97 protein-coding genes and 4 tRNA genes (1 of these 101 running past the window's edge) are annotated in these 115343 nt (G+C 66.0%); 31 read left to right on the top strand and 70 right to left on the bottom strand.

The genetic code is table 11. The features are described from left to right. The 16 genes from hslU to JW958_05905 form a co-directional block, all read right to left on the bottom strand. On the bottom strand, positions 1-1086 hold the 5' portion of the coding sequence (hslU, locus tag JW958_05980) for an ATP-dependent protease ATPase subunit HslU (GenBank protein ID MBN1825796.1). The gene continues 303 nt to the left of window position 1, outside the view; 1086 of the gene's 1389 nt are visible here — the first part of the coding sequence; the start codon lies at positions 1084-1086; its stop codon lies off the left edge, out of view. Further along, positions 1083-1610: an ATP-dependent protease subunit HslV gene (hslV, locus tag JW958_05975; GenBank protein MBN1825795.1), complete on the bottom strand. Its 528-nt coding sequence runs from the start codon at positions 1608-1610 to the stop codon at positions 1083-1085. Before hslV ends, hslU begins: the two co-directional genes overlap by 4 nt. Before the next feature lie 6 nt (positions 1611-1616). Further along, on the bottom strand, positions 1617-2516 hold the full coding sequence (locus JW958_05970; protein MBN1825794.1) for a tyrosine recombinase XerC: 900 nt from the start codon (positions 2514-2516) through the stop codon (positions 1617-1619). A gap of 81 nt (positions 2517-2597) precedes the next feature. Beyond that, the gene (locus JW958_05965; protein ID MBN1825793.1) at positions 2598-4484 is read right to left on the bottom strand and encodes a right-handed parallel beta-helix repeat-containing protein; all 1887 of its coding nucleotides are present in this window, start codon (positions 4482-4484) and stop codon (positions 2598-2600) included. Between the two features lie 90 nt (positions 4485-4574). Then, complete coding sequence (gene trmFO, locus JW958_05960) at positions 4575-5933, bottom strand: methylenetetrahydrofolate--tRNA-(uracil(54)-C(5))-methyltransferase (FADH(2)-oxidizing) TrmFO (protein ID MBN1825792.1); 1359 nt, start codon at positions 5931-5933, stop codon at positions 4575-4577. A 108-nt stretch (positions 5934-6041) separates the two neighbouring features. Beyond that, positions 6042-8288 (bottom strand): type I DNA topoisomerase, encoded by a 2247-nt coding sequence (gene topA / locus JW958_05955; protein MBN1825791.1) that lies wholly within the window; start codon positions 8286-8288, stop codon positions 6042-6044. A gap of 268 nt (positions 8289-8556) precedes the next feature. Then, positions 8557-8994 (bottom strand): hypothetical protein, encoded by a 438-nt coding sequence (locus JW958_05950; protein ID MBN1825790.1) that lies wholly within the window; start codon positions 8992-8994, stop codon positions 8557-8559. Positions 8995-9068: 74 nt separating this feature from the next. Beyond that, the gene (secA, locus tag JW958_05945) at positions 9069-12050 is read right to left on the bottom strand and encodes a preprotein translocase subunit SecA (GenBank protein MBN1825789.1); all 2982 of its coding nucleotides are present in this window, start codon (positions 12048-12050) and stop codon (positions 9069-9071) included. 272 nt (positions 12051-12322) lie between these two features. Then, on the bottom strand, positions 12323-14089 hold the full coding sequence (locus JW958_05940) for a PQQ-binding-like beta-propeller repeat protein (GenBank protein MBN1825788.1): 1767 nt from the start codon (positions 14087-14089) through the stop codon (positions 12323-12325). Positions 14090-14135: 46 nt separating this feature from the next. Further along, positions 14136-15467, bottom strand: coding sequence for a hypothetical protein (locus JW958_05935; GenBank protein MBN1825787.1), 1332 nt, complete (start codon positions 15465-15467; stop codon positions 14136-14138). After that, positions 15445-17817: a transglycosylase SLT domain-containing protein gene (locus JW958_05930; GenBank protein ID MBN1825786.1), complete on the bottom strand. Its 2373-nt coding sequence runs from the start codon at positions 17815-17817 to the stop codon at positions 15445-15447. Before JW958_05930 ends, JW958_05935 begins: the two co-directional genes overlap by 23 nt. Positions 17818-17819: 2 nt before the next feature. Then, positions 17820-19367, bottom strand: coding sequence for a glutamine-hydrolyzing GMP synthase (gene guaA / locus JW958_05925; GenBank protein MBN1825785.1), 1548 nt, complete (start codon positions 19365-19367; stop codon positions 17820-17822). A 9-nt stretch (positions 19368-19376) separates the two neighbouring features. Further along, positions 19377-20918: a bifunctional phosphoribosylaminoimidazolecarboxamide formyltransferase/IMP cyclohydrolase gene (gene purH, locus JW958_05920; GenBank protein ID MBN1825784.1), complete on the bottom strand. Its 1542-nt coding sequence runs from the start codon at positions 20916-20918 to the stop codon at positions 19377-19379. Positions 20919-20978: 60 nt separating this feature from the next. Continuing rightward, positions 20979-21782 (bottom strand): phosphoribosylaminoimidazolesuccinocarboxamide synthase, encoded by an 804-nt coding sequence (locus tag JW958_05915; protein MBN1825783.1) that lies wholly within the window; start codon positions 21780-21782, stop codon positions 20979-20981. 89 nt (positions 21783-21871) lie between these two features. Continuing rightward, positions 21872-22504: a phosphoribosylglycinamide formyltransferase gene (locus tag JW958_05910; GenBank protein ID MBN1825782.1), complete on the bottom strand. Its 633-nt coding sequence runs from the start codon at positions 22502-22504 to the stop codon at positions 21872-21874. 56 nt (positions 22505-22560) lie between these two features. Further along, a complete protein-coding gene (locus JW958_05905) occupies positions 22561-23853 on the bottom strand; it encodes a hypothetical protein (protein ID MBN1825781.1) in 1293 nt (430 codons plus the stop codon). A 241-nt stretch (positions 23854-24094) separates the two neighbouring features. Between JW958_05905 and JW958_05900 the strand changes: the two genes are divergently transcribed. Then, complete coding sequence (locus tag JW958_05900) at positions 24095-24358, top strand: 30S ribosomal protein S20 (GenBank protein ID MBN1825780.1); 264 nt, start codon at positions 24095-24097, stop codon at positions 24356-24358. A gap of 72 nt (positions 24359-24430) precedes the next feature. Here JW958_05900 and JW958_05895 read toward each other — a convergent pair whose 3' ends face one another. The 8 genes from JW958_05895 to JW958_05860 all read right to left on the bottom strand — a co-directional run bounded on the left by JW958_05895 (position 24431) and on the right by JW958_05860 (position 31800). Then, positions 24431-25177: a class II aldolase/adducin family protein gene (locus JW958_05895; protein ID MBN1825779.1), complete on the bottom strand. Its 747-nt coding sequence runs from the start codon at positions 25175-25177 to the stop codon at positions 24431-24433. Next, positions 25174-25476: a EutN/CcmL family microcompartment protein gene (locus JW958_05890; GenBank protein ID MBN1825778.1), complete on the bottom strand. Its 303-nt coding sequence runs from the start codon at positions 25474-25476 to the stop codon at positions 25174-25176. Before JW958_05890 ends, JW958_05895 begins: the two co-directional genes overlap by 4 nt. Then, entirely contained in the window at positions 25473-25742 is a 270-nt protein-coding gene (locus tag JW958_05885) for a EutN/CcmL family microcompartment protein (GenBank protein MBN1825777.1), read from the bottom strand. The genes JW958_05890 and JW958_05885 overlap by 4 nt, the downstream gene beginning before the upstream one ends. A 1-nt stretch (position 25743) precedes the next feature. Next, positions 25744-26301: a BMC domain-containing protein gene (locus tag JW958_05880; GenBank protein ID MBN1825776.1), complete on the bottom strand. Its 558-nt coding sequence runs from the start codon at positions 26299-26301 to the stop codon at positions 25744-25746. Between the two features lie 9 nt (positions 26302-26310). After that, a complete protein-coding gene (locus tag JW958_05875) occupies positions 26311-27735 on the bottom strand; it encodes an aldehyde dehydrogenase EutE (GenBank protein ID MBN1825775.1) in 1425 nt (474 codons plus the stop codon). 5 nt (positions 27736-27740) lie between these two features. Further along, positions 27741-28034, bottom strand: a complete 294-nt coding sequence (locus JW958_05870) for a EutN/CcmL family microcompartment protein (GenBank protein ID MBN1825774.1) — start codon at positions 28032-28034, stop codon at positions 27741-27743. A 25-nt stretch (positions 28035-28059) separates the two neighbouring features. After that, positions 28060-28353, bottom strand: coding sequence for an ethanolamine utilization microcompartment protein EutM (gene eutM / locus JW958_05865; GenBank protein ID MBN1825773.1), 294 nt, complete (start codon positions 28351-28353; stop codon positions 28060-28062). A 180-nt stretch (positions 28354-28533) separates the two neighbouring features. Continuing rightward, a complete protein-coding gene (locus tag JW958_05860) occupies positions 28534-31800 on the bottom strand; it encodes a hypothetical protein (protein ID MBN1825772.1) in 3267 nt (1088 codons plus the stop codon). 672 nt (positions 31801-32472) lie between these two features. Here JW958_05860 and JW958_05855 point away from each other — a divergent pair. Further along, positions 32473-33093, top strand: coding sequence for a hypothetical protein (locus tag JW958_05855; GenBank protein ID MBN1825771.1), 621 nt, complete (start codon positions 32473-32475; stop codon positions 33091-33093). A 21-nt stretch (positions 33094-33114) separates the two neighbouring features. Here the strand turns inward: JW958_05855 and JW958_05850 are convergent. Next, positions 33115-33187 (bottom strand) — tRNA-Ala (locus JW958_05850). Positions 33188-33330: 143 nt separating this feature from the next. Between JW958_05850 and JW958_05845 the strand changes: the two genes are divergently transcribed. Further along, a tRNA-Leu gene (locus tag JW958_05845) sits at positions 33331-33415 on the top strand. Between the two features lie 76 nt (positions 33416-33491). Beyond that, a complete protein-coding gene (locus JW958_05840) occupies positions 33492-35243 on the top strand; it encodes a VCBS repeat-containing protein (GenBank protein ID MBN1825770.1) in 1752 nt (583 codons plus the stop codon). Positions 35244-35325: 82 nt separating this feature from the next. Here the strand turns inward: JW958_05840 and JW958_05835 are convergent, their stop codons facing one another. The 10 genes from JW958_05835 to JW958_05790 all read right to left on the bottom strand — a co-directional run bounded on the left by JW958_05835 (position 35326) and on the right by JW958_05790 (position 46757). After that, entirely contained in the window at positions 35326-37674 is a 2349-nt protein-coding gene (locus tag JW958_05835) for a transketolase (GenBank protein ID MBN1825769.1), read from the bottom strand. A gap of 243 nt (positions 37675-37917) precedes the next feature. Continuing rightward, the gene (locus JW958_05830; GenBank protein MBN1825768.1) at positions 37918-38205 is read right to left on the bottom strand and encodes an isoamylase early set domain-containing protein; all 288 of its coding nucleotides are present in this window, start codon (positions 38203-38205) and stop codon (positions 37918-37920) included. Between the two features lie 143 nt (positions 38206-38348). Then, positions 38349-38711 (bottom strand): hypothetical protein, encoded by a 363-nt coding sequence (locus tag JW958_05825; GenBank protein MBN1825767.1) that lies wholly within the window; start codon positions 38709-38711, stop codon positions 38349-38351. Between the two features lie 40 nt (positions 38712-38751). Further along, a complete protein-coding gene (locus JW958_05820; protein ID MBN1825766.1) occupies positions 38752-40167 on the bottom strand; it encodes a 2-oxoacid:acceptor oxidoreductase family protein in 1416 nt (471 codons plus the stop codon). Then, positions 40164-41225: a 3-methyl-2-oxobutanoate dehydrogenase subunit VorB gene (locus JW958_05815; protein ID MBN1825765.1), complete on the bottom strand. Its 1062-nt coding sequence runs from the start codon at positions 41223-41225 to the stop codon at positions 40164-40166. The genes JW958_05820 and JW958_05815 overlap by 4 nt, the downstream gene beginning before the upstream one ends. After that, positions 41225-41485, bottom strand: a complete 261-nt coding sequence (locus JW958_05810; protein ID MBN1825764.1) for a 4Fe-4S ferredoxin — start codon at positions 41483-41485, stop codon at positions 41225-41227. Before JW958_05810 ends, JW958_05815 begins: the two co-directional genes overlap by 1 nt. Positions 41486-41774: 289 nt before the next feature. After that, positions 41775-43160 (bottom strand): sigma-54-dependent Fis family transcriptional regulator, encoded by a 1386-nt coding sequence (locus JW958_05805; GenBank protein MBN1825763.1) that lies wholly within the window; start codon positions 43158-43160, stop codon positions 41775-41777. Between the two features lie 132 nt (positions 43161-43292). Then, positions 43293-44507, bottom strand: coding sequence for a radical SAM protein (locus JW958_05800; protein MBN1825762.1), 1215 nt, complete (start codon positions 44505-44507; stop codon positions 43293-43295). A 3-nt stretch (positions 44508-44510) separates the two neighbouring features. Then, the gene (locus JW958_05795; GenBank protein MBN1825761.1) at positions 44511-46040 is read right to left on the bottom strand and encodes a PAS domain-containing protein; all 1530 of its coding nucleotides are present in this window, start codon (positions 46038-46040) and stop codon (positions 44511-44513) included. A 75-nt stretch (positions 46041-46115) separates the two neighbouring features. Further along, on the bottom strand, positions 46116-46757 hold the full coding sequence (locus tag JW958_05790) for a carboxypeptidase regulatory-like domain-containing protein (protein MBN1825760.1): 642 nt from the start codon (positions 46755-46757) through the stop codon (positions 46116-46118). A 157-nt stretch (positions 46758-46914) separates the two neighbouring features. Here JW958_05790 and cdd point away from each other — a divergent pair, with 157 nt between their 5' ends. After that, positions 46915-47319 (top strand): cytidine deaminase, encoded by a 405-nt coding sequence (gene cdd / locus JW958_05785; GenBank protein ID MBN1825759.1) that lies wholly within the window; start codon positions 46915-46917, stop codon positions 47317-47319. 524 nt (positions 47320-47843) lie between these two features. Here the strand turns inward: cdd and JW958_05780 are convergent. The 7 genes from JW958_05780 to JW958_05750 all read right to left on the bottom strand — a co-directional run bounded on the left by JW958_05780 (position 47844) and on the right by JW958_05750 (position 59641). Next, entirely contained in the window at positions 47844-48800 is a 957-nt protein-coding gene (locus tag JW958_05780) for a T9SS type A sorting domain-containing protein (GenBank protein ID MBN1825758.1), read from the bottom strand. A 296-nt stretch (positions 48801-49096) separates the two neighbouring features. Next, on the bottom strand, positions 49097-51010 hold the full coding sequence (locus JW958_05775; protein MBN1825757.1) for a T9SS type A sorting domain-containing protein: 1914 nt from the start codon (positions 51008-51010) through the stop codon (positions 49097-49099). A 206-nt stretch (positions 51011-51216) separates the two neighbouring features. Continuing rightward, positions 51217-52695 (bottom strand): hypothetical protein, encoded by a 1479-nt coding sequence (locus JW958_05770; protein ID MBN1825756.1) that lies wholly within the window; start codon positions 52693-52695, stop codon positions 51217-51219. Then, positions 52692-54557 carry a hypothetical protein gene (locus tag JW958_05765; GenBank protein ID MBN1825755.1) on the bottom strand — a complete coding sequence of 622 codons (1866 nt, stop codon included), beginning with the start codon at positions 54555-54557 and terminating at the stop codon, positions 52692-52694. The genes JW958_05770 and JW958_05765 overlap by 4 nt, the downstream gene beginning before the upstream one ends. A 17-nt stretch (positions 54558-54574) precedes the next feature. After that, a complete protein-coding gene (locus JW958_05760) occupies positions 54575-55783 on the bottom strand; it encodes a hypothetical protein (GenBank protein MBN1825754.1) in 1209 nt (402 codons plus the stop codon). Further along, positions 55783-56793 (bottom strand): PorV/PorQ family protein, encoded by a 1011-nt coding sequence (locus JW958_05755; GenBank protein ID MBN1825753.1) that lies wholly within the window; start codon positions 56791-56793, stop codon positions 55783-55785. Before JW958_05755 ends, JW958_05760 begins: the two co-directional genes overlap by 1 nt. 1 nt (position 56794) lies before the next feature. After that, complete coding sequence (locus JW958_05750) at positions 56795-59641, bottom strand: TonB-dependent receptor (protein MBN1825752.1); 2847 nt, start codon at positions 59639-59641, stop codon at positions 56795-56797. Positions 59642-59841: 200 nt separating this feature from the next. Between JW958_05750 and JW958_05745 the strand changes: the two genes are divergently transcribed. Next, positions 59842-60675, top strand: coding sequence for a purine-nucleoside phosphorylase (locus tag JW958_05745; GenBank protein ID MBN1825751.1), 834 nt, complete (start codon positions 59842-59844; stop codon positions 60673-60675). Then, on the top strand, positions 60672-62207 hold the full coding sequence (locus tag JW958_05740; protein ID MBN1825750.1) for a 5'-nucleotidase C-terminal domain-containing protein: 1536 nt from the start codon (positions 60672-60674) through the stop codon (positions 62205-62207). The genes JW958_05745 and JW958_05740 overlap by 4 nt, the downstream gene beginning before the upstream one ends. Positions 62208-62228: 21 nt before the next feature. On the opposite strand, the gene JW958_05735 is transcribed toward JW958_05740, so the two are convergent. Genes JW958_05735 through JW958_05720 form a run of 4 tightly spaced genes read right to left on the bottom strand, consistent with a single transcriptional unit; the run spans position 62229 to position 65271 of the window. Continuing rightward, complete coding sequence (locus JW958_05735) at positions 62229-62948, bottom strand: hypothetical protein (protein MBN1825749.1); 720 nt, start codon at positions 62946-62948, stop codon at positions 62229-62231. Between the two features lie 39 nt (positions 62949-62987). Then, positions 62988-64151, bottom strand: coding sequence for an adenosine deaminase (gene add / locus JW958_05730; GenBank protein MBN1825748.1), 1164 nt, complete (start codon positions 64149-64151; stop codon positions 62988-62990). After that, on the bottom strand, positions 64148-64639 hold the full coding sequence (gene rpiB / locus JW958_05725; GenBank protein ID MBN1825747.1) for a ribose 5-phosphate isomerase B: 492 nt from the start codon (positions 64637-64639) through the stop codon (positions 64148-64150). Before rpiB ends, add begins: the two co-directional genes overlap by 4 nt. Before the next feature lie 47 nt (positions 64640-64686). Beyond that, positions 64687-65271 carry a thymidine kinase gene (locus JW958_05720; GenBank protein ID MBN1825746.1) on the bottom strand — a complete coding sequence of 195 codons (585 nt, stop codon included), beginning with the start codon at positions 65269-65271 and terminating at the stop codon, positions 64687-64689. Positions 65272-65492: 221 nt separating this feature from the next. Between JW958_05720 and udk the strand changes: the two genes are divergently transcribed. After that, positions 65493-66137 (top strand): uridine kinase, encoded by a 645-nt coding sequence (gene udk, locus JW958_05715; GenBank protein ID MBN1825745.1) that lies wholly within the window; start codon positions 65493-65495, stop codon positions 66135-66137. On the opposite strand, the gene JW958_05710 is transcribed toward udk, so the two are convergent. The 6 genes from JW958_05710 to JW958_05685 all read right to left on the bottom strand — a co-directional run bounded on the left by JW958_05710 (position 66134) and on the right by JW958_05685 (position 71172). Next, on the bottom strand, positions 66134-66928 hold the full coding sequence (locus JW958_05710; GenBank protein ID MBN1825744.1) for a BtpA/SgcQ family protein: 795 nt from the start codon (positions 66926-66928) through the stop codon (positions 66134-66136). The genes udk and JW958_05710 overlap by 4 nt on opposite strands. Beyond that, on the bottom strand, positions 66925-67995 hold the full coding sequence (locus tag JW958_05705; GenBank protein MBN1825743.1) for a hypothetical protein: 1071 nt from the start codon (positions 67993-67995) through the stop codon (positions 66925-66927). The genes JW958_05710 and JW958_05705 overlap by 4 nt, the downstream gene beginning before the upstream one ends. A gap of 9 nt (positions 67996-68004) precedes the next feature. Beyond that, entirely contained in the window at positions 68005-68421 is a 417-nt protein-coding gene (locus tag JW958_05700; GenBank protein MBN1825742.1) for a hypothetical protein, read from the bottom strand. Further along, entirely contained in the window at positions 68411-69112 is a 702-nt protein-coding gene (deoC, locus tag JW958_05695; protein ID MBN1825741.1) for a deoxyribose-phosphate aldolase, read from the bottom strand. Before deoC ends, JW958_05700 begins: the two co-directional genes overlap by 11 nt. A gap of 167 nt (positions 69113-69279) precedes the next feature. Beyond that, complete coding sequence (hpt, locus tag JW958_05690) at positions 69280-69846, bottom strand: hypoxanthine phosphoribosyltransferase (protein MBN1825740.1); 567 nt, start codon at positions 69844-69846, stop codon at positions 69280-69282. A 6-nt stretch (positions 69847-69852) separates the two neighbouring features. Beyond that, positions 69853-71172, bottom strand: coding sequence for a thymidine phosphorylase (locus JW958_05685; GenBank protein MBN1825739.1), 1320 nt, complete (start codon positions 71170-71172; stop codon positions 69853-69855). 160 nt (positions 71173-71332) lie between these two features. Here JW958_05685 and JW958_05680 point away from each other — a divergent pair, with 160 nt between their 5' ends. Further along, positions 71333-73228: a glycosyltransferase family 39 protein gene (locus tag JW958_05680; GenBank protein MBN1825738.1), complete on the top strand. Its 1896-nt coding sequence runs from the start codon at positions 71333-71335 to the stop codon at positions 73226-73228. A gap of 71 nt (positions 73229-73299) precedes the next feature. On the opposite strand, the gene JW958_05675 is transcribed toward JW958_05680, so the two are convergent. The 6 genes from JW958_05675 to JW958_05650 all read right to left on the bottom strand — a co-directional run bounded on the left by JW958_05675 (position 73300) and on the right by JW958_05650 (position 80223). Further along, on the bottom strand, positions 73300-73983 hold the full coding sequence (locus JW958_05675) for a hypothetical protein (GenBank protein ID MBN1825737.1): 684 nt from the start codon (positions 73981-73983) through the stop codon (positions 73300-73302). Positions 73984-74209: 226 nt separating this feature from the next. Then, positions 74210-74824 carry a hypothetical protein gene (locus JW958_05670; protein ID MBN1825736.1) on the bottom strand — a complete coding sequence of 205 codons (615 nt, stop codon included), beginning with the start codon at positions 74822-74824 and terminating at the stop codon, positions 74210-74212. A 363-nt stretch (positions 74825-75187) separates the two neighbouring features. Further along, entirely contained in the window at positions 75188-76426 is a 1239-nt protein-coding gene (thrC, locus tag JW958_05665; GenBank protein ID MBN1825735.1) for a threonine synthase, read from the bottom strand. A 7-nt stretch (positions 76427-76433) separates the two neighbouring features. Further along, a complete protein-coding gene (locus tag JW958_05660; GenBank protein ID MBN1825734.1) occupies positions 76434-77417 on the bottom strand; it encodes an ornithine carbamoyltransferase in 984 nt (327 codons plus the stop codon). A 74-nt stretch (positions 77418-77491) separates the two neighbouring features. Continuing rightward, positions 77492-78826, bottom strand: coding sequence for an amidohydrolase family protein (locus JW958_05655; protein ID MBN1825733.1), 1335 nt, complete (start codon positions 78824-78826; stop codon positions 77492-77494). 38 nt (positions 78827-78864) lie between these two features. Then, complete coding sequence (locus JW958_05650) at positions 78865-80223, bottom strand: 8-oxoguanine deaminase (protein ID MBN1825732.1); 1359 nt, start codon at positions 80221-80223, stop codon at positions 78865-78867. 204 nt (positions 80224-80427) lie between these two features. Between JW958_05650 and JW958_05645 the strand changes: the two genes are divergently transcribed. The 4 genes from JW958_05645 to JW958_05630 all read left to right on the top strand — a co-directional run bounded on the left by JW958_05645 (position 80428) and on the right by JW958_05630 (position 83995). Next, a complete protein-coding gene (locus tag JW958_05645; GenBank protein MBN1825731.1) occupies positions 80428-81189 on the top strand; it encodes a glycerophosphodiester phosphodiesterase in 762 nt (253 codons plus the stop codon). A gap of 258 nt (positions 81190-81447) precedes the next feature. Next, positions 81448-81990, top strand: a complete 543-nt coding sequence (locus JW958_05640) for an ArsR family transcriptional regulator (protein MBN1825730.1) — start codon at positions 81448-81450, stop codon at positions 81988-81990. Further along, positions 81987-83015 carry a polyprenyl synthetase family protein gene (locus tag JW958_05635; protein MBN1825729.1) on the top strand — a complete coding sequence of 343 codons (1029 nt, stop codon included), beginning with the start codon at positions 81987-81989 and terminating at the stop codon, positions 83013-83015. The genes JW958_05640 and JW958_05635 overlap by 4 nt, the downstream gene beginning before the upstream one ends. A 182-nt stretch (positions 83016-83197) precedes the next feature. Further along, positions 83198-83995, top strand: a complete 798-nt coding sequence (locus JW958_05630; GenBank protein MBN1825728.1) for a hypothetical protein — start codon at positions 83198-83200, stop codon at positions 83993-83995. 82 nt (positions 83996-84077) lie between these two features. Here JW958_05630 and mdh read toward each other — a convergent pair whose 3' ends face one another. Continuing rightward, the gene (gene mdh / locus JW958_05625) at positions 84078-85121 is read right to left on the bottom strand and encodes a malate dehydrogenase (GenBank protein ID MBN1825727.1); all 1044 of its coding nucleotides are present in this window, start codon (positions 85119-85121) and stop codon (positions 84078-84080) included. Between the two features lie 106 nt (positions 85122-85227). On the opposite strand from mdh, the gene JW958_05620 reads away from it, so the two are divergent. The 3 genes from JW958_05620 to JW958_05610 are packed head-to-tail and all read left to right on the top strand — an operon-like array spanning position 85228 to position 87488. Continuing rightward, entirely contained in the window at positions 85228-85854 is a 627-nt protein-coding gene (locus JW958_05620; GenBank protein MBN1825726.1) for a BMC domain-containing protein, read from the top strand. Positions 85855-85856: 2 nt separating this feature from the next. Then, the gene (locus tag JW958_05615; protein MBN1825725.1) at positions 85857-86162 is read left to right on the top strand and encodes an MTH1187 family thiamine-binding protein; all 306 of its coding nucleotides are present in this window, start codon (positions 85857-85859) and stop codon (positions 86160-86162) included. Positions 86163-86204: 42 nt separating this feature from the next. Beyond that, entirely contained in the window at positions 86205-87488 is a 1284-nt protein-coding gene (locus JW958_05610) for a M20/M25/M40 family metallo-hydrolase (GenBank protein ID MBN1825724.1), read from the top strand. Positions 87489-87528: 40 nt separating this feature from the next. On the opposite strand, the gene JW958_05605 is transcribed toward JW958_05610, so the two are convergent. The 6 genes from JW958_05605 to JW958_05580 form a co-directional block, all read right to left on the bottom strand. After that, complete coding sequence (locus tag JW958_05605; GenBank protein ID MBN1825723.1) at positions 87529-88359, bottom strand: DUF116 domain-containing protein; 831 nt, start codon at positions 88357-88359, stop codon at positions 87529-87531. A gap of 28 nt (positions 88360-88387) precedes the next feature. Further along, complete coding sequence (gene folE / locus JW958_05600) at positions 88388-88984, bottom strand: GTP cyclohydrolase I FolE (GenBank protein ID MBN1825722.1); 597 nt, start codon at positions 88982-88984, stop codon at positions 88388-88390. Next, positions 88981-89580: a DJ-1/PfpI family protein gene (locus tag JW958_05595; GenBank protein MBN1825721.1), complete on the bottom strand. Its 600-nt coding sequence runs from the start codon at positions 89578-89580 to the stop codon at positions 88981-88983. The genes folE and JW958_05595 overlap by 4 nt, the downstream gene beginning before the upstream one ends. Beyond that, positions 89540-89905 carry a 6-carboxytetrahydropterin synthase gene (locus JW958_05590; protein ID MBN1825720.1) on the bottom strand — a complete coding sequence of 122 codons (366 nt, stop codon included), beginning with the start codon at positions 89903-89905 and terminating at the stop codon, positions 89540-89542. The genes JW958_05595 and JW958_05590 overlap by 41 nt, the downstream gene beginning before the upstream one ends. 3 nt (positions 89906-89908) lie before the next feature. Continuing rightward, positions 89909-90700 carry an ATP-dependent sacrificial sulfur transferase LarE gene (gene larE, locus JW958_05585; GenBank protein ID MBN1825719.1) on the bottom strand — a complete coding sequence of 264 codons (792 nt, stop codon included), beginning with the start codon at positions 90698-90700 and terminating at the stop codon, positions 89909-89911. A 96-nt stretch (positions 90701-90796) separates the two neighbouring features. Then, positions 90797-92449: a hypothetical protein gene (locus JW958_05580; GenBank protein MBN1825718.1), complete on the bottom strand. Its 1653-nt coding sequence runs from the start codon at positions 92447-92449 to the stop codon at positions 90797-90799. 264 nt (positions 92450-92713) lie between these two features. Between JW958_05580 and JW958_05575 the strand changes: the two genes are divergently transcribed. Together JW958_05575 and JW958_05570 are read left to right on the top strand one after the other, a co-directional pair. Next, on the top strand, positions 92714-93379 hold the full coding sequence (locus JW958_05575; protein ID MBN1825717.1) for a hypothetical protein: 666 nt from the start codon (positions 92714-92716) through the stop codon (positions 93377-93379). A 224-nt stretch (positions 93380-93603) separates the two neighbouring features. Continuing rightward, positions 93604-93975, top strand: coding sequence for a hypothetical protein (locus tag JW958_05570; GenBank protein MBN1825716.1), 372 nt, complete (start codon positions 93604-93606; stop codon positions 93973-93975). Here the strand turns inward: JW958_05570 and JW958_05565 are convergent. The 5 genes from JW958_05565 to JW958_05545 all read right to left on the bottom strand — a co-directional run bounded on the left by JW958_05565 (position 93939) and on the right by JW958_05545 (position 100411). After that, positions 93939-94823 (bottom strand): DUF1848 domain-containing protein, encoded by an 885-nt coding sequence (locus JW958_05565; GenBank protein ID MBN1825715.1) that lies wholly within the window; start codon positions 94821-94823, stop codon positions 93939-93941. The genes JW958_05570 and JW958_05565 overlap by 37 nt on opposite strands. Beyond that, the gene (locus JW958_05560; GenBank protein MBN1825714.1) at positions 94824-96548 is read right to left on the bottom strand and encodes a hypothetical protein; all 1725 of its coding nucleotides are present in this window, start codon (positions 96546-96548) and stop codon (positions 94824-94826) included. Positions 96549-96673: 125 nt separating this feature from the next. After that, entirely contained in the window at positions 96674-97780 is a 1107-nt protein-coding gene (locus JW958_05555) for an ABC transporter permease (GenBank protein ID MBN1825713.1), read from the bottom strand. Continuing rightward, on the bottom strand, positions 97777-98760 hold the full coding sequence (locus tag JW958_05550) for an ABC transporter permease (protein ID MBN1825712.1): 984 nt from the start codon (positions 98758-98760) through the stop codon (positions 97777-97779). Before JW958_05550 ends, JW958_05555 begins: the two co-directional genes overlap by 4 nt. A gap of 31 nt (positions 98761-98791) precedes the next feature. Beyond that, positions 98792-100411, bottom strand: a complete 1620-nt coding sequence (locus JW958_05545; protein MBN1825711.1) for a peptide-binding protein — start codon at positions 100409-100411, stop codon at positions 98792-98794. Positions 100412-100565: 154 nt separating this feature from the next. Between JW958_05545 and JW958_05540 the strand changes: the two genes are divergently transcribed. The 13 genes from JW958_05540 (at position 100566) to JW958_05480 (ending at position 115123) form a co-directional block, all read left to right on the top strand. Continuing rightward, positions 100566-101471, top strand: coding sequence for a DUF3473 domain-containing protein (locus JW958_05540; protein MBN1825710.1), 906 nt, complete (start codon positions 100566-100568; stop codon positions 101469-101471). Between the two features lie 68 nt (positions 101472-101539). After that, positions 101540-102688, top strand: a complete 1149-nt coding sequence (locus tag JW958_05535; GenBank protein ID MBN1825709.1) for a PEGA domain-containing protein — start codon at positions 101540-101542, stop codon at positions 102686-102688. A gap of 24 nt (positions 102689-102712) precedes the next feature. Then, complete coding sequence (locus JW958_05530) at positions 102713-104857, top strand: fibronectin type III domain-containing protein (protein ID MBN1825708.1); 2145 nt, start codon at positions 102713-102715, stop codon at positions 104855-104857. Positions 104858-105137: 280 nt separating this feature from the next. Further along, a complete protein-coding gene (locus JW958_05525; protein MBN1825707.1) occupies positions 105138-105947 on the top strand; it encodes a sugar transferase in 810 nt (269 codons plus the stop codon). 218 nt (positions 105948-106165) lie between these two features. Beyond that, a tRNA-Leu gene (locus tag JW958_05520) sits at positions 106166-106250 on the top strand. A 47-nt stretch (positions 106251-106297) separates the two neighbouring features. Next, complete coding sequence (tig, locus tag JW958_05515; GenBank protein MBN1825706.1) at positions 106298-107608, top strand: trigger factor; 1311 nt, start codon at positions 106298-106300, stop codon at positions 107606-107608. 23 nt (positions 107609-107631) lie between these two features. Beyond that, on the top strand, positions 107632-108210 hold the full coding sequence (gene clpP / locus JW958_05510; GenBank protein ID MBN1825705.1) for an ATP-dependent Clp endopeptidase proteolytic subunit ClpP: 579 nt from the start codon (positions 107632-107634) through the stop codon (positions 108208-108210). A 38-nt stretch (positions 108211-108248) separates the two neighbouring features. Continuing rightward, the gene (clpX, locus tag JW958_05505; GenBank protein ID MBN1825704.1) at positions 108249-109499 is read left to right on the top strand and encodes an ATP-dependent Clp protease ATP-binding subunit ClpX; all 1251 of its coding nucleotides are present in this window, start codon (positions 108249-108251) and stop codon (positions 109497-109499) included. Positions 109500-109526: 27 nt separating this feature from the next. Continuing rightward, positions 109527-111923, top strand: coding sequence for an endopeptidase La (gene lon, locus JW958_05500; GenBank protein MBN1825703.1), 2397 nt, complete (start codon positions 109527-109529; stop codon positions 111921-111923). Positions 111924-112002: 79 nt separating this feature from the next. Next, positions 112003-112584, top strand: coding sequence for a YihA family ribosome biogenesis GTP-binding protein (locus JW958_05495; protein ID MBN1825702.1), 582 nt, complete (start codon positions 112003-112005; stop codon positions 112582-112584). Continuing rightward, the gene (locus JW958_05490; protein ID MBN1825701.1) at positions 112581-113717 is read left to right on the top strand and encodes an alanine--glyoxylate aminotransferase family protein; all 1137 of its coding nucleotides are present in this window, start codon (positions 112581-112583) and stop codon (positions 113715-113717) included. Before JW958_05495 ends, JW958_05490 begins: the two co-directional genes overlap by 4 nt. Further along, entirely contained in the window at positions 113717-114994 is a 1278-nt protein-coding gene (locus tag JW958_05485) for an adenylosuccinate synthase (GenBank protein ID MBN1825700.1), read from the top strand. The genes JW958_05490 and JW958_05485 overlap by 1 nt, the downstream gene beginning before the upstream one ends. Before the next feature lie 56 nt (positions 114995-115050). Next, positions 115051-115123 (top strand) — tRNA-Lys (locus JW958_05480). Positions 115124-115343 lie beyond the last annotated feature (220 nt).

Genomic DNA, 115343 nt, shown 5'->3' with positions numbered 1-115343 from the left:
AATGCGGAAGAAGTCGTCGGCGGTCAGGGAATCCAGCTCCACACGGATCGGAAACCGTCCCTGCAGCTCGGGGATCAGGTCGGAGGGGCGGTTCTGGTGAAAGGCGCCGGCGCCGATGAAGAGGATGTGCTCCGTCGAGACGAGACCGTACTTGGTCGGCACGCGGGACCCCTCCACCACCGGGAGGAGATCCCTCTGCACCCCTTCGCGGGAGACGTCCGGTCCCTGGCCGCCGCCCCCGCCGGCGACCTTGTCGATCTCGTCGAGGAAGACGATTCCCGCCTCTTCGACCCGCCGCCGCCCCTCTTCCACGGCCCTTTCCCGGTCCACCATGGCGTCCAGTTCCTGATCGAGAAGGATCCTCCTCGCCTCGCGAACCGGCACCCGGCTTTTTTTCTTTTTCTTAGGAAGCAAAGAACCGAGGGCGTCCTGCACGTTCCGGTCCACGTGGTCCATGCCGCTCGCGGCGAAGATGTCGAAGAGAGGAATCCCTTTCTCGGGGACCTCCACGTTCACCAACCGGTCGTCCCACTCGCCCGAACGGAGCCGGTCGAGGGGTGTATCCGTCTTCTCGGGGGGAACGCGTTTTTCCGCGACGCCGGCCGCGTCCACGGCGAACACCTCCCCTTCCCCCTTCGGCGCGCCGGCGGGCGTCTCCGGCTCGATCATCCGGAGGAGTCTCTCCTCGGAGCGGCGCAGCGCCTCCGGCTCGGCCGCCTCCCGCATCTCCCGCTCCGCTTCGTTGATTCCCACCTCGACCAGATCGCGGATCATGGACTCCACGTCCCGGCCCACGTATCCGACTTCGGTGAACTTGGACGCCTCCACCTTCAGGAAGGGGGCTCGGGCGACCCGGGCGAGGCGGCGGCTGATCTCGGTTTTTCCGACGCCGGTAGGCCCGATCATCAGGATGTTGTTCGGGAGGATCTCGTCGCGGATCCCCTCGTCCGCCCCGCGGCGGCGCCATCGGTTGCGCAGCGCGATCGCCACCGCTTTCTTCGCGCGTCCCTGCCCGATGATGAAACGGTCCAGCTCGCGCACCACCTCGGGCGCAGTCGGCCGCCCGCTTAGCCCCTCGCCGCTCACGCCAGCTCCTCCACCACGATGTGGTCGTTGGTGTAGATGCAGAGGCCGGCGGCGATGCGGAGCGATTCCTCCACGATCCGCGCCGGGGGGAGGTCGGTGTGGGTGATGAGGCCCCGCGCGGCCGCGATGGCGTACCCGCCTCCGGAACCGATACCGATCAGTCCGTCGTCCGGTTCGATCACCTCGCCGGTGCCGCTGATGAGAAAGGTGTGTTCCCGGTCCATCGCGGCGAGGAGCGCTTCGAGGCGGCGCAGGACCCGATCGGTCCTCCATTCACGGGCGAGTTCCACCGCGGCGCGGTGCAGGTTGCCGTGGTGCGCGTCGAGCCGCGTCTCCAGCCTGTCGAAGAGGGTGAAGGCGTCCGCCACGGCGCCGGCGAAACCGACGAGGATCCGGCCCTGGTAGATGGGACGCACCTTGCGCGCCGTCGCCTTCATGATCTGCTTGTCCAGCGTGACCTGGCCGTCGCCTCCCATGGCGACCTTTTCGCCGCGTCGCACGCCGAGAATGGTGGTGCTGCGCATGGTCCTTTACTCCCCCCGGGGGTGAGCCCGGCGGTAAACCCGGATCAGACGTTCCGGGGTCAGGTGGGTGTACCGCTGGGTGCTCGACAGGTGCCGGTGGCCCAGGAGTTCCTGCACGGCGCGGATGTCCGCCCCTCCGTCCATCAGATGGGTGGCGAAGGAGTGCCGAAGCGAGTGAACCGAGAGGCCGTCGCCGACCCGTCTCAGATAACGGCCGACGCGCCTCTGGATCCCGCGCGTCGAGAGGCGCCCGCCCACCCGGTTCAGAAAGAGCGGGTCCTCCGGCGCCGCGCGCATACGGATCGGATCCTCATGAGCGCGGAGCGTCAGATAGGTCCGGACGGCGGCGGCCGCCTCCCGCCCGAAGGGGACGATTCTCTCCCGGTTCCCCTTGCCCAGAACGTGCGCCTCCCTCTCCTCCAGGTCCAGGTCCCCCACGTCGAGGTGATGCGCCTCGGAGAGACGGATTCCCGCCCCGTAGATCAGTTCGATGAGCGCCAAATCGCGAGCCGCCAGCGCCCCCTCGGGCAGATGAACGAGGCGTTCGATCTCGTCCTTCGAGAGGAACTTGGGCAACCGTTTCTCCGGCTTGGGAAAGGATACGAGGGCGGCCGGATTGGCGTCAATCCGTTCCTCCCTGTGGCAATCCTTGAAGAAGGACTTGATCGCCGCGAGGGCGCGGGCGCGCGTGGACCGCGCCGCCCCGGCGTCGTAGAGATGCGCCAGATAGAGGCGGATGTCCGAGGGGGTGATCGACGACGGATCGGGGGCCGCGTCTTTCTCCCCGCTCCCTTCGACGAGGAATTCGAGGAAACGCTCCAAATCGTCCCGGTAGGCGCGGAGCGTTCGCGGCGAATAGCGCCGGTTCCGCAGGGTTCGTAAAAAGGCGTCGATCGATTCCCGCAAGACCTTTCCCTCCGACACCCCCATGGTAACGGCGGAAGGGCGGTCCGGCAACCGGCACGGCGCGGAGGGCGCGCCCGCGGATCAGGGGGCGGCGACGATCAGTTTGACCATTCGGGAGCGCCCCCCGGCGAGGAGACGGACGAAGTAGACGCCGGAGGGGACCGGCCGGCCGGCGTCGTCGCGGCGATCCCAGGAGAGGTCGTGCGCGCCGGCGGCGAAGGAACCGTCCGCGAGGGTCGTCACCGCGCGGCCTCGCAGATCATAAACGCGGAGGGTCGCCGGGCCCGGCTCGGCGAGAGAAAAGAGGAGGCGTGTTCCCTCCCGAACCGGATTCGGCGCGGCGGTGAGGAGCGCGGAGGCAATGGACGTGGACCGCTCTCCGGCGCCGCCGACGCCTGTCCGAACCGGCGTGAGGACGAACCGTTCCGTCCGGTTTCCTTCCAGGCGGAAGGATCGTTCCTCCGGCGCGTATCCTTCCCGTCGCACGCGGAGGAGGTGATCGTTGTAGTCGACCGTCCCCTCCTTGGTCCGGGCGAAGGCGACCGCCTCGATACGGGGCGCGGCGCCGTCCGCCGCGGAAGCGCCTTGGAAGACCGTATCTCCCCGCGCGTCCCGGAGCGTCACCTCCGCGCCCGGAACCGGATGCCCATCTTGGTCCTCGACGAGAACGTCGAGAAGCCAGCGGATCTCCACACGGCTTTCCCGGCAGGGTCCGTCGAAGAGGATCGCGCCGCCGCCGAACGAGGCGTCGATGAAGTGGGCGAGCATCCGCTCGCCGGCGACGAGGACCGAAGGGCCGCCGGATTCCTCGATACGTTCACGAATGAAACGGTTGGGGAGATCCCGGATCCCCTCGCCGAGCCGGACTCCGGTCGCGCAGCCGCGGACCTCGTTCCCCTCGAAGCGGTTCCCGTGAGCGCGCTCCTCGACGCGGAGCCCTTCGGTGGAGAGGCCGATCCGGTTTCCGGCGACGGTGTTCTCCGTCGAGGCTCGTTCGAGCCCTCCCACGCCGATGCCGGCGTACCGCTCCCGACCGGCGCGGAGGACATCGTTGTTTAGGACGAGGTTTCTCCGGCCGCTCCGCACGAAGATCCCATAACGCTCCGCGCCCTCCACGTCGTTCCCCTCCACACGGTTGCCGTCGCTCTCGCGGATCCAGATCCCGTCCATTCCCGAATCGTGGATCACGTTGCGGAGGACCTGGTTGTCGTCGCTCCCCATGCGGATCCAGATGTTGTCCTCGGCGACCCGTTCGAGACGGTTCCCCTCGATCCGATTCCGGTCGGAGTCGTAGAGGAGAATGCCGCCCACGTGCAATTGACCGTTGCCGCAGTCGAGGGCGGTGTTTCCCTCGACCACACCGCCTCGGCAGCGATCGAGAGTGACGGCGCCGCCGTGTTTGCGGCCCAGCCCCACGACGCCGCATCTCTCGAAGCGATTCGAGCGGAGGGTGGAGCCTTCCCCCCCGCGCATCCAGATTCCGGCGATGCCGTTCTCCTCGAAGACGCAGTTCTCCAAGGTCACGTCCAGGCCGGGAGAGGCGAGCACGCCGACGCGGAAACCGCGGATCACGCAGTTCCGGATCACGATTCCCCGGCGGCCCGGACTCCATACGCCGGTTCCCCAACCGTCTCCTTCGATGCACCGGCCGCCGCAGTCGAGAATCACGTCGTCTGCGTCGATCCGAATCCCGATGCCGGAGCAGGCGGTGAGGTCCGCTCGGAGCAACGTGCTTTCGGTAAGCCGCATGCCGCAACCGCAGGGGACGTCTCCGCCGCAGGGGGGCGACTGGGAAGTGTCGACGGCGTGACCGGCCGGTCCGACGAAGAGAGGGTCGAGAGTCGGTTCGAGAATCGGGAGGGGATCGTCGAGAGGATCGCCGGGGGAAGGCGCGGCCGACGCCCACCCTTGCGGGGCGATGGCGAGGGCAAGGGGGAGCCATGCCGCGCGCAGGATACGTATTCGCAACGATTCGTCCTCGGATAGGGCTTGCAAAGGTATGCGCGGTCCCCGGCGGGCGAGAGCCGCGCAACCGATTATAGCGCGTATTTTATGAAATCACAAGCTGTTGGACGAAGGGGGACTTCCGGACTCTCCTTCTTCGGCGGAGAGAACCCTCTCTAATGCGCGGCGCGCCCGTTCGGTCATCGCCTCGTTCCTCTCCTTTTTCCCCCGTCTACCCCGCGGGGCGGACGCCAGGGGCGGGAAGAGGCCGAAGTGGACATTGGTCGGTTGGAAGCCGCTCCCGTCGGAGACGGATAAATAATGAAGAAGAGAACCGATCGCGGTTTCCCGGGGCCACGTGACGAGCGGCCCGCCGCGCGCTTCCCGTGCCGCGTCCATCCCGGCGGCCAGCCCGGAAGCGATCGACTCCACATATCCCTCCACGCCCGTGATCTGCCCGGCGAGGCGAATCCGCGGTTCGGCGCGGAGGCGGATCCCCCCCTCTAAAATCACGGGGGCGCGCAGGTAGGTGTTCCGGTGGAGAGAGCCGTAACGGAGGAATTCCGCGCGGGCGAGACCGGGGAGGGTTCGGAAAATCCGTCTCTGTTCCCCTTGCTTCATGCGCGTCTGGCAGCCGACCAGGTTCCAGGCGGTCCCCCCCTTGTTCTCCCGGCGGAGTTGGATCGCCGCCCAGGGGCGCCGTCCCGTGGCGGGATCGACCAGCCCGACCGGCTTGAAGGGACCGAAGCGAAGCGCCTCCCGTCCGCGCCGGGCGATCTCCTCGATAGGGAGGCAGGCGTCGAAGAAAGGGTTCTCCTCGCAGGCGTGGAGGGGATGAAGGTCGGCGGCGAGGATCGCGTCGACGAAGCGCTCATACTCCTCCGGATCGAGCGGGATGTTCCAGTAGTCCTCCCCCCCCTTCCCGTACCGCGAGGCGGCGAAGAGACGCTCCCTGTCGAGGGATTCCGCGGAGAGAACCGGGGCGATCGCGTCGTGGAAGAAGAGGCGGTTCTCCCCGACGAGGCGGAGAAGCGCGGCCGCCATCGCTTCGGAGGTGAGCGGCCCCGTCGCCACGATCACCGGGCCCTCTTCGGGGAGGGAGATCGCTTCGGTTCGCTCGATCCGGATGAGCGGCTCTCCGTCGATCCGCCCCGTCACCTCCCGCGCGAAGCGGTCGCGGTCGACGGCGAGGGCGGTGCCGGCGGGGACGCGCGTCCTCTCCGCCGTCTCCAGAAGAAGCGAACCGAGCCTCTTCAACTCTTCCTTCAAGAGGGCGTGCGCCGTGGGAGGCCGGTCCGATTTCAGGGAATTGGAGCAGACGAGCTCGGCGAGCAGGCCGGTGCGGTGCGCCCCCGTGGTTTTCTCCGGGCGCATCTCCACGAGGCGGACCGGTACGCCCCGCTTCGCGAGCTGCCAGGACGCCTCGCAACCCGCGAGCCCTCCCCCGATGACGATGACGCCGTTTTCCCGCATGTCCCGATTCTAACGGAATTCGCCCGGCGCCCCCAACGATCCCTACGGGGGGGATAAAAAAAGGCGCGGATCCGCGTCCGCGCCCCGTCGTTCACTCTTTCGCCGCGGTCAGGCCTTCTCCGGCGCCGCCTCCTTGCGCGCCTTGCACTGCGGGCACTCGAGGAAGTCCCCCTGCGCCTTGGTCCGCTTCTCCAGGAGGAGAGGATGACCGCAGGCGGCGCACTTCTCCGCCACCGGCCGGTTCCAGACGGCGAACTTGCAGTCCGGGTAGCGGGAGCAACCGTAGAAGACGCGGCCGTTCTTCGTCCTTTTCTCGGTCAGCTGCCCGCCGCATCCCTCTTCGGGGCAGGGAACGCCCACCGGGATGGATCGCGTGCTCTTGCACTCCGGATAATTGGAGCAGGCGAGAAAGCGTCCGAAACGGCCGGTCTTGACGATCATCTCTCCGCCGCACTTCTCGCACGTCTCACCTGTCGGCTCAGGCTCCTCGCCGTTGATCGGTTTCGTGTTCCGACACTCCGGATAGCCGCTGCAGGCGAGGAAACGGCCGTTTCGCCCCCAACGTTCGATCATCGGCTTGCCGCACTTCTCGCACTCGATGCCGGTTTCCGACTTCAGTTCCTTCATCACTTCCGCCGACTTGTCCTCCACCGTCTCCAGGTCCTTGCGGAAGCGCTGGTAGAAGGAGTCCACGACGTCCTGCCAGCTGTCCTCCCCCGCCTCGACCCGGTCCAGCTCCGATTCCATCCGGGCCGTAAACTTCACGTTAAAAATGTTTTCGAAGTTGATGAGGAGGAACTTGAGGACGTGCCGCCCCAGATCGGTCGGGTAGAAGCGGCCGCTCTTGCGCTCCATGTATTTCCGGTCGGTCAGGGTGGAGGCGATGTTGGCGTAGGTGCTCGGCCGGCCGATGCCGTTCGCTTCCAACTCCTTCACCAGGCTCGCGTCGGAGTAGCGGGGAGGCGGCTGGGTAAAGTGCTGTTCCGGTTCCACCTCTCCGAGGGCAAGCTTCTCCCCTTCCTCCACACGCGGCAGAAGGCGGTCCTTGCCGTTTCCGTTCCCCTCGCCCTCGCCGTTCCCGCTGCTCTCCTGGAAGACCAGGAGGAAACCCTTCTTGCGGATCACCGAGCCGGTGGCGCGGAAGACGAAGGGGCCGCCGGTCAGGGAGAGGGTGGTCTGGTCATAGACGGCGGGCATCATCTGGCTCGCCGTGAAGCGGCTCCAGATCAGGTCGTAGATCCGGTACTGGTCCCGCGTGAGATGGTCCTTGAGCGATTCCGGCGTGCGGGAGACGGCGGTGGGCCGGATCGCCTCGTGGGCGTCCTGCGCCCCTTTCCCCTTCTTGTACTCGTTCGGCTTGTCCGGCAACTCGCCGGCGCCGTAGGCTTCCCCGATGTGTCGGCGGACGTCGTCGATCGCCTCCTGGGCGACACGGGTCGAGTCGGTTCGCATGTAGGTAATCAAGCCGACCGGACCCTCGCCCGGCATGTCGACCCCTTCGTAGAGGGTCTGGGCGATCTGCATCGTCTTCCGCGCGGAGTAATGGAAACGTTTGGCCGCTTCCTGCTGAAGAGTCGAGGTGATGAAGGGGGGCGCCGGTTTGCGCCGGCGGACCTTCTTCTCCACCTTGGAAGCGACGTATTCCTGCTCCTTCACCGCGGCGACGATCCGCTCGGCTTCCTCCCCCTTCTCGATCTTCGGCTTTTCACCGTCCATCTCCGCCAGGGAGGCGGTGAAGGGTTCACCGGCGTCGCCGGTGAAGGAGGCGTCGATCGTCCAATATTCTTCCTGGACGAAAGCCTCGATCTCCTCCTCCCGCTCCACGATCATGCGGAGCGCCACGGTTTGGACGCGGCCCGCGCTGGTCCCTCGATAAACCGCCTTCCAGAGGAGGGGACTGACCAGGTAACCGACGAGACGATCCAACACCCGCCGCGCCTGCTGGGCGTTCACCTTCTGCAGATCGATCGGCAGAGGGCGGCGGATCGCTTCCTTGATCGCCTTCTCGGTGATCTCGTTGAAGAGAATCCTGTGGATCTCGGTGTCGCCGTTTCCGTTCTTGAGGTACTCGGCGAGGTGCGCGGCGATCGCTTCCCCTTCGCGGTCGAAGTCGGGGGCGAGGAAGATCCGATCGGCGCCGGCGGCGGCCTTCTTGATCTCCTTGAGCACCTTCCCCTTGCCGCGGATCACGATGTAGCGGGGCTCGAAGCTGTTCTCCAAATCCACGCCCAGCTCCCGCTTGGGGAGGTCCTTGACGTGGCCCATGGAAGCCTTGACCGTGAAGGCGCGACCCAGGAACTTGTTGATTGTCCGCGCCTTGGCGGGCGACTCTACGATTACGAGTGATTTGGCCATGCGTACCTTGCCTTCGATGAACTGCCCACTGACCGGTGAAGCGTCTCCCGAGTGTTCGGTCGCGCGCCGACCGGGCTTTAATCGATATTGGATCGTGCGCGAATTTTCTTTTTCGATCGCTCCCGCGGAGCTTCCCCTCACCCGCCGCTCCTCGGGCGGCGACGCGTGACCGCGCCTCCGGGTGCGGCTCACTCGACTCGGTCTCTCGCTTCGTGTCGCGAGTCCTCGCGGGGTACTTTCTGCACGGTCCGGGTGAAAACGTGACTCTTTACTGAACGGTCATGATCTTGCCGAGTTCCCGGAGGGTGAAGCGGCTCGCGCCGGCGCGGTCCAAGGACTCTTCCCGGAGAAGACCGGCGAGCAACTCCACCGTCTCCTCCCGGCCGATCGTTCCGGCGTCCTCGATCTGCAGTCTTTCCAGGAGCCTCTCGCGGAGGTCGGAGGAGAGAACGCCGATCAGCGCCAGCTCGATCAGAAGCCCTTCCGCGCCGGGCCGGAAGGGGAGGCGCTCTTCGGCAAGGAGCGGCCGGATCGCCGCCGGGTGCGGCGGGGCGTTCCCGTCCTCCTCGCGGTCCAGGCGGACCAGCGTTTCATCCGGGTCGCCGCCCGGTCCCAGGCTCCTCTGAAGGGCGTCCAGAAGATCGTCGTCCCCGTCCAACAGGGCGAGCAGATCCCGGATCTCCCTTTCCCCATGGTCCATCGACACCTTCGCTCTCCTTTAAGAAAGGCCCGTCCTCCGGTCCGTTTGGAAGCTAAGACCTCCGCCCGGTCGGGGCAAGCCTATTTTCCACAACACTGCTTGTACTTTTTCCCGCTCCCGCAGGGGCAAGGCTCGTTTCTCCCCACCTTGGGGTCCGTCCGGACGCTGGGCGACGCTTTGCCGGAGGGGCGCATGCCGGGGCGGGGCGCTCCGGAGGGGACCGCCTCCCCGGGGAGCCCGCCGAGGGCGGAGAAGGACTCGTGGGACTCCCGCACCCGCTCCGGTTGGGGCGCCGCCGGCCGCCGAACACGGCCGGCGTCCGCCCGCAGGCGGACCGGGCGGAGCAGAAGGCGGAGCGCTTCCTCGTCGATTCGCTCGGTCAGCGTAACGAAAAGGTGAAACGCCTCGCTCTTGTACTCCAGGAGAGGATCCTTCTGCGCGTAGGCGCGGAGGCCGATTCCTCCCTTCAGGCCGTCCAATTCGTAGAGGTGCTCCCTCCAGAGCTCATCGATGCGGGAGAGGATCGCGTATCGCTCGAACTCGACGAGGAGACCGGGAGGCATCCCCTCCTCCTCCAGGGAATGGAGGCGTTCCTCCTTCCGGGCGCGGAAGTGTTCCTTGGCGCGCTCGATCACCCGGTCCAGGGTTTCCTCTTTGTCCGGTTTGACCTCCTCGAAGATCGGCAGGTCGAAGGGACCGAGGAAAACATCGGTCAGACGCCTCTGCAGCTCCGGCACGTCCCAGTCTTCGGCGTAATCGCCTCCCTGCGCGTGCTCGCCCAGCACGCGGGTGCAGTACTCCTCGATGGTCTCTTCGATCTCGCCGTCGAGGTCCTCCGCCTCCAGGACGTGCAGCCTTCGGTTGTAGATCACCTCGCGCTGCTGGTTCATCACGTCGTCGTATTTCAGAAGGTGTTTCCGGATCTCGAAGTTGTGCCCCTCCACCTTTTTCTGCGCCTTCTCGATCGCCCGCGTGACCATGGAGTGGGTGATCACCTCTCCCTCCTCCAGGCCGAGCCGATCCATGACGCCGGCGATCCGCTCGCTCCCGAAGAGACGCATCAGGTCGTCCTCGAGGGAGAGATAGAAAAGGGTGGATCCGGGGTCTCCCTGGCGGCCCGCCCGTCCGCGCAGCTGGCGGTCGATGCGGCGGCTCTCGTGCCTCTCGGTGCCGACGATCCGGAGGCCGCCCAGATCCGTGACACCGGGGCCGAGCTTGATGTCCGTCCCCCGCCCCGCCATGTTGGTGGCGATGGTGACGGAGCGCACCTCGCCGGCGCGAGAGACGATTTGCGCCTCTCCCTGGTGGTTCTTGGCGTTCAACACCGAGTGGGGGACGCTCATCCTTTTCAGGATCCGGGAGATCGTCTCCGAGGCTTCCACCGACACGGTTCCCACCAGAACGGGCTGCCCCCGCTTATAGCAATCGGCGATGTCGTTGACGATGGCGCTCAGCTTTTCCCGGCGGGTCCGGAAGATCTGATCCTGTCCGTCATCGCGGATCACGGGGACGTTGGTCGGAATCACCACCACGTCCAGTTTATAGATCTCGAAGAACTCGCCCGCCTCCGTCTCGGCGGTGCCGGTCATGCCGGCCAGCTTTTCGTAGAGACGGAAAAAGTTTTGGAGCGTGATCGTGGCGAGGGTCTGGGTCTCCCGCTCGATGGCGACCCCTTCCTTCGCTTCCAGCGCCTGGTGGAGCCCTTCGGAGAACCGCCGTCCCGGCATCAGGCGGCCGGTGAACTCGTCGACGATCACCACTTTCCCCTCCTGAACCACGTACTCCACGTCCTTCTCGAAGAGGGAGTGCGCCTTCAGGAGCGCCCGGATATTGCTGATTTTTTCGTTCCGCTCGAGGAAAACCTTCTGCGCCTGATCCTTCGCCGCCGTTTTCTCCGACGGGGACATCCCCTCGTTCAGGTCGATTTCCGTAATCAGAGTCGGCAGGTCCGGGATCAGAAAGAGATCCGGGTCGTCCGGCGAGAGCTGCTGCCGCCCCTTCTCGGTTAGATCGATGTTGTGGTTCTTCTCGTCGATGGCGAAGAAGAGGTCCTCGTCCACTTCGCTCAGCTTCTTGTCCCGCATGAAGTCGGTCTCGACGCGCCGGATCAGCTTCTGCACCCCCTGCTCTTGAAGCAGCTTCAACAGTTTCTTGTTCTTGGGCGCGCCGCGCTGCGCTTGGAGGAGACGGATTCCGCCGCGGTAACGTTCTTCCTCGTCCTCGGAGGCGATCGCCTTCTCCCCTTCCCGGACCATGTCGTTCACCAGCTCGACCTGGTGGCGGACGAGGCGGGCCACCAGTTGCTTCACCTCGTCGAACTTGTGCGTCGAGTGCGGGACGGGACCGCTGATGATGAGCGGCGTCCGCGCCTCGTCGATCAGCACGGAGTCGACCTCGTCCACGATGGCGTAGTGGAAGCCGCGCTGCACGCGGTGCTCTTTGTGGGTCGACATGTTGTCGCGCAGATAGTCGAAGCCGAACTCGTTGTTCGTGCCGTAGGTGATATCGCGGTTGTACTGTTCCTTGCGCGCCTCCGGGTCCATGTCGTGCTGAATGCAACCGACGGTGAGCCCGAGGAAGGAAAAGATGCGGCCCATCCACTCGCTGTCGCGGAGGGCGAGGTAGTCGTTGACGGTGATCAGGTGGGCGCCCTTCCCGGCGAGGGCGTTCAGGTAGAGGGGCAAGGTCGCGACGAGGGTCTTCCCCTCGCCGGTCGCCATCTCGGCGATCTTCCCCTCGTGGAGCACGACGGCGCCCATCAGCTGGACGTCGTAGGGGATCATGTTCCATTCGGTGCGGACGCCGGCCACGTCCCAGGCGGTGCCCGCCAGCCGGCGGCAGGTCTCCTTGACGACGGCGAAGGCTTCGGGGAGAAGATCGTCCACCGTCTCCCCCTCCGCCAGCCGGCGGCGGAACTCCTCCGTCTTGCCTCGCAATTCGTCGTCGGAGAGCGCGGCGTAGCCGGCGAAGTGTTCGTTGATGCGCTCCACCATCGGGCGGAGGCGCCGCACGTCCCGCTCCGTTTTCGTTCCGAAAATCTTGGCGATCAGGTCGAAAAACATCTCGAGGCCGCTCTCCGTGAATCGGCGAGGCTTCGCGCCGGCGCTTCCGAACAAACAGGAACCCCGAAGGTCGTCCTCGGGGTTCGCCTGGTCACGCGATAGGGAACGATGCGAGCCCTTTCCGCGGTGGTTCCCCCATTACGATCCGCGCCGATCGGCCGGTCGCGTCCCGCACGGATAAACCCTTCGCATCCCGCCCCGGGGGCCGGGAGAACGCGGACGCCCCCAAACTACAACCGGTTCGCCGGGTTGTCAAGGGGCCCCCCTCGAGCTCAGTGGCCGATGGCCACCGCCGCCACGCGACCTCCGATGGTGCCCAGGACGATCGCATCGTCGTCCACGGCGGGGCTGGAGTAGATCGCCGCCCCCAGATCGACGCGCCAGATCGGATGCCCCAGTTCCAGGTCGAGGGCGTACAGAAAACGATCATAGGAACCGACGTAAACGACCCCTTCTCGGATCGCCGGCGTGGACGGAACACGTTCGCCGGCGGGAAAGGTCCAGAGCGTCTCGCCGGTTTCGCGGTAAAGTGCGTGGATCGTCCCGTCCTCGCCGCCGAAGACGACCCGGTCCTCGGCGACCGCGGCTCCCGACTGGACCGGGCTGCCGGTGTCCACCGTCCAGACCGGCGATCCGGTCGACGCCAGCAGGCAGTGGAAGCGCCCGTCCTGCGCGCCGAAGTGGACGCGCCCGCCGTCGATCGCCGGCGCGGCGTACACGCGGGCGCCGGCGTCGTAGCGCCAGATCTCGGTCCCGTCGGAGGCGTCGACGGCGTATAGGATCCCGTCCAACGAGCCGAAAAAGACCCGCCCCTCGGAGACGCGCGGCGAGGACCAAATCGCGCCCCCGGTCGGGAACTTCCAGAGCGTTTCGCCGGTCGCCGCGTCCACCGTCCAGAGGTTCCTATCGAAGCTTCCCACGTAGACGCGGCCGGCGTCGACGACGGGGGACGAGACGACCTTGGCCCCCGTCGGCCTTCGCCAGACCTCGGCGCCCGTTTCGGCGGAGACGGCGACGAGGCAGCCCCCGTATTCACCGAAGAAGACCTTCCCGTCGGCGACGGCCGGCGAAGATCCGACGCCCCCCGGCCCTTTCGCCGACCAAACACGCCTCCCGTCGGCGCGGCTGAGCGCGTAGAGATTGCCGTCCCGGCTTCCGACGAAGACCATCCCCCCTTCCAGATAGGGGGACGACGTGACCGCCGCGCCCGCGGTAAACTGCCAGATCAGCGTTCCCGCAGGAGAGGGGCCGAGGACCAGCTCCTCCTCCGACGGCACGACGCCGCGGGCGGGCGGGCTCTCTCCGGCGCGCCGGTTCCAGAATACGGCGACGAGGAAAATGAGAAGCACCAGGGCGAGGGGAAGAAGGGAGAGGCCCGTTCTCCGCCGTCCGCGGACGCCCGCCGGTTCCGACTTCCCGGCTGCGCTTTCCACCGGTCCGGGCCGCTCGGGCTCCGGCGCCGGCGCGCGGCGCCGGACATGTTCTCCTCCGCCGAGAGAGACCCAAATGCCGGCCGTTTTCCCTTCATGGATCAATCGTTCGCAATCCTCCCCCCCGCCGTCGCCGGGATCGCCGCCGATCTTTCCGGCGATCGCGTCGGCCCCGTCGCCGTCCAGGAGCGCGAAACCGCGCAGATCCTCGGCGGAAAGGCTTTCCCGGCCCTCTCCCTTGACGGGCGATTCGTCCCGGCCGGGCCTGTAGAGACGCATGTCGCCGCTCCGGTAGAGGTGGACCTTTCCCGCCCCGCGGTCCACGATCGCCGCGGCGAGGCGGATCCTCTCCAGGTGTTCTCCGCATCCGGCGTGCGCCGCTTCCTCTCGGGCGTAGCGGATCGTGTCGGTGAGCTTCTCCTCGGGCGTCAGGAAGGGCGGTCCGGAGTAGAAGCGGGAGATCAGGTCCTGGAAGAGGCGCTGCGCCGTGTCCGGAACGGGGCCCTCGCGGTCGAGGGGTTTCAAGAAGACGTGAAGCGTCGGAACGGCGCGTCCGGGGGCGCTGCCGTCGTAGGTGAGCGTGTCCCATCGTGCGCAGGGTGCGGACATGGCGAACCTCGCTTCGGAGGATGTGCTTCCGGTGACGGCTCGGAGGCTATCCGACGTCGAACGGGATTGCAACTTTCTTTTGAAAGTGCTTGGACGAGGAGTAGGTCGCCCGTATCTCGAAGCGGGCCCGGTAGGCGCCCGGCGGGGCCGGTTCGCCGGAGTCGTTCAGGCCGTCCCAGATGAGGCGGCGCTCTCCGGGCGGGAAAAGCCTCTCCTCGGCGAGGACGCGCACCGACCTTCCCCGGCGGTCTTCGATCGTGACGGTGAGCCGCGCGCGCTCGGTGAGACGGAAGAAAAAGCGCGCGCCCGGGGAGTCGGCCCCCTTCTCCACCCGCGGATCGAGAAGGTCCGCGCCGATCCAGTAGTACTGCGCGCCGCTCCTCTCGGAAACGAAGACCTGCCCGTACCGCCGCCAGATGGTGATGCCGAAGGGGGAACGGAACTCGCCGTCCCCGCCCCCTTCGCGGCCGAAAAAGGCGAGGAAGCGGAGAGACCGGTCCAGCTTGACGAGACGGTGGTTCGCCTCGTCGGTGAGCCAAACCTGATGGTAATGGTCGACGGCGACGCCGCGGAAGAGGGATGTGGGCGATCCGAGGGTCTCCGCGTCGGTTTCGGCGAGGATCGTCCCGTCCGGCGAGAGCTTGCGGATCCGCTTGCCGTTCCGGTCCACCACGATCAGGAAGTCCTCCTTGCGCCAGGTCCAGGGGTCGCCGGAGTCGACCACCGCGATCGCCTCGGGGTGCGAGAAGATCTCCGCGCCGCCGAGAACGCGCAGAAGCCGACCGGTGCGGTCGATCGCCAGCACGCGTTGGTTTCCGGTGTCGCACAGGTAAATCGTTCCGTCGGTGGCGAGGGCCACGCCGCGGGGGGAGCGGAAACGCGCGGTGTCCCCCTTCGCCTCCTCGAAGGAGCGCAGGAAGAAGAGGTCCCCGCCCCGGTAGCGTAGATGGACGATCCGGTCGTTTCCGGTATCCGCGACATAGACATCGCCGGAGGGGGACGCGGCGATCGCCCAGGGGAAGAGAAACTCCCCCTCGCCGCTCCCCTTGCCGCCGTACACGCGGATCGAGGTCTGGGAATCGTTGTAGATGAGTTGGTGGGCCGCCGAGTTGAGGCCGAAAACGGTCAGCTCGTCGTCGTCGCCGGTCTTGTCCGGCCGGTCCCTCTCGATCAGCTTCACCGCCGCGATCCCCTTCGGAGCGAGAAAGCGGTCCCGGTTTCCCGTGTAGAGGCGAAGGTGAAAGTCGCTCACGTGGTGGAGGCCGAAGTCGTGACGGAAGGGGGGATAGACCAGGGTGGACTCGTCCGGCCCTCCCGCGGCGGCGGCGCCCGCGAGAAGCAGAACGATTCCGATCTTATTGATACAGTTCCGAAGCAATGTTTTGGTACAGATAGCGGTAGATCCAGTAACCGGCCAGGGCGCGCTTCACGTAGTCCCGGGTCTCCGAAAAATGAAGCCTCTCGATGTAGCCCCCCGGTTCGCCCGGCGTGAGCCCCGCCCGCCAAAGGTCCGCCATCCCCTCCCCCGCGTTGTAGGCGCTCGCCACGACGGCGAGGTCGCCGTCGTAACGGTCGATCAGGCTCTGAAGATACCACAGCCCGTAGCGGATGTTCCGGTCCGCCCGGAAGAGTTCCTCCGACGGGAAGTCGTCCGGCTCGCCTAGGGCGCGCGCGATCCGCCGCCCCGTGGAGGGGAGGACCTGCAGTAGACCGCGCGCGTCCGCCGGGGAGTGCGCCTCTTCGTGAAACCAGCTCTCCTGACGCATCAGCGCGAGGACGAGGAAGGGACCGAAGACGCGGTAGGGACGGATCGCCTCCTCCACGCGGTCCAGGTAACCGAGGGGATAGATCAAGGCGAGGAGCTCCGGAACGAGGGCGTTTTCTCCCTTCTTTTCCGCGAGGGCTTGGATTCGGCGCGCGCAGGGGATGGCGCGGTCGAAGAGTCCCAGGCGACGGCATTCCCGCGCGATGCCGAGGAGCGCCTCCGGATCGTTCTCGTGTCGTTTCCGCAGCCGGTTCGCCTCGCGCCGCGCCTCGTCGTTCTCTCCCAGGTCCCGGTAAAGGATGAGGAGATTCGTGTCCGGTTCCGTCCCTTTCGCGCCGCCGTGCCAGGAGCGGATCCAACGGAGAAGGGGATCGTCGCCGCCCCTCCCCACCGGCGGCGGGAGCACGGTGCGGAGCCCGATCCGGCTCGCCGCGCGGATCCCGTAGTAGGTCTCGGCGTATTCTTCCGCCACCTCCCTGTAGACCTCCTCGGCGCCCTCCTTCTCTCCTCGATCCGCGAGGGCTTCCGCCCTCCAGAAAAGGGCGTCCTCACGGTCCTTTCCGCCCCCTCCGCCGCCGGTCATCTTTTCCAGGGCTTGGAACGCCTCCCCGGCGCGCCCGGTCGCCGCCAGGCAGAAGGACCGGTAAAGCGGGGCCCGGACCGCGTAGTCGCTCCGCGGGAAGAGGCGCTCCAGATCGGCGAATGCGTCCGCCGCCTCGGCGTTCTCGCCCGCGAGGCGGAGCCGCCAGGCGATCTCCCACCCCGCCTCCGGCGCGATGGAACTCGACGGATAGCGCCGCGTGTACTCCCTGTACGACTCGATCGACTCCCGCCACTCCCCCGACTTTTTACGGCAGCGGGCGACGTAGAGGAGCGCTTCCCGCGCGCTCGCCCCCTCCCCCGCCGAGAGGGGAAGCACGCGGCGGAGCGCTTCGCGAAAACGGCCCGCCTCGTACAGCGCGCGGCCCGCTTCCAGGGCGGCCTCGCCGGCGAGAGGATCCGATTCCGGGAGGGCGAGCAGAGGGGCGAGGATGCGGAGCGCCTCGTCCGTTCTCCCGCTCCGGGCGGAGGCGCGGGCGCCAAGCAGGGGGAGGCGCTCGTTCCTTTCCGTTTTCCCCTCCTCTTGCATCGCGAGGAGGACCCGGTACGCCTCCCGGGCGCGCCGGTCCCCGGGCCACGTTTCGAGCAGACGGGACCAGAGGGCCGCCGCGTTCGCGTTTCGCCCGCGGCCCCGCTCGTAGCGGGCCGCTCGCGACAGAAGGTCCCGGTCCGTCAGATCGGCGAGGGACGCGCCGTATCCCTCGCGGAGGAGATCGAGGGCGTCCCCGGCGTCGCCGCTGTCGAAGAGGAGCCTCGCCGCTTCCCGCCGGGAGGAAGAGCGGAAGCGGCTCTCCCGGTCGGCGGCGAGGGAACGGTAGAGCGCGATGGAGCGGTCGGTCTCTCCGCTCATCCCGAGCGCTCCGGCGAGCCGGTAACGGAGGAGGTCCGCCGCGGGCGCGTCGAAACCGCCCTCCTCGAGGACCCGCTCGAGCCGCGCCGCGCCCGCCTCGGTCCGGCCGAGACGGAGCTCGGCGAGTGCGGCCGCCGCGGAGAAGAAGGGCTCCTCCGCGCCGATTCTTTCGATCCAAAGAACCGCTTCCCCGTCTCTTCCGGCGCGGACCGCCAGACGGGCGATTCGGCTCCTCTCCCTGGCCCGTAGCCGCGGGTCGGTTACGCGGGGTCTCTCCTGGAGGGCGGCGCGGAGGCGGTACTCCCGCTCCGCCCACCCCATCTCGGCGCAGATGCGGAGAATCCCCTCTCGAGCGGGAGCGGGTTGGGCGAGGATCGAGTCGTCCGGGAGGGCGAGCCAGCCGATGGGCCGGTCTGGAAGGTCGAGGGGTGAAATATCCGCCGGCGCCGCGGGGACGGTGAGGACGGAGACGGCGAGAAGCGCCGCGGCGGCTGGGCGGAGAGCGCGGTTCACGTTCACTCCCATTCGATCGTCGCGGGGGGCTTGGAGCTGACATCATAAACGACCCGGTTCACGCCGGGCACGCCGTTCAGGATCCGTGTCGAAACCCGTGAGAGAAAATCGTGGGGAAGGCGGGCCCAGTCGGCGGTCATGCCGTCCACGCTGGTCACCGCCCGAAGGGCCACCACCCGCTCGTAGGTGCGGCCGTCCCCCATCACCCCCACCGTCTCGACGGGGAGAAGCACGGCGAGCGCCTGCCAGACCCGGTCGTACTCGCCGGATTCCCGGAGGGCGCGGATGAAGATGTCGTCGCAGCGCCGGAGAAGTTCCAGATCGCGGGGAGTCACCGCCCCGAGGATGCGGACCGCCAGGCCCGGCCCGGGGAAGGGGTGACGGGCGACCATCTCCTCCGGAACGCCGATGGCGCGGCCGATGGCGCGCACTTCATCCTTGAACAGTTCACGGAAGGGCTCGATCAGCTCGAGGTGGAGCGTCTCCGGCAGCCCCCCCACGTTGTGGTGCGTCTTGATGGTCGCCGACGGCCCGGCGGTGCTGGTCGATTCGATCACGTCCGGGTAGAGCGTGCCCTGGGCGAGGAAGCGGACTCCCTTCCATCGCTCCGCCCATTCCTGGAAAAGGTCGATGAAGGTGCGGCCGATGATCCGCCGCTTTTCCTCGGGGTCGGCGACACCCTCGAGCCGGCGGAGGAAAAGACTCGCTCCATCGATCAGGTCCACGTCGATCCGGAGCAATTCCCGGAAGTTCCGGAGAACCTCCTCCCTTTCGCCGAGGCGGAGGAGGCCGTTGTCCACGAAGACCGCGTGGAGCCTCTCGCCGATGGCGCGGTGCAGGAGGCGGGCCATCACGGTGGAGTCCACGCCGCCGCTCACCGCGCAGAGCACCTCGCCTTCCGGTCCGATCCGCTCCCGGGCGCGCTCGATCTCCCGCTCCGCCACGCGGTCCGGCGTCCGGTCGCCGCGGCAGTCGCAGACCCGTAAGAGGAAGTTACGGATCATCGCCGGCCCTTCCGGGGTGTGGACCACCTCGGGGTGGAACTGCAAGGCGTAGCGCCCGCGTCCGGGATCGGCGAGAGCGGCGCAGCGGACGTCGGCGGTGCGGGCGGCGATTCGGTACCCGGCGGGGGGCCGGACCACCCGATCGCCGTGGCTCATCCAAACGTCGGTGGAGGCGCTCACGCCGTCGAAGAGGGGCGAGACTTCGTCGACCTCCAGGCGCGCCGGCCCATACTCCCGCGCGTCCCCCCCCTCCACCTCTCCTCCCTCGGCGCGGGCGAGAAGATGCATGCCGTAACAGATGCCGAGCACGGGCCCCCGCCACCGCGGGAACCAGTCCGGAAGGGACGGCGCCCCCACGGCGAAAACCGAAGCGGGTCCGCCGCTCAGCACGATTCCTTTGAGGGAAGAATCGTCCAGGACGGAATCGTTCACGCGGTCCGGCGCATGGATTCGTGAGAGAACGCCCGCTTCGCGGATCCGCCGAGCGATCAGCTGGGTGTATTGGGACCCGAAATCGAGTATGAGGATCCACTCCTGACGTTCCATCGAGCCCTCCTAGTGGCGGAAGTGGCGCACGCCGGTGAGAACCATCGCGAGGCCCCGGCGGTCCGCCTCGGCGATCACCTCCGCGTCCCGTATCGAGCCGCCGGGCTGGATCAACGCGACGATCCCCGCTTCGGCGGCCCGCTCCACGCCGTCGGGGAAGGGGAAGAAACCGTCCGAGGCGAGCACCGCCCCCGCCGTTTCGTGCCCCGCCCCCCGCGCCTTCGTCACGGCCAGTTCCGCCGCGTCGACGCGGCTCATCTGTCCCGCGCCCACGCCCAGGGTCCTGCCTTTCCGGGCGAGAAGGATCGCGTTGGAGCGGACATGCTTCACGACCTTCCAGGCGAAGCGGAGGTCCAGCGCCTCCGCCTCCGTCGGCGCCCGTTCGGTCGCCACGCGCCATCTCTCGCCGGACGGTCCGATCGGGTCCGGATCCATCGTCAGAAAACCGTCCGCCAGGACGCGGATCTCCGGCGGCCGCGCGCCGGCGCCCGCACCCTCGACGAGGAGGAGCCGCAGGTTTTTCTTTTTTCCTAAAAGATCGAGCGCCTCGTCGTCGAAACCGGGGGCGGCGATCACTTCGAGAAAGTGGGGTTTCATCTCCGACGCGAGGAGGCCGTCCACCGGGCGGTTCAGCGCCACGATCCCGCCGAAGGCGGATTGCGGGTCGCCGGCGTAGGCGGCGAGGAACGCCTCGCGGGGGTCCGCAAGGGCCGCGGCGCCGCAGGGGTTTCCATGCTTGACCACCACCGCGGCGGGACCGTCGAACTCACGCACCAAGCGGAGGGCGGCGTCCGCGTCGAGCAGGTTGTTGTAGGAGAGCTCCTTCCCCTGGAGCACGCGAAAGCGGTCCGTCGAGCCGGACCGATCGTACCAAGCCGCACTCTGATGCGGGTTCTCTCCGTAGCGGAGCGCCCGGCGCAGCGTCCCTTCCAGGCGAAAACGCCGGGGGTGCTCCTCCCCTTCCCCCCCCTCGTCGAACCAGTCGCGGATCGCCGCGTCGTACTCCTCCACGTGCCGGAAGGCGGCGGCGGCCAGCTCCCGTCGATACGCGAGGTCCGCCCCCTCCGGAGAGGCGAGCCGTTCCAGGAAGGGAACGTACTGGTCCGGCCGGTGCAGCACGGCCACGTCCTCGAAGGATTTCGCCGCCGCCCGGAGGAGAGAGGGACCGCCGATGTCGATCGACTCGACGATCTCCTCCTCCGTCGCGCCCGGCGTGGCCGCCGTTTCCCGGAAGGGATAGAAATTCACCACCACCAGGTCGATCGGTTCGATGCCGTGTTTCTCCATCTCGCGGCGGTCCCCCTCCCGGGAGCGCCGTCCGAGGATGCCGCCGAAGATGATGGGGTGCAGCGTGCGCACGCGCCCTCCGAGCATCTCCGGAAAGCCGGTCGCCTCTCCCACTTCGCGGACCGGCACCCCCTCTTCGCGGAGGCGGCGGGCGGTGCCGCCGGTCGAGAGGATCGTCGTACCGCCGGCGGCGAGGGCGCGGCCCAGTTCGACGATCCCCTCCTTGTCCGAAACCGACAGGATCGCCCGGGCAATCCGCTTCATCGTGTTCCTCCGGTTCTTCTCTTCCCTTCGGGTGAGCGGTCGATTTCCGGCGGCCGGCTCTCAGGCGGCGGCGGCCGGACCGGTCAGGATGGCGAAAATCTCTTCATAGCGCGCCAGGGTGGAGCGGATCACCTCCGGCGGCAGGCCGGGCGCGGGCGCCTCTCCGCGCCAGCCGATCCCGAGAAGGTACTCCCGAACGTGCTGTTTGTCGTAGCCTTCCTGCGGTTCGCCGGCGCGATAACGCTCCGCCTTCCAGAAGCGGGAAGAGTCGGGGGAGAGCGCTTCGTCGACCAGCAGAATCCGGTCGTCCCGCCCGAGTCCGAACTCGAACTTGGTGTCCGCGAGGAGAATTCCCCGCGCCTCGGCGTGCGTGGTCGCCTCTCGGAAGAGGGCGAGAGAAAGGTCCCGGAGGCGCCTCGCCGTCTCGACTCCGAGTTCCCGCTCCATCCGCTCGAAGGGGACCGGCTCGTCGTGGCCGTTCTCCGCCTTCGTGCTGGGGGTGAAAATCGGTTCGGGGAGGCGCTCCGAAAGACGAAGCCCCGGCGGCAGCGAGACGCCGCTCACTCCCCCCTCTTTCCGGTAGTCCCGCCATCCCGAGCCGGCGAGATAGCCGCGCACCACGCACTCGAACGGAAAGACCCGCGCCTTATGGACCAGCATCGATCTCCCCTCGAGCAGAGTCTCACCGCGGAAGGGCTCGGGGAATTCCGCCGTTTGGATCGTGATCTTGTGGTTCGGCGCGATGGAAGAGAGCCGGTCGAACCAGAAGGCGGAGAGACGGTTCAATACCTTTCCTTTCCCCGAGACCGGGGTGGCGAGGACCCGGTCGAAGGCGCTGATCCGGTCGCTGGTGACGATCAACATTTGTTCGCCCAGGTCGAAGATATCCCTGACCTTGCCGCTCCGGTCCGGGCGCCGTCCCGCGACGGTCGCGATTTCCGAGCCCCGCTCGCTCAAGCTCCCCCCTCCTTTTTCGCGCGAAGGACGCGCCTCCCCTCGACGCGAATCCCCCCTTCCAGCACCATCCGTATCGCCTCGGGGTAGATCCTGTGCTCCTCTTCCAGAATGCGCTCGGCGAGCGTCTCCGGCGTGTCGCGATCCTCCACCGGGACCGCCGCCTGCAGCAGGATCGGTCCGCTGTCGATTCCTTCATCCACGAAATGCACGGTGCAACCCGAGAAACGGACGCCGTGTTCGAGCGCCTTGCGTTGGACGTCCAGACCGGGGAAGGCGGGGAGAAGGGACGGATGGATGTTCAGGACCGCCCGGGGAAAGTAGGCGAGAAAATCGCCGGAGAGGATACGCATGAAACCGGCCAGCGCGACGAGGCGGACGTTCCGGGCCCGCAGCTCCTCCACCATCCGCCTCTCGGCTTCCGGAGAGAGGCGCGCCCCCTTCCGTCCGGGCGGAACATGCACGGCATCGGCGCCGGCGACGCGGGCGTGATCGAGGGCGGGCGCTTCCGCCGCGTCGGAGAGTACCACCGCAACCCGCGCCGGGTACGCGGGCCCGGCGGCGGCTCGGAGAATCGCCTGCAGATTGCTTCCCCTGCCGGAGGCGAGCACGCCGATCGGAACCTTCTCCAAGAACTTCCTCGCGAGTTCCCGCCGGGGCGCGGCCGGCGCCGTCCGTCCCGTCCGGGCTAGTCGTCGTCGGGCTGCTCGGTGACGAAACGGGCCCCCACGGTGACCATGGTGCGGCCGTCCTCGGCGCTAAGCAGGTCGCTGTTCTGAACGCCCAAGTCGATCTGCAGGATCGGCGAGAGCCGGTAGCCGACGCCGGCGGTCAGGAAGTACTCGTCCGCCGGAAAGAGGGTTCCGCTCCACTCGATGTCCCGGAGCTCCTCACGCCACGCCGCGTCCCCCGGGAACTCGTCCGTGCTCGGCAGATCGGTCGGGTCGAAGGAGGTGCGGAAACCGCCTCGAAAAGTGACCCTCTCGTCGAAGTCCCACTCGGCGCCCAGGCCGAACTGGAAGGTGGATTTCAGATACGGGTGCACGTCCTTCCAGTGCTGGTAGGAGACGTCGCCGGCGAAACGGAGTCCCTCGCTCCAGTAGAAGGAGAAGCCCGCCTGCATGTTCCAGGGGGTTTTGTCGAAGACGGTCCGGTTGTCCTTGGCGTAGATCATGGTGGTCCGGGCGTCCACGAGAAGCCCGCTCTGCAGCTCCGAACCGGTGCCGAAGGCGAGGGCGCCGTCGATCCGGTCGGTGAGACGGTAGTAGAGTCCCCCCGTGATCCGCAGGGTGACGTCGTTGGTGTTCCCCTCCCGGTCCACGTAGTCTTTCTCGATCAGGTCGTCCATCTCCTCGCCGCTGGAGACCGGCGAGCTGTAGTAGTCGATCTTCTTGAAAACCTTCTTTCGGTCGATCCAGAAGCCGAGGCCGAAGCTGGCGTTGGGAGTGAACCGATACCCCGTGGTGAAACCGAAGGAACGGATCTGAGCGCGGTCCTGGTAATCGCTGATCAGTTTGTCCGGGTCCTCCTCGGCCTTCTTCGTGTATACCGGCTTGGTCCCCCCCTCCGGGAGGAGTCCGAAGAGATGCCCCCGGATGTCGTGATCGTAACGGGTCACCTCCATGATCGCGAAACTGAAGCCTCCGCGATCCGGAAAGCGTATGCCGATCAGACCGAGCTCGTTCCTCTCCTGGTAGGTGAGCGCGTTGTCCCCCTCCCCGCTGACGTGGTCCGGGCCCCCGGTGAAGACCCCCTCCAAGGTGAACTCCAGGTCCGAGGTCCAGGGGAGGATCGCCGGGTTCGTATAGGCGCAGGCGACGCCGCCCGGAAGGGCGACGTGGGTTCCTCCCATCCCGGCGTACCGGGCTCCGAGAGGGAGAAATTCCGAGTTCAGGAAGCGATTGTTCTCTTTGGCTCGCGCCGCGCCGGTGGGAAACGCGAGGGCGATCCCGATGAGGATCAGGAAGTACCGTTTCGGCATGCCGCCCCTCCGGTTAAGGTTTCGCACGGCGTTGTTTCGCCGGGACGCGTTGAATCACAACGATTTGTGGTCACTATAGGAACACCACGGCTCCCTGTCAAGGCGCGTCCTGCCCGTCGGGCGGCGCGGACCCCTTTTCCGCAGGATCGCCCCCTCCGCTCGAAGATCGATTCTCCTCTTGACCCCCTCGAGGCGGAAATGATAGATTTTAGGATCGTTGTCGACAACGGAGGAGAATTCGATGCCTCATCATGTTTCCGCGAAGAAGCGGTTGCGCACCAACAAGAAGAGTAACATCGCCAACCGCATCAAGCGATCCGTGATCCGAACCCTCACCCGAAAGGTGCGGGAGACGGAAGATCCGGAACAGGCGGCGGCGGCGCTCCGGCAGCTGGTCTCCAGCCTCGACAAGGCGGAGAAGACCAACATCTGCCACAAGAACCAGGTGGCCCGCCGGAAATCCCGCGCCCAGAAACGGATCAACAGCCTCACCGCGTCCTCCTAAGGGACGGCGGAAGAGAAAAGAGAACGGCCGACGCGTCCGGCGCCGGCCGTTTTTCCCGTTTTTCCGGTCTCTTCAATCCCGCCCGCCGAGACGCTCCTCGAGGCGACGGAGCGCCTTCCCGATCAGATCCTCCTCCTCCGGCGTCGGGGGCGGCCCTCCGCCGGGAAAGCCGCAGCCGGGCGGCGTGGGATCGCCGTGGAGACGGATCAGGCGCTCCACCTCGTCCCCGCAGAGCGGCTGAGCGCCGCCGAGGAGGCGCGCGGTGAGCGTGATCCGCGCCAGGCTCTCCACCATCTCCATCCGATGGAACGCCTCCCAGAGATCCTTCCGGCCCAGAGTGACCGCGCCGTGATTCTTTAGGAGAAAAGCGTCGTGGCAACGGGCGACGGGAAGCGCCGCCTCCGCGAGCGATTCCGTGGAGGGTGTGCCGTAAGGGGCGGTCGGAACGGAACCGACGGAGACGACGACCTCGGGAAGGACCGCCCCGTCCAGGGAAACGCCGGCGACGGCGAAACCGGTGGCGGTGGGCGGGTGGGCGTGCGCCACGGCGCGGATCTCCGGCCGGAGGCGGTAGAGGGCGAGGTGAAGGAGGATCTCCGAAGAGGGCCGCCCGCCGCCGGCGATCTTTCGACCTTCGCCGTCGACGGTGACCAGGTCGATCGACCGGAGTCTCCCCTTGCAGACACCGGCGGCGGTGACCAGAAACCGGTTTCTCTCCAGGCGGATCGAGAGGTTTCCCTCGGTACCGATCAATAAACTACGGTCATAAAGAAGACGGCCGACCTCGATGATCTGCGAGGTGGGGTCGGACGGATTCACGGCGCATCGCCTTTCCGGTAGGCGACGAGCCCGCCGCTCACCACCTCGTCCACCACCGCCGTGATCACGCTGCGGACCGGGATGCCGTCGGCGCCCAAAATCGCTTCGGCGGAGCGTCCCTCGCGGTTGACCAGCACCCGGTCGCCGATCCCGGCGTCCACCGAATCGAGGGCGATCTCCGTCTCCCCCGACGGCTCCCCTTCCGGCGTGACGGGGCGGACCAAGAGGAGACGTCTCCCCGCGAGGGACCCGTGCTTGACGGTGGAAGTTACCGTGCCGATGACGTCGCCGAGAATCATGGCTCGAGGTCGATCCGATCGACGATTCCCAGGATGGTCACGTCGCTCGGCAGTTGAGGTCCGAAGAACGCCTTGGCCGCCTCTCGCTTCTCCACGAAGTAAACCCTCTGGCCGGGGGCGGCGCTCACCGTGTCGATCGCCACGAGGGGCGCCTCGGTCGGGCGGCCCCGCTCGTCCAACGGTTGCACCAGAAGAAGGCGCCTGCCGACGAGGCTCTCCGCTTTCTGCGTCGCCGTCACCGTGCCGATCACGTCGCCGATCCGCATGCTAGAGCCACTCCGCGGTGAGCCGTTCGAAGATCTCCTCGGTCGGCGCGGGGATCACCACCTCCGCCACCAGCCGTTCCCGCTCCCGGGCCCGCGCCGCTCCCGCGGCGACCGCCGCCTCCACGTCCGCCTGGCCGCCGGTGAGGAGCAGATATCCCTTGCCGCCGATCCTTCGGGCGAGATGCACCCGGAGAAGCGCGACTTCCGCCGCTTTCGCCGCCGCGTCCGCCGCGCACACCGCGGAGGCGGCGGAGCCGGTCTCGATCACGCCGAGCGCCTCGATGGACGCCGCCGGCCGTTTCCCCTCGAGCAGCGGGAAAAGGGACGGGTGGGCGGCGGGCAGGTAGACCTCGTCCACCAAATCCTCGCCGGCGGTCTCCCGGCCGCGCCGATAGGCGGCGTCCACCTCCCCCACCGGGCCGCGAAAGAGAATCAGGAACTTGCCCGGGTCCAGGGGGCGCATCTCCAGGAGCCGCACCCGCGCGGCTTTCATCAACGCGTCGGCGGCGCGGTATCCCCCGGCGATGGAGTCCAGTTCGAGCAGGGCGAGCGCTTCCATGGTTTCCGCCTAAACGATTCGGAACCGGTCGACGAGCACGCAACGGCGCGGCCGGGTGAAGGTGCGGGCGTCGGTCAGCCCCTCGCCGGTGGGGCTGGCGATGGTGAAGCTGGTGTGCCCCTCGCCGCCGAAACCGAGTCCGGAGTAGTTGGGGCCGTTCTTCACGAAAATGGATGTATTCACCGCTCGGGCCATCCGGCTGAGGGCGTCCAGGTTCCGGGAGTGCATGCTGGCGGTGTGACCGAAGCCCTGCTCCACCCGGACCGCCAGGTCGATCGCCGCGTCCACGTCCGGCACGCGGCAGAGAGGGATGACCGGCATGAGAAGCTCGGTCCAGACGAACGGGTGATCCGGCTCCGTCTCGACCAGAACGATTCGGGGATCCCCCGCGGCGGGGACGCCGAGGGCGTCGAGAATGCGGCTCGCGTCCCGTCCGACCCATTCCTTGCGCGGGGCGCCGTGTCGTCCCGGGCCGGCGTTCTCCGCGAGGACCAGCTTTTCCAGCGCCTCCAGGCGGTTCGGTTCCAGAAGGTGCGCGCCGGCGCGGACCATCGCGTCGCGAAGGCGATCCGCGACGGCGGCGACGCAGATCACCTCTTTCTCGTCGACGCAGATGATGTTGTTGTCCAACGAGGAACCGAGGACCAGATCCTTCCCCGCCCTCTCCACGTCGGCGGTTTCGTCCACCACGGCGGGCGGATTTCCCGGCCCGGCCGCCACCACCCTCTTCCCGCTCCGCATCGCCGCCGCCACCACTCCCGGCCCGCCGGTCACCACCAGAAGGCGGATCCCCGGGTGCGTCATCAGCGCCTGCGCGGTTTCGATGGTCGGCTCCCGCACGGCGGTGAAGAGGAAGGGAGGCCCGCCCGCGTCGTGGATGGCGCGGTTCAGGAGGACGATGGTCCGCGCGGTGGTCTCCTTGGCGCCCGGGTGTCCGTTGAAGACGACGGCGTTCCCGCCGGCCATCATGGAGATGCCGTTGTGGATGATCGTTTCGCTCGGGTTGGTGGAGGGGGTGATCGATCCGATCACGCCGTAGGGGGCGCGGTCGGTCAGCGTGAGCCCGTGGTCGCCGGTCACCGCGTCGGGATCGAGGATCTCCGGTCCGGGCGTTTTCTCGGCGGCGAGGACGTTCTTGCGGACCTTGTCCTCCACACGCCCCATGCCGGTCTCCGCCACGGCGAGGCGGGAGAGTTCGTCCGCCCCCTCCACCGCCGCGCGGCGGACGGCGGCGACCGTCCTGCGGCGCGCCTCCAGCGGGAGCGCGGAGAATGCGCGAAACGCCTCCGCCGCGGCGCGCGCCGCTTCGTCCAGGGTGTCGAAGAGGCCGTCCCCCGCCGTGGACGGGGCCGGGCGCGTCCCGGACGCCCCCGCGGTCAGCCTCTCCAGCACGCGGTCGACGATCGCGTCGATGTAGGAATCGCCCTTCTCCACCGGTCCTACGCGTCCTTCCGGTAGGTGACCCGCCCCTCCGCCTCGACCAGATCGACGATGGCGAGGATCACCGCGTCGACCGGCCGGTTTTCCGTGGCGGGGGTGAGGCGGGAGGAACTTCCTTGGGCGCAGAGAACCACCTCGCCGACGCCGGCGCCCACGGAATCGACGGCGACGAAGGCGCCGCCGGACGGATTACCCTGATGATCGACCACGCGGACCAGGAGGAGCTTGAGGCCCTCCAGCTTGGCGTCTTTCCGCGTGGCGACCACCGTGCCGTCCACCCTGCCCAGTACCATCTACGCTCCCTCCCCGGAACCTCGTTCAGTCGTTGTCGCCGGAGCGCTTCCCGATGGGGAGCACCTCTTCCAGGTTCGAATGGGGGCGGGGAATGACATGCACCGAGACCAGTTCGCCCACCTTGCTCGCCGCGGCGGAACCCGCTTCGGTCGCGGCGCGCACGGCGGCCACGTCTCCGCGGATGATCGCCGTGGCGTAACCGCCGCCGATCCGTTCGTAGTGCACCAGGGTGACCTTGGCCGCCTTCACCATCGCGTCCGCGGCTTCCACCACGCCGATGAACCCGCGACACTCGATCATGCCCAACGCTTCGCCCATGCTCTCCTCCTTGCGACGATCCGGCCGACGGGCGGCTCGGATCGGGGTGTGTTTCCTCGAGAATCTCGTGGAACGTAGCAGAGGGGGCCGTGCGCTGTCAACGGAAACGCGCTGATCTCATGCGGTTCCGGCGCGGAATGGAGGGGAGAATCGAAGAGGGGCGCGTCCCCGCGCGTCTCTTTAACGGATGAGGACGATCTTGCGGGTTTGGTTCCAGCCGTTCCCCCGGAGCACGGAGAAGTAGACGCCGCTCGGCGCTTCCTTCCCGCCGCCGTCCAAGCCGTTCCAGGCGATTTCGTGCCAGCCCGGCGGGCGGGCGTCGTCCATCAGCACGCGGACCAGCCGTCCCCGCACGTCGAAGAGTGCGAGGCTGACGCGCTCGGCGCGGGTGAGTGCGAAGGAGAGGGTGGTCGTCGGGTTGAACGGATTGGGCGCGTTCGGAAGAAGTTCGTTTCGGGACGGGAGGAGCCCGTCTCCCGCCGCGGGAAGCCCGGTCACGCTGTGCACGAGGAAGGTGAAGGGCGCGCCCGCGGCGCTCGCCTCGACGGAGGCGGTCCGGCTCGTGTCGTTGGTCCCGTAGAGGAAGGTGGTGTCCCAAAGCGACGGGTCACCCCAGACCCGCAGGTAGTACTCCACCACGTCGTCGACGTCGAAGGTGGAATCGACGAGAACGGTGAGGTAATCGACGCCGCCGATCAGCGTGTCCGAAAGGACCGGGAAGAGAGAGTAGTTCGGATCGCCGGCGACACGGAGAACGGCCGCGCCGCCGGTGACGTTCCCGGAAGGCTCGGCGCGGATCGTCAGAGTGATCGACGGATCCGCGTCGCTCGGGATGAAGGGATACCGCATCGGCACATAGGGGTCCGTCTGCTCCGGCACGTGGAGCGCGGCGAGCTTGCTCCTCCCCGCCGTGAAGGCGTAGTCGTCCCCGGCGTTCTTGTCCCGCAGACCCGCTTGGTAGGGGGCTCCGGCGGAGACGTAAAAGGAGACCGTGTCCCCGCGGTGGAAGGCGGTTCCATAGGGGATCTCGCCCCGCCAGTAGCCGTATCCCCCCTCGTTCCTGTCCAGGGCGAGGGGCGCGGAGTCGGTCGTGGTTCCCTCCCAGCGGACCCAGCCGGCGAAGCCGCCGATGTCGAGAGTGTCCGCCGGTTCGATACGGACCTCGACGCGCGCGTCCTCGTTGGGGAGAAGCGAATCGCCGTCGGCGAAGTTGGTGTAGCCGGAGAGCGTGGAGTCGAGGAAGGCGATCCCCGCGAGGGGGAGCCGGGTGGCGAATCGCGATCCCACGCCCCAAAGGCCCCATGTGCCGGAGAGGACGTCCAGGCCGCGCGCGCGCCACCAGAGGATGGTCCCCTCGGGGAGGCCGGCGCAGGTCCAGAAGGTGTCCGCAGGCGATCCGGCGGTCGCTTCGCTGTCCACCAGCACGTCGGTGAACAGGCTGTCCCGGGCGATCTGCACGGCGTAGGCGATCAATGTGTCGAGCGGATCATCGAGGGGGATCGCGCTCCAGAGAAAGTCCGTTTCGATTTCGACATAAAGCGATCCGGCCGGGGGCGCGAGGAGGGCCGCCGGCGGGAGCGGGTAGAGAGGCGTGGCGGTGGCCTCCGCGCGCGCCGAGGGGTTGGACGCCTCGTCGAGAGAGAAGAAGGCGTAATAGTAGGTGGTGTCCGGGAAGAGGCCGGCGTGGATCGTCGTGTCCGGTTCGCCGGGGGCGCCGGCGCGCCGTTCCAGGAGGAAACCGTCGAGCGTGTCCGCCGGGTAGGCGGCGGTGCCGAAGCGGATCATCACCGCTTCGTAGTCGCCGTCCTCGGGCGCGACCCAGGCCAGCGTGACCGATGAGTCGAGGGCCGCGGCGACGGGCGATGCCACCGGTGACGGCGGCGTGCCGTCGTAGACGAGGAGCGTCTCCGCGGCGAAGACCGTGTCCGCGTTCCCCTCGGAGTTGATCGCCCGGGCCTCGAAGACGTGGGCGGTCTCGGTCACCGCCGGAGCGGTGAAGGTGAAGGCTTCCCAGGTGGAATCGAATACGCCGTCCGCCGGCTGCGCGACGAGCCATTCCCCCCCGTCTATGCGGACCTGCACGGCGGAAATCGTGTTCAGCGTGATGTCGTTCCCTTCGCCGAGCGCGTTCCGGTTGGTGCGGGGATTCACCTCGGCGGCGCCGCCGACGGTCGGAGTCACATCGTCGGTCGAGTCGGGGAAGGCGTCGAAGAGGGTGCTCGGATGGGTGTCCAGAATATCGGCGATCCCGTCTTCGTCGTCGTCGGCCATCCCGACCTGCGCGAGGGTGTAGACGCAGGCGGCGCTCGAGTCGTAGGCCGCCTGCAGGTCGTCCCGCATGATGCACGATTCGTCGAGAATGCAGGAACCGTATTCGCTGTTCTGGTTCTCCGCGTAAAGGTATCCCGCCTTCAGGGCGCACCCCTTGTGGGCCGAGTAGTATTCGTCGAGGGCGTAGAAATTGTGCGCCAGCTCGTGCGCCTCGACGGCGCGCATCCCCCCGATCCCGTAGGAACCGCAGTCGTAGGTCATGCAGTGGTAGGGCCCGCCGTAGTAGGAGAACCCGATCAGGCTGTTGGCGAACCTCCCGTCCGGATCGTTCTCGGAGTCGGCGACGAAAACCGCCACCGCCCAGTCGGCGCCGTGGGTGTCCCGCACGTCGTTCAGGTAGGAACGGCCGCGAAACCATGTGTCGCCGGAGGCGTAGCCCAGGGAATCGAAAACGGTGCGGACCCAGAGGGTCTCCTGTTTCGCCACGAACGCGTTGCGTGAGATCGGCTCATAGGGACAGGGGATCGGATCGGGGATTTCATACACGAAGGAAAGCCGCCCGCCCGGCGCCTTCCCGATCCACCAGGCCGCTCCCTCCTGCACCTCGGCGATCACGGAGTCGATCCGCGCGGCGGACCAGTTTTCGGTGGAGGGATCGATCGAACCGTCGCTCTCCGGAAGGAGGATGGCGATCGCGACCGTGCCGAGGAAGAACTCGCTCGTGTCGAAGAAATTGCCGCCCGGAGGCGCCTTCATCATGCCCCCGTCGCCGGCGGGGGCCGGACCGGCGCGGCTCTCTCCCGGCTCTCCGGCGCGATGCGCCCCCCGCGCCGGCGGCGAGAGCCTCCTGTTCCAAGCATGCGCCGCGAAACGCGCGGTCCGCTCGAACCCGGCCGACTCCGACTCGGGGATCGCGTCGAAACGGACGGTCCAATCGTCGCGTAGCCCGGCGATCCTCTCCCAGAAGGAATCCGGTCCCTCAATCACCGCACCCCCCGGTGGGAAGGCGAAGAGGAGACGGCCGCCCGCTCCCTCGATGGCGTCCCGCGAATCGGTCCAGCCCGCCCCGCCCGGCGCGATCAGAAGGAGCCCTTCGACCGCCGCCGCGGGGAGGGCCGCGCAGAGAAGCGCGCCGGCCAGGATCGAAAGCGCCGGAATAGTTCGAAGGAAGCGCATCGTCAACCCTCCGCCGCGGCAAAGGGGATCGCCGAGGGCGGCGCGGGCGCCGAAAGGAAATGGGGGATGCGGAAAGAAGGGGGTTCCCCGCCCCTACCGTGTGCACAGGTAACCGTGAAACTCGAATCCAAGTCGAATGAGATCAGCCCACGACCCGGCAAACCACGGGTAGCGCAGGGAACGAATCCCCATCTACCGCTTCGTATTTGCCGGTGAGAAATTGCAAGGGGGGTGCCAGGGATAGGGGGTGTGCAAAGAAAGCACAGAGGGACCTCGGGTGATTTCTGAGGTCCGCGGTACAAACCGTTTGCTAGAATGAAATCACGGTTCATGGGCAACACCCGCTCCTCGCCCTCTCTCCCTTTCAGGAAGAAGAACCCTCTCACGGTCGATCGAGCGATGTAAGGCGTTTTGCCTCACACCTCTCCGGGAGTGCGGGGGGGATGTCCCGGTACTCGGTTGCGGCACAATCGATTCCGGCTCGAGGGTCTTTTCCCGCATGATGGGGAAAAGGCGCGCACCAACCTTAAGCCGTTGTCGATATTTATTTTAATGCAATAGAGGCGTTGTGTCAAGAAGGGCGGAATCCAGAATGCGAGGGGGCGATGCGGATTGCGTCGATCTTGACTCACATCGGCGCCGTTGGTACGGTGTTGCCCGGAGGGATTCGTGATGCATAAGAGAAAAGTCACCTGCCTCGCCCTCGCCCCGATCGCCTTCGCGCTTTTCCTCCCGCTCCTCTCATGCTCCCCCCCCGCCTTCTTTATGGAACCCGTCCACCCTACCGTGGACGAACAGATTCACATGAGTTATCGGAACCTCTCCCTCGAGGAACTGGAGGCGTATTTCGTCCGTCCCTACACGGGACGAACGCTGATGGAGACCTCCGGAACCACGTCCGTTCTTCTCTATGATTACGCGTACCTGGTCAAGCGGGTCGGCGACAAGTCGGGCGCCGATCAGGCCCTCCGGTCGATGCGGGAACGGTTCATCGACCGGGGGATCAGCTTCCGCGTCGTCATCTGGGGGGATCGTGCCGACATGGTCGATTTGGAACGGTGGAATTTCCGCCTCCGCGGCGGGGACGAAGGGGTTTTCGATCCGGCCGCCATCGAGGAGGTGCGGGGCGCCGAGCTGCAGGAAGCGTCGATTCGCGGCACTTCGATCTGGGGGAGCATAGCGGACGTTACTTTCCCGTTCCGGCTCGATCGATCCATCTCCTCGGTCGTATTCGAAGCGTATCACGATGGCGAAATGGTGCAGCACCACACATGGAAGTTCGACTGGGAATAGAGCGGTCGGGGAAAAGAAAAATGGAGCTGACGGGGCTCGAACCCGTGGCCTCTTGACTGCCAGTCAAGTGCTCTCCCAGCTGAGCTACAGCCCCCATTCCTCTTCGCAATAGGCGCCGATCAGAGTGAGAAGATACCCTTTCGGCTCGTTTCCGTCAACACGAAAAGGCGTTCTCCCTCCTCTCGGGAAGCCGTTGACGGCGCGCGAAACGACCTGTAGAATTATAAGGTAGATCGCGCCGGAGTGGTGAAATTGGTAGACGCAGGGGACTCAAAATCCCCCGAGGCTTAGCCTCGTGTCGGTTCGATTCCGACCTCCGGCATCTGAACGCCGAGCGTTCCCCTCCCACCACGCTCCCCGGAACGCCGAAGCCGAACACACGCAAGCGAGGTGCGATCATGTCCGGTGCCGGGATCCGAACCCTATCCCTTCCCGCTTTTTTCCGAACGCTCCTTCTCCTTCTTCCCCTGCCGCTCCTTCTCGCGGCACCCCTCCCGGCGCGTGGGGTGGTGCCCCTGATCAAACCGCCGGACTGGCGGTCCATCGACGGGGACTACAGCACCGGCGGGGCTCTCGCCGATGTGGATGGCGACGGCTATCTCGATCTGGTGACCGGAAACGGCAATGACATGGCTCGGAATCCGAACCGCGTGTACTACAACCTGGGCGGCATGCTCGAGAGAACCGCCTCTTGGAGCAGCGCCGACGTGGGCTACCACTGTCACATCGATTTGGGCGACATGGACGGCGACGGCGACCTGGATCTCGCCGTCGCGCTGCTCGGCGATCCGGGGACGCCCCAGTACGACAAGGTGTACGAGAACCAGGGGGGAACCTTCTCCTCGCTGCCGGTTTGGACTTCCGGCGACCTGGACAACAGCTTCGATCTCGCGTGGGGGGACGCGGACGGCGACGGCGACCTCGACCTGGCGGTCGCCTGCGGCGAGACTTACACGTCGGTGCCGCAGAAGAGCAAGCTGTACAGGAACGACGGCGGCGTGCTGACGACCGGCGCGGTTTGGACCACCGGTCCGGTGGACTACTCCCTCGACGTGGCGTGGGGGGACCTGGACGGCGACGGCGACCTCGACTTGGCGGTGGCGAACGAGTTCGGCCCCAACCGGGTGTACCGGAACAACGGCGCGGGGCTCGATTCGGTTCCCTTCTGGGAGTCGGCGGACACGGAGAACACCCTCCAGCTCGATTGGGGGGACGTGAACGGCGACGGTCTGCTCGACCTGGCGGTGGCGAACAACGGCCAGCTCGGCGGCGCGTCGGACGTGCGCGTTTACTTCAACACCGGCGGCACGCTGGAGGCGAACGCCTCCTGGATCTGTTCGGACCCGAAGCAGTACTACTCCGCCGTCTCCCTCGCCGACGCGGACGGCGACGGCGACCTCGACCTCGCCTCGGGAGGCTGGTGGGAGCATGCGGTCGTGTACGAGAACCTCGGCGGCGCCCTGGAGCCGACCGCCTCCTTCTCCTACATCTTCCCCAACCCGGCCAAAGGACTCGTGGTGGAGAGCTGCGTCTGGGGGGACCTGGACAACTTCGGTTCCGTCGCCGTGACCGGTGAGTCGAAGAGCGGCGACGGTGCGGCGAAGGTGTTTTATACGGAAAACTTCCCCCTCCGCCGTATCGACGCGATCCGGGTGAACGGGAACCCCGTCCCCTACGGCGCCTACGCCTACGACCTGGACAAGGGATGGATCTCGCTCGCCTCCGCCCCGCCCGCCGGTTCGGGGAACGTGGAGATCGACTACGTCTATTCCGAGAACCTCGACCTGGTGGTCACCAACTGGGATCCGGACGACCCGAACATCGCCTTCCTCCACGAGACGGCGACGGCGATCGCCGCCGGCGCGCCGCCCGCCGCCTTCGTTCTCCTTCCCAACCGGCCGAACCCCTTCAACCCGGCCACCGTTCTTCCCTTCCGCGTGGAGAATCCCTCCCGCGTGGCGTTGACGGTCCTCGACCCCTCCGGACGGATCGTCCGAACCCTCTTCCGGGGCGAGGTCGGCGCGGGGGATCACGAGAAGGTCTGGGACGGCACGACGGACGCCGGCCGCTCCGTCGCTTCCGGCGTCTATCTCTACCGGCTCGATGCGAACGGAGAGAGCGTGGTCCGCAAAATGACGCTGATCCGCTGATCCGCGAAATCGAGGGGCAAGCAAAGAGGGGAGGCCCCGCCGGGACCTCCCCTCTTCCGTTCACGCCTTCCCTCCGGCCGGCTCACTCTTTTCGCGCCCTCGCCAGCGCGCCGGCGATCCGGCCGAGACGCTTTTCCCGGTCCCGGACGAAACGCTCGATCCCGCGTAGGATCCACTCCGGCGAGATGCGCGCCTCCTCGCACACCTCCTCCAACGTGCCTCCGGTCCGCCAACGGTCGTCCCAGTCCGAGGATATGGCGTAAGCCTCCGCGTCCCGGTGCGCCAACCAGGGTCCGGCGAGGAGGCGGGAGCGGTTGGTGATCACCGTCGAGTCGATCCAGTCCGCGTCGGAAACGAGGCCGTTTCTGTAAGGCTCCGGCTGCCGGTCGAACAGCTCCCGGGAGATCGCCGCCACGATCTTTACATTCAAACCTTCTCGGTCCAGCTCCGGCAACACGCGAATCAGATTGGCCGTGGTGGACGTCCCCTGCACGAAAAGAACGCCGCCCCGGGGCTTGTCCTCCCGGTAGGGCCGGATCAGGTAGGCGCCGCGGGCCGCCTCGAAGTGATGCGCCATCCCGAGCGCCTCCCGGTCCGGGATTTCCACGGGCGGGCGGGTGAGATGAAGGACCACGATCGGCCAGTCGCCGCGAAAGGCCTCGGCGAGCACCACTGGCACCTCGTTGTACTCCCAGGGATGGAGGTTCACCACCCGGCCCCGCGGAAAGAGATCGGTTACGCCGGGGGCGAAGATGCCGAAATGGGTGCGCGAATCGTCCGCCGTTTCCGGGCCGGAGTGGCCCGCCACCCAGAGGACGCGGCCGACCCGCAGGTCGCAGTCCTGCGCGAGCTGGCTGAAGAGACGCATCGGCCCATACTTGAGGTACGAAAAGGAACCGTAGGTGGAGCAGGCCCCCCAGAACCCGTTGAACCGCTTCTCCGGCTCCCGGGAGAAGTTCACCGACGCCAGTCCCGCCATGATCCCCGCGTTGGTGAACTCGGTGATCTCCTGCGGGAGGAGGGCTCCCTCCGGGTTCGTCTCCCGTTCGTACCAGCCCCATCCCTCCGACCCTTCCCACCCGTTTCCGAAGCCGGAGATGTTGGTCGAATCGGCCAGGTCGGCGCTGCAGGCGATGAAGAGGGGCCTCCCGTATCGTTCCCGGCTCGCCGAGTTGATCCAGGCGCCCCACGAGGCGAGGGCGGCCCGGTTCGGTTTCTTCTCGCCCGGCTTCGCCCAGATCGTTTCCGGGTAGGCGCGGCAATCGAAGAATGTTTCGTCCTCGGCCGGGTTCCGTTCCTCCGGGATGCGGAAGCCTTCGAGCCGGTCCGGCACCGACTCGCCGATCTCCACGAGGCGGTCGGTCAGGTAGTGGAGAAGATCCCGGTCCTTCCGGATGACGTCGAGCACGATTTGGTAGTTGGCCGCCGCCTGTTCCCGCACCGCCTCCGGATCCGACGGGAGGGGCCGGCCGAAACCCTCGAAGCGAACGCCGTACTTCTCGGCGAATTCCCGCTTCGTCTCCCAGAAGAGTTCCGAGTTCGCCGCGTGCGGCGAGCCGTGGGATTTGTTGTCGTATTTCAGGTAGCCGCGTCCCTTTCGGGTGCGGATCCAAACGGCGCCGGGCCGCCCTCCCGGATCCGGATCGTGGACGATCTCGAGAAGGGCCCGCGTGACGGGACCCCAGGCGCTTCCTTCCTCCGCCCCGCGCACCCTCCACCCGTAGGCGCCGAACCAATCCTCCGGTCCGCCGGCGATCACCGAGGAGACCCGGTGGTCGTCGATCCCGAAGTCGTTCCAGTCGAGCACGTAGATCAGATTGTCCAGGCCGAGCCCCCAGGCGGAGTTCTTGGTTTCGTGGATCGCACCGGCGGAGTGCCCCCCTTCCCCCTCGAAGGCGAAGACGCGAACGCCCGCCGCCCCGGCGCGCCTCAGCGCCAGCGCCTCGCCCGCCGCCGCCGGCGAGCCGTGGCCGGATGGGCCGGTGTTGAACTTGAGGAAGAGGGTCCGCCCTTCCATCTCGGCGTGTCCCGATAGGCCTCCGTTCCGGCGGAAGCCGAGCAGGTGCTCCGCGTAGAGGGCGCGTTCCTCTTCCTTGCGGATGAGGAAGCGGGGGTCGCCGGTTTCGCGGTGCCGGGCGCGCAGCGACTCGTTCAGCACCGCCAGGGTGGCGTAGACCAGGGGAACGGTGTGTCCGGCCACCAGAACGAAGCGATCGCCGAAGGGGGCGTCGGGGCGGCGGATGTCCCAGCGCATCACACCGCCGAGCAGTGTCGCCACAAGGGCGTGCGTTTTGGAACGCGAGCCCCCCGGGTGGCCGCTCTGGCGATAATTGAGCATCAAATCAATGAACTGATCGACGCAATCCTTGATCGTTTCCCATCGGGGAAAATGCGGTTCCGACTCCTCGTACAAGCGGTCGATTCGGCTCATGTTCCGCTCCCTCTTTCGCCCACCCGCGGCGTCCGCCCGGGCTCAGTTGCTCTCGGGATTCGAGGGAATGCTACCGGAGGATCGGTTCGGGGACAAGAAGCGAGGCGGGAAGTCTGAAAAACCGGTGTCGGCGGCGCGGGCGGGCAATCGTCCCGCGGGTCCTCGAAAGGACGGACCGCGGCGCTCCCCCTCACCCGCGCGCGGAAAGGAACGGCCGCCCTTTCCCGGAAGAAAACGGTAGGGTCAACGCGAACGGGGGATGCTGATCAGGGAGTCGACGCTCCCCCAGGCGTTCTCGCGGTAGGCGTCCGCCTGCGGGTCGTTGTACCAGTCTCCCCGGCAGAGGTACTTGAAGGCGTAGCGTCCGGGCGGAAGCGGTATGCGGATTCGCCAGTGGCCGTCCGGGGTACGCTCCATCGGGTGTCTTCTCTCGCTCCACCCGTTGAAGTCCCCCACCAGGAAAACCGGTCCCTGCCTTTCCGGACAGGAGAAGCGAAAGAGGATTCTCCCGTCCTCTTCTGGACGGACCATCGATCTTCCTCCTCGTCTGTTTTCGATCGGTCTTCTTTACTCAGTATAGTGAGGGTTCTGCGGGTCGCCACTGGTAAAAATTCGGCCGTCGCCGCGTTCCCGGCGCCGAGAGATTTCCGGGCTTTCCGGAGGAAACGCCGCCCTCATTCGAGCATGCGTGCGACCTGATCGAGCAGCCTGCCGCGGTGGAGGATATTGTCGGTCACGGAGAGATCCTCCTCACGCTCCTCTTCCCCGCCGCCGCCGCCGCGAGGATCGGAAAGGCGAAGGAGCATGCCGCGTCGGCCCGTCCGGTCGAGAAGGCGGAGGAGGGCCCTTCCCTCCGGCGGCCCGTCCCAGAGATCCGCGACGATCAAGTCCACGTCCAGCCCCTTCCGGAGGAGACGGAGCCCTTCCGGAGAGGAGACGCCGAGAGGGTCGTAACGGGCGCGACGAAAAAGGGCGCAGAGCGACGCCCTGAGCCCTAGATCGTCCTCGATCACGAGGATTCGCGCTTTCCGAGCCATACGCGGACCTCCCTCGCCGGGGCGGGTCCGCCGGGGTTTTCTACAGGAGCGCCTTGGCCGCCTGAATGCCGGCGTCGAGCGCCTTCAGGTTCAGGGGAATGAGCTTCTCCTTCTTGATGTGCAGACGGAGAGCCTTCTCGGCCTGCTCCCTCGAGAAGAGATCGGTGACCCCCAGGTAGGCGCCCATCGCGACCACGTTCGCCACACGGGTGTTCCCCAGATCATCGGCGATCTTGGTGGCCGGCACGCCGTATCCCTTGATCCCCTCCGGGACGGTCACGTTCTCGATCAACGAGGAGTCGTAGATCACCGTTCCCCCGGGCTGAAGGTCGGGAGTGAATCGCTCGAAGGAAGGCCGGTTCATGGCGATCAGCACGGTCGGCCGCGAGACCAGGGGCGCGCCGATCCGCTCTTCGCTGACGACGACCTGGCAGTTCGCCGTTCCCCCCCGCATCTCCGGTCCATAGGAAGGGAGCCAGGTGACGTGATAGCCGGCGTGCATACCCGCGTCCGCGAGCACTTCGCCGAGGAAGAGGATTCCCTGGCCGCCGAAACCGGCGACCTTCATCCGGATCTCCCGGTCCAGTTTTTGCCGGGGCGCTTTATCGCCGCCGTCGTCGCCGCCGATGCCGAGCACCCTCTCCACCGGTTCCGGATCAAGCTCGTCGAATGAGCCGGGTTCGTCGCCGGTCTTGTCCCGGTAGACGCCCAGCGGGAAGATGGGAAGCATCGTCTCTTCGATCCATTTGCGCGACTGCACCGGCGTGATCTTCCAACCCGTCGGGCAGGGGGAGAGAATCTCCACGAGCGAGAAACCTTTCCCTTCGACCTGAGTCTGGATCGCCTTCTTGATCGCCTTGCGCGCCTTGGCGACGTGCTTGGGATCGATGAGGGCGACCCTCTCGAGGTAGGCCGGCGCCTCGAGCGAGGAGAGAAGCTCGCACACGCGGATCGGGTAGCCCTCGTTCCGGATCGTGCGCCCCCGGGGGGTGGTGGAGGTGCTCTGTCCGACGAGGGTGGTGGGGGCCATCTGGCCTCCGGTCATCCCGTAGATCGCGTTGTTCACGAAAAAGACGGTGATGTTCTCGCCGCGGTTGGCCGCCTGCAGGATGTTGTTCCCGCCGATGGCCGCCAGGTCGCCGTCCCCCTGGTAGGAGATGACGATCGAGTCCGGACGGCTTCGTTTGGCGCCCGTCGCCGCCGCCGGCGCCCGGCCGTGGGGGACCTGGATGTTGCCGAAGTTGAAGTAGTAGTAGGCGAAAACGCTGCACCCGACCGGGCTGATCAGGATGGTGCGGTCCGCCACGTCCAGCTCGTCCACGGCCATGCCGATCAGCTTGTGGATGTTGCCGTGGCCGCAGCCGGGGCAGTAGTGGGTCGAAGTCTTGTCCGCCCCCGGTTTGTATTTGTATTCGTCCAGAATGCTTCGCGGTTTCTCGATGATCTTTTCCGTCACTTCGCCACCCCCTTCGGCGCCATGAGGGCTTCCAGAACCTCGGCCTCGTCGGGCACCATGCCGCCGACGCGGTGGAACTGGCGGACCGGCTTCCGGCCCTCCACGGCGAGGCGGACGTCCTCCACCATCTGTCCCATCGCCAGCTCGCCCACGAAGAACTCCTTCACCCGGTCCGAGTCGGCGTACTTCCGGATGATCTCCGTCGGGAAGGGCCAAAGGGAGATGGGACGGATCATGCCCGCCTTGATCCCCCGGCGGCGCGCCTCGTCCACCACGGACGTGAGGATGCGGGACATCACGCCGTATCCGACGGTGATGATCTCCGCGTCTTCGGTGAGGTATTCCTCGAAGCGGATCTCCGCCGCCTCGACCTTTGCATACTTCTCGTACAAATGGTACACGTGCTGTTCCAGCTCCTCCGGGGCGAGCTGAATGGAGCAAACCAGATTCCCCTGCGTGGCGCTCGTTCCGTCCACGGACCACTCTTTCTTCGGCGCCGTGACCGGGTCGTATTCCAGTTCCACCGGCTCCATCATCTGCCCGATGAAACCGTCCGTGAGAATCACCACCGGGTTGCGGTACTTATCGGCCAGGTCGAAGGCGAGCTTGGTGAAGTCGCACATCTCCTGGGCGCAGTTGGGGGCGAGGACGATGTTCCTGTAGTTGCCGTGGCCGCCCCCTTTGACCATCTGGAAGTAGTCCGCCTGTTCCGGCGCGATGTTGCCCAAGCCCGGGCCGCCGCGCACCACGTCGACGATCACGCACGGCAGTTCCGAGCCGGCGCAGTAAGAGATTCCTTCCTGCTTCAGGCTGATCCCCGGCGAAGAGGAGGCGGTCATGGTGCGGGTTCCCGTCGACGCGGCGCCGTAGACCATGTTGATCGCGGCCACTTCGCTCTCCGCCTGCAGGAAGACGCGGCCGAGGCGGGGGAACAGGTCCGCCGCCGTCTCGGTGATCTCGCTCGCCGGCGTGATCGGGTATCCGAAGAAGGCGCGGCAGTCCGCGAGGATCGCCCCCATGACCACCGCTACGTTCCCCTTCATCAGTTTCCGGGCCATCAGCGATCCCCTCCTTTTTTCTCCGGGACCGTTTTGTGCACCCGGATCGCCCGCGGTTCGGGACACGCCATGAAGCAGATCCCGCAGCCGACGCATCGGAGCCCGATCGGTTTGGCCGGGTGAAATCCTTTGGTGTTCAGGTGATCGGCGATCTCGATGTCTTTCTGGGGACAGTCCTCCACGCAGAGGTAGCAGCCCTTGCAGTACTCCTCGAAGATCTCGATCCACCCCTTGGTGCTCTTGGTTTTCTGTTCCGCCATTCGGGAATCCCTTCCTCCGCGTGCCGCGGACTGGGGGTTAATAACGGGCTTTCGCCTTACCGTGAATAAAAAGTCCGTATCCGTGCATCGCAAGGCTCATGCCACCAACCGGAAGGAAAGAAAGAATGCAACCGGTTGATTTGTATTGCTTTAAGGGCAGCCCTCCCTTCGGGGCTTCCGGGGGGACTGACAAGATGAACCCGCCGCGAAACCTCGGACGGGACATTTTGACAAGACGAAAGGAGCGTAACAGACCGGTCCGATTCGCGCAATCCCCGGAGGGGGATCATCATTCCGCCTGAAACGGGGGCGGGGGGTTCTCCAATTTTCGATAGATGGTTCGTGCGGCGATGCCGAGGAGGCGGGCCGCCATCTCCTTGTTTCCGCGGGTGCGGCGAAGGGTCTCGGTGATGATCCGGTGCTCCGCCTGCGCCATGGTCATGCCGAAGGGGACGCGGACGGCGCTCTCCACCCCTTCCCGGCGATGGAGCGACGGGGGAAGATCCTCGGGCTCGACGAACCTCCCTTTTCCGAGGACGACCGCCCTCTCGATCACGTTCTCCAGCTCACGTACGTTGCCGGGCCAGCCGTACTGGAGAAAGCGATCGATCACCTCCGGCGAGAGCCCCTCGATCGCCTTGTTGTTCCTCTCGTTGAAGGCGCGCATGAAGCGCTCCGCCAAAAGGGGGATGTCCTCCGGCCGTTCCCGGAGGGGAGGGATGTGGATGGTGACCACGTTCAGACGGTAGTAGAGATCCTCGCGGAAGCGCCTCGACCGGATCGCTTCCTCCAGGTCGGCGTTGGTGGCGGCCAGAATCCGCACGTCCACGCGTAGAGTCTCCGCCCCCCCCACCCTCTCGAACTCACCCTCCTGGAGCACGCGGAGCAGCTTCACCTGCGTCGCTTGCGACATCTCGCCGATTTCGTCGAGGAAGAGGGTGCCCCCGTCGGCCAGTTCGAAGCGCCCGATTCGCCGTGAGACCGCGCCCGTAAAGGAGCCCTTTTCATGGCCGAAGAGTTCCGCCTCCAGGAGCGTCTCCGGGATGGCGGCGCAGTTCACCTTGATGAAGGGGGCGTCCTTGCGGAGGCTCGCGGCGTGGATGATGTCGGCGATCACCTCCTTGCCGGTCCCGCTCTCCCCCTGGATCAGCACCGACGCGGCGCTCGGCGCCACCTGCTCCGCCATCTCGATGACCTTCTGCATCGACGGGGATGCGCTGACCGGGCTGGTCGTTCTCTCCATGGAACGAATCCGGGCGCGCAGCTCCCGGTTCTCGGAGGCGAGCGCTCTTCTCTCCAGCGCTTTCTCCACCGACTTCAGGATCAGATGGCGCTTGACCGGCTTCTGGATGAAGTCGTAGGCGCCGTCCTTCATCGCCCGGACCGCGTCGTCCACGGTGCCGTACCCGGTGATCATCACCACTTCCGTCTCGGGAGAAGCGATCTTGAGCATCTTCAGGAGGTCGAGGCCGTCCACGTCGGGTAGGCGGAGGTCGGAGAGGGCGACGGGGAAACGGTGGGTCCGGACGAGGCTCATCGCCTCCTTGCCGTCGGCGGCGGCGTGGACTTCGTACCCTTCCCTGGTGAGCAGTTTCTGGAGGGACTGGCGGATCTCCGCTTCGTCGTCGATGACGAGAACCGCCGCCTTCCGCCTAGTCTCTTTCTCCGCCAACATCCTCTCCTTCCGGGGCGATTTCCCGGCCGGGGGGAGCCCACGCGAGGGAGTGTATCAAGGGGGAAGTCCCTTGTCCACCGGGGTTTGGAAGCGGCCTTTCGAGCGATTTCCCGCGCCCGGTTCCCCCCTGTTTCAATACACGAAGGAGCGGAGGGGGTAGAACGCCACCTTCGCCCGGCCCGATCGGGCGCGAATCCCCTCCATCAGCGTCCTCGCCTCCTTCTCCATTTCATCTTCGCCGAGAGGCTCGATCCCCTCTTCCTCCATCCATATCCTGTAGCCGGAACCGGGCGTCTCGACGATCGGGGAGAGATAGACCAGATCTCCTTCTCGCGGCTCCACTCGTTCTAAAAGCCGAATGGTTCCGGCGCGGTGGCTTGCGCGGAAACGCCTCCCTCCCACCCCGGCGAGAAAGATCAGGCCCACACGCATTCCCGCCTCGTGTACGGCGCGGACCGCGCGGGGGAGTTCGCCCGAGTCGCCCGGTTTGCGCAGGATCGCGTAGAGTTCCGGGTCGCCCGTCTCGACGCCGATGTAGAGCCGCCGGAAGCCGCGGCGGCCGTAGGCGGCGAGCGAGGCGGCGTCGCGCCCGGCGAGCGTGGAGAGGCGGGCGAAGGCGTACAGGTCGCGGGTGAGGGGGACCGGATCGCCCCTCCGCGCGGCGGCGTCCATCTCGGCGAGAAGGCGGTCCACCAAGGGGAGGAGCAGGCGGTCCGGAGCGGCGAATGGATCGCCGTCGCCGAAAAAGAGCGCGTTCCGGGTGAGCGCGGAGCGGCCGAGGAAGGAGAGGGCGTCCCGAATGTGACGGGCGAACTCCTCTTCCCCTTTCACCCGGAAACTCCCATCCGGATAGAGGCCGCAGAAGAGGCAGCGCCCCCAGGAACACCCCTCCGTCCCCTGCGCCACGAGGGCGAGGCCGCGATCCGGGGGGAGGATGGGAATCGGTTTCCAGATGCGGTTGAAACGACGCGCGTCTTCGGCGTAGCGCGCCGCGTCCCGGGAGAGGATCCTCGCGAGGCGTTCGACGAGTTCTCTCCTCTCCTCCGGCCCCGCGTCACTCCCCTCCAGGCGATCCGCCGCGTCGCGGGCGATCCGGAGGGTCCTCTCGATCACCTCTCCTTCTTCTCCCGCATCGAGAGGCCGCCCGCCCGCCCCGGCGCGTTCCCGGAGTAGGAAACGGCCGGAGAGCCCTCGCCTGAGGACGCACCGGCCGACCTGGTCGGTGAGGAGGCGCCCCTCGGCGTCCCACGCGACCGCCTCGGCGCCGTTCGTCCTCTCGATCACCGTACGGTCGGCGCGGAGGTGAGCCGCGAGGCCGCCGCCCGCGAGTGCGATCGGACGGCCCAAGGATCAGGCCTCGTCGGCGGGGAAATAGAGACCGAATACGGTCCCCTTCCCCTCGCGGCTCCGGCAGACCACCCGGCCGCCGTGTTCGCGCATCACCTGCTGCACGAAGGCGAGGCCGAGGCCGGTCCCGAAGTCCTTGGTCGTGTAGAAGGGGTCGAAGATCTTGGAGAGATTTTCCCGGGGGATGCCGGCGCCGGTGTCACGGACCTCGACGAGCACATTCCCCTCCCGCGGGCCCGCGGTCACCTGGATCTCGCCGCCGGCGTTCATCGCCTCCTGGGCGTTCCGGAAGAGGTTGAGGAGGCACTGCCTCGCCTGGCTCGTGTCGGCCAGGAGACGCGGCGTACCGGGGAGCACGTCGATCGTGAGGCCGATCCCGTGGCTTCTGAGGTCCGGCCGGACGAAGTCCGAGACGGAGCGCAGGAAATCCCGGACGCGCACCGGCTCCAGAGAGGGGCTGGGGAGCCGGCCGAAACTGAGGTACTCCTCGATCACATTGGTCAGGCGATCGATTTCGGAGAGGATCGAGTTGACCAGTTGCCCCGCCTCGGCGCGGTCCTCGTCGGGGAGGCCGCCCAGCTGATCCATGAGAAGCTCCACGTTGAGCGAGATCGACGAGAGAGGGTTGCGGATCTCGTGGGCGACCTTGGCGGCCATGCTCCCCACGGCGACCAGACGCTCCCAGCGGAGCTTCTCCTCCTCCAGTCGTTTCTGATGGGTCAGGTCGCGGAGAAAGATGCGCGTTCCCTGCAGGCGCCCCCCGTCGTCGTAGATGGCGCTGCTGATCATCTCCACGTGGGTCGCCTGCCCCTCCCGGTCGATGATGTGCGCCGCCACGTGGTCGTGGCCGCTCCGGGCGACCCTCTCCAGGTGCATCCGCACCCGCGCGTGCTGCTCTTCGGGGAGCACGTTCCGTATGGTGAGGCGGCGAATCTCGTCCCGGCGGAAGCCGAGCGCGTCGAGGGCGGTCTGGTTGGCGTCCGCGAAACGCCCGTCCCGGAAGAGGACCAGGACCATCGCCGGATCGGTCCCCTCTTCCAGTTCCCCCTCCGCGGGGAGGCTGAAGCCGGGGCCGATCGTCTTCAGGATCTCGCCCGGACCCGGTCCTTCAGGAGTGAAGGGTGCGCGGGCCGCCTCCCTGTCGAGCAGGGCGGCCCTCCCGATCGCCGCGACGGCGCGGGCGAGCCGAACCGGATCGCCGCCGAACCGCTCCTCCGCCAGACGGATCAGCCCCGCCGCCCAGACCGCGGCCCCCCGGCCGTCGTTCCCTCCCGCCGCGAGGACCCTCTCTCGGATCTTCTTCCGGCGCTCCGGGTAGTCCCCATCGCGTGGCCCCTCGAAAAAGAGGGCGCGGTAGAGGGCGCGTTCCTCGTCGGGCCAATCGGGAAGCCATGCCTCGATGTGGAGATCGACCGCCGGAGCGAACTCCGCCGCCACCTCCCGCAGGGCTTCCTCCTCCGCGCCGTCGAAACGGACCGCCTTGCGGATCGCCTCGAAGGGGGCGTCGTTCGTCTCTTCGAAACGCTGTTTCATGGGCCGTCCGTTTCGCGGGGTCCGCCCGCGCGGGCGCGGGAGATCGAGACCCTTCCTCGGTGCGCGGACCGGGAATCAGGGGCGCATACGAATCGTCACGGGTCCCTCGGGAAGGGATGGCGGGACCCACTCTTTCGCCGGGGCGAAACCGGCGGCGGTCACCTCCAGGCGGAGCGCCTCGCCGGAGCGCAGGCGGGAAATTTCAGCGCGGAACCGTCCCTCCCCGTCCGTGAGCAGGTCGCGCGCGACCGCGCGCTCGCGACCGGTGCGCCCCCCCGCTCTCCGGAAGAGGGAGATCCGCGCGCCGCGAATCGGGCCGCCGTCCTCCTCGTTCAAAACCAGGCCTTCGAAATGGAATTTCTCTCGCGCCCCTTCCTCGATCGCGTCCAAGGCAGCGTGGAGGGAATCGCGTTCCCCCTCGGCGCGGGCGAGGCGAAGGGACCATTCCTGATTCGCCCGTTGGAGCGCTTCCTCGGCGCCGTCGCTACGTCGTTCCCTTTCGGCGAGCGCCCGGAAAGCGTTCCGATTGGCGACTTGGGCGCCCGACAGGAGGATCAGGAGGAGAAGGGAGACGAGGATCGAAAAGACCCGGTCTCCGTGGTCCGATCCGCGCCCCTCGGTGGTCCGGCCCCCGGACCGTCCGAGAAGAACGCCCAGGTGCAGAAGGACTAAGAGCAGGCCGATCAGGGACGGCCAGTACACGCGAAGGAAGTCCATGCTTTTCTCTCCTCTTTGGCGCGGCGAAAGCGTTTCCACGACAGGATAACGCCGCTGGCGAAGAGGTCAAGGGAAAGAGGGGATTCAAGGCGTTCCTTTCGCTTGACGATGCTCCGTATGTCCGGTACAGTGCGGTCCCCCTCACGGGAGGTGTTTCATGAAAGCGGAGGAACTCGCGGGGCGGGCGAAGGAAGCGGCGGAGCGTTCCTATTCCCCTTATTCCAAGGTGCGCGTCGGCTGCGCTTTGGAAACGACGGACGGGCGGGTATTCACCGGCTGTAACATCGAAAACGCCTCGTTCAGCCTCACGCTCTGCGCCGAGAGGGTGGCGCTCTTCAAAGCGATCAGCGAGGGCGCGACCGGTTTCCGGCGCGTCGCCATCTGGAGCGATACCGGCTTCCACCTGGTCCCCTGCGGGGCGTGCCTCGGCGTTCTCGCCGAGTGGGTGGATAAGAGTACCGGCGAAGTGATCCTCGCCGGCGGGGAAGGTTCGATCCGCTCGGTTCCCTTCCGCGAGTTCCTACCGATGGATCTCTCCGACCTGGAAAAGCACCTGCGCTGATTTCGGTGCCGCATCCCTTTTCGCTTCCCGAGATCGTGAAGGGAGAATCCGGGACCGACGGGCGCATCGTTTCGTCACCCCCTCCCTCTCCGGATCATTCCTCGTTCTCCCGGCGCGGTTCCGGAAAGAGAAGGGCGCGCATCGCCGCGGACATCTTCATCTCCAAAAGCATCCGTAAAATTTCCGAACAGGAGGGGATGGCGCCGGAGCCGTGGAGCGGGAGAGGGGGAGATCCCCCTTTGCGCGGAGCCGGGGCGGCGGAAGCGCCGGCGGACGGGGCGAAGGGGAGCGGATGATTGTGCCGTGCGACGGGACGCTTCGCGCCATGCGAGTCCCCGCCGCTTCTTCCCACGGCACCGCGGGAAAGGTCCTCTTCCGGACCCTTTCCGTGGACGGCCGGTAGCGCGTGGGAAGGATCGATGCGCGACATGCCGGACCCTCCTCTAAGATGCCCGGTCCTTACGAACGGGCATCCGGGAAACCCCCGGCCGGACGTTTGTATTTCACGTTCGGCGGCGCGCCGCTCAGCGGACGAGCGACATCTTGATCACCTCGGTGTTCCCCCCGTGAGTGACGCGGCAGAAGTAAACAGCCGAAGAGACTTCGTTCCCCCGGTCGTCCGTGCCGTCCCACCGGATCGTGTGCGATCCGGCGGAAAGGGTGCGGTCCGACAGGACGCGGACCAGGCGGCCGGATAGATCGTAAACGTCCGCCCTCGTCCTCCCTTCCGCGGGGAGATCGAAGGCGATGTGGGTGGATGGATTGAACGGATTCGGTTGGTTGCCGTACAAACGGAAGCGGGCGGGCGCGCCGCCGGCGGCGCCGGTCGCTTCCTCCATCAACACGATATCGTCGTCATTGCGCGGCTCGATCCGATAGGCGCCGTCGACGGTGTGAACCGGGCCCGTGAGGAGGGCGAGGGTGTCCCCCGTTTCGGGGATGGTGTAGGCCATCGTCCCCCCCGCGCGGATCGTGTCTCCCGCCTCGCCTTCGCCGAAGGAGAGCGCGAGCCACTCCCCGCCGCCGACAGGGCCGAGGACGATCAACTCGCCGATGGAGACGAGCACCCCCTCGTAGGGTTCCCCCACATCGCCCGCGGCGATTTTCTCCGCGGCCGGGGCGGATCGCGCGCGGTCGATCCATTCCACAGAGCCCCACAGCGCATCGGTCGCGCTGACCAGGGAGAGACCGCGGATCTCCGCGTAGTAGCCCCGGACGCGCACCCGGTCGCCGACGGAAACCGCGGGGGTCTTCTGCCGGTTGATCCAGATCCCGCTCCACGGGCCTCCCCCCTCCTCCTCCGCGAAGAAACCGTCCGGCGCGACCGCGGTAACGGTGACGCTCTCCACGAGAACCCACGAGTATGGGGGATAGGCTCCCTGCTGTATGTCGCGAATCCCGGCGCGCTCTTCCCCCGCGGCGCGGGAGGCGCCGGAGACGATGAGAAGAGTGGCGATCGCGGCGGCGCATTTTCTAATCATGGTTCCATCCCTTCTGCGTTCACTCTTTCGGCGGACCGGGGATCGGCCCGTGTGGGCCGGACGGTCGGGGAACCGCCCGCGCAATGAAATTGCAAAAAGCCGGCCGAAACGGCACAGGCGGGCTGAAACGCGCAAAAATCGCGCAGAAGCGCGCCGCGCGCGTTACGCGGAGAGGGAAAGAAGCGGAATCCGAAGGTCCGGGCGAAGAGGAGCGGCGTGGAGGCGTGTGCAAAAACCGCACAGAAAAAGGGGGGACCCGACGGTCCCCCCTTCCGCGTTGCGTTTTGGGAAGGCGCTTAGCGGATCAGCACCATCTTGCGCGTGGCGGTGTATTCGCCCGCCTCGAGACGGTAGAAGTAGACGCCGGAGGAGACGTTCTGGCCGGCGTTGTTCTGTCCGTGCCAAACCGCTTCGTACCGGCCCGCCTGGAGGTTCGACTTGGTCAGCGTCCGCACCTCGCGGCCGGAAACGTCGTAGATCCGGAGAGCCACGTCCGTCGGCCTCTGGAGCGAGAACTGGATCGTGGTGACCGGGTTGAACGGGTTCGGCCGGTTCTGATCCAGGGCGTTCATGAACTTCGGCGCGCCGTCGTCCACGTCGGTGACGCCGACGATGTAGATGTCGTCGTAGTCGCGTGGGTTGATCTTCCGGTGGCTGTACTCATACCACATCGGGCCGGCGATGAAGGTGAAGGAGTCGCCGGGCGCGGGCTCGTAGTTGTCGATGCCCGGGCTGAAGATGTTGTCGATGCAGAGAGTGTCGCCCAGCACGTTGTCGACGGACCACTCGCCCCAGCCGATCGAGTCGGTGCGCACGCGCACGTTCTCGACGCGCACCAGCTTCCCCTCGTAAGGATCGGTGCGGGCGGTGGCGACGGAAACCACGACCGGCGCCGGAACGGCGAGGCCCGGGGTGACGATGCCGATGTAATCCACCACGCCCATCTCGATCAGGCCGAAGTAGGGCGAAACCAGGCCGGAGACGAGGACCGAGTCGCCCCTCTCGATGCCGACCTCGTCCACGTCGATGTAGCTTCCGGTGTAAAGGATCAAGCCGTAGCCGAAGGCGGTGTTCCGGTCCTGGATGAACATGTAACGATCCGCGTAGGCCTCGGTCGGCGTAGCGGTGACCACGGCGCCGATGGCGAAGGGACGCCCGGCCACGGTGGCGCTGTCGGTGAGATGCGCGAACTCGCAGTTCTTCACACCGGGGATGAACTCTTCGATGTTGGCCGCCATCGGCACGCCCTGGGCGTTCTTCACGTTCTCCACCACCAGGCTGCGGAAGGCGCTCCCGGTGAAGCCGGACATGTCGCTCGTGGTGAGGATCACCGTGAGGGAGTCGTCCTGCATCTGCGCGGAGGAGATGGTGATGTCGAACTCCGCGATGTAGTAGTTGCTGGCGTTCTCCGCGGAAACCTCGTCCAACTGCTTGTCGAAGGCGACGCCGAGATGGCTGTTGTCGATGGGATAGCAGAAGCGGGTGTTCGGCGCCGGCGGCAGGCCGATGTAAAGGAGGTCGGCGTTGTTCCGCGGGTTCAGCTTGAAGAAGTCGAAGTTGTAGGAGATGCAGCCGATGATGCCTTGGAGATGCGTGCCGCTGTCCGGCACGGCGACCGGCTGAAGCATCTCGTCGTCGCAAATGAGCGTTTCCTGGGCGGCGCAACCGGCGTCGCCGTCGAACTCCACGACCGTCCACTCTCCGTATTGGGAGTAATTATCATTCGTCACGCGGACCGAATCGACCTGCACGAGAACGCTCTCCCACTTCTCCGCCTCCACGTTCACCGAGTCGTTGATGTCGCAGCAGGTGACCATCGCCGGCACGGGCACATCGGCGGTGCCGATGATGAAAACGCACCCGTAGTAATCGCTCGTGACCCGGAGTTCGGTCCATTCGAAGTACTCCTGCAGTGTGCCGATCACGTTCACCAGATCGCCGCGGCTGTAGTCGGTCGGCTCGGCGCCGGTATACACGTAGATGCCGGAGAAAGCGCTTCCCGTGTCTTCCAGCTCCTGGGCGTAGAAGCCGGCCTCGCCGAGACCGGTGACGACGATGCTGTCCACGTAATAAATCTCGTTTACGATCACGCCCATACCCAGCTGGATCTGCTGGACCGTGACCGTATCGACCGGTTCGGGACATTCGGCGTACGCGAAAGTCGCCGTCGCCAGCGCGGCCAGGGCGAGAAACAGGATCGATCGCTTCATGGGACATTCCTCCTTGCGGCCCGGTGGGACTCGCGGATTCGGTTTCCGAAATTCGGCATCAGGAACGTTTTTTCGGCCGCCCTTCCCGCCGGCGCCGCCGGGGGAAAAAAGCGCATCGCCGCTGTATATAGACGGCGAAACAATGTTACCAGAAACGCAACGTCAAGTCAAGATGAAGGTTAAGGATGTCGAGGCACAGCCGGGACTTAGCGGGCCGGCGCTCCCAGCCAGTCGAGGAAAGCCCCGAACACCTCGTCGTTGTTCCCTTCCCCATAATAGAAGGCGAAGGGAATGGTGGAGAGCACCAGGCGTCCCCCCGGAGCGGGTAAATCCCGGCGGAGTACGACGGTGAAGTCGGCGGCCTGCCCCTGCAGATTGCCGTTCGGAATCTTGTAAAGCCTTTCCGCGGCAAAGGTTGCAGTGGTATCGACCGGAGAGTCGAGCCCGTGATAGCGAAGCCCGGTGAAGGCGCGCAGCTGGGGAAGACCGGTCCCCTCGAAAGGCTCCAGGGGGACCTGGTAGGCGTAGATCCCCTCGCGGAACGCGAAGTTGGAGAAGGTCTGGGTGCGCGGCGTGGTGTCGATGAAGACGGTGTCGAAACCGGCGTAGGTCTTATAGAAATTGGGCGTGAACCCGCTGTAGGTGCCGATCGCGTTCAGCGAGGAGAGGAAGAGGCCTCCCCCCCGCTCGAGGAATGTGCCCAGTCCCTTCTCGGCGCGTCCCATCTGGGTGAAACGCTGCTCGTCGCTGAAGACCGATCGCGCGCGGTGGCCGCTGTACCAGATCACGTGGTTGAAGGCGGTCAGGAAGCCGCCGAAACGAACGTCCGTGTTGAAAGGCGTTTTGGCGAGGTCGATCCGGGTGAAGCCGTCTTCCTGTACGCGGCCGATCAGGAAGTCCTTGTACCAAGAGTCGGCGTCCACGAATCCCGCCGAGTTGAGCGAGTAGTCGTCGACCAGGAGGATCTCCCCATGAATCGGATAGAGTTTCACGTCAAAACTGTCCGGATCGCTGGCGGAGTGGGCCTCGTCTACGGTCTGCAGGAACACGGTCACCCAGCCGGAAGTGTCCAATTGCGCCGGCAGAAGGAGAATCGTGTCCAGCTCGGCGTCCACCTCCATCGGCGATTCCTCGCGTCCCCCCACCCAGATCAGATGTTTGGCGATGGTGGAGTCGCCGTCCGGGTCCGCGGAGTCCCAGCCGAAGGTGAGCACCGGCCAGGCGGAATCGGGGAGGAGCGACTTGTACCGGATCGACACCGAAGGACGATTGTTATAGAAAGGATACTCCTGCGTCGCCGGCGTCGGATCCCTCTTCCCCTCGTCGTCCATGGCGCGGACCTCGAAGCGGAAGCGCGCGTTCGCGTCCGGCACGGGAAGGACGAAATTCTTTTTCACGAAGGCGGTATAGGTCCAGGCGGTGTCCAGTTCGTAGGTTTCGGTGAGACCCTGCAGAGGAATCCAACGGTATTCGTAGCCGTGCACCTCGCCGTCCAGATCGCTCCCCCACCACTTCAGATTCACGCGATAGATGGTGGTGGAGAGGGAGTCGCCGGTCAGGGCGAGTCCCGTTTCGGGGGCGCGGTTCTCCTTCGGATCGAAGGCGTTGTCGCCGCAGCCGCCGAAAGAGACGAGAGCGGCGGCCAGGAGCGCCGAGAGAAAGAGGAGAGCGTTCACCGTCCTCATCGGATCACCAAGAACTTTCCGACCTCCACGTCGCCCGTTTCCCGGTCCTCCACGGAGAAGACGTAGAGGCCGGAGGCGATGGACTGGTCCTGACTGGTCAGCAGGTCCCACGCGGCGAGGCCGCCGGACAACACGGGGGGATCGAAATCGGGGTCGTACACCGCCGCCGATTCCAGGGCGTGGTAGGACTCGGCGTCGAAGACGATGGTGTCCACCAGGTCGCCGGCGATGGTGTAGATCCGGATCGTGCAGAGACGCGGCAGGTTGCCGAAATAGATCAGCCGCTCCCGGGGATACTGGCCGTCCCAGAGCGCCTCCCCTCGATAGGGATTCGGGAAGACGAGCACGTCGGGGCGTGCATCGCCGGGTCCCTTGGCGTCCGGGCCGGGGATGATGATGTTTCTGTTCTGGCTGTAACCGCTCTCGAGCGGGGGAACGCCCTGGGCGCGGTCGCCCCGATCGTAGCTGGTCACGCTCACCCAGTATTCGAAGCCGTCCTTCAGATTGGGAATCTCGTAGGCGTAGTTGTAATCCCACTCGTCGATCGTCGTGTCCGAGAGAATCGACGCGAAACCGGTGTTGAATCCGATGGTGTCGACGATGTCGTACTCTCCCACCAGAGTCCAATCCAGGTTGTCCCGGGAGAGGTAGATTCGGTAGCCCTGGAAGTCCATCGAATCGGGGAGCACCGGATCGGGAATCGTCTCGGGCGCGGCGTCCCAGAAGAGACGGACGCGGTTCGGGCCCGGGTCGACGTGGAGCGCCGGCGAGGGGGGCGGCTCCGGGATCTGATAGTTCGACTCGAAGGTCTTCTGCGCCCAGTCGACGCGGAAGAGATAATCGTCCCAGCCCGTCCCGCCGGCGAAAGCGAAGACCACGTTCAGCGTGTCCCCCGGATCGAGGAAGCGATAGGGACCGGCGGAGAGAAGCTCCGTCGGGTCGTCGACCGGAACGAGCGTGTCCCCCGGATCGGCCACGGGGTCGAAGTCGACATCGATGACTCCGCTCGACATGAGCCGGTAGCGATCCGGGTCCGTGGCGGAGCTGGCGGCGCCCGGATCCCAGCGCATCCACTCATAGGTGACGGTCTTGTTCCCGAGCGTGTCGGGGAGCGATCCGAGGAGCGCGTAGCCCGCGTAACCGGGATAGTCGAAGGTGAAGTGCCGGTTCCCGACGGCGCGCCGCTCGGCGTCGTAGAAGACCGCCTTGGTGTCGAAGCACTGGCCCGGGAAGGAGCCTCCCGACGACTTGGAGCAGCTGATCAGCTCGCCGTACATTCCGACATAAAGGTCCTGCAGGCGGTTCTGGCCGATGTTCTCGATGGTGTAGCTCAGAATGACGAACTGGTCCACCGGCTGGAAGCTCCATGCGTATGTCTTGAGCCGCACCTTCAAGTTCAATGGGACGTGGTTGTTCATCAGGGTGGCGTCGGTATCGACGAAGAAACAGTCGTAGTCCTGTTCCGACACCGCGTCGGGATCGTAGTTGGGGTCGTTTTTCAAAGAGCTGCGGACATCCATGAGCGGTCCCGCGCGGAACTCCGATTCGATCGGGTCGGTGTAGTAGGCGTCGATGGCGGCGTGGCTCACGAGCGTGTCGTTGTCCACGTTGATCGCGCCGATCCAGATCCCGCCGCGGATCATCCGTTCCAGGTCGGTTCCGAGGGGATACTCGAAAGAGGGGGGCGAGAGTTCGCTCGGCAGGTTGGTGCCGAGGAAACCGTTGTTGTTGATCATGAGCCCGATCTGGTTCACGGAGGTGAACTTCTGATCCGGGATCGACCGGTATTCATCCTGGGCGGAGAGGGGCGCCGCGGCGAGAAGCGCCGCCACGAGGATCGTGCGGAAGAAAATGGTTTTCATCGTTCCGGTCATCCGTTTCATTCGGGCGGTTTGGGGAGTTCGAAGAGCACCATCTTCCCCCCCGCCTCGTCATAGACGTACACGAGCGAGTCCGTGGCCGCCACCGCGCCCGGCGCGGCGAGGAGGCCGACGGCGTTCCGGTCCACGCGCTCCTTGTACGCGAAGCTCTCGGTGTACTTGAGCACCCGGCCGTTCCCGCCGTCGCTCACGAAGATGTGGCCGAGCGGATCCACGGCGACCCCCGACGGATTCAGCAGGAAGGGGATCGCCTCGCCGGGGTCGTTGATCTCGTCGCCGGTCAGCCAATCCAGCCCCGACGCGGAGAGGTTCGGATCGTTCGCCTTCAGGCGGTTCGTCGCCCGGTCGACGAAGAAGAGCGCCTCCGGCGTCCAGGCGAGCCCCTCGATCTCTTCGCCGTACCCGAGGCCGCTCCCGTTGGAGACGACCTCGATGAGGAAACTCCCCTCGGCGTCGTACTTCCGCACGAACCACTCGGTGGTGGAGTCGACGTAGGTGGACTCGGCGCCCGTCTGCGTCAGAACGGGCGTGGTCCCCACCCAGGTGGTGTCGAACTCGCGCTTCACCTTCAGGAGATAGGAGAAGTTCCTCCCCCCCACGTAGATGTTGTCGTCGTCGTCGGCGGTGAGACAGGTGAGAAGGGTGTTTCCGAAATGGTGATTGATCCGGGCGGAATCGCGCCCGGTGAAGGTGTTCGTGCTGTCCTGCGGGAGCCACTTCCGATCGATCCAGTCGGCGGTGATCGCCTGGCTGTAGAGGTCGTAGAGCCGAACACGGGGGATCGCCACCGTCGTCGGGATCGGCAGGACCGTGCTGGGGGGCGTGTTCGGGAAACGGTCGCTGTAAAAGACGGCGGTGGCCGTGTCGACGTCGAGAACGAAGATGTGATCCTCCGCCCCTTCGCTCAGGCGCACCGGCGCGTGGAAGCCCTCCAACGTGGAGATCACCCGGGCGACGGCGACGCCGTTGTCGTTCCCCCCCTTCCGTTTGAGGCGGGAGACGACTGCGCTGTCCTCGGCGACGTAGATCCACTGGTTCTGGGTGACCAGGATGTCGGTCACGTTGCCCACGTTTTCCCAGACTCCGTAGACGAAGTAGCCGTCGAAGGGGATCTGTCCGCCCGGCGTCTCGGTGGGCAGGTCCATCTTGTTTCCGCAGCCCGCCGCGAGAAGGAGAAGGCCGAGGGCGGTGAGGGTGATCCGGCGCATTAGAACTCCACCCCCCAGGAGATTCTGTCGATCCGCTCCAGGTAATCGGAATAGGTGAAAGCGTAGTCGACCCGGTTGGTCACGCCCGACGTCTCCAACCGGACGCCGAGGCCGCCGCTCCATTTCAGCTCATCCGCGTTCAGGTTGTACCCGGTGCGGAGGGCGAGCATGTCCAGATAGGTCAGCTCCGTGGCGATCCGGAACGACTCCGAGTTGTCCGGCGGGCGGGACATTTCGATCACGCCGATCTGCCGGAAGGTCTCGTTCGCCCAGACTCGGGTCTGGAAACCGGCCTGGAAGCTCGTGGGCGAGCTGTTCTTCTGGAAATCCATCTCCTGACCCGTGTCGTCGCCGCCGTACTCGATGTAGGTGCCGTTCGGTTGCCACTCCGGCCCGAAGTTGCGGAGCGTGACGGCGAAGACCGCGTCCCGGACGCCGAGGAAATAATAGGTGCCGAAATCGATGGTGAAGGTGTTCACCACCGGCCCGTCGATGGCGGCGCCGTAATTCTCGCGGATGTACTTGAGGCCGAAGCCGAGGGAGAGCTTGTCCGTGAAACGCCGCGCCGCGGCGACGCCGATGAAGAGGTCCGAGTAGGTGAACTCCCGTCCCGTGCCGTAGGGCTGGTAGACGGTGGTCTCCATCATGTCGGTTCGGAGGGAACCGATCTGGATTCCGGCGCTCATCCCCCCCAGGTAGGGGAGGCTCTGGGCGTAGGCGAGATACTCATAGTCGATGTCGGCGATCCAGGAGGTATGGGAGAAAAGAGCGTGGCGTCCCTCCAGGTTGGTCAGGCCGGCGGGGTTCCAGAAGACCGTCGTCGCGTCGTCGGCGACGGCGGTGAAGGCCTCGCCCAGGCCGACGGCCTTTGCGCCCACGCCGATCTTGAGGAACGCCCCGGAGGCGGTTCCCACGCGCTCGCTGCCGAGTCCCGATCCCGCGCGCGCCTCGCCGGCCGCCCAAAAGAGAAGGGCCGGGAGGAGGATGCCGATGACCGCCGCGCGTTTCATTCTAGAACTCTCCGCTCACGCCCACCCGCACCGAGCGGGGCGAGCTGAGGAAAGAGGGATCGGAGTATTTCGCCAATTCCCATTCCGTCAGGGAGTGGTCGAGAATCCCCTCGCCGATCACATATCCCTCGCCGGTGACCGGATCGATTCGCTTCGCGTATCGATGATTGAAGAGGTTGCGCACTTCCAGGACGTAGTTCAGTTTGGTCCCCGCGAGACGGAACCCCTTCCGGAACCGAATGTCGATGGTGCTGTTCAGGGGGGCGTTTGCCGAGTAGCGGTCCCCCGTCTCCTCTTCGTTGGCGTTTTGCGGCGTGAAGGCCCGGCCGGACTGCATCCAGAGATAGAGATGAAAATCCCAGTCATGCGGCGTGGTCCAGCCGAAAAACGTCGGGGGTTGCTGCCTCTCGCCGACAGAGAAGGTGAGGTCCAGGGTCAGCTTGTGGGGCCGGTTCCAGTAGAGGTACTCCTCGTCCCGGCCGACCTGTGTGAAGGCGCCCACCTCCTCCTGGAGCAGGTTGGTCTGCGTCGGATCGGAGGCCTTTCCGGTGGCGATCATGTACGAATAGGAAAGGCGTCCCCAGAGGTACTGGCTGCGGCGCTTCCGCAGCTCCACCTCAAAGCCCCGGGAGCGGGCGAAATCCTCGTTGATATAGACGAAGTAGTCCGGCAGACCGGGCCGCTCGAAGCGAAGCGATTTCGGATAATCGTAGATGTCGTTGTAGTAGACCGAGAAATCCACGGCCAGGTCGTCGGTGAATTGGTGCCGCGCCCCCAGCTCGTACTTGACCGTCTTTTTCGGGTTTAGCGTGAGGTTGCCGACGAGAGGAAAGTCCTCGCTCGAGACGCTGCTGATCTTGGAATAAACGTAGTAGTAGTTCGGGCGCTGCGAGAAATGTCCGTAATTAAAGAAGAGGTGGGAGTGGTCCGTGATCGGATGGGATACCTGGAACCGCGGCGCCAATACCGCCTTCACCCGGTTGCCGCCGAGGAAGGAGAAGGAATCGTCCTCGTACTTGTCGAGAAGCGCCTGGTTGAAGCCGTCCCGGGTGGTGTCCCGGAGGGCGTCCTCCGCCGCTTTTCCCGGGAACCAGTAGTCGTAACGGAGGCCCACGTTCCCGATGAACCCCTCGAACTGGAATTTGTCCTGCACGAAGAGCGCGCCCGTGGTCGGATAGACGTGCCACAGGTCGTGGTTCCGGCCGAGGCCGTCCGGGTCCTGCACCCAGGGTTCGCTGATGGTCACGAACTGCAGGTTCTCGTAGCTGGCTTCGAACCCGCCCTTGAAATCGTGATGATCCCCGGGCGAGTAGTTGATGTCGAAATAGCCCGTGTAGGACTCGGTGTAGCGGCTGTGCCAGACGTCGTTGTCGCCCGTGTCGACGAAGAACTCCGTGTCCTGGTCGTTCGGGAGGTCCGTGTCGTCCGACTCCTCGTAGGTGAACCACGGGCGCCCGTGGACGTTCTGGAAGAAGGCGTTGAAGGCGCGGGAGAACCGGAATGTGGTCCGCACCCGGCGGTTCCAGATACGCCGCCAGTCGAGGGTGATCGTGTTGTTGTCGTCGGTGTTCGTGTAATCGTGGTCTTTCCGGCGACTCCACTCCCAATTGTAGGACGAGGTGGCCTCGCCGGGATCGATGGCGCTGATCAGGGGGCTGCGGAAAAACCCGTGGTCGATCTCCAGCTTTTTCTGGAAGGAGAGAAAGACCTTGTTCCGGCCGTTCGGTTGCCAGGCGACCTTGTACATGCCGCTCCAACGGTTCTCGGCGCGGGGGGTCCAGAAGTCGTTGTCGTACCGGATGTCCATGCCCAGGAAGCGGTCCACGTAATCGGAACGGAGGGTGTTGTCGCTTCCGTCGGCGGCTTGGACCGGGAGATAGGTGTTGTCGAAATCTCCCTGAAGGTCGACGAAGAAGGTGAGCTTGCCGGGAATCGCGGCGCCGAGGGGTTTCAGGAGGAAGTGCTGGATCGGTTCCTCCCCCTCGATCTGCACCTCGAGTTTGTCGAAGTCGGTGTTCCGGTAGATGTCTCCGAAACCGGGGAGGTGATCGCTCTGCGCTTCCACGTAGCCGTGCAGCTCCGTGCTCCCCTCCTTGGTCTCGATGTCGATCACGCCGGCGAGGGCCTGGCCGTACTCGGCGTCGAAACCGCCGGTGATGATCTCCACGCTCTTCACGGACCGGGCGCTGATGCTCCCCGCCGAGCTGCGGCCGGTGATCAGATCCCGGATCACCACGCCGTCGACGCGGTAGACCGTGTCCTCGGCTCGCCCGCCGCGGACGTAGAGGTTGTCGTCCTCCTGAACGACGCCGGTCTGCTTGCCGACCACGTCGTCGATCACCGTGACCGCCATCCCCTCGATCTGTTCGGCGGTCACCATGTGGGACGTCTTGGCCACCTCCACGTCGACGAATTCCCGGTCGCCGCCGACGCGGATCGCCTCCACCTCCCTCACCTCGATCGGATCGAGACCGATGGCGAGCTTCTTCACGTAGCCCGCCTCCACCCGGACCTGGTCGACCAGCTCCGTGGCGTACCCCATCCGGTTCACCCGCACCTGGTAAATACCCTCGGGGATCTGGACGAAACGGAAGGAGCCGTCCTGCCCCGAGATGACCCCCTTGCCCGTGCCGACCAGGATCACGTCCGCGAATGAGACCGATTCGCCGGTCTCTTTGTCGTATACGCGTCCTTGGATGGAGCCGATGAGTTCCTCCTGGTCCTCCGCGGGCGCTGCGGCGGCGAGAATCAGAACGAGGAAGAGGGCGAGAAGAAGGCGGTGCGTACCGACGGCGCGCCCGTAAGGGCGCGGGCCTGTCGTTTTCCTTGCGGAGATCGGGAACGGCATCGGGTCCACCCACTCCAGTTGTCGGGGGGGCGACTCCACCACCGGCCGGCGATTCCTCTACCGGGCGATCGTTGACGGCGGCGGCCGCGTCGATTAGAGTTTCGGCAACTATAAGAGAGAGGGCGGCGGCGGACAAGGAAATCTTTTCCAAAAATAGAGGCCGCCGTCCCTGTCGGGCTGACCATCTCCGGGAGGGGATCATGGAACTGGCGAAACAGGTCGAGCAGGCGGTCGGCTTTCTCGATCTCCGACTCCCCGAGAAGCCGGAGATCGCCGTGCTTCTCGGATCCGGCCTCGGGCCGCTCGCCGACTCGGCCGAGCGGGTATTTTCCCTCGATTATTGGCAGATTCCCCATTTCCCCCAGGCCACCGTGGCGGGGCACGCCGGGCACCTGATCGTCGCGCGCGTCGGAGATACGCCCGTGCTCTTTCTCCAGGGGCGCGTACACTACTATGAGGGCGTGCCCCTCACCACCTCCACCCTTCCCCTCCGCGTGATCCGCCGGCTCGGCGTGCGTGATCTGATCATCACCAACGCCAGCGGCGCCATCAATCCGGCATTCGCCCCCGGCGATCTGGTGGCGATTCGGGATCACATCAATCTGATGGGGACGAATCCGCTCATCGGCTATCAGCCGGCGTTGGACGAGGAACGTTTCGTCGATCTCTCCCACGCCTACGGAGAGGAGCTGCGTCGGATCGCACGCGAAGAGGCGGAGGGGATCGGCCTCGTTTTGAAAGAGGGGGTCTACGCCGCCGTCTCCGGGCCGAGCTATGAGACTCCCGCCGAGATCCGGTTGCTCGCCGGCGCGGGCGCGGACCTGGTGGGGATGAGCACGGTCCCGGACGTGATCGTGGCCGCCCAGGCGGGCCTCCGCCTTCTGGTGCTTTCCTGCGTCTCCAACATGGCCGCCGGAATCACCACATCACCGCTCACCCATCAAGAGGTGCTGGACACGACCGCCCGTGTCTCCGGTCCCTTCTCCGAACTGGTCGCCCGTGTGGTCCGGCGGATTCGGCGCGAAACGACGTGAAAAAAAGAACCGTTCTTCCCCTTTTCCTTCTCGCGGCGCTCCTCGCGGCGGCCGGCTGCGGCGACCGCGAACCGGTTCGCCTGGTGCTTCTCTCCACCAACGACATGCACGGGGCCCTGGAGAGCGCCCGCTTCGAGCCGGGTACGGACCGGCCTCTCGGGGGGGCGGCCTCCTTCGCCGCCTATCTCCGGGCGATCCGGGAGGAGGCGCCGGGGACGGTGATCCTGCTCGACGCGGGGGACATCTTCCAGGGGACGGCCCTCTCGGACCACCTCGAAGGCCGGCCGATGACGGCGGTCATGAACGTCCTCGGCTACGACGCCGCCGCCGTGGGGAACCACGAATTCGATCGGGGGGCGGCTGTGTTGGAGGAGAGGGTGCGCGAAGCGGACTTCCCCTTTCTCGCCGCCAACCTGACGGAGAAGTCCACCGGATCGATTCCGTCCTGGCTCCGGCCCTACGTGATCCTCGGGCGCTCGGGGATGCGCGTGGCCGTGATCGGCCTTTCCACGCCGGAGACGCCGCGGACCACCCTCCCCTCGGCGGTGGCCCCTTTCGATTTCCTGGAGCCGGCGGCTTCGGCGCAGGCCTGGATCGACAGGCTCGTCCCCGACTCGGCGGACGCGGCGGTTCTCCTCGTTCACATCGGCGGGAACACGATCGACGAGGGGCGGGTCCGCGGCCCCATCGAACAGTTGACCCGTGAAGTACGCGGCGAGGCGGCCGTTTTCGGCGGACACAGCCACCGGACCTTCGCCGTCGAAGTGGACGGGACCCCGGTGGTCATGGCCGGCTCTTCGCTCCGCGCCTTTTCCCGGATCGATCTTCTCTGGGACCGGAGGGAGAAACGGATCCTCTCCGCCGAGGCGCGCGTCGTGTCGATCCGCGCCGATTCGCTCCCGCCGGACCCGGAGGTGGAGGCGATGGTGCGCGCCTTCGCCGACGAGGCGGGGCCGCTTCTTCGGCGCGTCGTCGGCGTCGCCCCGTCGCCTATCGACCGCGGCGACGGGGAGTCCGCCGTGGCGAACCTCTTCTGCGACGCCGTCCGCAACGGACTCGGCTTGGACGTCTACTTCGAGAACCCCGGCGGGATCCGCGCCTCCCTCCCGGCCGGGGAGATCACCTACGCCGACGCCCACCGCGTCATACCCTTCGACAACACCGTCGTGGTTTTCACCATGACCGCAAGGGGGATCGAGGACGCACTCCGGGAGGCGACGGCTCACACGGGATTCCTGCACGTCTCGGGGATTCGCTACGTCGTGGACCGGCGCGGGCCGGCCGGGCCGGAGATCCGTGACCTGAGGGATGACGCGGGCCGGCTCCTCGAAGCGGGGCGGGTCTATCGGGTCGGCGTGAACAGCTTCGTCGCCGAGGGAGGGGACGGCCTGGGATCTTTCGCCCGGCTCCCCGGCTCACGGGACACGATGATCCTCACACGGGATCTTTTCGTGCGCGAGTTGGAGGAAAGGACCGCGGCGGGGCGGCCGATCGAGGCGCGCGTCGAGGGACGGATCCGCTTCCTCGACTGACCGCCCGCGCCGCTGCACGCTTCAGCCGCCGGAGCGGATCCTCCAGAGCGCACCGAAGGCCTTCTCCAGCGCGGGACCGAGCTTGGCCGGGTCGTCGGTCACCTCCGGCTCGTTGGGGAGAACGACGTAAGGGACGCGGATCCCCTTCGCCTCGAACCATCCCTCCCCGTCCGGCGCCATCTCCCGCCAATCGTTCTCTTTGTAATAGAACTCCATCTTGTCGTCCGGCAGGGAGTGATGGAGGATCGAACCCTCCAGTCCCGGGCGGGCGCGCCGCCGGTTCTTGCGGCAGGACTCCTCGTAGGAGACATCGATGTAGAGCACGGCCATCCGCCGGAGCATGTTCTCGCTCAGATGGGAGAACGCCTCCCGAAACGCGTTCGGGCCGCCGCGGGCGAACTCGACGATGGTGGTGGTGCGGTCCGGCAGCTTCGGATCGGCGGCGAGTTTCTCCTCCCAGATCGCGCTCATCATTTCGATCAGCACGTTCCAGTCGTCCGGATTTCTGAAGTAGTACCGTTCGTCGGTCCAGTTCCGCTCACGGCCCATCCGGGTGAGCACGTCGTCTTCCTGAAACCACCGCCAGATGATCGGAAAATCGTCCAGCTCCTCGAATGAGCCGACGTGGAAGCGCTCGCGGCGCTCGGTTTCGCCGACTTTCTTCAGATAATCGATCACCTCCGACTTGCCGGCCGCCGGGCGGGCGACGAGCGCGACAATCTCGAACGCGTCCTTTCCCATCGTCTCTCCTCGCTGTTTCTTTCACGAATGAATGGCGTGCTAGCGGCGTCGCGCGTGTTGCACGTTTCTCCAATCCTGCAGGACCACCAGGTCGTCCATGGGGAAGCGTTCTCCCAAGATCTGGTCGATCTCCTTGAGCGCCAGACGGATCATGTCCACCTTGACCGGGTAGTGGACGAAGGCGCTTCGGAATCCGTTCAGCAGCACGTGGCGCAGCTCATAGTGGTTCAGATGGAAGGCGCGACAGGCCCGCACCAGCTCCTTGGTCATGCTCGTGTCGCTGACGAGACGGCTGTCCGTGTTCAGAGTGACCCGGAGCCCCTCGTCCAAGTAGGTCCGGAAAGGATGATCTTGGATCCGCTTCACCACGCGTGTCTGCACGTTCGAGCTGAGACAGACCTCCAGGGGGAGCCTGTGGTCGTTCACGTAGTCCATCAGGCTCGGGTCTTCCAGAAGCCGCGTGCCGTGGCCGATCCGATGGGCGCCGCAGTAGTGGATCGCCTGATGGATGCTTCGCACGTCAAAAGCTTCCCCGGCGTGAACCGTCACGTTCAGGTTGGCGTTCAGCACGCGGTAGAAAGCCTCGCGGTGTTTCTTGGCCGGATAGTCCTTTTCCTGGCCGGCGAGGTCGAAGGCGACCACGCCGTCGTCGCGGTACGCCACCGCCGTGTCGGCGAGACGCATGGAGTGGCGGGGCGTCATGGAGCGGATGCCGCAGAGGATCACGCCGGTCCGGATCAGGTAGCGCTGCTCCGCGCTCTTGAGACCCCGGAGGACGGCGTCCACCGACTCCTCCATCCGCATGCCCCGCTCGGTGTGGAGAAGGGGCGAGTAACGCACCTCCAGGTAGCGGACGTTTTCCCGCGCGGCGTCCGCCGCGAGTTCGTAGGCGATCCGGGTGAGCGCTTCCGGTTCCTGCATCACCTTGAGGAGGATCGGGAACGCCTTGAGATAGTCCCCGAGGCTGCGGCAGCGGTCGCCGGCGACCACCTTTTTGCGGAGCGAGGGAACGTCCCGGACGCCGAGACGGATTCCCTGCTCCTTGGCGAGCGTGAGAACCGTGCGCAGGCGTACCGAGCCGTCCAGGTGGCAATGGAGGTCCGTCTTGGGGAGACGGCGGACGAGATCGGTGGTGAACTCGCGCCACTCCTCCCGCTTGCGGTAGCGCCGCGTACCCCCGTCGGTGGTGCTCGGGATCGTCATCGCGATCCTCCTTCCTGGCGGCGCTCCCGGTCGAGAGCGTCGATTTTGTCCACCCGGCGCGCGTGACGTCCGCCGGCGAAGGGCGTTTCCAACCAGATGCGAACGAGCCGTCTCGCTTCGCCGACGCGGATTACGTTCGCGCCGAGACAGAGCACGTTGGCGTTGTTGTGTTCCCGGCTGCTTCGCGCCGTCGCCTCGTCGTGGCAGACCGCCGCGCGGACGCCGGGGATTTTGTTCGCCGCCATGGAGGAGCCTATGCCCGCGCCGTCGATCAGGATTCCGCGCGGGGAGTCGCCGCCGGCGACGCGGCGCGCCACCGTCGCCGCCACGTCCGGGTAGTCCACCGCTTCGGCGGAGAAGGCGCCGCAGTCGGTCACGGTGCGGCCCAGCTCCTCGGCGATGTAAAGGCGGAGCCTCTCTTTGAGCGCGAAGCCGCCGTGATCGGCGCCGATCGCCACGTCCGCCGGCCGCTTCCCTCCCGAATCCATCTCCCGAATCGTCTCCAGGGCGATTCGGCGGATCTCCTCTTCCCGGGTCATTCCGTTTCCTCCGGTCGATCCGGCGAGAAGCAGTGCCGGCACCGCGGCTCGTACACCTTCTCGTCTCCGATCAGCACCCGCTCATCGGAACGAACCAGGCGCTGGGAGCGGGTCGCCGGAGCGCCGCAGACCATGCAGATCGCGTGGACCTTGGTCAGATAGTCGGCGGAGGCCATCAGCTGCGGCATCGGCCCGAAGGGGACGCCCCGGTAGTCCAGGTCGAGGCCGGCGAGGATCACGCGCTTTCCGGCCGCGGCGAGACGGTCCGCCACGCCGATCAGCGTGGAGTCGAAGAACTGCGCCTCGTCGATGCCCACCACGTTCGTATCCTCCTCGACGAGCCTCTCGATCTCCTCCGCGTCGCCGACGGTGATCGATTGGACCGCCCTCGCGTCGTGGGAGCGGATCTCCCCTTCCTCTTTCGAATCCCACCGGGTGTCGATGGCGGGTTTGAAGGCCTGCACTTTGAGACGGGCGATCCGCGCCCGTCGGAGACGCCGGATCAGTTCCTCGCTCTTTCCGCTGAACATGCAACCGACGATGAGCTCGGTCCAGCCGGGCCGGGAAGGTATGAGTTCCATCGGAGGATCTCCTCGCGTCGAGGGGCCCGCCGGCGGGTTCCCCTTCGCAGGGTGCGCGGGGTCGGAAACTTGGGGACGAATATTAGCAGATCCCCCCGCGGCGCGGCAATCGGAAAGCCTTCCCCTTCCCGCTCGACCGCGGGGGGCGCGTTGGGTTAGGATCGCCGGGAGTCGGGAAGAGGAAGTGTCCGGTTTCGGTGGCGCGGGCCCGGGGGGAGAGGATGAAACGACCGCTGCTCGTGGGAATCGCCGGCGGAACGAGCGCCGGGAAAAGCACTTTCGCCGAGCGGATCGCCTTGCGGATCGGCGAGCGCGACGCGGTAGTGATCGCCGAGGCTTCCTATTACCACGACCGCGACCGTTGCCCCACGGGACCGAGCGGCCGCGTCAACTTCGACCATCCCGACTCGATCGACTACGATCTGATGGAGAGACACCTTCTCGACCTGATCGCGGGACGGCCCGTCCCCCGCTTCGTCTACCACCGGGATTCCTGCCGCCGGGAGGTGACGACGGAAAGGATCGAACCGCGCCGCGTGATCCTCGTCGAGGGGATCCTGATCTTCGCCGAGAAGGTGATACGAGAACTTTTTGATGTAAAGATATTTATCGACGCCGACTCGGACCTCCGTTTCATCCGGCGCCTGGAGAGAGATATCGAGGAGAAGGGATCCGACTTCGAAGAGGTGCGGCATCGCTACCTCGAGGAGGTGAAGCCGATGCATCTCCGTTTCATCGAGCCTTCCAAACGCTGGGCGGACATCATCGTCCCCTGGGGAGGGCGCAACGAGGCGGCGGTGCAGATCGTGGTCGGCCGAATTCTCTCCGAACTTCGCGAGGGGGATTCCGAAAACGAAGGAGGCTAGGCGGCGCCGATCGCCTCGGCGAGCGTCCGAACCCGAGAGGCGTCCACTCTCCCATCCCGCTTCACCCAACTCCCGACGAGAAAGCCCCGGACCGAAGAAGCGAAGGAGGCCGCGCTCTCCGGCGTGATCCCGCTCCCGACGAAGAGGGGCGCGCCGCCGAGCGAGGCGATCCGCGCCGCGAAGGCGGGGTCCGCGGGGGCGCCCGTCGCCCTGCCGGTGACGATCACCCCGTCCGCCCCGCCGCGTTCCACCAGGTCACGGTAGGCGTCCTCCGGATCGATCGGGGCGAGGGGGACGGCGTGTTTCACCAGCAGGTCGGCAAGAATCGCCGTCTCCGCCCCGAGGGAGCGGCGCATCCGGAGAAGGCGGTGGGCGATCCCCTCCACCGTCCCCTGGTCGGTCAGGTAGGCGTGCGTGAGCACGTTCACGCGAACGAAGGAGCCTCCCGCCGCGATCGCCGCCGCGAGAGCCGCCTCGCCGTCGTTCCGGAGAACATTCACGCCGAGAGGGAGGCGGGTCGCCTCGCCCACGGCGCGCGCGGCCGCGGTCACGCAGGCGATCGTTTCCGGCGGAACCGGGCCGGGGTGAAAGGGGTCGTCGCCGAAGTTCTCCACCAGCACCGCGTCGGCGCCCCCCTCCCGCCAGGCGTGACCGTCCCGGACGGCGAGGCGGATCGTCTCCTCCAACGGAAGGCGGACGCGGGGCGCTCCGGGGAGCGGCTCCAGGTGGATCACTCCGATGAGGGCGGGCCGGTCCGACGGGAGACGCGCGAGGAAGGGAGAAGGGGTCACGGCCGGGCGCCCTCGCCCGGAGGCGCGCCGTAGCGTTCGCGGAGAAAGCCCTTCATCTCCTCCAGGTCGGAGAAGATGCGGGTGGTCTTGCTCTCCAGGAAGGGAGAGCGGGACTTGCTCGCGTAGTAGACGTACACGTCCTTGTTGTTCGAGAAGCCGTGATAAACCTCGTCGTTCACGCCGGGCGAGTCGAGGCCGAGGGGGTTGTAGACGATCAGGAAGTCGCACTGATTGATAAAAGTGAAGTCCCTCCAGACCGTGACCCGTTTCAAAAGCTCCGCCTCGGGGGTGCCCGCTTTCGCCGGGTCCATGTCCAGATCCTTGATGCTCATCGGATCGAAGACCGTCAGGAACTCCTCGGCGAACGTCTTGAAGGCGCGCACCTCCTCGAAGAAGGTCTCCGGCTCCACGCCGCTCCCCTTCTTGTACAGCGCGCTGATCGGGTACGAGAGGTAGGCCTTCGGCCCGTCGGGACGATCCAGGAGACTCCAGATCGATTCGACGGGCTGCGCCTTCGGCACCATGTAGAAGGGCCGGTTCATGAAGGCGGACATGGTTTGGGTGACGAAGGTCTCCGTGTTTTGCCAATCCACGATTTCCGTGCGGGTAAGCCTCCCCTTCCACTGCACGCTCTCCGCCATCCTCGCCTCGATCTTCTCCAGATCGTCCACCAGGGTGAGGAAGAGATACGGTTTGAGAAGGTGCAGGTAATACGGATCGAAACCGGAGAGGAGCGTGCCGTTCCAGCGAAAGCAGGCGTGCAGGGAGACCAGGCTCAGCCTCTCCTCGCGCCTGTTCTTGAGGATTTCCTCGAACACGGCGGCGCGGAGGGTCTTGAGCGTCACTTCCGGGGCGTCGAGGATCTTCTCGTCCCGGTAGGGGATGCCGAGGATCTCCGCCTTGCGGAGGAGCATGTTCCCCACGTCATGGACTTCCACGGGGGCGCCGCGTCCCCAGCCGTGTTCCGCGAGTTCACGCAGGAAGGGGGCTTTCTCGGTCCGGCTGATGCCGGTGCAGATCACCGTACCGGACGGTCCCTTGCCGGTTCCCGCCGATTCCCGGTTCATCGGGATCTCCTAGAAGCCGGAGGCGTCGCGAACCACCGTCACCGGATAGACGATGGTGGTGTCCGTGCAGATGGTCAAATGCGCGCGAATCACGTTGGGCGTGTCCAGATCCCCCCGGAAGTAGAGGGAATCGGTCCCTCCCAGTTCGGCGCGACGGATCGACCAGGTGACGGTCTCGCCGCTCACCCGTCCCTCGTAGAGCGGGAAGGGACCCTGGGTGCCGGTGAAGGTCTCCAGGTACATGTCCCCGCGGAGATCGGACCCGTCCTGCTCCCATTCGAAGATCAAGGTCTGCGCCGCGAAGGCCTCGATGGACCATAGGCCGGTGAAACTCTCCGGCCGGGGGATCACGTTTTCATCTTGGCAGGCCGCCGCGAAAAGCGCCGCCAGCACGAGCGCCGCCGCCCAGTAATGTTTACGCATCATTCTCCTCGCCTTGAACGATTGCCACCGAGGCGCTCGCCCCGATCCGGGATGCGCCGGCGCGGAGCATCTCCTCCGCGTCGTCGCGGGTGCGGATCCCCCCGGAGGCCTTGACGCCCATGCCGGGGCCGACCGTCTCCCGCATTAACCGCACGTCCTCCGCCGTCGCTCCGGAGGGCCCGAAACCGGTGGAGGTTTTCACGAAGTGGGCCCGGGCGCTCATCGCCGCCCGACAGGCCTGGATCTTCTCTTCCCGGGTGAGGTAGGCGGTCTCCAGAATCACCTTCACCACGACCCGGGGTCCGACCGATTCGACCACGCCGCGGATGTCTTGCTCCACCAGTTTCAGATCCCCCCCTTTTAGGGCGCCGACGTTGAGGACCATGTCCACTTCCTGGGCGCCCTCGTAACAGGCGCGGCGCGCTTCGAATGCTTTCGTCTCCGGCGAGTTCGCCCCGAGGGGGAAGCCGATCACCGTGCAGACCAGCACGTCGGTCCCGCGGAGGGCGTCCCGGCAGACGGGCACCCAGCACGGGTTGACGCAGACCGAGGCGAAACGGTGCGCCTTCGCCTCCGCCAGAAGGGCGTCGATATCCTTCCGGGTGATCGTCGCCTTGAGGACGGTGTGATCGATGGCTCGGGCCAAATCCGCCGGTACGCCGTTCGCGCTTCCCCGGTTGGAGAGACGGTCCACGCCCGCCTGAAACACCGTTCGCGTCGTCTCCGGGCAAACCGACGCGCACTGTCCCGGCGTGGCGCAGGTGACGCAGGAGTTGCCGTCCAGGTTCTTCTCCGACTCCTCCTTGCGGACGAGCCGGGCGAGGACTTCCTCGACGATCCGGTCCACGCGGGGGTCGTCGCTCACTTCAGCACCTCCCCCCCCTGGCGCAGGATCCCCACGTAGGGGAGATTCCGATAGCGCTGGGCGTAATCCAGGCCGTAGCCGATCACGAACTTGTTTTCGATGGTGAAGCCCACGTAATCGAGGGGGATGTCTCGCTCCATCCTTTCCCGTTTGTCCAGCAGCGTGCAGATGCGGATGCTGCGGGGGAATTTGGAGCTGAGGAAGCTGAGCAGGTTGAAGAGGGTATGCCGCGTGTCGGCGATGTCCTCCACGACCAGCACGTCCTTATCCTTGATCGAGAGGTCCAGCTCGCGGGTGATCTTGGCGCGGCCGTCCGATTCGGTGCCGTCGCCGTAGCTGGAGATCTGAACGAAATCGAGCACCAAGGGGAGATCGATGTGGCGGACCAGATCGACGGCGAAAAATATGGCGCCCCGGAGGACGGCGACCACGAAGAGGTCTTTCCCCTGATAATCGCGGGTGATCCTTTCGCCCATCTCGGCGACCCGTTCCCGGATCTTCTCCTCGCCGATATAGACTTCCACATCACCGTCGGCCGGAATGCGCACTCCCTCCCCGATCATCGGCGCTCATCCTCCTCGATCCGAACGGATCCTCTCCAGGATTCGGGGTCTTTCCGCCGGCGGCTCCTCGGCGATCCGGTACGCATCGAGCACCCGGGGGATCACCTCGATGATCCGGTCCTCCCGGTCCGCGTGCAGGCGGGCCAGGGGCTCTCCTTTGGCGACCCGGTCCCCCGGCTTCTTGATGAGTTCGATTCCGGCGCCCGGGCTCACCGGATCCTCCACCGTCTCCCGGCCCGCGCCGAGTCGCATCGCCGCGAGGCCGATCGCCCTCGCGGGGAGCGCCGCCACGAAGCCCGCGGCGGGGGCCGCCACCTCACGGGCGTGGGCCGCCTTCGGGAGCCGGGTTGTGTCGTCCACCACCTTGGCGTCGCCGCCGTGCGCCTCGATCATCCGCTGGAAGACGCGGAGCGCTTCGCCGCTCCGGTGCACCCGGTCGATACGAGCGAGCGCTTCCTCCTCGCCGCCGGCGACGCCGGTCAGGAGAAGCATCTCCGCGGCGAGGGCCCGGCTGATCTCCATCATATCCGGCGCCCCCTCCCCCCGCAAGGACTCGATCGATTCGGCGATCTCCAAGGCGTTCCCGACGGTCCGCCCGAGGGGAACGTCCATCTCGGTGAGGATCGCCGTGGAGGGTTTGCCGAGGCGGGAGGAGACATCCACCAGCAGTTCCGCCAGGCGGCGGGAATCCTCGCGGGTGCGGAGGATCGCTCCGTCTCCGCACTTGACGTCGAAAACGAGCGCGTGAGGTCCTGCGGCGTGCTTCTTGGAGAGGATGCTGGAGACGATGAGGGGGATCGCGTCCACCGTGCCGGTCACGTCGCGGAGCGAGTAGAGCTTGCCGTCCGCGGGCGCGAGGCGCTCGGTCTGCCCGACGATGGAAAGCCCGACGTCCCGCACGATCTCGATGAAACGCTCCGTGGAGAGGCGGGTTTGGTAACCGGGGATGCTCTCCAGCTTGTCCAGCGTGCCGCCGGTATGGCCGAGGGCGCGCCCCGAAAGCATCGGCACCGGCACGCCGGAGGCGGCCGCCAGGGGGCCGATGATGAAGGAGAGCTTGTCCCCCACGCCGCCGGTGGAGTGCTTGTCGGCGGTGACGCCGCGCACCGAGCCGAGGTCGAGCACGTCCCCGGAGTGGATCATCTCTTCGGTGAGGGCGATGGTCTCCTCTCGGTCCAAGCCGCGAAACCAGATCGCCATCAGGAGCGCGGAGCTCTGATAATCCGGTACCGATCCGTCGGTGACGCCGCGGATCCAGGAGTGGATCTCCGCGCGGTCGAGCGCTCCCCCCCGTTTCTTCTTCTCGATGCTTTCCACCATGCCCATCGCCGCTCTCCTATCGGAAAGGAAACAAACAGTATCGGCGATTCGAGGCGCCGGGTCAACGGAAATGCCGATTGGAGCGGGGTGGACGGTTTCAGTGGGGCTCCCGTGATGCTACAATCAACGGAACGGTCCGGCAATATTCGATGGGAGGATTCGGTTCTTGCCGAAGCGGAGCGCGAGATCCCGTAAGTTCCGCCTGGGACGGATATGGTGGTGGATCATCATCGCCGCCGCCCTTCTCTACCGGGGGGCGTATCTGTGGGAGGCGAGCAGCCGGCCCGATTTTCACCTGTTCACGATGGACCAGGAGTATCACCTGGGTTGGGCGGAGGGGATCGCCGAGGGTCGCTGGCCTCCCCCCTTCGACGCGCTGAAGGACGCCCCCTACTTCCGGGCGCCCCTCTATCCCTGGTTCCTAGCCGCACTCTTTTTCCTCTTCGGAAAACAGACGGTGCTCTTCCGGATCGCGCAGATGGTGATCGGCTCTCTCTCGTCGGCGATGGCGGGAGCGCTCGGGGCGCGGTTTTTCGGCAGGAGAACCGGCGTTCTCGCGGGTTCGATCTGCGCTTTCTACTGGGTCTTCGCCTACTTCGACGGGGAACTTCTCCTGCCGGTGCTCCTCGTCTTTTTCGTCCTGCTCGGCTTCCTTCTCCTCCACGAGGCGATCGAGCGCGGGAGCGTCCCCCTCTCGGGCGCGTCCGGGCTCGCCTTCGGCCTCTACGCGATCACCCGGCCCAACATCCTCCTCTTCTTCCCCTTCGCGTTCTTCTGGCTTTTCCGCCACGGCCCGCGCGGGCGTGCGCGGTTCTTTCTGCTCCTCTTCGCCGCCGGATCTCTCCTGCCGGCCGCAGGCGTCACGATCCGGAACCGGGTCGTGGGCGGCGACTGGGTGGGGATCGCCTCCCAGGGGGGCGTGAACTTTTATATCGGAAACAACCCGGAGTCGAACGGCATGGAAGCGGTGGTTCCTGGAACGCGAGCGACCTGGTGGGGCGGTTTCGAGGACACGAAAAGGATCGCCGAGGAAGCGGCGGGGCGGCCCTTACTTCCCTCGGCGGTTTCCGACTACTGGTTCGGCCGCGCCTTCGATTTCATTCGGAACGATCCGGGACGTTGGGCGCGGCTCACTCTGCGGAAAACGATCGCGCTCCTCGGGAACGCGGAACTCCCCAACAACGAGCCCTATGAGGCGCGGCGCTCTCGTTTCCTCGCCTTCCGCGTCGTGCCGCTCGGCTTCGCGCCTCTTCTCGGATTTTTCCTCGCCTCCCTCCCGGCGATGATCGCCGCGGGCCGGCGCTCGGGGCGCCGTCCGGAAGAGAAGAAACGCGGCGCGTTTCTTACACTGATCCTCTGGTTCCTGGCGATCTACGCCGCGACGATCGTCGCCTTCTTCGTCACAGGACGCTATCGGGTTCCTCTCGTTCCTTTCGTCGCTCTGGGCGCTTCATGGACCGTGGTCCGGATCGCGGAACGATTACGCGGGCCCCGTCCGGCGGACGCGCTCCGCCTTCTCCTTCCGGCCGTGTTGATCACCGCGGCGCTCTACGCGGATCCGCTCGGCGTGCGCGAGTCGACCCGCGGATTCGCCGCCCTCTCGGAGGCGCAGGATCTGCTCGACAGCGGAGATCCGGCCGCCGCGGTCCCGATCCTGGAGGGGATCCTCGCGGAGGGATCGATGCGGCAGCCGGAGGTGTACCGGGCGTTGACCCGAGCCTATGCGGGGCGACGCGCACCGGGAGACCGCGAAGCGATCCTGCGAACGGCCCGCGAGGGCCTCCTTCTCGATCCGGACGCGCCGGACCTTCTTTGGTATGCCGCCGTCGGCGAGACGAACGCACGAAACTGGGAGGAGGCGATGGACCTAATCGATCGCTACCTGCGGATCCGTCCGGACGATGTGCGGGGATGCTACTTGGGCTTCACCGCCGCGCTCGCGATGGAGCGAAGGGACGAGGCGGAGCGGTATCTCCGGCTCGCCGAGGCGGCCGATCCGAATCACGAAACGACGGCGCGTATGCGGGAGATCTTAGCGTCCGCGCCTCCCTCCCCACGCTGATTCTTCCGGAAGAATAAAAAAGGCCCGGTCCCGCGCGGGACCGGGCTTCGAAGAGATCTCGTGATCCGGGATTACCGGAAGAGGTTTTTCACGCCTCCCCAGGAGGTGTTGTCCGTCGCGGACGGGCCGAGTGGAAAGTAGACCGTGGCGTGCGCCGGGGCGTCGACGTAGAGATCGTCGATCCAGAAATCGGTCGCGCAGGAATCGCACTCCGTGGGCGTGCTGTAGAGGCGCGCTTCGATCACCAGGCCTTCCCGTTCGCCCTCCCAGGTGTCGATGTTCCAGCTCCCTTCCAGAAGGTCCCATCCGACCGGATCGCTGAACTCCATCGGGCCGAAGGCGTCCCCCATGTAGATGGTGAAATCGGTTCCCGGCGTGTAGTGGGCGTGCAGCCGGAGCGAGGGATAATCCTCCCACTCGTCGTATGCGCGGAAGCCCGCGCGCACCACGTCGTCGTCGCGGATCCCCGTGATCCAGGCGATCCACGCCTGGGGCGTTCCGGAGTGGGGCGCCTCGGTCACGCGGAGGGAGCGCGCGCCGGTGTGGACGAAGGGTCCGTCCACGTTCTGTTCATCGATCAGGTTGCCGGAACAGCCCAGAATCGTGGACGCGCCGTCCTCCCACCCGAAGGTGTCCCCCGCGGCAGGAGCGGCGAGGAACGCCGCCGCGACGCAGAGGAGCATCGTTCTTTTCCGCATCTCCATTTCCTCTTCCTTGCGGGCGCCGGTGAGTCGGCCCGACGCGGTTTCGCCCAATAGATCCTTCTCCCTGCCGAGAGGCGCGGCTTCGATGAGGATGGGGAGGAAACATATCAAATATAAATGATAACGGGATGTCCGTCCAGGGGTCGGGTTCTTCCCCGCGAGAGAATTCTTGCTTGAGGACCTTTTAGGAAAAGCGATCGGGCGCGCGTCATCGACGAAAAAGAAGAGGCCCGGACCGCGATGGTCCGGGCCTCGTCGAAACCTCGTGTTTCCGGAATTACCGGAAGAGGCTCTTCACGCTGCCCCAGGAGGTGTTGTCCACAGCGGACGTTCCGCCCGGGAAGCTGATGATGGCGCCGTCCGGCGCGGTGACGCAAATGTCGTCGCACCAGTACTCGTCGAACTCGGCGACGCTGTAGAGACGGAACTCGATCATCAGACCGTCGCGGGAGCCGCCGTCGCTGTCGAAGGTCCAGCTGTAGGAGAGCAGATCCCAACCGAGGCCGGCGCTGTAGTCGTAAAGACCGTAGGCGCTACCGGCGTAGGAATCCGGATCCATCGGATCGCTGGTGTAGTGGGCCCAGATCCGCGCACTCGGGCTCACGCCCTCGGTGTTGTCGTACGCGTAGAAGCTGACGTCGACGACGTCGCCGTCAGTCAGGCCGTTGATCCAAGCAACGTAGGCTTGCGGGGTGCCGCCGAGAGGCGACTCCTGCATGTAGAGCGAGTGGCTCCCGGTGTGGGCGAAATCGCTCACGTTGGTCGGGTTGTAGAGGTTGCCGTAGAACCCGAAGATGGTGCCGGTGCCGTCTTCCCAGCCGTAGCAGCTGGTGCCGGCCCAAGCGAAACCGGCCAGGGCCAGAACGAGGCTACCAATCAGTAACAAACGCATGCTATGACCTCCCTGAGTTGCGGGGCTATCACCCCAGTGTTCCTGTCCGTCGACTACGGGAAAATCGAATAACCCTCTGCCCTCCAGCGTGTTCCTCCTTCGGCAAATGGATGAACCGCTTGGGGTTATCCTTCAGCGCCCGGCCGAAATACCACGACCGTGCGCGACCATCCCTGAGCCCGATTTCTAGAACTCGGGAATATCGTAACAGAAACGCAAGTCGATATCAATGCAAAAATTGCAGGATATGGCTCCTTTAAGCGAATCAAAACCTCCCGTTAAGACATCGGCAATAATTTTAATGTTCCTTCTACACGGTCAAGCGGTTCTACCGACGAGACGCCCCGGAACGAAAGGGACGACTCAGCCGATCTCCTCCTCCACCGCCTCGAGGGTGGGATCGATCGCGGCGGGGACTTCGATGCCCGAGGAAAGGGTGCGCGGGTCTTTCAGTCCATGGCCGGTGATCACTAAAACCACGTGATCTTGGGGCTTTACACGGTTTTCCTCGACCATCCTCTCCAGTCCGGCGAGCCCCGCCGCCGCCGAGGGCTCCGCGAAGACGCCGGTCTCGCGGGCGAGACGAGCAGCCGCCGCGAGAATCCTGTCGTCCGTCACGGAGACACCGAGGCCGTCCGAGTCGTAGAGCGCGTGGAGAGCGCGGACCGAATCGCGGGGGCGGCCCACCCGGATCGAATCGGCGATCGTGTCGGCCGGCCCCTCTTCCGCCTCCTTCTTCCCTTCTCGGAAGGCCCGGACGATCGCGGACGACCCTTCCGCCTGCACCGCCACCATCCGGGGGAGGCGATCGATCCAATCGAGGGCGCGCATCTCCCGAAAGCCTTTCCCGGTGGCGCCGAGGATGTTGCCGTCCCCCGTGGGGACGAGCACCCAATCCGGCGCGCGTCGTCCCCCGTCGAGGGCGATCTCGAAGGCGGCGGTCTTCTTCCCCTCGGCGGTGAAAGGATTCACGCCGGTGGAGCGGTCGACCCAGCCGAATCGCTCGGCGGCGCGGCCGCACAGGTCGAAGGCGTCGTCGTAGCTCCCGCGCACGCGGACCACGCGCGCGCCGTAGAGGAGCATCTGGACGAGCTTCGGCTCCGGCGCCGACTCGGGGACGAAGAGAACGGCGCGCATGCCGAGGGCGGCGGCGATCCCCGCGGTCGAGGAGGCGGCGTTTCCCGTGGAGGCGACCGCCACCGTGTCCGCTCCTGTTTCGCGGGCGCGGAGAAGCGCCACGACGCTCGCCCTGTCCTTGAAGGAGGCGGTCGGCTCGGCGGTGTCGTCTTTCAGGAAGAGATTCTCCAGCCCGAGGGAGCGGCCGAGACGTTCCGCGCGGAGGAGGGGCGTCCCTCCCACCGGCGTCGTCAGAGGAAGGCTCTCCTCCGCGAGGGGAAGAAGGGGCGCCCACCGCGCGAAGGAGCGGTCCCTCGACGCGGCGATCCTTTCCCTGTCCATGGCGGCGGAGGCGGCGACGTAATCATAAAGGGCGTCCAGGTTGCCCCCGCAGGACGGACAGGTGAAACGGCCCGCGCCGGAAGGCTCTTCCCGCCCGCAGGCGAGGCAGGCGAACCCGGTGACGTTCGGGGGGGGCGCCGGCATCGGTTCTCTACTCCATGGTGAGCGCCATCAGCGCCTTGCAGGTGTGAAGGCGGTTCTCCGCCTCGTCGTACACCACCGAGTGAGGTCCGTCGATGACCGGATCGGTCACCTCGTGCCCCCGATCGGCGGGAAGACAGTGCATGTAGATCGAGTCTTTCTTCGCAAGCCCCATGCGGCGTTCGTCGCAGATCCAATCGGTGTAATTACGCGCCAACTCCAGGGAGCGCTTCGGCTCGCCGAAGAGGGAGGCGCAGCCCCAGCTCTTCGGGTAGACCACGTGGGCGCCCTCGAACGCCTCGTCCATGGTGTCGACGATCCGGAAGGCGCCTCCCGATTCGGCGGCGTTCTTGCGCGCCCGCTCCACGGTATGGGGCATGAGCGTGAACTCCGGCGGATGGGCGAGCGTGACGTCCATGCCGAAGCGGGTCATCAGCATGATCAGCCCCTGGGGAACGGACATCGGCTTGGCGTAGGAGGGGGCGTAGGCCCAGGAGACGGCGATCTTCATCCCCTTCAGGTTCGTTCCGAAGCGTTCCCGTATGGTCATCAGGTCCGCCAGCGTCTGGCAGGGGTGGTCCACGTCGCACTGCATGTTGATCACCGGACGGTCGGCGTGCTTCGCCACCTCCCGCATATAGGCGTTCCCTTCCCCCGGCACCAGATCGTGGCGGATCGCGATGCCGTGCCCGTAGCGGGAGAGGATGATCCCCGTGTCCTTGGCGCTCTCGCCATGGGAGATCTGGCTCGTCTCGGCGTCGATGAAGTGGCCGTGGCCGCCCAGCTGGGTGATCCCCGCCTCGAAGGAATTGCGCGTGCGCGTCGATTTGTCGAAGAAGAAGAGGAAGATGGTTTTGTCCGGCAGAAGGCGATGGGGCACGCCTCCGCGGAATTTCTTCTTCAGGTCCGCCGACAGGTCGAGGGCGGTTTCGATTTCCTTCACCGACCAATCGCTCGTCTCGATGTAGTCGCGCCCCTTCAGGGCCTTCGTGATCTGCTCCGTCATTTTCCTTGATCCTTCTCTCGTTTGTGTATCACGCGGGACAAGACCCGCGGCCGGTTTGTCGTTTAAGCCGTAAATCGTTTCCAGAGCGTTCGCGCGTGGTCGCGCGCCTCCGCGAGAACCGCCGCCTCGTCGACGCGGACCGCCCGGCCCTTTTCGATCACCCTCTCCCCCGCGACGAAGACGGCCTCCACCGGCGCGTGGCAGATTCCGAGGAGCCAGTGCGCCGCGGCGTTCTCCGGGGTGATCGGCGTGGGCGGATCGTAGCGTATCACGACCATGTCGGCCGCCGCGCCCGGTTCGAGCCTCCCCGGCGCGGGGTCGAAGAGGGAGGCGGCGAGGCGGACGTTTCCCTCCCAGGCGAGCCGGTAGGCGAGGTCGAAGGGGATCGAACGGTCCCCCGTCGTCATGCGATGAACGGAGCCGGCGGCGGCCGCCTCTCCGGCGAGGTCGCCGCTCATCCCGTCCGTGCCGAGGCAGACCGTCGCGCCGGCGGCGAGGAGTGCGGGGACGTCGGCGCGTCCCACCGCGTTTCCGCCGTTGGAGAGCGGGTTGTGAACCAGGAAGGCGTTCCGGCGCGCCAGAAGCTCCCGGTCCTCGCCGTCCAGGTGGACGCCGTGGGCGAAGAGGGCGCCGGGACGGACGAGGCCGAAACGATCGAGCCGCGCCAGGGTGCTCCGGTCCCCCGCGGCGCGCGCCGCCTCGCCGTCTTCGGGGCCTTCGTCCAGGTGCATGTGGATCGGGCGACCGCTCCTCTCCGTCGCGTCCCGCAGAAGATCGAGGGTGCGGTCGCCGAGTGTGAAGGATGCGTGGGCGCCGATCATCGCGGCGAGCAAGGGGGAACGCTCCCGGCCGGCGCGCGAGGCGAAGGCGAGGTTCTCGCGGAGGCCGGTGTCCCGCGTTTCCTCTCCGTCCCGGTCGGAAACCTCATAGGCGAGGGCGACACGGGCGCCCACCTCGAGGGCGGCGCCGGCGATGACGTCCAGCGAACCTTCCACGGCGGAAGGGGAGGCGTGATGGTCCACCACGCAGGTGACGCCGTGGTGAAGCGCTTCCAGAAGCCCCGCCCGGGCGGAGGCGGCGATCGAAGGCGCGTCGAGCAGCTTGTCCCATCGCCACCAGACGCGCTCCAGGATCCTCCGGAAGGAGTCGGGCGGCGCGCCGGCGGCCGGCATCCCGCGGGCGAGAACGCTGTACAGATGAGTGTGGGCGATCGTGAGGCCGGGGAGGACGGCGCACCCGGAGGCGTCGATCGTCTCCGCGCCATTCTCCGGCACATCCTCGGGCGGGCCGACTCGGACGATCCTCCCCCCTTCCGCGAGAACCGCGCCGGGGCGAAAAACGCGGGTCTCCCCTCCCGGGGAGATCACCGTGTCTCCGATCAGCCGGATCGCTTTCATTCCCTATCCTCGCGGCGCGGCGCCCGAGCGTCGCCCTTTCAATCGTTTTCCCGAATGCGGCGGGCCGCCTCCCGATGGTCCCGGATGATCGTCCTCTCGTCGCCGGTGAGGAGCCGTCCATCCTCCACCACGATGCGTCCCTCCACGAAGAGCGTGTGCACACGCGACGCCCCGCAGAGAGGGAGCGCGGCGATCGGGTCTCCCGCGCCGCTGAAGGGGAGCGCGTCGAGAGAGAAGAGCGCCAGATCCGCCCGCATGCCCGGAGCGATCCGGCCGATGTCGTCCCTGCCGAGCACGGCCGCGCCCCCACGAGTCGCCCATCGGAGGACCTCGTCGGCGACGAGCCTCGCCGGACCGTAGCGGATCCGTCCGAGAAGGAGCGCCTGCCGGACTTCGCCGATCAGCGACGAGGAATCGTTGCTCGCCGAACCATCCACGCCGATGCCGTAGGGGCACCCGGCGGCGACCAGATCGAGGGTGGGGGCGATGCCGGAACCGAGGCGCATGTTGGAGGAGGGACAGTGAGTGATTCCGCAGCGCGCCTTGCCGAGGCGCGCGATCTCCTCCGTGTTGAAATGGATGCCGTGGACGATCCAGGTCCGGTCGCCGAGCCATTCCAGCTCCTCGAGAAGGTCGAGAGGGCGCATGCCGTGCCGTTCCAGACAGTATCGCTCCTCGTCCTTCGTCTCCGCCAGATGGGTGTGCAGGCGGACGTCCAACGCCTCGGCGAGTCGCGCCGTCTCGATCATCAGCTCTCGGTCGACGGAGAAGGGGGAGCAGGGGGCGAGGGCGATCCGGAGCATCGCGCCCGGTCTGGGGTCGTGATAGCGCTCCACGATCCGGCGACTGTCCTCGAGGATGCGGTCCGCCCGCTGCACCACGCGGTCCGGCGGCAGGCCCCCGTCTTTTTCGGAGAGGCTCATGCTTCCGCGGGTGGCGTGAAAACGGATCCCCAACTCCGCCGCCGCCTCGACTGTGGCGTCGATCGGGTCCGGGCAGGCGGGACCGAAAAGGTAATGGTGGTCCGACGTGGTCGTGCAGCCGGACAAAAGGAGTTCGGCGATCCCACAGCGCGCGGCCGCTTGAATCCCCGTCCGGTCGATTCGCGCCCAGACCGGGTAGAGGGCGCGTAGCCAGTCGAAGAGCTCCACGTCCGTCGCCCCCGGATAGGCGCGGGTGAGAGTCTGATACAGGTGGTGGTGGGTGTTGACCAGCCCGGGGAGGAGCACCATCCCCTCCGCCCGGACGATCCGGTCGATTCCCTCCGAAGGCTCCCGCCCCGGTTCACCGACCGCGACGATGGTTCCGCCGCCGACCAGCACCCACCCGCCGCGGATCTCCCGGCGCTCCGGATCGAGGAGGGCGATCGTCTCCGTGTCTCGAATCAGGGTCAGCATACCTACATTCCTCCCGATCAAAATACCATGAAGGTCCGGCCGGCACAATCGCCGGGGTTGACATCCGTTGCGGGTGCGAATACATTAGCGCCTTGATCCGTAAGCCTCATGGATCCAGAAAGAGACTCCGGAAGCCGATGTTTCGGAAGAAAGGTTTCTCTCGGGGGCGACACGCCGGTCGGGCCGATCGGAAGGAGAAAGGAATTGGTCGAAGGGAACGACATCCTGCGCATCGGGCATCGAGGAGCTCCCTCCCGTTTCCTGGAGAACACGTTGCACTCGATCCAGCACGCCATCGAGCTGGGCGTGGACATGGTAGAGTTCGATATCCGGAAGACTATGGACGACCACTTCGTGCTTCTCCACAACAGCCGACTCGGCCGTTTTCTCTTCTCCTCTTCCATCGCGCGCAAACCGCTGGAAGAACTGCAATCCCTTCGGATGCGCCGGGGCGAGCCGCTCGCGCTCCTTCAGGACGCGATCGACATGGTCAAGAACCGGGCTTTGATGAACATCGACCTGAAGGCGGAGGGGGGCGAGGAGATGCTGGTCGACATGATCGTCCGCAAGGGCGTGGCCGAGCAGGTCCTCGTCAGCAGCAATTTCAAGGAGAGCCTGCGGAAGATCAAGAACATGGAACCGCGAATCCGAACCGGCCTTTCTCTTCCCAAAGATTTCTTCCACGCCTCCAGCTTCGAACATGTGCTCCCCCTCAGGGCGCCCATTATCTGGATCGTGAAAAACACGCTCCGTTTCTGGATTATCCGGCAGGTCGAGAAGGCGGAAGCGGACGCGGTCATGCTCTACTATCGCCTGATCACTCCCAAACTGGTCGAATTCATGCGGCAGCGTGGTTACCCGGTCTTCGCCTACACCGTCGACGACGTGTCGGCGATCCGCCGTCTGACCGATATGGGCGTGAGGGGAATCGCCTCCAACCGTCCCGAGCTGCTCTTCCAAAACTGATTCCTCCCCAAAGGCGGCCCATCCCTCGCGATCCTCACGGGTCACACCTCTCTTTCCACGGCCGCGAGAACGTCGGCCGATTTCTTTTCTCCTTTTCCGTCGCACCCGATCCTTACCCCCTCAGAGGCGACGGGAAGGGATCGCCCCCCACCCGATTCAGCGTCCCTCCCCCTTCCCCGTCTGCTCTTCCCGCATTGACAGAATTCCCCGAACGAATTAAACTTTCAGAAAGTTTTGAAAGTTCTGAAAGGATAGGCCGTGAGCGAGATGGGAAAAGGAGCGGGAAGGATCGAGAAGTCCCGCCTGGAGGTCTGCGACGCCGTGGGGCGTCTCCTCGAACTGTGGGGATTCCGGAGAAATCTGGGGAGGATCTGGGCGCTCCTCTATCTGCGTAGCGAGCCGGTGGGCGCCGCCGAGATCGCTTTGTCTTTGGGAATGAGCCGGGGTTCGACCAGCATGTCGCTGCAGGAACTGCTCCGCTGGGGAGTGATCCGCAAATCCTGGAAGCCGGGAGAACGGAAGGACTTCTTCGAAGCGGAAGAGGACGTCGCCAAGGTGATCGTCCGCGTACTCCGGGAGAGAGAACTCCCCGCGGTGGACGAGGCGATCCGGAGCCTGGAAAACGAGGAGAAGAAACTCGCCTCCTATGGCCCGGAAGGGAAGCGTCTGCGCAAACGGACCGCCGATCTTCTTCGGACCACGCGGCGGGGGCGTTCTCTGATCCGCGCCCTCGCCGACCCGCGCGGCCCGGGCGCCGCGTTCCTGCACGGGTTCACGGCGGTCGGGGAGTACGAGCCATGAGCGGCGCCGCGCCCCGCCCCACACCACGCCCCGCGATCCGCGGCCTGGACGATCTTCTCGAACGTCGCGCCCTGGCTCCCATCGTCGACGACTATCGCCGCGTCGAGGACATGATCGTGGGCAACATCCACTTCGGCCTCGACATCGTTCCCCGCGTGGTCCGCTATCTGCTCGAGGCCGGTGGAAAGAGGATCCGCCCCATCGTCCACTGTCTCGCCGCCCATATGGTCGACTATGCGGGGGAAGATCACCTTCTGGTCGCCTCGGTGGGCGAGATGGTTCACTCCGCCACTCTGTTTCACGACGACGTGATCGACGAGGGAATGACGCGGAGGGGTATTCCCACGGCGAATCGAGTTTGGGGGAACCAGACTCCCGTGCTTGTCGGGGACTTCCTTTTCGCCCGCGCGTTCTCGATCATGATGAACCATCGCCATTACGAGATCGCCCGTCGCCTCGCCCCCACCGTGGAGGATCTGGTCCGGGGAGAGTTGATCCAGCTGGCCCATCGCGGGAAGCCGGTCGTTCCCCTCGAGGCGTACCGCGAGATCATCCGTTGCAAGACCGCCTCCCTCTTTTCCTGGTGCGCCCTCTCCGCCGGGCTGCTGGCCGGACTCCCGGAGGAGCGGGTGGAGGATCTCTCCCGCTTCGGTCACCATTTCGGGCTCGCGTTTCAAATCTCCGACGATGTCCTGGACTACAGCGGCGACGGCGACTCCACGGGCAAGGGGACCTTCAGCGACCTCGCCGAGGGGAAGACGACCCTCCCCCTGATTCTGGCCGTGAGGCGGGATCCCGAAATCGGCCGGGAGCTCAAGGAATGGTTGCGGGGCGATGGAGCGCCTCGACCGGCGCCGGATTTCCTCGCCTCCCGCGTGCTGGAGAGCGGCGCCATCGAGGAATCGATCCAAATCGCCGGCGAGCATGCGGAGAGAGCCGAGGCCGCTCTCCTCCCCTTCCCGGAGGGGCCTTTCCGCGAGGCGCTTTTCGACCTCTGCCGCTTTACGGTGAGCCGAACCCACTGAGTCCGTTCGCCGGTGCCTCCCCGCAGCGACTCCCCTGAATAAAAGGGAGACTCCGACGGTATCGTCTCCGGGAATCGTCGATCGGATTGAACAAAACGGGCGTTTGGTGCGTCTATTCCGATCGGAGGAGAGAGAGAACCGTACGCGGCCCGGTGGGCCGTAAGAGTGTGGAGGAGAAACCGATGAAACGCTTCGCTGCGATCTTGTTGGGGCTGTGCCTGACGCTTTTTGCCGGTTGCGGTGGAGGCGACGACAACCCCGCCGGCTCCGGCGGCAATGTCGAAGAAGACCACATTTCCATCGTCGCCCTATCCCCGGAAGATGAAGCCTGCGGTCTGGGGAATCAGATTCAGATCGAAATCGCCTTCGATCGGCCGGTCGAGGATTTTTACGCGCTCCTGGTCCCCGGCTTCGACATCCTGCAGTCGGGACATTTCGTCCCGAACGCGGACAGGACTTCCTTCCTCAGGGATCACGCGATCCAGGGCGACAAAGTCTACCAGATGCTCATCTTCTCCGCCTTCGACGCGGACACCAGCGTTTTCTTGGGCGAACCGCGCATGATCACCTTCACCGGGCGGGACAGCATGCCGGCCTGCTCCTTGGAGGGGCGGATTCGCACCCCCTCGGCCTACGGGCCCGAGGGAACGGTGCTCCTCTTGATCAACGGAATGTATTGGTCCCCCGAGTTCACGCTCGACGACGACGCCTTCACCAACAGCATGCAGGCGATCGGATTCGTGGACAACGCCCACGGCGATTTTTCCATCGGACACTTACCGCCGGGCTTTTACTATCTCTTCGCCTTCAAGATCACCGAGGGAGAATACGCGGCGGAGGGCGACAACAACCTGTTCGGTTACTACCTGGACGAGGAATCTTCGGGACAGCTCGGCCGCATCATTCTGACCGACGCGATACCGAGCCGGACCGGCGTGGATATTCAACTCCTCAAGGGACACAGTTTCTTCGAAGACTAGCGGAGCGGGAGCGACCCAGGGTAGAAAAGGGCCCGGACGGCGACGTCCGGGCCCGGTCTTTTTCGCGCATCGCGCCGCCGGGTCAGAGGGAGAGTTTGTCCGTCACGGTCCGCACGTGCTCCGCGCTTTGCCGGAGGAGGGCGCTTTCCTCTTCGGTGAGGGGAACCTCGACGATTTTCTCCACTCCCCCCGCGCCGAGAATCACCGGTACGCCCACATAGACGTCCCGGATGCCGTACTCGCCGGTCAACCAAGCGGCGCAGGGGAGAACGCGGCGTTTGTCCCGGACCATCGACTCCACCATCTCCGCGACCGCCGCCGAAGGGGCGTAGAAGGCGGATCCCGTTTTCAGGTGTCCCACGATCTCCGCGCCGCCGTTCCGGGTTCTTTCGATGATCGCGTCGATCCGGTCGGCGGACATCCAATCCGCGAGCGGGACGCCGGCGATGGTGGTGTAGCGGGGGAGCGGAACCATGGAGTCGCCGTGGCCGCCCAACACCATCGCCTGGATGTCCCGGACCGAAACGTGCAATTCCTCGGCGATGAAGGCGCGGTAGCGGGCGGTGTCGAGGATTCCCGCCATCCCGATCACTCGCCGGGATTCGAAACCGCTCGTCTTCAAGGCGACGGCGCACATCACGTCCAGCGGGTTCGAGACCACCACCAGAATCGCGTCGGGGGAGTGCCGGACCGCCGCCTCCGTCACGGAGCGGACGATCTTGGTGTTGGTGGCGAGGAGGTCGTCCCGGCTCATGCCCGGCTTACGGGGTACGCCGGCGGTGATCACCACGATGTCCGATCCGGCCGTTTCCTCGTAGTCGTTTACGCCGACCACGCGCGTGTCGAACCCCTCCACCGGCGCCGATTCCCACTGGTCCAACGCCTTCCCCTGAGGGATCCCCTCCACGATGTCCACGAGGACGACGCGGTTCGAAAGCTCCTTCTCGGCGATTCTCTGCGCCGCGGTAGCCCCCACGTTCCCGGCGCCGACGACGGTGATCTTCACGGCGGTCCCCGCCTTCCGGATGCGCTCAGACACCCCCGCCGCCCCGGCCGGTCCGGGGAGGCCGTCACCGAAGAGGCGTGGCGGGCATCCGGGTTCGCCGCCGCCGCTCCGGTGGATCATCGCGATCCTCACACGCCCCCATTCGGTTGTCAAGAAACCGGGTCCCCTCCCCCCTTGACCGGAGCGCCCCGATCCGCTACAAACAGAGCACCCGAAACGGGAGGGGATCATGATCGACCTCAGAACATACGTCTTTCTCGACAGCCTGCAGCCGCAGCTCGCGGCCTTCACCGGATGCACCGGGCGGGGTTTCCCCCCCGTCCGCGACGACGCCAGCCTCTGGATCGAGGTGGCGCCGGGCATGCCGGTCCACACACTGACCGACGTCTGCCTCAAGGCGACCGGAGTCCAACCCGCCGTTCAGGTGGTGGAGCGAGCCTTCGGGCTTCTGGAGGTCCATCACCGCGACCAGGGGGAGGTGCGGCAGGCGGGACGGGCCGCCCTCGGTTTCCTCGGCGTCGACGAGCAGCAGCGTCTGAAGCCGCGGGTGGTGTCCCACCAGATCATCCGCGCGGTGGAGCCGATGCACGCCCAGTGCGTGAACCGGTCCCGCTACGGTTCGCTTCTCATCCCGGGAGAGTCGCTCTTCATCATGGAGACCGATCCGGCCGGTTACATCGTCCTCGCCGCCAACGAGGCGGAGAAGGCGGCCCGGGTCACGTTGGTGCAGGTGCAGCCCTTCGGCGCCTTCGGGCGCCTGCAGATGAGCGGCGACGAAGCGGACGTGGACGCCGCCGCCGAAGCGGCGATCCGCGCCGTGGAGGGGATCTCCGGACGGGCGAAGGAGAAGTAGCCATGCTCGCCGAGTTCACCGTCTCCCCTCTCGGGAAGCCGGGCTCTCTCGCGGAAGACGTGGCGGCGGTGCTGGACGAAATCGACCGGAGCGGTCTCGACTATCGCCTCACCGCCATGGGGACCATCGTCGAGGGAGAGCCGGAAGAGATCTTCGACCTGATCCGCCGCTGCCACATGATCATGCGGGACCGGACGGATCGGGTCTCCACCCACGTCAAGATCGACGATCGGGTCGGCGTCTCCGGCCGCCTCTCCGGAAAGATCGAATCGGTGGAGAGAAGTCTCGGAAGAAAGCTCAAGAAGTAAAGATATCCGCCCCGCTCCCTCCACCCCTTCGGAGGAAAGACGATGCGCGCCCGCGCCCTTTTCTTGATTCCCTTTCTTCTCGTTCCCGCCCCCGCGGCGGCCGCCGCGACCTCAGTTGATCCGGCGGAGGAGATCTTCGCCCACGTCCGCGCCCTCTCCTCCCCCCTCTTCGAAGGGCGCGAGGCGGGGACCGACGGGGCGTGGCGCTCGGCGGACTACGTCGCTTCCCGTTTCAAGGAGGCGGGATTGGAACCGGCGGGCGAAGGCGGATCGTCGTGGTTCCATCACTTTCGTATCGTGGAGAACGGAGACACCGCGTGGTGCCGGAACGTGGCGGGGGTCGTCGACCCGGAGAAGGACGGTCCCGTTCTCCTCATCGGCGCGCACCACGATCATCTGGGTAGGAAGAACGGCGTCCTCTATCCGGGCGCGGACGACGACGCCTCCGGCGTGGCGGTGCTGATCGAGACGGCGCGCCTCTTTGCGGAGGAGAATCCCTGGAAGGGGCCGGTCCTCTTCGTCGCCTTCTCCGCCGAGGAGAAGGGGGCGCTCGGGTCGAAGGCGTGGATCGGGCGGGATGATCCTCTCGTGAAGAGAACCGCCGGGATGATCAATCTGGACATGGTGGGGAGGCTCGAAGGGAAACCGCTCCTCATCGCCACGGAAGGTTCTCACCGGGATCCGGCGAATCACTTCTATGACGCTTCGGATAATACGATGCCCCTCAAGCGCATGACGACCGGATACGAGGCGGGGGACATGGGGAGCTTCCTCGCCGCCGGGATCCCCTCTCTCTTCCTCTTCACCGGTCCCCACGCCGATTATCACAGGCCGACCGATACGGCGGAAAAGATCGACCGGGAAGGGCTCCTCCGGGTACGCGACTATCTCTACACGGACGCGCCTCTTTGGGGAAAACTCGGTCTATCAAAAAACCCCATGCTCCCGCTTCCCGTTATATCGCCTCAATACACTCCTGTTCCCCCCGATTCGTCCGGCCCCCGAGCCTACATGGGGACCGTTCCGGACTTTACAGCTCCGGAAGGGGAAGGGGTCGTTGTCGGCGACATCGTCCCCGGTTCGCCGGCCGAAAAGGCGGGGATACTCCCCGGCGACCTGATCAGGGCTCTCGGCGGGTGGTCGATCCCCAATCTCCGCACTTACGCCGAGGTGCTCCGCTCCCATCGGCCCGGCCAGGAGGTCATCGTCGAATTGATCCGGGACGGCGAGCCCCTCGCTCTTCCCGTACTTCTCGGCGTAAAGAGCGACGAAGGGGGACATCCGGGAGGACATCCCGGCGGGCATCCGGAAGGAACGGGCCGCTGAGCCGATCACGCCCTCCCCGTTTTGTTCTTACCGGAATGAATCAGACCGGGTTCGCCGTCGCCGGTTCCGCCTCGGCAGGCGCGGTCCCTTCGGTGAAGAAGCGGACCGCCCTCTCGAACTCCTCCGAATCCACGTGTGTGATCCGGCAGGGGCCGTTGTCCCGGATGTTGGGGATGGCGAGCACCGGGATGTTCGTTCCCACGTCCCGGATGCCGGAGATGAGGTCCCTCTCGCAGGCGACGGCGACGATCGCACGGGGCTGCACGCTGCGCACCTTTGCGAGCGCCTCCGATCCGCCGCCGGCGGTGTAGAGAAGGCAGCGGTAACGCTCGGCGATTGCCGTCAGTCTCTTGCGGGCGTCGCCGGCGAGACAGCGCGGCAGGAGAACCAGGATCTTGTCGGTTCGCCTTTCGCCGTCGATGAAACGGACCAGCAGATTGTGGATCTTGAGGAAGGAGTTCCACACGCGGTCCTGGGAGAGGCCGAAACGCCCGGCGATGCGCGCCATCGGCTTGGCCGCCAGGATCAACATGAAGAGGGCGAGGCGGGTGACCAACAGGTTCCGGTTCGTGAGGACGCTCAGGATCACCGAGAGGCTGACGAGCACCACCGTCGCGCCGCCGACCAGAAAGAGAAGACCGGAGAGCAACGGCGCCCGGGGGTGAAAAGACTGTAGGCGTGGAAGGATCAGATACCAGGCGAGCCAAAGAACGCCGACCGCGGCGATCCAGAAGAGGGCGAACAGAAGCAGAAAAGTACCCTTCGGGGTGTCCACCTTCCAGTCGTAGCGCGTGAGATCGCCGTCCCATTCCTCCCAGGCGTTTCCCAGATAGTCGCGGGAGCGTCGTACCTTTTCCCGGATTCCGCCCATCCCGTTCCTTCCCGCCGGCGTCCGGCGCCTATCCCTGGTTTTCGCGGAGAAGAGAGAAGAACTCCGCCCGCGTCTGCGGCTGGTTTCGGAAACCGCCGAGGAGGGCGCTCGTTTTGGTGAAAGCGCTCTGCTTTTCCACGCCGCGCATCGCCATGCAGAGATGGATCGCGTCGATCACCACCGCCACCCCCCGCGGTTTCAGAATCCTCTGCACCGCCTCGGCGATTTGGTTGGTGAGACGCTCCTGGAGCTGCAGGCGCCGCGAATAGACCTCCACGATCCGGGGAATCTTGGAGAGGCCGATCACCCTTCCGTTCGGAATGTAAGCGACGTGGCACTTGCCGTAGAAGGGGAGCAGGTGATGTTCGCAGAGACTGTACATCTCGATCCCGCGGATCATCACCATCTCGTCGACGTCGCTCTCCTCGAAGATCGCTCCGTTGACCACTTCCTCCGCCGTCATGTCGTAGCCGCTGGTGAGAAAACGGAACGCCTCGATCACCCTCCTCGGCGTCCGAACGAGCCCCTCCCTGTCGGGGTTCTCGCCGATGCCGCGGAGAAGGTCGCGGATCTGCTCCTCCGTGGGAACTCCGCGGGCGCCGGGCTCATCCTCGTGATGCATCATCCCTCCTCGCCGGCGGTCCGGATCATCTCCATCAGCTCGTCCGCGAGATCGCTCGCCGACTCCGGATCCCGGCAGGTGAGAAAGGGTCCGTCGCGGACCACCGAGGCGTCCGCCCAGTGCACATTGTGCGCGGCCAGGAACTCTTTGTGATCCGGGGCGCCGGACGCCCGCCGCCCGCCCAGAAAGCCCTCCCGGGCGAGAAGGAGCACGCCCGGGCCGAGACCGGCGATCAGCGTGGAGCGGCCGATGGCCCGCCGGAGGAACCGGCGGAAATGGTCCAGCTCGCTCTCCCCCCCGATCTCGGCGGCGGACACCACCAGAGCCCGGAAAGGAGTCTCGATCCGAATCGGCTCGCCGCCGGAGCGCCATTCCTCCACCGCCGCGCCACCGGATCCGAGGATGTTCCGAAGAGGATTCTCACCGTCATCCGCCGGCGCGTCATGGATGAGCGCCACCCGGGGGAGGGACCGGTTCGGCGGTTCCTTCCCCCAGCGTCGCTGGTAACGGCGCTCATAAGCGCCCATGTGGGTCCGGATCACCTCGTCCCGGAGACGATCATCCGTCCTGTTTCGATCCGCTTCCGTGCGATCCGTCATAGCTCACGACACAATCCGGGGTTTCCCATATTCGGATCTCCGCCAAGGGCAGATGGGAGAGCCGCTCCCAAGCCCAGAGCGCCACCCTCTCCGCGGACGGGACGGGCAGCACGTCATTTAAGTATGTATGGTCGAGGTGCGCGAGAACGTGTTTCCGCACCTCCCGCTCCAGTACGACGAAATCGAAAGCGAGGCCGTCCGGGCCGACCGGAGCTTCCAAGGTCACTTCGATCCGCCAGGTATGCCCGTGGAGGGTTTCGCATTTCCCCTCGTATTCTTCCAGGCGGTGGGCCGCCTCGAAAGGGAAGGATCGGGAAACGCGCATCGCTTACACCCCTCCGTCTTTCTCTCGGTACCCCTCGATGTCGAGCGAGGTTCTCTCGAAACCGATCTCCCGAAAACGCGCGGCGATCCGGAGGCGAAGGTCCGCGTCCGCGAATCGATCGATTTCGACGGCGCCGGTTTCGATTCGGGCGTTCGGCCCGTCGAGCCTGACCCGCACCGTCCCGAAACCCTCGCCGCGCAGAAAGGCCTCCGCCTTCTCCGCACGGGCGATCCGCTCACCCGTGATCGCCGTTCCCGGGGGAATCCTCGTGGCGAGACAAGCGCCCGTGGGCCTGTTCCATGTCGGAAGACCCAGTTCGCGGGAGAGCGACCGGATCTCCCGCTTGTCCATCCCGATCTCCAGGAAGGGGGAACGGACACCCGCTTCCACCGCCGCTCGGAATCCGGGCCGGTGATCGTCGCGGTCTCCGACCTGCGAACCCTCCGCCACGAGGCGGAAACCCCCCTCCCGCGCTTTCTCCGCGCAAAGCCGGAAGAGCTCCCGCTTACAGAGGTAACACCGTTCCCCGTCGTTGGCGAGGAATCGGGGATCCTCCCATTCGCCGGTTTCGACGAACCGATGGCGGATGCCGATCTCGCGCGCGACCTTCTCCGCCCACTCCCGGTCCGCCGCGGAACGGGAGTGGGAAACGCCGGTGACCGCCGCCGCGCGCTCGCCGAGTACATCGTGCGCCACACGGGCGAGAAGCGCGCTGTCCGTCCCCCCCGAGAAGGCGACCAAGACCGACTCCGCTTCGCGAAACCAGCCCTCCAACTCGCGTACCCTCGCGGACATCTCTTCTCCCCGTCGCCGCGGCGAGGCGACTCACCATCTTCTCCCGAACAAACGGGTTAGTCAAGCCGCACAAAGCGTGTCCGGGCGCGGGCCGGCTCAGGGGGAGGGATCGTTGGTGAAGTCGGTGAAGGGAGAGGCGAGAGAAAAGATCTGCCCGAGGCCGACATGGGCGGAAAGGGAACCGTCCTCGAGGTTTTTGGCGACGTCCACTCGGAAGACGTTCGAGTTGCGCGATTTGGTCAATCCCACGCGGAGGCCGGCGCCGAAGGAGGAGCGAATGTCCTCCGCGCGAACCGCATCCCGGCGATCCCAAGTGGCGCCCGCGTCGAAAAAGAAGGCGGCTCCGAAGGCGAGCGTGTAGAAGCGTATGCTCGAGAAGAAACGGTTCTCCACGTTGATCACCAGGCGGCGGACCCCGGCGCCGCTCGCCGATCCGAAGCCGCGGAGACCGTTCAGGTGATCGAGAAGGAATTGCTCGCCCGGATCGGCGCGCCAGAGTTCGTCCCATCGGATCCGGGCGGCGAGGGTGTTCCGGCGGGACCAGCGCTGGTGGGAGAGAATCGAGCCGTAGGCGAGGGTTCTCCCCCAACCGCCGGAGAGACGGTCCGCGCGCGTGCCGGCGATCCATGCGAGGTAGCGCCCGCTACCGGTGGGGTGCGTGTACTGCCCCTGGCCGGCGAAACGCCACTCCCCCTCCCCTTCGACGACGCGTCCGGCCGACAGATAAAGATACCCTCCCAGTTCCACGTCCTCCACGCGGTCGAAATGGTCGATTTGATGCTCCTCGATGAAGTGGAAAGAGCCGTACCCGAGGCCGACGCCGCCGATCCAGCGCCTCTCGTTCTCCGGGGCGGCGACCGTGTCCGAATCCACACCCTCCAGAAGGCGGAGATCCCTGTAGACCTTCTCTTCCCGTGTCCCCTCGAAGCGGAAGAGGAACTTACGTCGCCTGTCCCCCAGCATTCTTCCGACGGCGACGCTCTCCCAGCGGTAGACGCGGAAGAGATCGCCGATCCTGCGGTCCGCCCGGTAAAGATCGCGCACGCTCTCCACGCGGATCGTGCGGGCCACCCCTCCCCATCGGGTGCGAAGCGAGTAGAAGGGTCGCCGGAGGTAGGCGTCGTGGCTCCTGTCGTCGCCCGGTCCCCCCTGCACCTCCACTTTCATGTTCCAACGCGACCCGAAAAGGAGGGGATCCTCGTAGACATAACCGAGCCCCCCACGATTCCCCCGGCGCGTGTAGCGCAGGCCGATCCGCTTGCCGAAACCGAGGATGTTGATCTCGTTCAGGCGAATCTCGAAATCGTCCTTTTCTCCCCCCTCCTCCTCGTCGTCCACCGAAAGCTCCACCTGGGTGGACCAAGTGTCGTGGGTCTCCACCACCACCCTCCGCCGTTTCTCATCCGGGTCGAGCGGCTCCACCGAGGCGTAATTGATGAACATCAGCCCCCGCAGGTTTCTCTCCGTTTCTCGAAGGATCTCTTCGTCGTAGGGATCTCCTTCCCGGAAGAGTAGGGCGTTCCGAATGACGTTCTCACGGGTGACCACGTGAAGGCGGTTCAGCCAGCTGAATGGGAAACGGTCATAACCGGGGACGGAGGGATTGAAGACGGGTTTGCGGAGGATGATGGCTTCGCCGAAAAGGACCTCTCCCTCTCCCTCTTCGCCGGTGGTCGGCGCGGACGACGAAGGGCGCACCGCCGCGACGAGGAAGAAGCAGACCATGAAGAGGATCGAGACCGCGCGCATCCTTCGGAACCTCCGCCTTTCGGCTGAAGAGCTATCACGGCGGGACGGATGGGACAACCCCGTTGCGGTTTCCCGGCGTCCGTCCTATTGTAACCTATTCCGAGACTTCATGATACACGGCTCACCCCACCGAGGCTCCCTCGTTTCGCTCTCCTCGGCGCGCGAGGGAACGGACCGTGGATAAAAAGGTTAAGCAGATCGCGACGGGCCGTCGTCCAATGGGATAGAAAGCCACACGACGAACCCGAGGGAGGAGGTCCGAAGATGCAGAGAGTGTGGAAACTCACGGTGCTGACGTTGCTCGCCATTCCACTGGCCCTTCTGCTCGTCACGGCCGACGCATTCGCCGGCGACATGAAGAAAGACAAGGCCTACAAGCAGATCTCCATCATGGAAAAGATCATAGACGAAGCCATGGTGGAGAGCCGGAACGCCCTGGTTCGATCCTCGCAATGCGTCCGCGGAGTCTACCTGGAAGGATACGGTCCCGTGTTCACCCTCGAGGTGGGACTCGTCGACGAGGGGTTCGGGCTCCAGAAACTCTCCCAATTGATGAAAATGGGGAGCGGCTACACCGTGACCCGGGAAGAGGATGAGGATGAGGGGGAGACGGTCATCACCATCCAGAGGAAGAAAGGCTCCGGCGACTGGGACGAGGATGACGAAGAAATGGCCGTCACCGACGAAGAGCGGTACGGCCTCGTGAAGAAGGAACTGATCGAGGTGATCCGTGATTATGGAGACACCATCGCCCGCGCGAGCAGCGACGATTGGTTCACCCTCTTCGCGGTTCCCCTGCAGACCGCCTGGACGGACAAGGATATCCGGCGCCTCGTGATCAAAGTGCAGATGAAGTACATCAGCGATTTCAACGCCGGTAAATTGGACGCGGCCGGATTCGAGAAACACGTCCAAATCGTCGAGTACTGAGACCGACCACGCCGCAAGGCGGGAGCCGCGCCCCGCTCGGGACCGATGTTCCGGGCGGGGCGTTTCCTTTGAACAGGAGGGGAAAGATGGTGAGAACGCACCGGAGATAATATCCGTTAGGCGTTGTAATAAAGCGTGTTAGAAGTCGTACGTTTCCGTCGGGTCTTTCGCCGGGGGGGCTCTGCCGATAAGAGAAGTAGAGGAGATCGATTGGGAGGCGTACCGTGCGATTCGTGTTCCGATTTTTTCTGCTGGTCGCGGTGATCCATCTGGGAGTCTCGGCGGGCACTCCTTACATCCTTTACCGTTTCCTCGATATGCGGGTCGACGAAATCGTCGCCGCCTCGATGGATCATTCCGAGCACTGGGTGAAGGCTCAGATTCTCGAGTATGCCCGGGAGAAGAAGATCCCCCTCGACCCCGAGAACGTGTTGGTCTGGAGAAACAGGAACGACCTGCGGGTCTGGATCGAATACGACCAAACCGTGAATGTTCCCTTCCATCGCTTCGACACGATCTACCGTGTCACCTATCCGGAAGGAACGGTCCCCCCCCAGCGCTACGCCGGCCGGAGCCGGTCCTCTCCGGGCTCGTGAGCCCTCAGGCTCCTTTCCGCCCTCTCCGGGCTCGACACGGCATAGCAGTAGACGCATCCGAAGGGACAGGTGTCATAGGCACCGATGTCCCGGCTCTCCGCGCAGCCGCACCCCGGCCGTGTGGGGCGGCGGTTGATGCGTAGATCCGGATCACCGGCGAGCCGCCGGATCCGATCCGGATCGACACAGGACGCGGCGGGCGTTTCCTCGGGCTTTCTCTCCTCTTCGCAGCAGGCGGCGAGGGAGATCCCCTTCTCCGCCGCGATCTCCATGAGGTCGAGCATCAAGCGCCTCGCCTCCCCTACGCTCGGTTCCCGGACGTCGAGGCCGGCGGCTCGCAAACGGCGGTCTACTTTTCGATACCTGTCGAGATAGCTGACGATCACGGTATCGACCTTCCCCCGAAGGCGGCCGGCGATCCTCCGGAAACGACGCCTGTGGTCCTCCGGCTCCTCCCCGGGCGCGAGGAGGATCGGATCGTAGCGCCACACCACTCTCTCAGGCCCGATCCGTTCCGCGAGCCGGATCAGTCCCTCCAAACCCCTCTCACCGGGGCCCGACGGTTCCCATGGGGGGCCGTAACCGGTGTGGGTGTACTGGAAGTAGAAGAGGCGCCCCTCCCGCTCGAGGCGGTCCACCGCGGGGAGGAACGGGAGCGCGTTCCGCGTCCAAAAAACGAAGGCGAGAACGTCCTCGGGGAGAAGGGAAACCTCGTGAACCCGTGATGAAAAGGGCGTGCCGTAGCACGCCCTCCCCTCGTTCAGTCTTTCCATGAACCAGCGGCCGTACCAGGCGGGAACGTCGGTCCGGCGGCTTACGGACAGAATTCTCTTCCCCTCTCCCGTAATCTATTTACTCCCGAAGTGGATCGTCGCCCGCGGCAGGCGGTTTCCGTTGGAGGCCATCTGTAGGCTGTTGAATGCGTCAAGGATTCCCTTCGCGGCCGGAAGAGAAGCGGACTTGTTGGTCATGCTCTGCTGGACGCCCGGGTTTTGGGGAGTGACGAGCAGATCCTCGAAAAGGACCAGGAAGGGGGATGCGGGCGTCGAGTCGTTCGCCGGCTCCAGCGAGATCTTCACCGCGTAACTGCTCTGGTTGAAACGGCGATTGGAGCCCACCAGGAAGTCCTGCCCCGGGAAGAGGGGAGCGGCGCCCGCGCCCGCGTAGGCGCCGGCTCCGTCCGAGTCCGCGCCGTTCGGGTCGGCGAAGGTGCCGATGGAGATCAAGGTGTCGCTCGTCGTGCCGGTGCGGAGCCGGACGATCCAGCCCTGGTAAATCCAGCCGGAGGGGGCCGCCGGAAGGTCCAGGGAGGAGACGGTGTCCGTTCCCGTCGTGTCGTAGAACCAGATACCGCGGTAGTAATCCGCGTCGCTCTCCGGAGAGGTCGGCGTGTCGAGGGTGTAGGTGCCGGTTCCGGCGAAAACGTCTCCCAGGGCGAGGGGGTGATCGTAAGACATCTGCAGGGTGTCCCCGTTCGCGGCGGCGCCGAGGAAATAGGAACCGCTCGGCGACGGGTCGCCGTCATTCCGCTCGATCGAGATGAGGAAGTCATCGGCGGAGAGGACGTTGCTCCCCACCGGAAATCCCGTGATTACATCACCGGTGGTCACGTCCCGGATGGCGCTTAGGCTGTAAACGAAGCGGCCGAGGCTGACCGTCGAATCGGGGAAGTCCGCCCAGATCTCGTAGTAGCTTTCCGCCGGCGATCCGATAAAACGTTGCACGGAGAGGACGAGATTGCCGCTCCCGGCGTCTTTTTGGAGAAGGGTGAGGAAGAAGGGTTCATCGGACGGATCCGTGGCCGGCTCCAGCGTGATGGAGACTCCGTAGACGCCTCCGTCCACGTCGAGGACGGGCACGTCGCCGGCCGCGGTTACGAAATCCTGTCCCGGGAAGGGATAGCCGTCACCGCCGCCTCCCGTGGCGCCCGCTCCGTCCGAATCGGCGGCGCCGGGGTTGGTGAAGCGGCCTGTGGTGTATGCCTTGCCGGTCACCCGGTGGGTGACCCACCCTTCGTACACCCAACCGGCGGAGAGAGTCGGGAGCAGCAGCCCCGCCGCTCCCTCGCCGTCGGTCCACCAGACTCCGCGCCCGGCGTCCGCGTCGTCCTCGGTACTCGGCGTGTCGAAAAGGAAAAAGCCGGCCGCGCCGGTGAGATCCGCGCCCACTCCGGCGGCGACGGTCAGTTCCGCCTGCAGATCGCCGGGGGTTCCGGCGAGAAAGGCGGCACCGGCCGGCGTCGTCGCGGCGGTGTCCGTTTCGACGGTGATCAGCAGGCGATCCGCGCCGGCGAGACGATCCTCCTGCTCGAAGGAGGTGAGCGGATCGCCGTCGAGGGTGACCGGCGCGCCATCGAGGACGCCGAAAGAGGCGACCCGCGTCTTCACGCCGTTCTCTTCCGCCCAAAGCGCGAAATGTCCGGGCGAAGGATCGCCGAAGTTTCGGAGGGTGAGGACCACCTGATCCTCGCCGTCGGCGGGACCGCCGATCACGTTTTCATCGTCGCCTCCGCAACCGGCCCCGATGAGGAGCAGTGCGGACAGAAAGATCCAACAGGATCGCGAGAGCTTCATTCCTTTCCCCCGTTCGCTGTTTCCTCTAGCGAATAAGAAACGGCTCCGCCCCCCGCGAGCCACTCGTCGGGGGCGGCGGACGGAACCGCCAACGTCGTGAACCATAACCCGTTCCCCGCCCGTCGTCAATCGGATTGGGTCCCTCTCCTCCGCCGCCATGGGAGCGCGGTACGGGGGTCCAGGGCGTCCCGGAGCCCGTCGCCGACGAGGTTGAAGGCGATGACGGTGCCGACGATCGCCAGCCCCGGAAAGGTGGCGACCCACCAGGCCCCCAGAAGGGCGTCCCGGCCGTCGTTGATCATGCTCCCCCAACTCGCCGCCGGCGGCTGCACGCCCAGACCGAGGAAGGAGAGAGACGCTTCGAGGATGATGGTGTGCCCGATGTTCAGCGTGGCGGCCACCACGATCGGCGCCACCAGGTTCGGCAGTATGTGCCGGACGATCACGCGGGGAGCGCGGTAGCCGAGCGCCCGCGCGGCGAGAACGAATTCCCGTTCGCGGAGGGAGAGCACCTCGCCCCGCACGATCCGCGCCGTCCCCATCCAGCCCGTAGCGCCGAGCACCGCGACCAGAAGAAAGATGGACGGCCGGAAAAGGGCGATCACCGCCAGGAGGAGAACCAGCCGTGGGAAGGCGAGGAGCACGTCGGTCAGCCGCATCAGCACGCCGTCGACCCATCCACGGAAATAGCCGGTGACGGCTCCGACCAGGGTGCCGATGGAGATCGCGATCGCCACCGACACGAAACCGATGGTGAGGGAAACGCGGGAACCATAAAGAATACGGGTCCAAACGTCCCTGCCGAATTTGTCCGTGCCGAGAGGATGGTCCGCCGACGGGGCGAGGTGGCGCCCCGTTTCGATGTTCTGCGCGCTCGGCGAACCCGTCGCCAGGAGCGGCGTGAAGAGCGCACCCGCGTAGAGCACCCCCATCGCGACGAGGCCGGCCAGGGCGAGGCGGTTGTCGCGGAAACGATCCAGGAAGGGGGAGCGCCGGCGCCCCCCTCTCCCCCGCCCGCCGAGCGCCTCCCGCGCCGCGAGACAGAGCACGAGAGCCAGGGCCGCGCCTGCCGACGCCACTCCCGAGGGATCGCCGGAACGGACCAAGGCGAGGGCGCGCTCTCCCCTCGCCGCCAAGAGCGCCGCCGGCGCGGCGAAGAAGAGAAATTCGGCGAGCGCCGTCCCGATCGCCCCCGCGCGGAGAGAGGCCAAACCAGGAAGGGGAATCCTCATCGTTCCTCCCCCCCGTGGCGGATCCGGGGATCCACGAAAGAGTAGGCCAGATCCGCCGCGAGATTGGCGGCGATCACCAGCACCGCCATCAGGAAAGCGTTCGCCATGACCAGCGGGTAATCCCTCTGGAAGATGGCGGTGACGATCACCCGTCCCATGCCGGGCCATCCGAAGATCGTCTCCACGAGCACGGCGCCGCTGAAGAGGAAGGGGAGATAGAGGCCGACCAGGGTCACCACCGGGATCAGGGCGTTCCGGAGGGCGTGACGGAAGATCACTCGGCTCTCCGGCAGTCCCTTCGCGCGGGCGGTTCGAATGTAGTCCATACGGATCACGTCGAGGAGGCTCGCCCGCGTGTAGCGCGCCACGCCGGCGGTCGCGCCCAGCCCCAGCGCCGTCGCCGGGAGGACGATGTGCCGAACACGGTCCGCCATCCTGCCGAGGAAGGGGAGCGCGTCATACTCGAAATCGAGCGCGTGCATCTGATCGGCGGGGAACCACTCCAAACGGTAGTGAAAGACCAGAAGAAGCATCAGCGCGAACCAGAAAGCGGGCATGGAGTAGAAGAAAAAGGAGACGAGTGTGATGGCGTGATCCAAGAGAGATCGCGGCCGGACCGCCGATGCCGTTCCCGCCAGGATCCCGAGGGTGAAGAGGATCACCAGGGAGACGGAGGAGAGGATCAGCGTGTTCGGCAGCGCTTCGGCGAGGACTTCCGAAACGGGGCGGTTCCGGGCGAAGCTGTGGCCGAAGTCTCCGGTGAGAAAGCGGCCGAGCCAGCGGACGTATTGCTCCGGCAAGGGCCGGTCCAAACCGAGGTTGTGCTGCATTTCCCGGATCACCTGCGGGTCCGTGTCCGGGTTCCAATAGATCGCCGTCGGGTCTCCCGGCGCCAGGTGGACCACGAAAAAGACCAGCGTGCATACGCCCCAGACGAGGGGGACGGCGCCGATCACGCGTCGGATCAGATAGGATGCCATCGCCTCGAAGATCGGGCCTCGGCCCGGCGGATCAGTAGCGGCGCCGATCCGCCGGGACGGACCATTCGTGAATGTTATACGTCCAAGAGTACGTGAGGAAACGAACGTTCCGGAAACGCTCGTGCACGGCGTGCACGTCCTCCAGATTGAAGAGGAATGTGTAGGGCGCGTCGGCGGCGATGTCCCGCTGCACGCGCGACCAGAGATCCTTCGCCTTCTTCCGGTCGAGTTCCATCCCCGCTCGGTCGATCAGCTCGTCCACCTCGGGATTGGAGTAGCTGACCTGGTTGAACTTGTCCGCGATGGATCGGCTGTGCCAGATCGGAGTCAGGTCCACCTTGACCGCCTGTCGCCAGCCGTAGCAGTCGGCCTCGAACTCCTTCCGGTTCGTCTGTTCCACGAAAACGGTCCACTCCACCGTTTCGGGGTGCATGCGGACGCCGATCTTGGCGAGCATCTCCTGCACCACGACGACGATGTCCTTGCGGAGATCGTTGTTCTCGTTCGTTTTCATCGTGAACTCGAAGGGGACTCCTTCCCGGTCGAGCCAGCCGTCGCCGTCGTGGTCCTCCCAACCCGCCTCGGCGAGGAGCCGCTTCGCCCCTTCCACGTCGTAGGGGATCGGAGGGATCTCCGGGTCGAACGCCCAGAGAAACGGAAGGATCGGCCCGTGGATCACGCGCCCCAACCCGTAGAGCAGGGAACGGACGATCGACTCACGGTCGATCGCCATCGTCAGCGCCCGGCGGACCCGGCGGTCCGCGAAGAGTGGATGGGCGTTGTTCCATCCGAGATAGTAATAGGAGCGGCTCGGCACCCGGTGGATGACGATCCCCGGAGTGTCCCTCAGATCCTCGTAGGCGTGAGGCGGAAACTTCGGATAGAGGTCCACCTCCCCCGTCTTCAGCTGAGCCAGAAGACTGGTCCGGTCCGGGACGATCTTGAAAACCACCCGGTCCAGCATCGGTCGCCCTTCGAAATAGTCCTCGTAGGCGCGGAGAACGATGGACTGCTGGGCGGTCCAGCTCTCGATGAGGAAGGGACCGTTCCCGACGGGGCGGCGGTTGAAGGGATGATGCAGGAGTTCCTCCACCGGGATCCCCTCGAGCAGGTGCTTCGGCAGAGGGGTCGCCACGTTGGCGTCGGTCAGCTGATAGGGGTAGACGGCGTCGAAGTCGAAGCGAACGGTGAAGGAGTCGAGCGCGACGGCGCCGGTGACGTGATCGAGCCAGCGGACGGCGCCGTAGGCGATTCTCGTGTCCTTATAGATCGGAAGGGCGAATTCCACGTCGTAGGCGCTGAAGGGTGCGCCGTCGTGCCAGGTCACGCTGTGACGGAGGTGGAAGGTGAGACTTTTGTGGTCCTGTGAGAACTCCCAGGACTCGGCCAACTCCGGCGAGTAGGTCGCCATGTCCGGGTTGGTCCGCGCGAGCGGCCGGAAGAGGATGCCGTGCACGTCGCTTCCGGTGACGGTGCTCGACGCGAAGGGGCTGAGAGCGTCCGCGTCGGTCTCCACGCCGATCACGCAGGTTCCCCCCGGTCCGTCCGGGCCGGCGCCGGATTCCCCGCCCTCTTTCCCACCACAACCGGAGAGGAACGCGAGCAGCAGAAGGGCCGTAAGGACGATGAGGGGAAAGCGGATGAAACGCACTGCGGACTCCTTTCGGGCTAAACCGGTCACGGCGCCGGGCGATCCCGGCCGAATCCTATCGGCCGCTCCGGGAGGGGAGCAAGCAAAACATGTCGATCCGACCGCTTGACAGCTCTTCCGCCCCGCCGATACCTTGCCGGTGTAAGGAGAACCCATGAGGGAAAGAGGACCCGGCACGGGAGCGCTCACCGTCGACGTGGAGGAGTACTTTCACGCCACTCTACTCCGGGATCGCGTCGGTCGCAAGGAGTGGGAGGCGCGCGCGGGACGCGCCGGCGCGGCGGTGGAACGCCTTCTCCGCCGCTTCGAGGAATGGGACGCGCGCGCCACATTTTTCGTGCTCGGCTGGTTGGCGGAACGCGAGCCGGACACGATCCGCGCCATCGCCGCGGCCGGCCACGAGATCGCCTGCCACGGCTACGACCACGCGCTGGTCCATGAACTCGGTCCGGAGCGATTCCGCGCGGACCTGCGACGCAGCAGGGACGCGATCGGCGCGGTGACCGGCCGCGCGCCGTCGGGCTACCGCGCCCCCACCTTCTCCATCACCCGCCGCTCGCTCTGGGCTTTCCCGATTCTGATCGAAGAAGGATTCCGTTTCGACTCGAGCGTCTTTCCGATCCGCCACGACCGCTACGGTATTCCCGGTTTCCCCCGCCGCCCCGTCCGGATCCGCGCCGACGCCGGGGAGATCATCGAGTTCCCCCTCTCCACGCGCCGCCTCTGGCGTTGGAACCTCCCCGTATCCGGCGGCGGCTACCTCCGCCTACTCCCCTTTTCCTGGATCCGGCGCGGTTTCGAGGCGATCCGCGCCGAGGGGGGGACGCCGGTTCTCTACCTGCACCCGTGGGAAATCGATCCGGACCAGCCCCGAGTCCCTCTCCCTCTCCTCTCCCGTTTCCGTCACTACCACGGCATCGAGCACGTGGAGGAACGCCTCGGACGGCTCATCGAGGGCGGCGATTTCCTCCCCATGGGGGAGCTGATCGATCGGGTGGACGCGGAGCCGTTCGACCCGGCGCGCCTCACCGACGCTTTCCAGGCGCGACCCTCTTCTTGACACGTCACTTAGGGCCGCCTATTCTGGTTCCGTTCCCGGAGAACCCGGAAAGGAGGGGAACGCCCGCCATGACCATCGACCGCCGCCGTTTTCTCGGCGCCGTCCCGATTCTTCTCATGATCGCGCTCCGCGCGAACGCCGCGGCGGATCCTTTGACCATCTGGACCCATCCGCTCGGCGCGCGGATCGAACTGAAGGGATCGATGGTCCTACGCGGAGAATCCCCCCTACCGCTCCGGGCGGACCACACGGGCGCCTACCGCGCCCGCGTCGAGATGCCGGGCTACGAAACCGCCGTGGGGTCGCTCCTTTTCCGCGTCGAGGACGGCGCGCTCCGGCTCGACCGCCACGACCGTTCCCCCGGCGCGGACCGGCTCGTCCACTCCCTCTTCCTCCCCGGCTCGGGACAGATCCGCGACGGCAGGAGGACGGAGGGGATCTTCTGGGGGGGCGCGACTCTCGCCGCCGGTATCGCCGCCATCGTGACCGAGTCGCGCTATCGCGGCGCCCGCGAGGATTTCAACGACGCCGACGCCGCGTTGGAGAGGACGGACCCGAACGACCGGGCGGCCTACCTCGATCAATTACACGAGACCTTCCGGCTGGAAGCGGAGACGAACGGGAACAAGAGGGCGCGCGACTACTCCCTCGGAACGCTCGGCGCTTTCTGGGCTCTCGGCGCAGCGGACGCATTCCTCTTTCGTTCCTCATTCGACGTGCGTGAAGGGGATCCGGGAACGGTGCAAATCGGTCTGGTGCGGAAGACGCGCTTGCGCCGCGCGCTCCGCTCTCTCCTCTATCCCGGCATGGGGCAGAACTACTCCGGCCGAAACATCCGCGCCCTCGCCTTTGCCGGAGCGGCGACGGCCGCGGGCGTTTCCGCGCTCGTCTCGCACGTCCGTTACAAGGAAGAGGTAGACCTCCTCGACGCGCTCGGGCGCGAAAGGGCGGAACTGATTCCGGGAGGCCCGGAGGAGGCGGCGCTTCTCCTCGAGGTGGATCGAGAGACGACGGCGGCTCGGAATCGGCGGGACGACCACCGGGACGGGCGAAACCTGGCCGCGGTGATCACCGCGGGAATCTGGATCGGGGCGGTTCTGGACGCGGCCCTCATCGGTCCGGATTCTCCCGGCGAAGAGGCTCCTCATTGGGAAATTTCCTTTCTCGATCCTCCCGTCCGGGGATCGACGGCAATCGGTATCCGCGGCCGGTTTTGATCGGCGCGGTCGGAGGCTATCCGGATGAGACGCAGGTTCCTTCCTATCGCGCTCCTGATTCTCGGCCCGGCGCTCCTCCTGCCGGCCGGTTGCGGCGACGACTCGATCACCCGCGTGGCGGAACCCGTCCGGGTCCCCGCCGCCCCGACGGACCTCCGGGCGTCCCTGGGGGAGGAAGAGGCCACCCTCCGTTGGGAGATGACCGGGGAGGAGTCCGTTCTCCGGTACCGTCTCTACCGGCGCGAAGGGGACGCGGCGCCGTCGGTCCTCATCGACAGCACCGAAGCGCGGCAGTACCGGGACGACGGCCTGGTTCCCGGCCGTATCTATACCTATGAAGTGACCGCGTTCGGCGTTTCGGGGATCGAGTCGGAGCGTTCCCTCCCCTTGACGATCACGCCGGGGTCGATCGGTTTGACCATCAACGATCGCGCCGCCTACACCGCTTCCCCGTCGGTCCTTCTCTCCCTCACCGCTCCCGCGGGGGTGACGGAGGTGCGGATCGGCGAAGACCCGGATCTGGAAGGCTCCTTCTATCGCGCCTATGAGACGGCGATCACCTGGCTCCTCTCGGAGGGGGACGGCGCCAAGACCGTATACGCCCGGTTCCGAACCGCCGGCGGCGTGGAAACCGCCATCGCCGAGGACGGGATCGTGCTGGACACCCGCGCGGAGATCCTCTCTCTGACCGAAGATTCGGAGGGGAAGATTCTCGCCCCGGGCGACACGCTGCGCGTGGAGATGAACACCGGCGAAAAAGGGGGAACCGCGACGGTCACCATCGGCGACGCCCTCATCGGCGAGCCGCTCACTTACGACACCTTGAACGGAGTCCACCGGCTCGTCTGGCGCGTGCCGGCGGGGATCAGCGCACAGAGCGCCGTCGCGGCCGGTTCCTTCACGGACCGCGCCGGGAACAGCGCATCCGCGCGCACCAGCACGCGGATCGCCCTCCAGGAAACCGACGTCTATCCCGAGCCGGTGACGCTCGAGGATCCCGCCGAGTCGGGAAGCGACTGGATCCTCCTCCGTTGGTCCAGGAGCGCCGAAATCGACTTCTACGGCTATCGAATCTGTCGCGGCGCTCTGCCCGGCCTGCAGGGCGCGGAAGACGAAGAGCTGGTGGCGGTGATCCGGGATCGGGAACGTCTCAGCTGGATCGACTCCTCGCTGGCCGTGGACTCGACCACCTATTACTACCGAGTCTTCACCGAGGACACGGGCGGGCGGATCTCCGGCTCCAACGAGCTGAGGGCGAGCACGAGGAACGCGGCGCCCCGGGCGGTGGAGAGTTTCACCGCCGAGGCTTCCTCTTCCCCCTCCACGACCGTCCGTCTCACCTGGACCGCGGTGGACCCGTCCACGGTGGCGGATTTCGCCTACTACGAGATCTACCGGTCCACGTCGGAGGCGGTGAGCCGCGAATCGGAGCTGGCCGGGGTGATCGGCGAGATCTACACGCGCAACTGGACCGACGAGGGCACCGCGCAGGCGAAGACCTATTTCTACAGGATCTACGTAGTCGACCGGGGCGGACTCGCCTCGGGATCGGAAGCGGCGGCCGTGACCACCACCGACCTCCCTCCCTCCTTCGTCACACTCGGCGCGCCGAGCGTGGACCAGGCGAACGGGAACGTGATCCTCTCCTGGGACCGGTCCCCGGACACCGACTTCGCGGCCTACCATCTCTACGCCGCGGGGTTCGCGACCGGTTCGGCGGAACCCGCCTTCTCGCTCATCGATGAAATCAACAACATCGATGCGACATCCTACGTCCACGATCCGGACGTGACCGATCTCCCCTATTCCGTGGAGTATTACCTGGAAACGATCGATCTCGCCGGGGCGGCGACACGGAGCAACACGGTCCAGGCGGTTTTCCCGCCCGCGGATCTTCCGGTCGTCTCGAACGTGGAGGTGACGATCGGGCAGACCTTCGCCGTGATCAGTTTCGAAACGGACGTGCCGGCCCTCGCCGTGGTTTCCTACAGCAAGAACGGCCTGTCGCTGAATCTCCAGGAGCAGGGGGCCGCTTCGTACAGAACCGTGCATTCGATCGCCCTGGACGGCTTGAGTTCCGACAGCAACTACTTCTTTCAGATCACCGTGGAGGATGAATCGGGGGGGGAGGCGGTCTCGTCGATCGGCTCCTTCACGACGCTCCCCTGACGCGCCCCGAGGGGCGTCGAACCGGAACTCCAGCCGGTGGGGCCTGCGGCCGATTATTTGAAAGGACGACTCGTAGCGTCCGGGCGCTTGACCGACCGCCCTCCGATGCGGTAAAATACTTGTCACCAGTCTCTGCTGCTTATCAACAGGAACAGACCGGTTGTTCCACCGGGGCGGCCCGAAGTCCGCGTCGTCGCCTGGTCCCCGGCGACTGGGTAGGGCTCTTGGGGAGCCGCCCGCGGGATAGGGAATCACATCAGTCGGAGCACGGGATCGGACCATGAAACGGCGCATGGGACTGTCGAGGATTCTGCCCATCAAGGGGAAGCGCGCCGAGAGGGTGGCGCGTCCGGGCACCCTCAAGGTCATCGATCTGACGCGACACGCCGGCGACCGCCTCCGGATGCGCTGGGACGACGCTCCCCGTGTCCCGCTCGCCAAGGAATTCGCCGACCGTCTTCTCTCCCTGGGAATGCTGATCGTTCTCCTCCCCTTCCTCGCCTTCGTCGCCGTCGCCATCCGCCTCTCCTCTTCGGGACCGATCATCTACAGGCAGGTGCGTATCGGACAAAACCGGCGCGGCATGTCCCGCGGCGGGGGCGCATCGACCTCCTATTACGATGTCTATGACAGGAGAACCCTCGATCTTCCGGGGAAGCCGTTCATCATCTTCAAATTTCGAACCATGGTGGACGGCGCCGAAAACCGCTTCGGCCCCATTTGGGCGAGCAAGAACGATCCGAGGATCACCCTCCTCGGCCGCGTGCTCCGCAAGCTCCGCGTCGACGAGCTGCCGCAGCTGATCAACGTCGTGAAGGGGGACATGAGCCTCGTCGGTCCCCGGCCGGAGCGCCCCACTTTCGTGCGGGATCTGATCGACGAGATTCCCGAATACGCGGTCCGTCTCCGGGTGAAACCGGGAATCACCGGTCTCGCCCAGGTCAAGCACCACTACGACACATGCCTCGAGGATGTCCGCACCAAGCTCCGTTATGACCTGGAGTACATCCGCAACCTATCCCCCCTCCTGGATCTGAAAATCCTCATCCGCACGATCTGGGTCGTCCTCACGATGAAGGGCTCCCACTAGCGAGACGGTCGGGAGCGCGCGGAAATACCTCTTTTCACGGCCCGGAATCTGCTTGACACTCCGGAGGGGCTTTTCTTAGGGTGAGTCGGCGATCTCGACGGGAAACTCCAGCCGAATCAACAGATTAGGCTTTCGTTTCCTTGACGGACCCCCTCGGGGTTGTTATATTGGGGGCGGTCCCCCGCGGGACCGTTCGCGTAATGCGGATCAGGTGCCCCGCGAGAGTGGCGGAACTGGCATACGCGCTGGATTTAGGATCCAGTGAGGAAACTCATGGGGGTTCAAGTCCCCCCTCTCGCACCAGGAATCGTACAACCATCCTACGAACGAAGGCGGACCGAGACGGATCGATGAGCGAAGAACAAACGCCGAACGTGCAATTCGAGGAGCCGGAACCGGGGCTGAAGGTGTTCTCCGTTGAGGTGCCCGAGGCTTCCCTTCACGCGGAGATGGAAAAGGCGTACGGAGACCTGGCCCGGGACGCCCGGGTGCCCGGTTTTCGGAAAGGGAAGATCCCCCGCTCCGTCCTCGAGCGGCGTTACGCCGGAGCGATCCGGAGCGACGCCTTGGAAAAACTGGTCTCCCGGGTGGTCTGGCGGACGTTGGACAGCTACGAGGTGACCCCCTTCTTCGACCCCGAAGTGGAAGATCTCTCCGCCGACGAGGGGGAGCCGGTCCGCTTCCGCATACGGATCGACGCCTGGCCGGCGATCGAGCTGAAGCAGTACAAGGATTTCGAGCTGGATCGCCCCGTCCGACCCGTGAGCGACGAGGAGGTCGCGGAGGCCTTGGAGCGCATTCGCGAGGGGAACCCGGAGTACGTCCGCGCCGAGCGTCCGGCGATCCGCACTGATCAGCTGATCTTTCACTACCAGCGTTTTCTGGAAAACGGAAACGCCTTCGGCAAGCGCGTCACCGGCGCGGAGGTGATCCTCCGGCCCGAGCCTTCCGAGGACGCCGTCCAGAAGACGCTCGAGGAGGGGATGCTCGGTCTCTCCCCCGGCGAGACGAAGGGGATTCCCGTCGATTTCCCCGTGGATTACCCCAACGCGGCTCTCGCCGGGAAAGTGGTGGAGTTCCGTATCGAGCTCGACGAGGTTCGGGAGAGGATGCTTCCGGCGGTGGACGACGCCTTCGCGGGGCGAATCCTCGGCGAAGAGGGGGCCGGCGTGGACGACCTCCGCGCCAAGATCCGTGAGGAGATGACCAAAAAGGCGGAGGAGGAGGCGGACGAGGCGCTGGACCGGGACATTCTGGAGCGCATCATCGAGGCGAACCCGATCGACGTGCCCGAGAGGCTCCTGGACAAGGTGGCGGAGAAAAACGCGCCTTCCTTCCCCTCGGAAGAGGAGATTCCACCGGAGCACCGCGAGGAGGCCGCCCGGCAAAAGGCGGAATATCTCGCCGAACAGAGAAAAGGAGCGCTCCGGGCGATTCAGAAATTGGCCCTTCTTTCCGAAATTAGTAGAAGAGAGAATCTGGAGCCGAAGGAGCAGGAGGTGCAGGCGATGAAGCGGGTTTTCCGCCCCCGCACCGACCCTTCTCTCTCCGCGGAGCGGCGCCGCCGCGACGAGGAGGACCTGGAGAAGGATATCCGGCGGCTCCTCAGGGAAAGAAAGGTCTATCAGTGGGTGCGGGAGCACTCGACCGTCAAACCTTGACGGGGGGAGCGGAATCGATGGGACTGGTTCCAATCGTAGTCGAGCAGAGCGGACGGGGTGAGCGGTCTTACGACATCTACTCGCGGTTGCTCAAGGACCGAATCATTTTTATCGGAAGCCCGATCGACGACAACGTGGCCAACCTGGCCATCGCGCAGATGTTGTTCTGCGAGGCGGACGATCCGGAACGGGACATCTATCTCTACATCAACAGCCCGGGCGGGTACGTCACCTCCGGACTCGCCATCTACGACACGATGCAGTACATCAAGCCGGACGTGATGACCATCTGCATGGGCCAGGCGGCGAGCATGGGCGCGCTCCTCCTGTGCGCCGGCGCCAAGGGGAAACGGTCCATCCTCCCCCACGCGCGGGTCATGATTCATCAGCCCCTGGGCGGCAGCGAAGGCCAGGCGTCGGATGTCGACATCTATACCAAAGAGCTTTTGAAGACACGGGAGACGCTGAACCAGATACTCGTGAATCACACCGAGCAGAGCATCGCGAAGATCCGGAAAGACACGGATCGGAATTTCTTCATGTCCGCTGAAGAGGCGAAGGACTACGGGATCGTCGACGAGGTGATCAGCAAGCGCGTCTGATCCTCTCCGAAGAAGGGGTTGGTCACGTGAAAAAGCGGATCGGTTCTCCCCACCCCATTCGTTGCTCGTTTTGCGGCCGGGGCCAGGAAGAGGTGACCAAGCTCATCTCCGGCCCGTCGGTGTATATCTGCAACGAGTGCATCAAGCTCTGTAACGACATTCTCCGCGAGGAGATGGGGCGGGAGATGGTCACCACCGAGGTGGAGATCCCCAAACCCTCGGAGATACACGAGTTTCTCGATCAGTACGTGATCAGCCAGAACGACGCCAAAAAGGTCCTCTCCGTGGCGGTGTACAACCACTACAAGAGGATCCATTTCGAATCCACCAGCGACGACGTGGAGCTGGAGAAATCGAACATCCTCCTGATCGGACCGACCGGCACGGGGAAGACCCTTCTCGCCCAGACGCTGGCCAAGCTGCTCCGGGTCCCCTTCGCCATCGTGGACGCCACCACGCTCACCGAGGCGGGCTACGTGGGCGAGGACGTGGAGAACATCCTCGTCAAGCTGCTCCAGAACGCCGACTACGACGTGCCGAGCGCGGAGAGGGGGATCGTGTACATCGACGAGATCGACAAGATCTCGCGCAAGTCGGACAATCCCTCGATCACCCGCGACGTTTCCGGCGAGGGGGTGCAGCAGGCGCTTCTGAAGATTCTCGAGGGAACCACGGCGAACGTTCCTCCCCAGGGAGGGCGCAAGCACCCGCAGCAGAAGTACATCGAGGTCAACACGCGCAACATCCTCTTCATCTGCGGCGGCGCTTTCGAGGGACTCGACAAGATCATCGCGCGGCGGATGGGCGAAAAGGTGCTCGGTTTCGGCGCCAAGGTGCAGACCCGGAAGGAGCGCGAGGGGAGCATTCTTCTCCGCCACGCCGAGCCGGAGGACCTTCTCAAGTTCGGCCTGATCCCGGAGATGATCGGCCGTCTGCCGTCGATCTGCGCGTTGCAGACCCTGGACGAGGACGCGCTGATCCGCATCCTCACGGAGCCGAAAAACGCGGTGTGTCGGCAGTTCCAGGTCCTCTTCGAGATGGAGAACACCGCTCTCCAGTTTACCCCTGAAGCGCTCCGGGCGGTGGCGCGCAAGGCGCTCGCGCGCAAGACCGGCGCCCGGGGTCTTCGGGCGATCCTGGAGGAGTCGATGCTGGACGTGATGTATCGCCTTCCTTCCCTCTCCGATGTCCGAGAGTGCATGATTACCGACGCCGTGATCGATCGGGGCGAAGAGCCCATGATGACCCTCGACGCGAAGAGGCGGAAGAAGGGCACCGGAAGCTCCTGATCGCCGCCCGTCGGGGGAGAACCGCTCATGATCGAGATCCGCCGCGGCGAGGAAATCATCGAAATCCCCGAGCAGCTCCCCCTCCTTCCCCTCCGGGACGTGGTCGTCTTTCCCTACATGATCATCCCGCTCCTGGTGGGCCGGCCGAAGTCGGTCGTCGCCCTCACCCGCGCGGTGGAGGGGGACCGCTTTCTCGTGGTCGCCGCCCAGAAGCGCACCGAGACGGACGATCCCGAACGACGGGACCTTTACCCCGTCGGCACGGTGGTCCGCGTCCTCCAACTTCTCCGTCTCCCCGACGGATCGATCAAGGTGCTCGTCGAGGGGATCGGGCGGATTCGCATGACGCGCTTCCTCCCCCGCGAGGATCACGCGGAAGTGCGGATTCTCCCCTACGGCGCCCGTTCGCGACCCTCCCGGCGCCTCACCGCCCAGCTCCGGGCGGCGCAGAGTCAGTTCGAGGAGTACGCTCAGCTCCACAGCAAAGTCCCCGAGGAGGTGCTTCTGCCGGTGGCGAACGTGACCGATCCGGATCAGTTCGCCGATCTGGTGGGCGCCCATCTGCTGGTTCCCGTGGAGAGCAAGCAGAAAATCCTGCAGGCGGAGACGAGCCGGGAGCGACTCGTCCTTCTCGCGCAGATGCTGAACGACGAGCTGGAGATCCTCCGGATCGAGAAGAGGATCGAGGGGGAGGTGCGTTCCCAGGTACACAAGAACCAGAAGGAGTGGTACCTCCACGAACAACTGAAGGCGATCCGCAAGGAACTGGGGGACGCGCCGGAAGGGTCGTCGGAGGTGGAGGAACTGCTGGAGACGGTACAGAGCTCCCGCATGCCCGAAGCGGTGAGGGTGAAGGCGGAAAAGGAGATCGAAAAGCTCCGCAAGATGCCTCCCCTGTCGCCGGAGGCGACGGTGGTCCGCAACTACGTGGACTGGCTGATCGGCCTTCCCTGGGGCGTGGAGACGGAGGACACCCGGGAGATCGAAGAGGTGGCGCGCATTCTCGACGAGGACCACTACGGACTCGATCGGGTGAAGGAGAGGATCGTCGAATACGTGGCGGTGATGCAGCGGGTCCGGCGGATCCGCGGCCCGATCCTCTGCTTCGTCGGCGCGCCGGGCGTGGGAAAGACCTCCCTCGGGCGCTCCATCGCGCGCGCGCTGGGGCGCAAGTTCGTCCGCGTTTCCCTCGGCGGCGTGCGGGACGAGGCGGAGATCCGGGGGCACAGGCGCACCTACATCGGGTCTCTTCCCGGCCGTATCGTGCAGTCCATACGGAAGGCGGAGAGCATGAACCCGGTCTTCCTCCTCGACGAAGTGGACAAGATGAGCAAGGATTTTCACGGCGACCCGGCGGCGGCGCTGCTGGAGGTCCTCGACCCGGAGCAGAACGCCCTCTTCAGCGACCACTACTTGGAGCTGGAACTGGACCTCTCGCGGGTGATGTTTCTCACCACCGCCAACACGCTGCAGGGGATCCCCGCCCCCCTTCTCGACCGGATGGAGATCATCCGTCTTCCCGGGTATCTGGAACCGGAGAAGGTTCACATCGCACGGGGTTTCCTGATTCCCAACCAGATGAAGGAGCACGGGCTTCGACCGCGCGACCTTTCCATCGAGGATGACGCCCTCCGCGGGATCATTCGCGACTACACGAGGGAGGCGGGGGTGCGCAACCTGGAGAGGGAGATCGCCCGGATCTGCCGTAGGACGGCGCGCGCCGCGGCGGGACGGGGAAAAAAGGCCCGGACGGTCCGTGTGACGGCGCGCTCCCTCGGCCGCTACCTCGGCGTGCGGCGCCATCCGAAGAGGGAGATGGAGAAGCGCAACCTGATCGGCGTCGCCAACGGCCTCGCCTGGACGGAAACGGGCGGCGACACGCTCTCCATCGAGGCGGCGTCCGTCGAGGGGAAGGGGGAGCTCACCCTCACCGGCCATCTCGGCACGGTGATGCAGGAGTCCGCCCGGGCTGCGCTCACCTACGTTCGCTCCCGCGCCGTTCGCCTCGGCTTGTCCCACGACTTCTACCGCGAGACGGATCTGCACGTGCACGTCCCGGAGGGGGCGATTCCCAAGGACGGCCCGTCGGCGGGAATCACCATCGCCTCCGCGATCATCTCCTCGCTCACCGGCGTGCCGATCCGACGGGACACGGCCATGACCGGCGAAATCACGCTGCGGGGGCGCATTCTCCCCATCGGCGGCCTGAACGAGAAGCTGGTCGCCGCCCAGCGCGCCGGCTACCGGACCGTGATCTTCCCCCGGGAGAACGAGAAGGATCTCGCCGAAATCCCGGAGGAGGTGAAGGAAGGGCTCGAACTCGTTCCGGTGGGCGACATGGACGAGGTCCTCCCCCGCGTGCTCGCCGAACCGGAGAGAAACCGGATCCCCCTTTTCCGGCCCCCGCCCAAGGGTCGCCGCTGATCCCGCCTCCCTCCGACTCCTCTTGGAAGACGAGCCCGCCGGTTGTACAATCGTCGCGGATCGGCACGAAAGGCAGGACGTGAAGCCTCTCTCCTTGGAGTTCGACAGGGCCGTGTCGAGTTTGGACCGGCTCCCCGCGCCGGCGCTGCCGGAGACGGCGCTTCTGGGGCGTTCGAACGTGGGGAAGTCGTCCCTCATCAACACGGTGGGGCGGAACCGCAAGCTCGCCCGGATGAGCCGCGACCCGGGCCGCACCCGCACGTTGAACTTCTATCAAGGAGACGGACTGATTCTCGTGGACCTCCCCGGCTATGGGTATGCCAAGGCGCCGGAGGCGGAGCGCCGCCGATGGGGGCGCCTCGTGGAAGGGTATCTCGAGAATAGGGAGAACCTGGTCGCCGGTCTTCTCGTGCTCGATGTCCGGCGCGTTCCCGGAGAACAGGACGGGATCATGCGCGGCTGGCTCGCCCGGAGGGAAGTTCCCTTCCTCGCCGTGGCGACCAAGGCGGACAAGGTGAGTCGCGGCGCGGCGCTCGTCGCCGCGCGGACCATCCGGAAGACGCTCGATCTCACGGAAGAACAGGTTCTTCTTTTCTCGGCAAAAACCGGCGCCGGCAGAGAGAAACTGACCGGTTGGATAAGGAGCGCGAGCGAACGATGAACAAGTACAGACTCTTCGCACCCGGCCCGACCATGGTTCCCGCCGAGGTGATGGCCGCGAACGCGAGTCCGCAGCTGCATCACCGTTCCCCCGAGTTCCGCGCCATCTATCGGGAGGTGACGGACAACCTCGCCTACGTCTTTCAGACCGAAAGCGATCCTTTGATGTTCGTCTCTTCCGGCACCGGCGTGATGGAGGCGACGGTGGCGAACCTCTTCTCCCGCGGCGACAGGGTCGCGGCGGTGGTGGCGGGCAAGTTCGGCGAGCGTTGGCGGAACATCGGGCGCGCCTACGGTCTGGAGGTGCTCTCCTACGAATTGGCGTACGGCGAGACCACCGACGCCGACGCCTTTCGCGCCTGGCTCGGAAAGCAGGGGGACGTGAAGGGGATCCTCCTCACGCACAGCGAGACGTCGACGGGGACTTTCCACGACATCCGCGCCGTCGCCGAGAAGGTGCGCGACCTCGGGCCCCTGATCGTAGTGGACGCCGTTTCCAGCTTGGGCGCGCTGGAGCTGAAGACGGACGAGTGGGGGCTGGACGCGGTGGCGAGCGGCTCCCAGAAAGCGCTCGGCTGCCCGCCCGGCGTCTCTTTCGTCGCCCTCTCCGAGCGCGCCTGGAAGGCGATGGAGACCGCCGATCTCCCCCGCTTCTACTGGGACTTCCGGGCGAACCGGAAACAATTGGAAGCGGCCAACTCTCCTCTCTTCACGACCGCCACGTCGGTGGTCTGCGCGCTCCGCGAAGGGCTGAAGCGGGTGCGCGAGGAGACGATCGAGGGAATGACGGCGCGCCACGCGCTGCTCGCCGAGGCGACCCGCGCCGGCGTGCTCGCCATCGGCTGCCGTCTCTTCAGCAAATGCCCCTCCAACGCCGTCACCGCCGTCCTTCCGCCTGAAGGTTTGGACGTCGAGGAAATGCGCAAGATCGTCCGCAAGGACTACGGCATCCTCTTCGCGGGCGGACAGGGGGAGATGATGGGGAAGATCTTCCGCATCGGCCACATGGGCTATTTCGACCGGTTCGACGTGATCACCGCGATCGCGGCCCTCGAATCGGTCTTCCCGCGGCTCGGGTATCCCGTCGAACCGGGGAGCGGCGTGCGCGCCGCCCAGGAGGTCTTGAACGCCTGATGCCGGCCACGGTGGTTTTGGGCGCCCAATGGGGCGACGAGGGTAAGGGGAAAATCATCGACGTTCTCGCGTCGGGCGCGTCCTGGACGATCCGTTTTCAGGGGGGCGCCAACGCGGGGCACACCATCCGGGTGGGGGGCGAGCGGTTCGCCCTCCACCTGATCCCTTCCGGGGCGGTGAGACGGGAGATCCGCTGCGGCCTCGGCTGGGGGATGGTGATCGACCCGGACCGCCTGCTCGCGGAGATCCGCGGGCTGGAGGAGCGCGGCATTACGATCCGGGACCGTCTACTTGTCGACGCGCGCGCCACCCTCCTCCTCCCCCACCATGCGGCCCTCGACGGGTCGGAAGAGGAGAGGCTCGGCGCGGGCGGCCTCGGCACGACGCGGCGCGGAATCGGCCCGGCCTACGCGGATCGGGCGGCGCGGCGCGCGCTGCTGGTCGCCGATCTTCTGGAAGAGGACGGCCGGAAGAAGCTCCGCGATTTTCACGAGCGGGCGGATGAGAGAATCCGCCTTTCCGGAAGCGAGAGGATCGGCTTCGCGCGCCTGGAGGAGCGATGGGCGCTCTGGCGCGAGGAAATGGGTCCCCTCATCGGGGACTGCTCCGCCGGGGCCGGCCGCGCCCTCCGTCGCGGGGAGAGGGTGCTCTTCGAGGGAGCGCAGGGGGCGCACCTCGATCTCTACGCCGGCACCTACCCCTTCGTCACTTCCTCGTCCACGCTCACGGGCGGCGCCTGCGCCGGGCTCGGCGTGGGGCCGGCGGCGATCGACCGCGTGGTCGGCGTGGTGAAGGCGTACTCCACGCGCGTCGGAACCGGGCCTTTCCCCACGGAAGCATCCGCGGAGGAGGCCGCGCTTCTGCGCGACCGGGGAGGAGAGGTGGGGACCACCACCGGGCGGCCGCGCCGCTGCGGCTGGCTCGATCTGCCGATGGTGCGTGCGGCGGTGCGCTGGAATGGGATCACCGAGCTGGCCCTCACCAAGGCGGACGTGTTGAACGGCAGGCGGGGAATCCCCGTCGCCGTCGCCTACCGTTTTCAAGGAGAGAGGCTCGAGGAGCCCCCTCCTTTTCCCGCCGCGCTCGGCCGTCTGGAACCGGTCTATGAGGAGTGGCCGGGATGGGGAGAGATCGGTCAACCCGCGCGGGCCGCCGGGGATCTTCCGGAAAAACTTCTGGGCTACGCGGAGCGGGTCGGCGCCGAGGCGGGAGCTCCGGTCCGATTTCTCTCCATCGGTCCGGAACGGGACGAAACGGTCGACCTTTCCGTCTCCTGATCCCCGCCCCACACACTTGCATCCGGATCGCTCCCCCCTTACAATGATCCGCGCGTGGGCCGTTAGCTCAGTCGGTAGAGCACCTGCCTTTTAAGCAGGAAGTCGTAGGTTCGATCCCTACACGGCTCACTTTTCACCCGCCGGTCGAATCTTGCCTGGACCTCGTAACGGATCCTCCATCGATCGCCGGGTGAACACCCACGTGCGTCATTGCGAAGCCTCGTATACGAAAACGATCGGGACCGGCGGGTGAGACTCCCACTTCATTCCGTACGCGTCCCCGTGCTCGAAGCGCGATCGAAGTCCAAATCATTTTCTCCCTCTCCCGCTTGCGGGAGAGGGTGGGGGT

The organism is Candidatus Eisenbacteria bacterium (assembly GCA_016930695.1).
Lineage (GTDB): Bacteria > Orphanbacterota > Orphanbacteria > Orphanbacterales > Orphanbacteraceae > JAFGGD01.
The sequence above is the reverse complement of the archived record's forward strand: the minus strand, read 5'-3'. Positions and strand labels throughout refer to the sequence as shown.

Bases quoted from the DNA above. Each gene is read 5' to 3' on its own strand.
- hslV (MBN1825795.1), bottom strand. From the start codon at position 1,610: ATGCGCAGCACCACCATTCTCGGCGTGCGACGCGGCGAAAAGGTCGCC.
- trmFO (MBN1825792.1), bottom strand. From the start codon at position 5,933: ATGCGGGAAAACGGCGTCATCGTCATCGGGGGAGGGCTCGCGGGTTGC.
- topA (MBN1825791.1), bottom strand. From the start codon at position 8,288: ATGGCCAAATCACTCGTAATCGTAGAGTCGCCCGCCAAGGCGCGGACA.
- secA (MBN1825789.1), bottom strand. From the start codon at position 12,050: ATGTTTTTCGACCTGATCGCCAAGATTTTCGGAACGAAAACGGAGCGG.
- JW958_05940 (MBN1825788.1), bottom strand. From the start codon at position 14,089: ATGTCCGCACCCTGCGCACGATGGGACACGCTCACCTACGACGGCAGC.
- guaA (MBN1825785.1), bottom strand. From the start codon at position 19,367: ATGGAACGTCAGGAGTGGATCCTCATACTCGATTTCGGGTCCCAATAC.
- purH (MBN1825784.1), bottom strand. From the start codon at position 20,918: ATGAAGCGGATTGCCCGGGCGATCCTGTCGGTTTCGGACAAGGAGGGG.
- JW958_05915 (MBN1825783.1), bottom strand. From the start codon at position 21,782: ATGTTGATCGTCACCAGCGACCGGATCAGCGCCTTCGACCGGGTCCTC.
- JW958_05905 (MBN1825781.1), bottom strand. From the start codon at position 23,853: ATGCCGAAACGGTACTTCCTGATCCTCATCGGGATCGCCCTCGCGTTT.
- JW958_05900 (MBN1825780.1), top strand. From the start codon at position 24,095: ATGCCTCATCATGTTTCCGCGAAGAAGCGGTTGCGCACCAACAAGAAG.
- JW958_05890 (MBN1825778.1), bottom strand. From the start codon at position 25,476: ATGATTCTCGGCGACGTCATCGGCACGGTAACTTCCACCGTCAAGCAC.
- JW958_05885 (MBN1825777.1), bottom strand. From the start codon at position 25,742: ATGCGGATCGGCGACGTGATCGGCACGGTGACGGCGACGCAGAAAGCG.
- JW958_05880 (MBN1825776.1), bottom strand. From the start codon at position 26,301: ATGGAAGCGCTCGCCCTGCTCGAACTGGACTCCATCGCCGGGGGATAC.
- JW958_05870 (MBN1825774.1), bottom strand. From the start codon at position 28,034: ATGGTACTGGGCAGGGTGGACGGCACGGTGGTCGCCACGCGGAAAGAC.
- eutM (MBN1825773.1), bottom strand. From the start codon at position 28,353: ATGGGCGAAGCGTTGGGCATGATCGAGTGTCGCGGGTTCATCGGCGTG.
- JW958_05860 (MBN1825772.1), bottom strand. From the start codon at position 31,800: ATGCGCTTCCTTCGAACTATTCCGGCGCTTTCGATCCTGGCCGGCGCG.
- JW958_05855 (MBN1825771.1), top strand. From the start codon at position 32,473: ATGCATAAGAGAAAAGTCACCTGCCTCGCCCTCGCCCCGATCGCCTTC.
- JW958_05840 (MBN1825770.1), top strand. From the start codon at position 33,492: ATGTCCGGTGCCGGGATCCGAACCCTATCCCTTCCCGCTTTTTTCCGA.
- JW958_05835 (MBN1825769.1), bottom strand. From the start codon at position 37,674: ATGAGCCGAATCGACCGCTTGTACGAGGAGTCGGAACCGCATTTTCCC.
- JW958_05830 (MBN1825768.1), bottom strand. From the start codon at position 38,205: ATGGTCCGTCCAGAAGAGGACGGGAGAATCCTCTTTCGCTTCTCCTGT.
- JW958_05825 (MBN1825767.1), bottom strand. From the start codon at position 38,711: ATGGCTCGGAAAGCGCGAATCCTCGTGATCGAGGACGATCTAGGGCTC.
- JW958_05815 (MBN1825765.1), bottom strand. From the start codon at position 41,225: ATGGCCCGGAAACTGATGAAGGGGAACGTAGCGGTGGTCATGGGGGCG.
- JW958_05810 (MBN1825764.1), bottom strand. From the start codon at position 41,485: ATGGCGGAACAGAAAACCAAGAGCACCAAGGGGTGGATCGAGATCTTC.
- JW958_05805 (MBN1825763.1), bottom strand. From the start codon at position 43,160: ATGTTGGCGGAGAAAGAGACTAGGCGGAAGGCGGCGGTTCTCGTCATC.
- JW958_05795 (MBN1825761.1), bottom strand. From the start codon at position 46,040: ATGAAACAGCGTTTCGAAGAGACGAACGACGCCCCCTTCGAGGCGATC.
- JW958_05790 (MBN1825760.1), bottom strand. From the start codon at position 46,757: ATGGACTTCCTTCGCGTGTACTGGCCGTCCCTGATCGGCCTGCTCTTA.
- cdd (MBN1825759.1), top strand. From the start codon at position 46,915: ATGAAAGCGGAGGAACTCGCGGGGCGGGCGAAGGAAGCGGCGGAGCGT.
- JW958_05780 (MBN1825758.1), bottom strand. From the start codon at position 48,800: ATGATTAGAAAATGCGCCGCCGCGATCGCCACTCTTCTCATCGTCTCC.
- JW958_05775 (MBN1825757.1), bottom strand. From the start codon at position 51,010: ATGAAGCGATCGATCCTGTTTCTCGCCCTGGCCGCGCTGGCGACGGCG.
- JW958_05770 (MBN1825756.1), bottom strand. From the start codon at position 52,695: ATGAGGACGGTGAACGCTCTCCTCTTTCTCTCGGCGCTCCTGGCCGCC.
- JW958_05765 (MBN1825755.1), bottom strand. From the start codon at position 54,557: ATGAAAACCATTTTCTTCCGCACGATCCTCGTGGCGGCGCTTCTCGCC.
- JW958_05760 (MBN1825754.1), bottom strand. From the start codon at position 55,783: ATGCGCCGGATCACCCTCACCGCCCTCGGCCTTCTCCTTCTCGCGGCG.
- JW958_05755 (MBN1825753.1), bottom strand. From the start codon at position 56,793: ATGAAACGCGCGGCGGTCATCGGCATCCTCCTCCCGGCCCTTCTCTTT.
- JW958_05750 (MBN1825752.1), bottom strand. From the start codon at position 59,641: ATGCCGTTCCCGATCTCCGCAAGGAAAACGACAGGCCCGCGCCCTTAC.
- JW958_05745 (MBN1825751.1), top strand. From the start codon at position 59,842: ATGGAACTGGCGAAACAGGTCGAGCAGGCGGTCGGCTTTCTCGATCTC.
- JW958_05735 (MBN1825749.1), bottom strand. From the start codon at position 62,948: ATGGGAAAGGACGCGTTCGAGATTGTCGCGCTCGTCGCCCGCCCGGCG.
- add (MBN1825748.1), bottom strand. From the start codon at position 64,151: ATGACGATCCCGAGCACCACCGACGGGGGTACGCGGCGCTACCGCAAG.
- rpiB (MBN1825747.1), bottom strand. From the start codon at position 64,639: ATGGATTCGGGAGGGAAGCGGCCGGCGGACGTGGCGATCGGCGCCGAT.
- JW958_05720 (MBN1825746.1), bottom strand. From the start codon at position 65,271: ATGGAACTCATACCTTCCCGGCCCGGCTGGACCGAGCTCATCGTCGGT.
- udk (MBN1825745.1), top strand. From the start codon at position 65,493: ATGAAACGACCGCTGCTCGTGGGAATCGCCGGCGGAACGAGCGCCGGG.
- JW958_05705 (MBN1825743.1), bottom strand. From the start codon at position 67,995: ATGAACCGGGAATCGGCGGGAACCGGCAAGGGACCGTCCGGTACGGTG.
- JW958_05700 (MBN1825742.1), bottom strand. From the start codon at position 68,421: ATGATGCGTAAACATTACTGGGCGGCGGCGCTCGTGCTGGCGGCGCTT.
- hpt (MBN1825740.1), bottom strand. From the start codon at position 69,846: ATGATCGGGGAGGGAGTGCGCATTCCGGCCGACGGTGATGTGGAAGTC.
- JW958_05685 (MBN1825739.1), bottom strand. From the start codon at position 71,172: ATGGGCATGGTGGAAAGCATCGAGAAGAAGAAACGGGGGGGAGCGCTC.
- JW958_05670 (MBN1825736.1), bottom strand. From the start codon at position 74,824: ATGCGTTTGTTACTGATTGGTAGCCTCGTTCTGGCCCTGGCCGGTTTC.
- thrC (MBN1825735.1), bottom strand. From the start codon at position 76,426: ATGCCGGCGCCCCCCCCGAACGTCACCGGGTTCGCCTGCCTCGCCTGC.
- JW958_05655 (MBN1825733.1), bottom strand. From the start codon at position 78,826: ATGAAAGCGATCCGGCTGATCGGAGACACGGTGATCTCCCCGGGAGGG.
- JW958_05650 (MBN1825732.1), bottom strand. From the start codon at position 80,223: ATGCTGACCCTGATTCGAGACACGGAGACGATCGCCCTCCTCGATCCG.
- JW958_05635 (MBN1825729.1), top strand. From the start codon at position 81,987: ATGAGCGGCGCCGCGCCCCGCCCCACACCACGCCCCGCGATCCGCGGC.
- JW958_05630 (MBN1825728.1), top strand. From the start codon at position 83,198: ATGAAACGCTTCGCTGCGATCTTGTTGGGGCTGTGCCTGACGCTTTTT.
- mdh (MBN1825727.1), bottom strand. From the start codon at position 85,121: ATGATCCACCGGAGCGGCGGCGGCGAACCCGGATGCCCGCCACGCCTC.
- JW958_05615 (MBN1825725.1), top strand. From the start codon at position 85,857: ATGCTCGCCGAGTTCACCGTCTCCCCTCTCGGGAAGCCGGGCTCTCTC.
- JW958_05610 (MBN1825724.1), top strand. From the start codon at position 86,205: ATGCGCGCCCGCGCCCTTTTCTTGATTCCCTTTCTTCTCGTTCCCGCC.
- JW958_05605 (MBN1825723.1), bottom strand. From the start codon at position 88,359: ATGGGCGGAATCCGGGAAAAGGTACGACGCTCCCGCGACTATCTGGGA.
- folE (MBN1825722.1), bottom strand. From the start codon at position 88,984: ATGATGCATCACGAGGATGAGCCCGGCGCCCGCGGAGTTCCCACGGAG.
- JW958_05595 (MBN1825721.1), bottom strand. From the start codon at position 89,580: ATGACGGATCGCACGGAAGCGGATCGAAACAGGACGGATGATCGTCTC.
- JW958_05590 (MBN1825720.1), bottom strand. From the start codon at position 89,905: ATGCGCGTTTCCCGATCCTTCCCTTTCGAGGCGGCCCACCGCCTGGAA.
- larE (MBN1825719.1), bottom strand. From the start codon at position 90,700: ATGTCCGCGAGGGTACGCGAGTTGGAGGGCTGGTTTCGCGAAGCGGAG.
- JW958_05580 (MBN1825718.1), bottom strand. From the start codon at position 92,449: ATGCGCGCGGTCTCGATCCTCTTCATGGTCTGCTTCTTCCTCGTCGCG.
- JW958_05575 (MBN1825717.1), top strand. From the start codon at position 92,714: ATGCAGAGAGTGTGGAAACTCACGGTGCTGACGTTGCTCGCCATTCCA.
- JW958_05560 (MBN1825714.1), bottom strand. From the start codon at position 96,548: ATGAAGCTCTCGCGATCCTGTTGGATCTTTCTGTCCGCACTGCTCCTC.
- JW958_05555 (MBN1825713.1), bottom strand. From the start codon at position 97,780: ATGAGGATTCCCCTTCCTGGTTTGGCCTCTCTCCGCGCGGGGGCGATC.
- JW958_05550 (MBN1825712.1), bottom strand. From the start codon at position 98,760: ATGGCATCCTATCTGATCCGACGCGTGATCGGCGCCGTCCCCCTCGTC.
- JW958_05540 (MBN1825710.1), top strand. From the start codon at position 100,566: ATGAGGGAAAGAGGACCCGGCACGGGAGCGCTCACCGTCGACGTGGAG.
- JW958_05535 (MBN1825709.1), top strand. From the start codon at position 101,540: ATGACCATCGACCGCCGCCGTTTTCTCGGCGCCGTCCCGATTCTTCTC.
- JW958_05530 (MBN1825708.1), top strand. From the start codon at position 102,713: ATGAGACGCAGGTTCCTTCCTATCGCGCTCCTGATTCTCGGCCCGGCG.
- JW958_05525 (MBN1825707.1), top strand. From the start codon at position 105,138: ATGAAACGGCGCATGGGACTGTCGAGGATTCTGCCCATCAAGGGGAAG.
- tig (MBN1825706.1), top strand. From the start codon at position 106,298: ATGAGCGAAGAACAAACGCCGAACGTGCAATTCGAGGAGCCGGAACCG.
- lon (MBN1825703.1), top strand. From the start codon at position 109,527: ATGATCGAGATCCGCCGCGGCGAGGAAATCATCGAAATCCCCGAGCAG.
- JW958_05490 (MBN1825701.1), top strand. From the start codon at position 112,581: ATGAACAAGTACAGACTCTTCGCACCCGGCCCGACCATGGTTCCCGCC.
- JW958_05485 (MBN1825700.1), top strand. From the start codon at position 113,717: ATGCCGGCCACGGTGGTTTTGGGCGCCCAATGGGGCGACGAGGGTAAG.